The organism is Chryseobacterium jejuense (assembly GCF_017877355.1).
GTDB classification, from domain to species: Bacteria; Bacteroidota; Bacteroidia; order Flavobacteriales; family Weeksellaceae; genus Chryseobacterium; species Chryseobacterium jejuense_A.
In genome coordinates, this window is sequence record NZ_JAGIPR010000001.1 from 461,374 (window position 1) to 576,716 (window position 115,343).

104 protein-coding genes (1 of these 104 running past the window's edge) are annotated in these 115,343 nt (G+C 35.6%); 52 read left to right on the forward strand and 52 right to left on the reverse strand.

Annotated features, from left to right (window positions below; translation table 11 throughout):
- On the reverse strand, positions 1-249 hold the start of the coding sequence (locus tag J2772_RS02110; protein ID WP_209912861.1) for a 2OG-Fe(II) oxygenase. Its footprint begins 465 nt before the window's first position; 249 of the gene's 714 nt are visible here — the first part of the coding sequence; its start codon is at positions 247-249; its stop codon lies off the left edge, out of view.
- Between the two features lie 187 nt (positions 250-436).
- Between J2772_RS02110 and J2772_RS02115 the strand changes: the two genes are divergently transcribed.
- A complete protein-coding gene (locus J2772_RS02115; protein ID WP_209912863.1) occupies positions 437-883 on the forward strand; it encodes a GNAT family N-acetyltransferase in 447 nt (148 codons plus the stop codon).
- A gap of 343 nt (positions 884-1,226) precedes the next feature.
- Here the strand turns inward: J2772_RS02115 and J2772_RS02120 are convergent, their stop codons facing one another.
- Positions 1,227-1,808, reverse strand: a complete 582-nt coding sequence (locus J2772_RS02120) for a hypothetical protein (RefSeq protein WP_209912865.1) — start codon at positions 1,806-1,808, stop codon at positions 1,227-1,229.
- A gap of 511 nt (positions 1,809-2,319) precedes the next feature.
- Here J2772_RS02120 and J2772_RS02125 point away from each other — a divergent pair.
- Complete coding sequence (locus J2772_RS02125; protein ID WP_209912866.1) at positions 2,320-3,528, forward strand: PepSY-associated TM helix domain-containing protein; 1,209 nt, start codon at positions 2,320-2,322, stop codon at positions 3,526-3,528.
- An 11-nt stretch (positions 3,529-3,539) separates the two neighbouring features.
- Positions 3,540-5,663, forward strand: a complete 2,124-nt coding sequence (locus J2772_RS02130) for an outer membrane beta-barrel family protein (protein WP_209912867.1) — start codon at positions 3,540-3,542, stop codon at positions 5,661-5,663.
- Positions 5,664-5,773: 110 nt separating this feature from the next.
- Here J2772_RS02130 and J2772_RS02135 read toward each other — a convergent pair whose 3' ends face one another.
- Together J2772_RS02135 and J2772_RS02140 are read right to left on the reverse strand one after the other, a co-directional pair.
- Positions 5,774-6,976, reverse strand: coding sequence for a hypothetical protein (locus J2772_RS02135; RefSeq protein WP_209912869.1), 1,203 nt, complete (start codon positions 6,974-6,976; stop codon positions 5,774-5,776).
- Positions 6,977-6,982: 6 nt separating this feature from the next.
- Complete coding sequence (locus tag J2772_RS02140) at positions 6,983-9,343, reverse strand: TonB-dependent receptor domain-containing protein (RefSeq protein ID WP_209912871.1); 2,361 nt, start codon at positions 9,341-9,343, stop codon at positions 6,983-6,985.
- Between the two features lie 625 nt (positions 9,344-9,968).
- On the opposite strand from J2772_RS02140, the gene J2772_RS02145 reads away from it, so the two are divergent.
- The 4 genes from J2772_RS02145 to J2772_RS02160 all read left to right on the forward strand — a co-directional run bounded on the left by J2772_RS02145 (position 9,969) and on the right by J2772_RS02160 (position 13,825).
- The gene (locus J2772_RS02145) at positions 9,969-10,334 is read left to right on the forward strand and encodes a BlaI/MecI/CopY family transcriptional regulator (protein WP_089736114.1); all 366 of its coding nucleotides are present in this window, start codon (positions 9,969-9,971) and stop codon (positions 10,332-10,334) included.
- Positions 10,335-10,339: 5 nt separating this feature from the next.
- On the forward strand, positions 10,340-12,202 hold the full coding sequence (locus tag J2772_RS02150) for a M56 family metallopeptidase (RefSeq protein ID WP_209912872.1): 1,863 nt from the start codon (positions 10,340-10,342) through the stop codon (positions 12,200-12,202).
- A gap of 64 nt (positions 12,203-12,266) precedes the next feature.
- Positions 12,267-13,157, forward strand: a complete 891-nt coding sequence (locus J2772_RS02155; protein WP_209912874.1) for a GLPGLI family protein — start codon at positions 12,267-12,269, stop codon at positions 13,155-13,157.
- A gap of 101 nt (positions 13,158-13,258) precedes the next feature.
- Positions 13,259-13,825 (forward strand): sugar O-acetyltransferase, encoded by a 567-nt coding sequence (locus J2772_RS02160; protein WP_209912876.1) that lies wholly within the window; start codon positions 13,259-13,261, stop codon positions 13,823-13,825.
- A gap of 53 nt (positions 13,826-13,878) precedes the next feature.
- On the opposite strand, the gene fsa is transcribed toward J2772_RS02160, so the two are convergent.
- The gene (gene fsa, locus J2772_RS02165) at positions 13,879-14,532 is read right to left on the reverse strand and encodes a fructose-6-phosphate aldolase (RefSeq protein WP_089736122.1); all 654 of its coding nucleotides are present in this window, start codon (positions 14,530-14,532) and stop codon (positions 13,879-13,881) included.
- 352 nt (positions 14,533-14,884) lie between these two features.
- Between fsa and J2772_RS02170 the strand changes: the two genes are divergently transcribed.
- A complete protein-coding gene (locus J2772_RS02170; protein WP_209912877.1) occupies positions 14,885-15,373 on the forward strand; it encodes a YdeI/OmpD-associated family protein in 489 nt (162 codons plus the stop codon).
- A gap of 99 nt (positions 15,374-15,472) precedes the next feature.
- Here J2772_RS02170 and J2772_RS02175 read toward each other — a convergent pair whose 3' ends face one another.
- Positions 15,473-16,030 (reverse strand): tetratricopeptide repeat protein, encoded by a 558-nt coding sequence (locus J2772_RS02175; protein WP_209912879.1) that lies wholly within the window; start codon positions 16,028-16,030, stop codon positions 15,473-15,475.
- Between the two features lie 184 nt (positions 16,031-16,214).
- On the opposite strand from J2772_RS02175, the gene pepE reads away from it, so the two are divergent.
- From pepE to J2772_RS02195, 4 genes are all read left to right on the forward strand, one after another.
- Positions 16,215-16,907, forward strand: a complete 693-nt coding sequence (pepE, locus tag J2772_RS02180; protein ID WP_209912881.1) for a dipeptidase PepE — start codon at positions 16,215-16,217, stop codon at positions 16,905-16,907.
- Positions 16,907-17,770 (forward strand): hypothetical protein, encoded by an 864-nt coding sequence (locus J2772_RS02185; protein WP_209912882.1) that lies wholly within the window; start codon positions 16,907-16,909, stop codon positions 17,768-17,770. Before pepE ends, J2772_RS02185 begins: the two co-directional genes overlap by 1 nt.
- A 165-nt stretch (positions 17,771-17,935) precedes the next feature.
- Positions 17,936-19,309, forward strand: a complete 1,374-nt coding sequence (dacB, locus tag J2772_RS02190) for a D-alanyl-D-alanine carboxypeptidase/D-alanyl-D-alanine-endopeptidase (RefSeq protein WP_209912884.1) — start codon at positions 17,936-17,938, stop codon at positions 19,307-19,309.
- Positions 19,310-19,312: 3 nt separating this feature from the next.
- Entirely contained in the window at positions 19,313-20,482 is a 1,170-nt protein-coding gene (locus J2772_RS02195; RefSeq protein WP_410494383.1) for a sensor histidine kinase, read from the forward strand.
- Between the two features lie 71 nt (positions 20,483-20,553).
- Here J2772_RS02195 and J2772_RS02200 read toward each other — a convergent pair whose 3' ends face one another.
- The 7 genes from J2772_RS02200 to J2772_RS02230 form a co-directional block, all read right to left on the reverse strand.
- Positions 20,554-22,410, reverse strand: coding sequence for a PDZ domain-containing protein (locus tag J2772_RS02200; protein ID WP_209912886.1), 1,857 nt, complete (start codon positions 22,408-22,410; stop codon positions 20,554-20,556).
- A 133-nt stretch (positions 22,411-22,543) separates the two neighbouring features.
- Positions 22,544-24,175: a M1 family metallopeptidase gene (locus J2772_RS02205; protein WP_209912888.1), complete on the reverse strand. Its 1,632-nt coding sequence runs from the start codon at positions 24,173-24,175 to the stop codon at positions 22,544-22,546.
- 143 nt (positions 24,176-24,318) lie between these two features.
- Positions 24,319-27,294, reverse strand: a complete 2,976-nt coding sequence (locus J2772_RS02210) for a reprolysin-like metallopeptidase (protein ID WP_209912890.1) — start codon at positions 27,292-27,294, stop codon at positions 24,319-24,321.
- 284 nt (positions 27,295-27,578) lie between these two features.
- On the reverse strand, positions 27,579-28,406 hold the full coding sequence (tatC, locus tag J2772_RS02215; RefSeq protein WP_209912891.1) for a twin-arginine translocase subunit TatC: 828 nt from the start codon (positions 28,404-28,406) through the stop codon (positions 27,579-27,581).
- Between the two features lie 208 nt (positions 28,407-28,614).
- The gene (locus J2772_RS02220; protein ID WP_209912893.1) at positions 28,615-29,301 is read right to left on the reverse strand and encodes a type 1 glutamine amidotransferase domain-containing protein; all 687 of its coding nucleotides are present in this window, start codon (positions 29,299-29,301) and stop codon (positions 28,615-28,617) included.
- Positions 29,302-29,403: 102 nt separating this feature from the next.
- A complete protein-coding gene (locus tag J2772_RS02225) occupies positions 29,404-29,967 on the reverse strand; it encodes a Crp/Fnr family transcriptional regulator (RefSeq protein ID WP_209912895.1) in 564 nt (187 codons plus the stop codon).
- A gap of 12 nt (positions 29,968-29,979) precedes the next feature.
- Positions 29,980-30,939: an SIS domain-containing protein gene (locus J2772_RS02230; RefSeq protein WP_209912897.1), complete on the reverse strand. Its 960-nt coding sequence runs from the start codon at positions 30,937-30,939 to the stop codon at positions 29,980-29,982.
- 158 nt (positions 30,940-31,097) lie between these two features.
- On the opposite strand from J2772_RS02230, the gene recQ reads away from it, so the two are divergent.
- The 9 genes from recQ (at position 31,098) to J2772_RS02275 (ending at position 39,550) form a co-directional block, all read left to right on the forward strand.
- A complete protein-coding gene (gene recQ / locus J2772_RS02235; protein WP_209912899.1) occupies positions 31,098-33,302 on the forward strand; it encodes a DNA helicase RecQ in 2,205 nt (734 codons plus the stop codon).
- Positions 33,289-33,858 carry a hypothetical protein gene (locus J2772_RS02240; protein ID WP_209912901.1) on the forward strand — a complete coding sequence of 190 codons (570 nt, stop codon included), beginning with the start codon at positions 33,289-33,291 and terminating at the stop codon, positions 33,856-33,858. The genes recQ and J2772_RS02240 overlap by 14 nt, the downstream gene beginning before the upstream one ends.
- Before the next feature lie 9 nt (positions 33,859-33,867).
- Positions 33,868-34,947, forward strand: a complete 1,080-nt coding sequence (locus tag J2772_RS02245; protein ID WP_209912903.1) for a glycosyltransferase — start codon at positions 33,868-33,870, stop codon at positions 34,945-34,947.
- Positions 34,948-35,012: 65 nt separating this feature from the next.
- Entirely contained in the window at positions 35,013-35,357 is a 345-nt protein-coding gene (locus J2772_RS02250) for a hypothetical protein (protein WP_209912905.1), read from the forward strand.
- Between the two features lie 26 nt (positions 35,358-35,383).
- The gene (locus J2772_RS02255; RefSeq protein ID WP_209912906.1) at positions 35,384-35,770 is read left to right on the forward strand and encodes a cupin domain-containing protein; all 387 of its coding nucleotides are present in this window, start codon (positions 35,384-35,386) and stop codon (positions 35,768-35,770) included.
- Between the two features lie 130 nt (positions 35,771-35,900).
- Positions 35,901-37,304 (forward strand): dihydrolipoyl dehydrogenase, encoded by a 1,404-nt coding sequence (lpdA, locus tag J2772_RS02260; RefSeq protein WP_209912908.1) that lies wholly within the window; start codon positions 35,901-35,903, stop codon positions 37,302-37,304.
- Between the two features lie 520 nt (positions 37,305-37,824).
- Positions 37,825-38,049, forward strand: coding sequence for a hypothetical protein (locus J2772_RS02265; protein WP_209912910.1), 225 nt, complete (start codon positions 37,825-37,827; stop codon positions 38,047-38,049).
- An 83-nt stretch (positions 38,050-38,132) separates the two neighbouring features.
- On the forward strand, positions 38,133-38,714 hold the full coding sequence (locus tag J2772_RS02270) for a TetR/AcrR family transcriptional regulator (RefSeq protein WP_209912912.1): 582 nt from the start codon (positions 38,133-38,135) through the stop codon (positions 38,712-38,714).
- 44 nt (positions 38,715-38,758) lie between these two features.
- Complete coding sequence (locus J2772_RS02275; protein WP_209912913.1) at positions 38,759-39,550, forward strand: SDR family NAD(P)-dependent oxidoreductase; 792 nt, start codon at positions 38,759-38,761, stop codon at positions 39,548-39,550.
- Between the two features lie 31 nt (positions 39,551-39,581).
- Here J2772_RS02275 and J2772_RS02280 read toward each other — a convergent pair whose 3' ends face one another.
- Positions 39,582-40,028 carry a hypothetical protein gene (locus J2772_RS02280; RefSeq protein WP_209912915.1) on the reverse strand — a complete coding sequence of 149 codons (447 nt, stop codon included), beginning with the start codon at positions 40,026-40,028 and terminating at the stop codon, positions 39,582-39,584.
- Between the two features lie 130 nt (positions 40,029-40,158).
- Between J2772_RS02280 and J2772_RS02285 the strand changes: the two genes are divergently transcribed.
- The 6 genes from J2772_RS02285 (at position 40,159) to J2772_RS02310 (ending at position 48,752) form a co-directional block, all read left to right on the forward strand.
- Complete coding sequence (locus J2772_RS02285) at positions 40,159-40,986, forward strand: S1 RNA-binding domain-containing protein (RefSeq protein WP_209912917.1); 828 nt, start codon at positions 40,159-40,161, stop codon at positions 40,984-40,986.
- Positions 40,987-41,211: 225 nt separating this feature from the next.
- A complete protein-coding gene (locus tag J2772_RS02290) occupies positions 41,212-41,805 on the forward strand; it encodes a TetR/AcrR family transcriptional regulator (protein WP_209912919.1) in 594 nt (197 codons plus the stop codon).
- Between the two features lie 87 nt (positions 41,806-41,892).
- Positions 41,893-43,245 carry a TolC family protein gene (locus J2772_RS02295; RefSeq protein ID WP_209912920.1) on the forward strand — a complete coding sequence of 451 codons (1,353 nt, stop codon included), beginning with the start codon at positions 41,893-41,895 and terminating at the stop codon, positions 43,243-43,245.
- A 6-nt stretch (positions 43,246-43,251) separates the two neighbouring features.
- Positions 43,252-44,313 (forward strand): efflux RND transporter periplasmic adaptor subunit, encoded by a 1,062-nt coding sequence (locus J2772_RS02300; protein ID WP_209912922.1) that lies wholly within the window; start codon positions 43,252-43,254, stop codon positions 44,311-44,313.
- 7 nt (positions 44,314-44,320) lie between these two features.
- A complete protein-coding gene (locus J2772_RS02305) occupies positions 44,321-47,506 on the forward strand; it encodes an efflux RND transporter permease subunit (RefSeq protein WP_209912923.1) in 3,186 nt (1,061 codons plus the stop codon).
- 178 nt (positions 47,507-47,684) lie between these two features.
- The gene (locus J2772_RS02310; protein ID WP_209912925.1) at positions 47,685-48,752 is read left to right on the forward strand and encodes a hypothetical protein; all 1,068 of its coding nucleotides are present in this window, start codon (positions 47,685-47,687) and stop codon (positions 48,750-48,752) included.
- Positions 48,753-48,833: 81 nt separating this feature from the next.
- Here the strand turns inward: J2772_RS02310 and J2772_RS02315 are convergent, their stop codons facing one another.
- The 5 genes from J2772_RS02315 to J2772_RS02335 all read right to left on the reverse strand — a co-directional run bounded on the left by J2772_RS02315 (position 48,834) and on the right by J2772_RS02335 (position 52,701).
- On the reverse strand, positions 48,834-49,280 hold the full coding sequence (locus tag J2772_RS02315) for a KTSC domain-containing protein (protein WP_089736177.1): 447 nt from the start codon (positions 49,278-49,280) through the stop codon (positions 48,834-48,836).
- Positions 49,281-49,368: 88 nt separating this feature from the next.
- On the reverse strand, positions 49,369-49,695 hold the full coding sequence (locus J2772_RS02320) for a hypothetical protein (RefSeq protein ID WP_209912927.1): 327 nt from the start codon (positions 49,693-49,695) through the stop codon (positions 49,369-49,371).
- 239 nt (positions 49,696-49,934) lie between these two features.
- Positions 49,935-50,828, reverse strand: coding sequence for a retropepsin-like aspartic protease (locus J2772_RS02325; protein WP_209912928.1), 894 nt, complete (start codon positions 50,826-50,828; stop codon positions 49,935-49,937).
- Between the two features lie 190 nt (positions 50,829-51,018).
- On the reverse strand, positions 51,019-51,783 hold the full coding sequence (locus J2772_RS02330; protein WP_209912930.1) for a hypothetical protein: 765 nt from the start codon (positions 51,781-51,783) through the stop codon (positions 51,019-51,021).
- Between the two features lie 159 nt (positions 51,784-51,942).
- Positions 51,943-52,701, reverse strand: a complete 759-nt coding sequence (locus J2772_RS02335; protein ID WP_209912932.1) for a hypothetical protein — start codon at positions 52,699-52,701, stop codon at positions 51,943-51,945.
- Between the two features lie 223 nt (positions 52,702-52,924).
- Here J2772_RS02335 and J2772_RS02340 point away from each other — a divergent pair, with 223 nt between their 5' ends.
- Together J2772_RS02340 and J2772_RS02345 are read left to right on the forward strand one after the other, a co-directional pair.
- Complete coding sequence (locus J2772_RS02340; protein WP_209912934.1) at positions 52,925-55,225, forward strand: hypothetical protein; 2,301 nt, start codon at positions 52,925-52,927, stop codon at positions 55,223-55,225.
- An 18-nt stretch (positions 55,226-55,243) separates the two neighbouring features.
- Complete coding sequence (locus tag J2772_RS02345; RefSeq protein WP_209912936.1) at positions 55,244-57,706, forward strand: SEL1-like repeat protein; 2,463 nt, start codon at positions 55,244-55,246, stop codon at positions 57,704-57,706.
- Between the two features lie 230 nt (positions 57,707-57,936).
- On the opposite strand, the gene J2772_RS02350 is transcribed toward J2772_RS02345, so the two are convergent.
- From J2772_RS02350 to J2772_RS02395, 10 genes are all read right to left on the reverse strand, one after another.
- Complete coding sequence (locus J2772_RS02350) at positions 57,937-58,317, reverse strand: VOC family protein (RefSeq protein WP_209912938.1); 381 nt, start codon at positions 58,315-58,317, stop codon at positions 57,937-57,939.
- A gap of 598 nt (positions 58,318-58,915) precedes the next feature.
- Entirely contained in the window at positions 58,916-59,563 is a 648-nt protein-coding gene (locus J2772_RS02355) for a DUF2306 domain-containing protein (RefSeq protein WP_209912941.1), read from the reverse strand.
- Between the two features lie 12 nt (positions 59,564-59,575).
- A complete protein-coding gene (locus J2772_RS02360) occupies positions 59,576-60,034 on the reverse strand; it encodes a DUF2750 domain-containing protein (RefSeq protein WP_209912943.1) in 459 nt (152 codons plus the stop codon).
- A 45-nt stretch (positions 60,035-60,079) separates the two neighbouring features.
- Positions 60,080-60,469 (reverse strand): hypothetical protein, encoded by a 390-nt coding sequence (locus tag J2772_RS02365; RefSeq protein ID WP_209912945.1) that lies wholly within the window; start codon positions 60,467-60,469, stop codon positions 60,080-60,082.
- 87 nt (positions 60,470-60,556) lie between these two features.
- Positions 60,557-61,138, reverse strand: a complete 582-nt coding sequence (gene nudK / locus J2772_RS02370; protein ID WP_209912947.1) for a GDP-mannose pyrophosphatase NudK — start codon at positions 61,136-61,138, stop codon at positions 60,557-60,559.
- Positions 61,125-61,484: a DUF4406 domain-containing protein gene (locus tag J2772_RS02375; RefSeq protein WP_209912949.1), complete on the reverse strand. Its 360-nt coding sequence runs from the start codon at positions 61,482-61,484 to the stop codon at positions 61,125-61,127. The genes nudK and J2772_RS02375 overlap by 14 nt, the downstream gene beginning before the upstream one ends.
- Before the next feature lie 52 nt (positions 61,485-61,536).
- Positions 61,537-62,127 (reverse strand): Crp/Fnr family transcriptional regulator, encoded by a 591-nt coding sequence (locus tag J2772_RS02380; RefSeq protein WP_209912951.1) that lies wholly within the window; start codon positions 62,125-62,127, stop codon positions 61,537-61,539.
- A 6-nt stretch (positions 62,128-62,133) separates the two neighbouring features.
- Positions 62,134-63,045 carry a TIGR01777 family oxidoreductase gene (locus tag J2772_RS02385; RefSeq protein WP_209912953.1) on the reverse strand — a complete coding sequence of 304 codons (912 nt, stop codon included), beginning with the start codon at positions 63,043-63,045 and terminating at the stop codon, positions 62,134-62,136.
- A 30-nt stretch (positions 63,046-63,075) separates the two neighbouring features.
- Positions 63,076-63,420: a hypothetical protein gene (locus tag J2772_RS02390; protein ID WP_209912954.1), complete on the reverse strand. Its 345-nt coding sequence runs from the start codon at positions 63,418-63,420 to the stop codon at positions 63,076-63,078.
- A gap of 5 nt (positions 63,421-63,425) precedes the next feature.
- On the reverse strand, positions 63,426-64,028 hold the full coding sequence (locus tag J2772_RS02395; RefSeq protein ID WP_209912956.1) for an HPP family protein: 603 nt from the start codon (positions 64,026-64,028) through the stop codon (positions 63,426-63,428).
- Between the two features lie 273 nt (positions 64,029-64,301).
- On the opposite strand from J2772_RS02395, the gene J2772_RS02400 reads away from it, so the two are divergent.
- A complete protein-coding gene (locus tag J2772_RS02400) occupies positions 64,302-65,330 on the forward strand; it encodes a methyltransferase (protein WP_209912957.1) in 1,029 nt (342 codons plus the stop codon).
- A gap of 259 nt (positions 65,331-65,589) precedes the next feature.
- On the opposite strand, the gene J2772_RS02405 is transcribed toward J2772_RS02400, so the two are convergent.
- Both J2772_RS02405 and J2772_RS02410 read right to left on the reverse strand, forming a co-directional pair.
- Complete coding sequence (locus tag J2772_RS02405) at positions 65,590-66,756, reverse strand: iron-containing alcohol dehydrogenase (protein WP_209912959.1); 1,167 nt, start codon at positions 66,754-66,756, stop codon at positions 65,590-65,592.
- 66 nt (positions 66,757-66,822) lie between these two features.
- The gene (locus J2772_RS02410) at positions 66,823-67,698 is read right to left on the reverse strand and encodes an AraC family transcriptional regulator (RefSeq protein WP_209912961.1); all 876 of its coding nucleotides are present in this window, start codon (positions 67,696-67,698) and stop codon (positions 66,823-66,825) included.
- 358 nt (positions 67,699-68,056) lie between these two features.
- Between J2772_RS02410 and J2772_RS02415 the strand changes: the two genes are divergently transcribed.
- From J2772_RS02415 to J2772_RS24390, 4 genes are all read left to right on the forward strand, one after another.
- Entirely contained in the window at positions 68,057-68,389 is a 333-nt protein-coding gene (locus tag J2772_RS02415; protein WP_045497669.1) for a single-stranded DNA-binding protein, read from the forward strand.
- Between the two features lie 14 nt (positions 68,390-68,403).
- Positions 68,404-68,859, forward strand: a complete 456-nt coding sequence (locus J2772_RS02420) for an HRDC domain-containing protein (RefSeq protein ID WP_245365073.1) — start codon at positions 68,404-68,406, stop codon at positions 68,857-68,859.
- 125 nt (positions 68,860-68,984) lie between these two features.
- Positions 68,985-70,352, forward strand: coding sequence for a histidine--tRNA ligase (hisS, locus tag J2772_RS02425; RefSeq protein WP_209912963.1), 1,368 nt, complete (start codon positions 68,985-68,987; stop codon positions 70,350-70,352).
- A gap of 82 nt (positions 70,353-70,434) precedes the next feature.
- The gene (locus J2772_RS24390) at positions 70,435-70,566 is read left to right on the forward strand and encodes an SHOCT domain-containing protein (protein WP_410494378.1); all 132 of its coding nucleotides are present in this window, start codon (positions 70,435-70,437) and stop codon (positions 70,564-70,566) included.
- Between the two features lie 51 nt (positions 70,567-70,617).
- Here J2772_RS24390 and J2772_RS02435 read toward each other — a convergent pair whose 3' ends face one another.
- A complete protein-coding gene (locus J2772_RS02435) occupies positions 70,618-70,884 on the reverse strand; it encodes a hypothetical protein (protein WP_209912967.1) in 267 nt (88 codons plus the stop codon).
- A 195-nt stretch (positions 70,885-71,079) separates the two neighbouring features.
- Here J2772_RS02435 and J2772_RS02440 point away from each other — a divergent pair, with 195 nt between their 5' ends.
- The 6 genes from J2772_RS02440 to J2772_RS02465 all read left to right on the forward strand — a co-directional run bounded on the left by J2772_RS02440 (position 71,080) and on the right by J2772_RS02465 (position 75,837).
- Complete coding sequence (locus J2772_RS02440; protein ID WP_209913459.1) at positions 71,080-71,958, forward strand: PH domain-containing protein; 879 nt, start codon at positions 71,080-71,082, stop codon at positions 71,956-71,958.
- 146 nt (positions 71,959-72,104) lie between these two features.
- Positions 72,105-72,992 carry an SHOCT domain-containing protein gene (locus tag J2772_RS02445; protein ID WP_209913460.1) on the forward strand — a complete coding sequence of 296 codons (888 nt, stop codon included), beginning with the start codon at positions 72,105-72,107 and terminating at the stop codon, positions 72,990-72,992.
- 10 nt (positions 72,993-73,002) lie between these two features.
- Positions 73,003-73,851, forward strand: coding sequence for an SHOCT domain-containing protein (locus tag J2772_RS02450; protein ID WP_209913462.1), 849 nt, complete (start codon positions 73,003-73,005; stop codon positions 73,849-73,851).
- A 27-nt stretch (positions 73,852-73,878) separates the two neighbouring features.
- Positions 73,879-74,514, forward strand: a complete 636-nt coding sequence (locus J2772_RS02455; RefSeq protein ID WP_209912969.1) for a GNAT family N-acetyltransferase — start codon at positions 73,879-73,881, stop codon at positions 74,512-74,514.
- A gap of 58 nt (positions 74,515-74,572) precedes the next feature.
- The gene (locus J2772_RS02460; protein WP_209912970.1) at positions 74,573-75,103 is read left to right on the forward strand and encodes a PH domain-containing protein; all 531 of its coding nucleotides are present in this window, start codon (positions 74,573-74,575) and stop codon (positions 75,101-75,103) included.
- Positions 75,100-75,837 carry a hypothetical protein gene (locus J2772_RS02465; RefSeq protein WP_209912972.1) on the forward strand — a complete coding sequence of 246 codons (738 nt, stop codon included), beginning with the start codon at positions 75,100-75,102 and terminating at the stop codon, positions 75,835-75,837. Before J2772_RS02460 ends, J2772_RS02465 begins: the two co-directional genes overlap by 4 nt.
- Before the next feature lie 97 nt (positions 75,838-75,934).
- Here the strand turns inward: J2772_RS02465 and J2772_RS02470 are convergent, their stop codons facing one another.
- The 3 genes from J2772_RS02470 to J2772_RS02480 all read right to left on the reverse strand — a co-directional run bounded on the left by J2772_RS02470 (position 75,935) and on the right by J2772_RS02480 (position 78,226).
- On the reverse strand, positions 75,935-76,171 hold the full coding sequence (locus J2772_RS02470) for a YtxH domain-containing protein (RefSeq protein WP_209912974.1): 237 nt from the start codon (positions 76,169-76,171) through the stop codon (positions 75,935-75,937).
- Between the two features lie 101 nt (positions 76,172-76,272).
- The gene (locus tag J2772_RS02475; protein WP_209912976.1) at positions 76,273-77,115 is read right to left on the reverse strand and encodes an isoaspartyl peptidase/L-asparaginase; all 843 of its coding nucleotides are present in this window, start codon (positions 77,113-77,115) and stop codon (positions 76,273-76,275) included.
- A 220-nt stretch (positions 77,116-77,335) separates the two neighbouring features.
- Positions 77,336-78,226 carry a cyanophycinase gene (locus tag J2772_RS02480; RefSeq protein WP_045497456.1) on the reverse strand — a complete coding sequence of 297 codons (891 nt, stop codon included), beginning with the start codon at positions 78,224-78,226 and terminating at the stop codon, positions 77,336-77,338.
- A gap of 197 nt (positions 78,227-78,423) precedes the next feature.
- Here J2772_RS02480 and cphA point away from each other — a divergent pair, with 197 nt between their 5' ends.
- Both cphA and J2772_RS02490 read left to right on the forward strand, forming a co-directional pair.
- Positions 78,424-81,054, forward strand: coding sequence for a cyanophycin synthetase (gene cphA, locus J2772_RS02485; RefSeq protein ID WP_209912978.1), 2,631 nt, complete (start codon positions 78,424-78,426; stop codon positions 81,052-81,054).
- A 157-nt stretch (positions 81,055-81,211) separates the two neighbouring features.
- Positions 81,212-82,642, forward strand: coding sequence for a tetratricopeptide repeat protein (locus tag J2772_RS02490; protein ID WP_209912980.1), 1,431 nt, complete (start codon positions 81,212-81,214; stop codon positions 82,640-82,642).
- Between the two features lie 153 nt (positions 82,643-82,795).
- On the opposite strand, the gene ampC is transcribed toward J2772_RS02490, so the two are convergent.
- The 10 genes from ampC to J2772_RS02540 form a co-directional block, all read right to left on the reverse strand.
- Positions 82,796-83,968: a class C beta-lactamase gene (gene ampC / locus J2772_RS02495; RefSeq protein WP_209912983.1), complete on the reverse strand. Its 1,173-nt coding sequence runs from the start codon at positions 83,966-83,968 to the stop codon at positions 82,796-82,798.
- A 315-nt stretch (positions 83,969-84,283) separates the two neighbouring features.
- Positions 84,284-85,468 carry a hypothetical protein gene (locus J2772_RS02500; protein ID WP_209912985.1) on the reverse strand — a complete coding sequence of 395 codons (1,185 nt, stop codon included), beginning with the start codon at positions 85,466-85,468 and terminating at the stop codon, positions 84,284-84,286.
- A gap of 207 nt (positions 85,469-85,675) precedes the next feature.
- Positions 85,676-86,509, reverse strand: a complete 834-nt coding sequence (locus J2772_RS02505; RefSeq protein ID WP_209912986.1) for a type 1 glutamine amidotransferase — start codon at positions 86,507-86,509, stop codon at positions 85,676-85,678.
- Positions 86,510-86,542: 33 nt separating this feature from the next.
- Positions 86,543-87,664, reverse strand: coding sequence for a carboxylate-amine ligase (locus J2772_RS02510; protein WP_209912988.1), 1,122 nt, complete (start codon positions 87,662-87,664; stop codon positions 86,543-86,545).
- A 20-nt stretch (positions 87,665-87,684) separates the two neighbouring features.
- The gene (locus J2772_RS02515) at positions 87,685-88,638 is read right to left on the reverse strand and encodes a RimK family alpha-L-glutamate ligase (protein ID WP_089736262.1); all 954 of its coding nucleotides are present in this window, start codon (positions 88,636-88,638) and stop codon (positions 87,685-87,687) included.
- Between the two features lie 256 nt (positions 88,639-88,894).
- The gene (locus tag J2772_RS02520) at positions 88,895-89,608 is read right to left on the reverse strand and encodes an alpha/beta hydrolase-fold protein (protein WP_209912990.1); all 714 of its coding nucleotides are present in this window, start codon (positions 89,606-89,608) and stop codon (positions 88,895-88,897) included.
- Positions 89,609-89,636: 28 nt separating this feature from the next.
- Complete coding sequence (locus J2772_RS02525) at positions 89,637-89,915, reverse strand: hypothetical protein (RefSeq protein WP_068943550.1); 279 nt, start codon at positions 89,913-89,915, stop codon at positions 89,637-89,639.
- 4 nt (positions 89,916-89,919) lie between these two features.
- Entirely contained in the window at positions 89,920-91,134 is a 1,215-nt protein-coding gene (locus J2772_RS02530; RefSeq protein ID WP_209912992.1) for an acetyl-CoA carboxylase biotin carboxylase subunit family protein, read from the reverse strand.
- A 140-nt stretch (positions 91,135-91,274) separates the two neighbouring features.
- Complete coding sequence (locus J2772_RS02535) at positions 91,275-92,690, reverse strand: leucyl aminopeptidase family protein (protein ID WP_209912994.1); 1,416 nt, start codon at positions 92,688-92,690, stop codon at positions 91,275-91,277.
- 4 nt (positions 92,691-92,694) lie between these two features.
- The gene (locus tag J2772_RS02540; RefSeq protein ID WP_209912996.1) at positions 92,695-93,816 is read right to left on the reverse strand and encodes an alpha/beta hydrolase; all 1,122 of its coding nucleotides are present in this window, start codon (positions 93,814-93,816) and stop codon (positions 92,695-92,697) included.
- Positions 93,817-94,018: 202 nt separating this feature from the next.
- Between J2772_RS02540 and glgB the strand changes: the two genes are divergently transcribed.
- The 8 genes from glgB (at position 94,019) to apaG (ending at position 105,187) form a co-directional block, all read left to right on the forward strand.
- A complete protein-coding gene (gene glgB / locus J2772_RS02545; protein ID WP_209912997.1) occupies positions 94,019-95,965 on the forward strand; it encodes a 1,4-alpha-glucan branching protein GlgB in 1,947 nt (648 codons plus the stop codon).
- Positions 95,966-95,967: 2 nt separating this feature from the next.
- Positions 95,968-97,374, forward strand: a complete 1,407-nt coding sequence (locus J2772_RS02550; protein ID WP_209912999.1) for a glycogen synthase — start codon at positions 95,968-95,970, stop codon at positions 97,372-97,374.
- 37 nt (positions 97,375-97,411) lie between these two features.
- Positions 97,412-97,912, forward strand: coding sequence for a hypothetical protein (locus J2772_RS02555; protein ID WP_209913001.1), 501 nt, complete (start codon positions 97,412-97,414; stop codon positions 97,910-97,912).
- 16 nt (positions 97,913-97,928) lie between these two features.
- Positions 97,929-99,197: a glucose-1-phosphate adenylyltransferase gene (locus J2772_RS02560; RefSeq protein ID WP_209913003.1), complete on the forward strand. Its 1,269-nt coding sequence runs from the start codon at positions 97,929-97,931 to the stop codon at positions 99,195-99,197.
- 247 nt (positions 99,198-99,444) lie between these two features.
- Positions 99,445-100,485, forward strand: a complete 1,041-nt coding sequence (locus J2772_RS02565; protein ID WP_209913005.1) for an SRPBCC domain-containing protein — start codon at positions 99,445-99,447, stop codon at positions 100,483-100,485.
- 125 nt (positions 100,486-100,610) lie between these two features.
- A complete protein-coding gene (locus J2772_RS02570; RefSeq protein WP_209913007.1) occupies positions 100,611-103,424 on the forward strand; it encodes a 2-oxoglutarate dehydrogenase E1 component in 2,814 nt (937 codons plus the stop codon).
- A gap of 38 nt (positions 103,425-103,462) precedes the next feature.
- On the forward strand, positions 103,463-104,716 hold the full coding sequence (gene odhB, locus J2772_RS02575) for a 2-oxoglutarate dehydrogenase complex dihydrolipoyllysine-residue succinyltransferase (protein WP_209913009.1): 1,254 nt from the start codon (positions 103,463-103,465) through the stop codon (positions 104,714-104,716).
- 81 nt (positions 104,717-104,797) lie between these two features.
- The gene (apaG, locus tag J2772_RS02580; RefSeq protein ID WP_209913011.1) at positions 104,798-105,187 is read left to right on the forward strand and encodes a Co2+/Mg2+ efflux protein ApaG; all 390 of its coding nucleotides are present in this window, start codon (positions 104,798-104,800) and stop codon (positions 105,185-105,187) included.
- 62 nt (positions 105,188-105,249) lie between these two features.
- On the opposite strand, the gene J2772_RS02585 is transcribed toward apaG, so the two are convergent.
- From J2772_RS02585 to J2772_RS02595, 3 genes are all read right to left on the reverse strand, one after another.
- Positions 105,250-105,804 (reverse strand): 3'-5' exonuclease, encoded by a 555-nt coding sequence (locus J2772_RS02585; protein WP_209913012.1) that lies wholly within the window; start codon positions 105,802-105,804, stop codon positions 105,250-105,252.
- 97 nt (positions 105,805-105,901) lie between these two features.
- Positions 105,902-106,885 (reverse strand): glycosyltransferase family 2 protein, encoded by a 984-nt coding sequence (locus tag J2772_RS02590; protein ID WP_209913014.1) that lies wholly within the window; start codon positions 106,883-106,885, stop codon positions 105,902-105,904.
- Between the two features lie 6 nt (positions 106,886-106,891).
- On the reverse strand, positions 106,892-107,776 hold the full coding sequence (locus J2772_RS02595) for a lysophospholipid acyltransferase family protein (protein WP_209913016.1): 885 nt from the start codon (positions 107,774-107,776) through the stop codon (positions 106,892-106,894).
- A gap of 80 nt (positions 107,777-107,856) precedes the next feature.
- Here J2772_RS02595 and J2772_RS02600 point away from each other — a divergent pair, with 80 nt between their 5' ends.
- Positions 107,857-108,426 carry a thioredoxin family protein gene (locus J2772_RS02600; protein WP_209913018.1) on the forward strand — a complete coding sequence of 190 codons (570 nt, stop codon included), beginning with the start codon at positions 107,857-107,859 and terminating at the stop codon, positions 108,424-108,426.
- An 85-nt stretch (positions 108,427-108,511) separates the two neighbouring features.
- Here J2772_RS02600 and J2772_RS02605 read toward each other — a convergent pair whose 3' ends face one another.
- The 4 genes from J2772_RS02605 to J2772_RS02620 form a co-directional block, all read right to left on the reverse strand.
- Positions 108,512-109,873 (reverse strand): aldehyde dehydrogenase, encoded by a 1,362-nt coding sequence (locus tag J2772_RS02605; protein ID WP_209913020.1) that lies wholly within the window; start codon positions 109,871-109,873, stop codon positions 108,512-108,514.
- 250 nt (positions 109,874-110,123) lie between these two features.
- Positions 110,124-111,686 (reverse strand): hypothetical protein, encoded by a 1,563-nt coding sequence (locus J2772_RS02610; RefSeq protein WP_209913022.1) that lies wholly within the window; start codon positions 111,684-111,686, stop codon positions 110,124-110,126.
- Between the two features lie 236 nt (positions 111,687-111,922).
- Complete coding sequence (locus J2772_RS02615) at positions 111,923-112,969, reverse strand: HlyD family secretion protein (protein ID WP_209913023.1); 1,047 nt, start codon at positions 112,967-112,969, stop codon at positions 111,923-111,925.
- Positions 112,970-112,974: 5 nt separating this feature from the next.
- On the reverse strand, positions 112,975-114,231 hold the full coding sequence (locus J2772_RS02620) for a TolC family protein (RefSeq protein WP_209913025.1): 1,257 nt from the start codon (positions 114,229-114,231) through the stop codon (positions 112,975-112,977).
- Between the two features lie 136 nt (positions 114,232-114,367).
- Here J2772_RS02620 and J2772_RS02625 point away from each other — a divergent pair, with 136 nt between their 5' ends.
- Positions 114,368-115,249 carry an AraC family transcriptional regulator gene (locus J2772_RS02625; RefSeq protein ID WP_317194476.1) on the forward strand — a complete coding sequence of 294 codons (882 nt, stop codon included), beginning with the start codon at positions 114,368-114,370 and terminating at the stop codon, positions 115,247-115,249.
- Positions 115,250-115,343: the final 94 nt, after the last annotated feature.

Genomic DNA, 115,343 nt, shown 5'->3' on the forward strand with positions numbered 1-115,343 from the left:
ATGAGTGCGTAGGGTCTGGAGTAATTCCGGCAGTGGATAATTAAAATATTTATATTCACCCAGACCGAAACGATGCCGCGCCATTACAACAGTTTTGCGATAGCGTTCAGGTTGATCGTAATCAATACTCAGTTTATCACATTCCTCATTTAATAATAGATTGGGAATAATTGCATATCCGTTTTTATGCATAGATTCTGTAATAGACTGCCAGTCTGTATTTTCAATTCTTTGGAGTAGATCTGTCATTATTTTGCTTTTATAGAGCAAAGTTCTGAAGTTATAGGGAAGTATAAAATCCAAAACATGCGGTATTTGGGAATATTCTTACATCTGGGTATAGGCTTACTGGACTATCTTTATAACTTAAAACTGGATGGCGATTATAGTCCTGTTTAAAGATACTTTTGCAGTGTTAATCAAAATAAATATAACAATGAATTACACGATTAAAAAAGCAAGTCTTGAGGATCTTAATGAAACTGCAGAATTATTTAATCTTTACCGTATTTTTTACAGACAGGAATCTGATCTAGAAAAAGGAAAAGCATTTCTTAAAGAAAGATTTCTGAATAGTGAGTCAGATATCTTCCTTGCATGGATAGATGGAAAAGCAGTGGGATTTGTACAGCTTTACAAACTGTTCCATTATACTAAATTACAAAAACAATGGCTGCTGAGCGACTTATTTGTACACCCTGATTATAGAGGAAAAGGACTTTCTGTAGCATTAATTGATCGCAGTAAACAATGGTGTGAGGAAACAGGAGCTTGCGGACTAATGCTTGAAACTGAGAAAACCAATGAAATCGGAAATATACTATATCCTCGTTGTGGATTTGAATATGACGGACTACACAATTATTACCACTGGTGGAAATAGACAAAAAATGAAAGTTGGTATGAGATGATAATTTTTTCCGTTATTAGTTATTTATACGTAATGATGAGTAGTATTATTTCTACAATTACCAATATTTAATTCTACAGCTATTCTTTTATGGGTAGGACGCATAATCCTATTTTTGTACAGCTCTTATAGATCAAGGGTAGGACAGTTGATTCTATAGAGTTTATGCAAATTATCTCCGCCTTATTTCTACTTTTTCCCCAGGTTTTATGATTAGTACCACAAAACTGCTTTTTGGCGGGGATTTTTTGCTACAAAAAAAGAGAACTGTTTTGCAGTTCTCTTTTTTATATTGTTGTTAAAGTATACGTTTTTCTTATTGAGGCAGTTGAGCATAAGGTGTTAACTTATTGTCGTCGCTCATAGTGGTTCCTAGAAATTCTCTTTTTTGGTCTGCTTTCATTCTTCCTGCAGCGTCATTAGCATTGAAATAAGCCTCGGTAAGTTTTGTTGCAATATCAGCAGGTTTGAACTCGAATTTAGTATCACCTTCTACACCTAAATATCCGTTCTTTCTGGTAAGGTTAGAAATATAGTTGCTATAATTGATGAATGTATTTCTAAGATACTGAGTATGGTATTCCATACATTTTTTAGCTTTCTTGGAAGAATTGTTCATGATACAGTTTTTCATATTGTTTCTGTATAAAAACCATTCAGATTCTAAGATACCATATTCTTTTCCCAGTGCAGTTTTTCCGTTGATAATGATATTATTGTCGCCTTCTTTTGTAGCAATGGCCTGAAGATGTTGAATGACTAATGGAACTGTAGCTTCAATTTTAGATTTAGTATCCTTTAAGATGCTAAGATCAGCAGCCGGAGTTTTTTTCTTTTGTGCTGTAGTAACGTTAAAAATAAGCAGCAGTAGTACAATCAATAAATTATATCTTTTCATGAGAAATTTTTAAGGCACTAAAATAAATATAATTTCCCGGTTTTAACAAATTCATTTTAATTTTATTTAATAAAATTTAACAAATCTACAATGTAAAGTGTTCATCTTTGTATAAATGATGGTTTTAAGTGATTTATTCTGGTGTTTTTTTTGTAAAATTTCTTAATAATAAATAAAATCCATGTCTATGTCTGATGTTCATATTTAAATGGCCAGATTATAAGTACATGATCTTACTTTCAAAACTGATGGAATTTCCAAGCATTCAGTTGAAGATTTAGAAAGAATTTTGCATTATCAACGATAAAATATTAATCTTTTACAGATTTTAGATTTCCCATTTATTTTGAGAATCATGCCTTTTCTTTATCTTAAGTAAGATTAACTCTCATAAATCCTAATTAAAATCAGGTTTTTCAGATGAAATAAAGTTCTCTTGCTGTTTAGAATTGTTACAAATAAAGTTATATTTGCATTTCATTTATTTTTAATAAGACTAAATAACTATAAAATGCAAGAGACAGGTAAAAAGAAATCCAAAGGGATCTTCAAAAAATATATTCTGAAAGCTCATTTGTGGCTAGGCCTGCTTTCCGGTATTATTGTCTTAATAGTTTCTTTATCAGGTGCATTTTTTGTTTTTAATGAAGATATTACTGCTGCATTGCGTAAGGAAGACATCTTTCATGGGGAGAAAGATATTCAGCATAAGAAACCAATCCCTTTACATCAGTTAAAAGATCTGGTTAATGCCCAGCTGAAAAATGAAATTGTAAAAACAGATGAAGTTACTATTCCTGTAGATCCTGCCCGTTCCTACCAATTTGGATTGATTAAAGGTAACCCTGATGGATGGCATCATTTCAATAGTATTATTATCTATAAAAATGTATATGTAAACCAATATACCGGAAAGGTACTGGCCATATATGATGTAAAAAACAATCCTTTCTTTATCTGCATGGCTCTGCACCGTTCGTTACTGCTGAGCGATAAAGTGGGAGGCACTATTGTGGGAGTATCTACAATTATCTTTGTCATCATGCTGATTACCGGGATTATCCTGTGGTGGCCGAAGAATAAAAAGATGCGTAAACAGCGCTTGTCGTTTCAATGGGAGAAAGTAAAAGGCTGGCGACGTAAGAACTACGATGTACACAACATTCTTGGGTTTTATGCCTCTTTTCTTGCTATTATTGTTGCCATTACCGGTATTATGTATTCGTTTCGTATTACTCAAATGTGGGTGTATGTATTACTTAATGGCTTTTCCTCTTCTACACCGGATTTCAGTAAATATAAAACAACTGCTCCGGAATCGGTAGAAACTGTAACAACCATAGACAGAATTATAGAACAGGTAAAAATTCATTATCCGGAAGCTTATTCCTTTGGAGTTGATCTGGAAGACCATGCCGAAGCAGATCATAAACATGAGAATTTAAGCATTTGGATTAAAGAAAAAGAATTTACTTATGCTGAATCTTCGATGATGATTTTTGATGAACATTCAGGAAAACTACTGTTTAACCGTCCACACGAAAACAAACCTATGGCTGAAAGAGCTACAGATGCTACTTATGATTTGCATGTAGGAGCTTTCTTTGGAATGCCCGGAAAAATATTGGCATTTATCATGAGTTTATTCTGTGCCTCTTTGCCGGTAACCGGATTTATGATCTGGTGGGGCAGAAAAAATAAAAAGAAAACAACAACCTAAACCCATTATTCATGAAGAAACACTATATATGGCTACCTTTAATGGCGAGCCTGAATGCCTACGGGCAAACGGAAAGCCAAAACGATTCTTTACAGACCAAAAAAATCTCAGAAATTAGCGGCATTATAGTAAAAGGAAACAAAGCAGTTTTTCAGCAGAAAGCTGATAAAATGATTTTTAATGTTGAAAACAGTGTATTGTCTGATGGTACTACTGTATTGGAAGTATTGGGCAAAACACCTGGTGTGGTGGTCTCGCAGGATGGTGAGCTATCCTTACGCGGTAAGAAAGGAGTAAGTGTAATGATCAACGGTAAGCTGAGCTCTCTTTCATCTAAGGAATTAGCCAATCTGTTGCGTTCCACTAACTCTACTTTGGTGAAGAATATTGAAATTATTGCCAATCCTTCTTCCAAATACGATGCTGCCGGAAATGCAGGTATCATTAATATTGTCCTTAAAAAGAGTTCATTGGAAGGGCTTAGCGGGAATTATTATCTGAACGGCGGAAGAGGTCGTAAAAATAGAGTTAATACCGGATTGAGTCTGAATTACACCCATAAGAAACTGTCTCTACATGGGGATTACAGCTATACTTTCCGTGGTGAGGAAGAAAGAAAGGACTTCAGTCAGGTTTTCTTTTATGAAAAACAGCCTCAGCTGATGACCAGGAGAACAGATCAGAATTCAACAACCAATGAGCCTTTAACTTCCAATAATTTTAAAGTAGGAGTAGATTATGCTTTCAGTGATAAAACAACTATTGGTGCTTTATTTGACGCTAAAATAGGACGATATGAAGATTTTTCGAAAGGGGAAAACAGAATATTTCAGCCTGTAGATAATCTGTTTGCCCATGTACTTTCAGATAACAAAAGCAAAGAAAACTGGTATGATTATACTTATAATCTAAAAGGAACACATATTTTCAATGATAAGGATTATAAGGTAGATGTGGATCTGGAATATGAAACTTCGCGTTTTACTTCCCGCCAGCATCAGCTTTCGGATGTGTTAGTGAATCAAGGGACAGAGAAATTTAATAATAGGAGAGGGAGTATTGCTTCCCGCCTGAAAGTCTTCAATGCTAAAGTAGATTTCACACTTCCATTTAGCGAGAAACATAGTCTGGAAACAGGATTGAAGTCTACGATAAAGTCTAATAACAACCCTTCTGAGTATTTTATACAGCAGGGTGAAGAATGGATGAATGATGGTAAAGCAAGTAATGAATATGTATACAAAGAGCAGATTCATGCATTGTATGCCAATTATAAGCTAAATTTAACGAAATGGTCCTTTCAACTGGGATTGAGAACGGAAATGACCCATACGGATATCAACCAGAAAACTTCTCAGGAGCAGCGAAAAAGAAATTATACGAATCTGTTTCCGAGTGCATCCATCAAATACCAGGTGAACGATCAGCACGGATTCTATGCTTCATACAGTAAAAGGATCAACAGACCGAGCCACTTCGACCTGAATCCGTTCCGTTTTTATGATGATCCATTCAATTACTGGCAAGGAAATCCAAATCTGAACCCGGAGTTTACCCACGCTACAGAATTAGGATATACCTGGGGAAAATACATTATTGCATCAGCTTATTTTAGTGTAACCAATGATGTAATGACGGAAGTCTATAATTATCAGCCGGACACAGGGATTCTTGTGAAAACTCAGGATAATCTGAACAAATCTTATGTATATGGAGCCAATATAACGGCAACTACGAAGCTTTTTAACTGGTGGTCGCTTACATCAATGTTCAATATTTTCAATAATGAATATAAAGGGAATTATCAGAATTATTCGGTAAACAGTTCACAGCTGGCCTTTACACTCAATGCCCAAAACAGTTTCAATATTGCAAAAGGGGTGAAGGCAGAGATTAATGGACAGTATTTCTCAAAATCAAACATAGGTCTGTTTATCCGTGATGCCTACTTTGATCTTACATTGGGGGTTTCGAAAACAGTATTGAAGGATAAAGCAACTGTAAAATTAGCGGTAACGGATTTATTAAAAACAAATAATTACCGTGTAACAGGAGATAATTTCAGCTCTACTATCAGACAGAAATATAATCTGGATAGTCGTGTGGTTACACTATCATTTAATTACAAGCTTTAGAATAATCCTTGTCAACCTAACCAGAAACAAAAAACGGTTCTCAATCATTTTGAGAACCGTTTTTTATGAAGTAAAAATCCTATATTTTCTATGAAATTGACAGCCTCTGATTAATCATAGAACTTATCAAATCGGGCAAAACCTGAAATATTATCCGGAAGTTTCATTCCTTTAGTTATTTTATCAGTCTGCATATCGTAGATCCATACGTAGTTGCCCCCTTTACTGGCATTTACAGCAATATATAATTTTTTATTCTGAACAAATACGGCTTGTTCATAAGGTTCATCTCCAGGCAGTTCATCCAATACCCTAACCAATTGCTTGGTTTCGATATCTACAATAGCATAGCGGCCATTATAAGTGTTACCTAATGCCGGATCACGGTACAGAATCACCATCTTATTATTACCAATATAATCGATCATCGTTTCCAGGGTTTTACCTCCAACAAGATCTGTAAGATTGATCTGATAACCTGCATCAGGCGAAGTGGCTCCTTTAAGGGTTCTGAAAAGTTGAATTTTACTTGTTCCGGCTCCTACACGTGGGAAGCAGGCATAATAAAAGGCTGCATTATCTTTTCTGAAAGCAGTTTTAAAATAAGGAGAGCCGTTAGCCACACCGGAACTTCGGTTATCACTTACTGAGTGTTTTACTTTGAAGGTATTATAATCGATTACTGCAAAGTTGTAATATTCAGGAGTGATCCATTTTCCGTTACGGTAGCTATACTGTAAATAGATCTGTCCGTCCATATAGGTCATAGAGCCTAATGTATAGAAGTTATAAGCATTCGGGAAAGGTCCAAATCCTTCAATCTCACCCTGACGAATTATACTAAGATCTGCAGCATTAAAAACCGTATAACGGATATGCTGACCATCACCGGTTTCTCCAACCAACACTAAAGTATTATCATCCACCCATACATAGCTGGAAATATCGCTGATATAGGTATAAGGAACTTCTTTTGCAGTTGTAAGCCTGTCCTGTGTATATTTAAATTTTTTAAAGACTCCCTGATCTGTTTTGTAGTTATAAATAAAACCATTTTTTACAATGTAGGAGTAGGTTCCTTTAGAGTTAATTTCGTCACCTTCTTTGGTAATATCCATAGCACCTTGTGTAAGGTCATTGGTAGCCGTCATATAATGTACGGTATTAGGCCAACTGCCTAAAGCGGAAAGAAGGAAATATGTATAGTCTTTTTCACCGCTTCCGGAACTTCCGGCGTCTGGTTCACGCTCACAACCAATGATGGTTAAACATGTAAGTAATAAAAGTATACTGTTTCTGAAATATTGTGTCATGGTCTTTTACTTAAGTAGGTATCTGAATTTTATATAGAAAGCACGTCCCTGTTTCTGAAGTTTGAAGTTGTCATAGGCCAGGGCATCACTAAGGTTAGTTACATCGAACGCCAAGTTGTATCTTCCGTTCTTCATAGAATAACTTATACCAATGTTGTGAAGGGTTTGTCTTGGGATAATCGGAATATTTCTTGGGTTTCCGTAAGTCTTCCAGTTCTTGTAGAACCACTCAGTCATCTGTAGTCCGTAGTAAAGCTCTACACGGCTGTCTTTCTGAAACCAGTCGTCTTTACCGATGCTTATATTCACATTTCCAAATAACCAAGGCTGATTAGGAACATCTTTTTTGTAAGTTGCTGAAATAACATCTTCGCTGTTGTTGGCAAATTTTGTATTGTCATAAGCTTTGTTGTAACTTACATTCATCAACACATTCAGGAGTCTTTTATACTGATAATTTAGCTCTCCTTCCAATCCGCGGGTAAAGATATTGGATAGGTTTTCATATTTGAAAGTACTGTTGTACAAATTAGGAACAGTGAAAATAAAGTCCTTTGTGTCACGAATGTATCCGGCACCTTCTACACGGAAAGAATGTTGCCCCCAATGATGGCTGTAGTACAATCCTATGTTAATATTGTTACTGGTTTCAGGCTTCAGATTCATATTACTGGTTATAGCAACACCATCTCCGAAGATTTCCTGTGGTTCTACCAAACGGTAAGAACGTTCAAAAGATCCTTTAAGTCCCAGCTCATTCGTGATTTTTACAGTGGTGGCAAAACCGTAACCCCAGTTACTAAAATTATCTTTTACCGGATTATCAGTTCTGGTTACCTGATCGAAAACCATTTTTTGAAGACCTACCTTATAGTATTTAGCAAAGAAAATATTTGTCCAGTGTTTATTGAAAAATTCCTGTTGATAAGCCATAGATAAGATCTGCTTGGTCATCTTTGCCGGAACTACATTATCTTTCTCTTCCTCCAGTTTATTGAAAGTGGTATTCTTAAGATAATCCAAGACATAGTTGAAGATCAGTTTGTGATGGTCAATGATTCTGTAAGTTGCCCCTACCTGTGAATAAAGACGGTCTTCATGCTGCATGATTATACTTCTGCCACCTTTTTCACTAGTGGCGGAAGGCTCGAAAGTACCATCCCAGCTATACTTACGCATAAGGGTATCGGTGGCTTTCTGAACACTTTTAGAGAAACCTGTGTACACATTCAAATCCAAATGGTCATTGAAGAGGTTAGCCTTTTTATACTTCATAAAGTAATTATGAGCTTCTCCGCTTTGTTTTACTCCACCATACACTACGTCCTGGTTGGAACCTGTCTGTATCTGTTTGTCGAAAACTGATTGTGATGCCCCTATAAAGAAAGAATCTGCCCAGCTTTTGTTTTCTAACCCAAGTTCTGCCATACCAAAAACAGATTGGTAACGGTCATTAAATCGTTTTAAATTTCTGGACTCATATTCATTTTTGGCAGGGTTCCAGATTTTCATATCCTTCATCAGATAATTGTTATCCGAGTGGTTATAAAAACTGTTGATGCGCAGGATAATTCCTGTTTTGTCATCTTTAAACTGTCCATTCAGATTGATCCGCTGTGTATTAAAAGATCCTACACTTATACCGGCATCCAGATAGTTTTTGCTGCTTCCGGGAGTAATAATATTGACAGCTCCACCCATAGCATCGGTACTCAGATGAATGGGAACAACTCCTTTATAAATCTCTACACGATCCGCCATATTGACAGGCAATGTACTCAGATCTACACCTTTGCCAAGCATTTCCAAAGGAACACCATCTATAAAGAATTTTACAGCTTTACCGGACATTCCGTTAATAGAGAAGTTATAATCCGAACCTACACCCCCTTGCTGGCGAACTTTAATCCCTGTGGTTCTGTTCAGAACCTGATTAAGATCGGCTGTGGTATTGGCTAATTTTGCAACATCTATAGCATTAACAGTAAAAGCACCGTCCTGCAGTGCTTTTACTTTACCCTTGCCATGTATGATAACTTCTTTTACAACTGATTGATCTTCTTCTAATTGAATGCTTACCGGAGATCCTTCACTACCAAAGTTTATTTTCTTTTTGAACTTTTTATAGCCATCAAGACTGAAGACTAGGGTCGGATCTCCCTTTTTGTAGTGGATTCTGAAATTTCCATTTTGGTCGGTTTGTGTTTTAATTTTTGTATTTTCAACAAAAATGATTACTCCATTTAATCCCTGCTTTTTGTGATTCTGTACAACTCCCTGAACTGTTAAACCACTATCCTGTGCGCTAATGTGAGAGATTGAAAGAGTAAAAATGAGAAAAATAAAAATTCGCTGATATAATTTCATTATTTATAATTATTATAAATAGCAAAATTAAAGTATCCTTATGAATCCTCAAAGAAAACGATCTTTTTATTTTTAATTATTCTAATTAGTGTTATTATTTATTTGTAGATTGAAATTAACTGTAAGTTGTAATTGATTTAAAATCAATTGATAAGATGTGTAGTATGTATTTTTGTTTCTTTTCTATATGAAAAATATCATCTATTACAGATAGTCCTATTTTGTGTATGTTATCATTTTTAATAGGATTGTGGTGGAAACTTAATATTAAACTAAACTTTTTTGAATTTTAAGTTATTTATTCTCACAAATTTTCAATCCTTCTGTGATAAAACCACCATATGAAATTTTTAATCCAGCTAAGTCAGGACCATCCAGCCCTATTTCTTCGATCTTACTTATAGAAGGATTAGTATAGGAAATAGTTGATATTTTTATTTTATAAAAAAATAATATATTTGAGTAAAAATTATAATGTTGATTTACAATTGTTTAAATAGTAAATTTGGTTTATCACTAAAAAAATAGTTGTTAGATTCAATTTTATTTCTAGATTTGTATAACTAATTTCTTAGTGATATTAGAATTGCAATTTATAGATCACTTTAATGATAAATGAAAGGATATGAAAAACCAGACTTTAACAAAGGCAGAAGAACAGGTAATGCAGTATGTATGGAAACTGGAAAAAGGATTTCTTAAAGATATTCTTGATCTGTTTCCTGAACCGAAACCGCATACCAATACTGTTTCCACTATTTTAAAAGTATTAAAGGATAAGGAATTTGTAGACTACAATGTACACGGAAGACAGCATGAGTATTTCCCGTTGGTCACCAAAGAACAGTACTCGGGAAAGACCATGAAGAGCCTTGTGAAAAATTATTTCAAAGGGTCCTATAAAAGTGCCGTTTCATTTCTGGTAGAAAAGAATGAAATGACCGTGGAAGACCTTGAAATGTTATTGGATGAACTTAAAAACAAAGACTAAAAATCATGGAGACTATACTTCTATACTTTGGAAAAGTAATTGTATGTTCAGGTGTAATGTTTCTGTATTATCAGTTGTCTTTAAAAGACAAGACATTCCATCATTATAACAGATTCTACCTTCTGTTGGCAATTGTGATATCCCTGTTACTGCCGCTTATTAAAGTGGATGATTTTACGATAGAAGTCAATAGTGATGTGTATTTGCTGCTTGATAAGATTCAAAATTATAACACACAAAAAAACGTAAGCAATGGTAACCTTTATTTTAACATTATTTTTTCAGCTCTGGGAGTGGTTTCTCTCTACTTTTTAGGGACGTTTATCTACGGGATCTTCAAGATTCAGCAGTTTAAGGGACAGTTTCAGAAAGAAAGTTTTGACGGGATTAATTTTTACCGTACAGACCTTACCGAAGCCCCGTTTTCATATTTTAAAAACCTTTTCTGGAAGAATACCATTACATTGGATTCAGATATTGGGAAACAGATTCTAAAGCATGAGATGGTTCACATTGAACAGCATCATTCATTGGATAAGATTCTTATTGAAGTGGTTACAGCCGTTTTCTGGTTTAACCCGTTCTTTCATATCATTAAAAGAGAAATTAGTTTAATTCATGAATATCTGGCTGATAAGAAAGCCGTAAAGAATTCGGACACCAAAGCATTTGCGCAGATGCTTTTAGCAAGCCACTTTTCCGGAACCCAGTTGCCTGCTGCCAGTCCGTTTCTAAGTTCAAACCTTAAAAAAAGACTTAAAATGTTACAAAAACCAAAAACCAAATTCGGGTATGCGCGTAGAATCCTTGCGTTGCCGGTTTTATTCACTGTAGCTTTTGCTTACCTGGTAAACGCTAAGAACAGAGAAATTGAAGAAACTAACCTTTCTATTCAAAAAATAACTTCCGAAATCAAAAAAGATACGGTAAAAGAAAAAGAAGAAAAAAAGGAAAACAAAGGAACACCCCATTCTGAAGAATCTGAAAAACAATTGGCAGAACTTCAGAAAAAGATGGAGGAAAAACAGAAAGAGCTAGGTAAATTAGATCCTGAAAGTACTGCTTTTGACAAGAAAATGGAGGAGATAGATGAATTGGTTTCTGCCATGACTGAAATTACAGATGAATCTAGCAAACAAGTAGAAGCGTATTTTAATTCAGCTGAATGGAAAAAGCAAATGGCGGATCTTGAAAACATGGATCTTCTTGATAAAAAAGAACTTCGCAGGATAAAAAAAGAGGCCGAAAAAGCTGTAAGAGAGGCAGCAAGGATTGAAAGAGAACTGCCGGTTCCTCCTACACCGCCCAACGCACCGGAAGAACCCCAAACTCTAAAGGTAATTTATTTAAAAAATGGTACAGTACATTATAATGATCTGGGACCTAAAGAAAAAGAAGAGGTGCGTAAAGCAATGAGAGAAGCCAAGAAAGCAATGAAAGAAAGTGCAAAAGCGATGGAGGAGAGTCAAAAGGCTATGAGAGAAAGTGATAAAGCAAGGATAGAAAGCAGGAAAATAGAAATTGATGCGAAAAAGGTAAGAGCAGATGCAGAAAGAGCCGCCGCAGAAAGCATGAAGACCCTTAAGGAAATCAACTTTGCCAAAATAGGAAACTCCTCTAAAGTTATCGTAATGAATGCTGATTTCATTAAAAAGGATGGCAATGGAAACATCTCAATGAATGGTGTGAAAAAGTTCAATATAAGCGGTGCTGATGATATCATGTACAAATATTATATTGATGGTAGAGAGGTTTCTAAAGAAGACATTAACCGTTTAAATCCTGCAAATATTTCGAGAATTATGGTTAACAACCAGAAAACAGAAGAACTTAAGAAAGGAGAAATAAAAGTTGAGATAAAGAAATAAAGTTCCACTAAGAGCTTTGTTGGTTTTATATTAACAAAGCTTTTTACTAACATAGAATACAATTATGAAAAAAAATTATTTGATTTTATTAGTTTTTTTAAGTGTCTTGGTCAATGCACAGATCAACAGATTCTTTTATGACTATAAATATATTTCGGATTCTACCAATAAAGCGGACGTGAAAAGTGATATCATGCTCCTTGATATTGATAAAAGCGGATCCAAATATTACAGCCGCGAAAAGTATGTTTCCGACTCAACAATAAAAGCAGATATTGCCAAGCAGATGAAAGGAGGATTCGGAGGAAGCATTAATATCAAAAAAAATATGAAACCGGGAACGATTTTTACAACCGTCATAAAAAAGTACCCGGAGTATAGTATTTCTTTCTCTGAAAAAATAGGGAATACAATTTATAAAATAGCAGAGGATCAAAAACCTGAATGGAAAATTCTGCCTGAAAAGGAGAAAATTGGTGAATACAATACTCAAAAAGCAATTACCAATTATGGGGGCAGAAGCTGGATTGCCTGGTTTTCTACAGATATCCCATTCCAGGACGGACCTTATAAGTTCTATGGATTACCGGGACTTATCATTAAAATTGAGGATAAAACAGGTTCTCATATAATGACCTTAATTGGAAACAAAAAAACGGAAATCTCGTCAGAAGAAGATATTCAGATACCAGGTCTCACCATGATCGGTTTAGGAGGCAAAGAAATAGAGGTTAGCAAAAAGCAGTTTAAAAAAGCCTTTAAGGATTACCTTACTGATCCTACAAAAGATCTGAAGCAAACCATGGGCGCTCTTCCTGCAGATGCTATTATACAAATGAAAAACCAGGATGGGAAAAGTGTTGATGTGAATGAAATGTATAGGAATATTGAAAAAAAGGCAAAAGAAGAACGGCTAAAAAATAACAATAAAATAGAACCGGAACTGTATAAATAATAAGCAGTGTTCTGTTCGATAAAATACAGTATGATTATTAACCATGCTGTATTTTTTATATTATGTACCTTTAAGATTCGAATGAACTTAAGCTCAACAGTATGACAGAAAAAGAAAAATGTGCTGGCGGACTTTTATACAATGCCAATTATGATCAGGAGCTGATTCAGGAGCGTATAGCCTGTAAAGATCTATGTCAGGAATATAACGGATTGAAAAATTCCGATGTTGAAAAGAGAGTGGAAATAATCTGTAACATTCTTGGTTCGGTTAAGGGAAATATTTGTATTGAACCTATGTTCTGGTGTGATTACGGATATAATATTGAGGTGGGAGAGAATTTTTATGCCAATCATAACCTTGTTATTTTAGATTGTGCCAGGGTAACATTTGGAGATAATGTCTTTATTGGCCCCAATTGTAGCTTTTATACAGCCGGGCATCCGCTTGATGCAAAACAGAGAAATGCAGGGCTGGAATATGCTCATCCCATTACAGTAGGAGATAATGTCTGGTTGGGTGGGAATGTAGTGGTTTTACCAGGCGTTACCATTGGAAATAATGCAGTAATAGGAGCAGGTAGTGTGGTTACCAAAGATATTCCGGAGAATGTTGTTGCTGTTGGAAACCCTTGTAGGATTGTGAAAAATATTGAAGGAAACGAATAAAATAAATCCCGGAACGAATTCCGGGATTTTTATATTTGAGATAACAGTAGTAATTAAGATAATTTCTGAGAATCAGCAATAAACTGAGCCAATCCGCTGTCTGTTAATGGGTGCTTTAATAAGCTCAAGATTGGAGGAAGTGGAGAGGTAATAACATCTGCTCCAATTTTAGCACAGTCGATAATGTGCATTGAGTGACGGATAGAAGCGGCTAAGATTTCAGTTTCGAACATATAGTTATCGAAAATTAATCTGATCTCTTGGATTAGGTTTAATCCGTCTGTAGAAATATCATCTAATCTTCCAAGGAACGGAGAAACATAAGTAGCTCCTGCTTTAGCTGCTAAAAGAGCTTGTCCTGCAGAGAAGATCAATGTACAGTTAGTTCTGATTCCTTTGTCAGAAAAATATTTTAAAGCTTTGATACCATCCTTAATCATTGGGATTTTAACCACAATATTTGGGTGGATTGCAGCCAATTCGTCTCCTTCCTTAATCATTTCTTCATAAGTTGTAGAAAGTACTTCAGCAGAAATGTCTCCGTCTACAAGTTCGCAGATCGTTTTATAATGGTTATTGATTGCTTCAGTTCCCTGAATACCTTCTTTAGCCATTAATGAAGGGTTGGTAGTTACACCATCTAAGATTCCAAGATCTTTAGCTTCCTTGATTTGCTCTAAATTAGCTGTGTCAATAAAAAATTTCATTTTGTTAAATAGATTTATTAATGCAAAGATAAGTCATTTAATTGAGTTCTGGGATATGATTTTTTCAGGTATGGAGTTCGGGGAGGAGTGTGGTAAGGGTTTAGAGTAATAGGGATAGTTGAGATGTATAAGAGTTTATAGCAAATAAGAATGAGGATGTAAGGTTGACAGGCAAAAGGGTAGAATGACGGATTAAAACAATGAAAAAACAACTCCAAACAGAATTACTAAGTATGTCCTATATTCTCCTGAAGGGGTGGATTTTTGCAAAGCAAAAAGACGGGGTAGTTTAAAAAGAAATTACGGATAATATAAAATCTATTATTTAATTTTGTTCTTCATCTCAATTGTTATGAAAAACACCACCTTTACAGCCACTCTAGAAATCATAGGAATCAATCCTTTCGTTTTTATTCCCGAAGCTATTCTGGAAGAAATTTTTGAAGCCTCAGGAAGAAATAAGAGCCCGATTCCAGTGAAAGGAACCGTGAATGGAAAAGATTTTCAGCAAAACCTGATGAAATATCTGGGCGAGTGGAGGCTGTATGTGAATTTAATAATGCTGAAAAATTCACCCAAAAGAATTGGAGAAACCATTGAAGTGATGTTGGAATATGATAACTCGGACAGAAGTATTTCTATTCATCCTCAGCTGGAACAAGCCATACAAGCCAGTATATTGGCTACAAGTAACTTTGAAAAACTGATTCCTTCAAGGCGCCATGAATTAATCCGTTACATCAACAATCTGAAAACGGAAGCCAGTATCCAGCGTAATATTGAGAAAATTATAAGACATCTGCATGGAGAAACAGATTTCTTTGGAAAGAAGATAGGGTAAGAAAGTACAAAATTCAAGTTGGTAGAGCTATAATTCAATCATTATAAAGAGACCATAAAAACAAACTCCGGAAATTTCTTCCGGAGTTTGTTTCTTTAGTTATGAATTTAAAGCTTTGCTCAATTTTATAGCATCCTGATTGTTAGGGTCGTACTGCAGAGATTTTGCAATATGTTCTTTTGCTTTATTCGGATCAGTTTGTTGTTCTGAGAAGGCAATATAGAAGTAAGCATAGGCCAGATTCTTCTTATTCTGTTCTACTTCTTCCGGTTTTACAGCAGCAACGTACTTTTCATAGGCAATCTTTGCATTGGCATCATCTTTAGCCGACTGATAAGCATAAGCTTGGCTATAATAAGATGGTGCCCAATCCGGTAGTAAAACGGATATTTTTTTCCAGGTTTCAACTGCATTTGTCCAGTCTGATGCTTCCTGATAAGCATTAGCCAATTGGGCTAAGGCTTCCGTATCTTTTGGGTTGGCTTCAATTTGTTTTTTAAGGCCTTCAATAGTAGGGTTTTGTTGAGTAGCAGCAGTTTGAGTTGCTGTACTGTTCGCACTGTCCACTTGAGTGGTTTGTGCACTTACAAAACTTGCGCTTCCTACTAGAATTAAACCTGCAAATAGGTTTTTGATGTTAACTTTCGGCATTTTCATAATCTTATATTTTATAATTCGAATTTTTAAAATTCAATAATAATTCCATAAAAGCTCAAATTTTAGAGGCTTTAAGGTTTTTTAGAAAATATTAACGGGAATCCTATTTTTTTTAGATTAATTTTTGATTCGTTGAGGTTTGAACTTATCTTTGTAAGTCTATTTTTATAATCAAAATAATCCTATGAATATCATATTAGCTTCTACTTCTACGCTTTTCGGCGGAGAATATCTTGAATATTTAAGAGAAGAATTAATCCAATTATATGCAGGAATTGACGAAATTGTTTTTGTTCCTTTTGCAAGACCGGGAGGTATTTCCCATGATGATTATACGGTAAAAGCCCGTTCATTTTTTGAAACCATCAACATCAAAGTAAAAGGGCTTCATGAATTTGAAGATAAAATAGAAGCTCTAAATAAGGCAAAAGGATTTTTTACCGGTGGTGGAAATACATTTTTATTGGTGAAAACATTACATGAAGAAGGTTTAATGTCTGCTTTAAAAGAAAATGTAACCAATGGAAAACCATACTTAGGATGCAGTGCAGGAAGCAATATCGGAGGACAGAATATGAAAACAACGAATGATATGCCGATTGTTTATCCGCCAAGTTTCGACTGTATGGGATTGGTTCCGTTCAATCTTAACCCGCATTATCTTGATCCGAACCCGGATTTAAAACATAATGGCGAAACAAGAGAAACTCGTATTTTGGAATTCCTTACTCAAAATGATCTTAAAGTTGTGGGCCTTAGAGAAGGAAACTGGATCAGAAGAATCAATAATACCATTACTGTAGAAGGAAGTGAACTGACCCGAATTTTTGAAAAAGGAAAAGATCCTTACGAAATAGAAGCTGGAAGTTCTTTATAATGAAACAGCAGGACATCAATAGCTTTATAGAACGCAATCTTAAGAATTTTTCAGTGAACAGTACCGGTTGGAATGATCTGATCGGAAAAATGCTCTCTGAATTGGTTGCTGCAGGCTGGAATATGGAACATGATGTTTTTGGAAAAGAGAAATTCGGAGGACTGCGATGCTATATTTATTCTGAAGATGAAGAATTGAATGCCAGGCTGAGAAAGATCACTAATAAATATGCCCGACTGTCTGGAAAGGTCTGTGAGATTTGTGGTAATGAGGGGAAATTAAGAATCATTAATTCGTGGGAAACCACCTTATGCATTCATCATTTTATTGATCAGAAGCCCATCATGGAAATTGATGAAAATGAGAATATTGTTTATAAACAGAAACCTATTCTGAACTTGAAAGATATTGTAAAAGCGGAAGTAGAATTTGATTTGGAAAAATTGAAACTCTACACTAAAGAGCAGATCAATACTGATGAATATTTCTCTTTTTCCAGGCAGGAACCGAATTATTATCTGCTTTTAAAGACTGTTCCTCCACATTTGTTTTCTGAAGATATGCAGAGCAGAATTTCGGATTTGTTCCAGAATCTGAAAGATTGTGAGGTGTGTGGACATAAAGCACTATATCATAAATCCTGTTTACGTTGCCATAATGAACCTTGGGGTGCCAGTAAATATCACGAGGAAGATTATGGGGAAAAGCTCGAATATATAAAAGAATGTCAAATGGATATGTTCATAGACGAGGATGGCTATGAGGATTATTTTAATTATGATCGTTCATTTGAGAAAATTTCTGGCCATGAGATTCTTTTCTCTCCCGATGATCTTGAGGAATATAAAAAGCTTTTATTTTAACTATATTTGAGTTAGATTTTAAATAAAGTAATAGATACAATTTTAAATTACTGTCATTCCAACGTAGGAGGAATCTCATTGGCAACTTAGGTTTCTCATTGAACTGCGTGCACAAGATTTCAGTTTGTATTCGGAATGATAAGTTTAGTATAAAACAACAATGCAATGAAAAAAACACTTGCAGTTCTCACTCTTTCTGTACAGATTGTTGCGGCCCAGAATATGGCTCAAAAATTAGACAAAGTAACCAAAGATCTTATGGATTCTTCAGGCACAGTTGCTTCCAGTTTATCATTTTATGTGTCAGACGAAAGTGGTAATTTTATATACGAATATCAGGGAAGTAAAGGCCTTTCTACTGCTTCTACACAGAAAATATTTACCGCAGGCGCTGCTTTAGAAACCTTAGGGAAAAATTATACCTATACTACCACTTCAAGTTATTCCGGAAGCATATCCGGCGGGAACCTGAATGGGAATCTCTTCATCAGTTCCAATGGTGATCCTACTTTAGGAAGTTGGCGATATGAAGCTTATAAGCCTGAAAGTTTTAAAAAGAAACTGATAGAGGCTATTAAGAACTCTGGAATTACAAAAATTTCCGGTGATCTGGTGATTGATGATTCTTATTTTGACCATCAGACTATTCCGGGTGGATGGCCGTGGGATGATCTTGGAAATTATTACGGGGCAGGAGTTTGGGGAATTAACTGGAGAGAAAACCAATTTGATATCAACATCAATGGAGCAGATTTTAAAAGCTTTTCCTATCCATTGGAAAACGTAAAATGGCTGAATGATCTGAAAGCAGGCGGCAGTTCCGATCAAAGTTTGATCTTTACAGCTCCTCATTCCAATGTAGCGCTGATTAATGGAATGCTTCCGGGGGGAAAAACGGTAACGGTTTCCGGTTCTACTCCTAATCCGCCTGTACAATTGGCAACTGAAGTGAAACAATGGTTAAAAGAATCCGGAATTGAACTTTCTGGAAAGGCCATTACCAATTCACAGCTCGAGTTAGATGGAAAACAGGCTTTGGAAGCTCCTAAAAGCAATATTATACTGACCTATCAGTCTCCAACACTGGATAAAATAATCTATTGGTTTTTAAGAAAAAGTGTCAACCTGTATGGGGAAACTCTGATTAAGACTTTAGGAAAAGAGAAAAAAGGAAATCCTAGTTTTAAAAGTGGTGTAGCTTATTTAAAGGAATTCTGGAAGTCAAAAGGAATCAACCCCAATATGATTAATTTTGCTGATGGAAGCGGACTTTCTCCGCAGAATTATGTAGCGGCAAAAGCTCAAGTGCAGGCCCTTTTATATGCAAAAAAACAATCATGGTTTGAATCTTATTATGATGGCTTCCCGGTTCAGGACAATGGCATGAAAATGAAAAGCGGAACGATGCGGGATACCAAGTCTTTTGCAGGCTATCATACTGCGAAAGATGGAAAGAAATATGTATTTTCAATTATTATCAATAACTATCAGGGAAGTGGGAGTGCAGAGCTGCAGAAAATTCTTAATGTTTTAAAATAAATAATCTTGAGGAAATCCATATTAACCAGACTGAATAACTGGATCATTTTTGTTGTAATGACTACACTGGTAATTGCCATCGTGGTATCTTCTACAACATTGATTAATTTCCTCAGAAAAGAGGAGATTAAAAGGATTAATCTGCTTTCCAAGGCCATCAGAATCCAACAGGAAGTGAAAAGTCCGGATACTGATGTACTGGATCTGCTACCTGAGATTCTGAACATTAATAATACCATTCCGTTCATTGTGACGGATAAATATAAAAATCCTATCCTTGAGCTTGGGTATTACCGTAATATTCCGGAAAGTACCATCAAGAGTCCGGAAAAGCTTCATAATCTGATGATGAATATGGAGAAAAACTACGTTCCGATTGAAATTAAAGTTCCGGACGGAAATAATCAGTTTGTGTATTATGACAATTCCCGATTGCTTAATAATCTAAGGTATTCACCCTATATTTTAGGTTTGTTTATTCTATTGTATTTTGGATTTACTTTCTGGTTTTTTAAGACCATTAAAAAGACGGATGAAGGTTATCTTTGGGCAGGTTTGGCTAAAGAAACAGCCCATCAGATCGGAACGCCTTTGTCTTCCATGATTGGCTGGATGGAAATCATGAAGTTGGAAAATCCTGATTCCGAAGGTGTACATGAAATTGAAAAAGATATTGAAAGGCTAAGAACCATTTCAGAACGTTTCTCCAAAATAGGTTCTGTTCCGGAACTGAACGATATGAATTTCAACGAAACAATTCAGGAGAACTATGACTATTTAAAAACAAGGATTTCAAGAAAGGTTGATTTTACCCTTCATCTTCCTGCTTATATTGTTTTGGTTCCGCATAATAAAATCCTGATGAGCTGGGTAATTGAAAACCTTGTGAAAAATGCTGTAGATGCTATGAAAGGAGAAGGTGCCATTGTGATGTCCGTTTTTGAAAGAAATAAAAATTTACTGATTGAAGTAAAAGACAATGGCAGCGGAATGACGAGTCAACAGGCAAGAAATGCTTTTAAACCGGGATATTCAACTAAGAAAAGAGGTTGGGGACTTGGATTGTCATTGGCTCAGAGAGTTATTCATGAATATCATAGTGGAGATATTAAGATTTCTCAAACAGAGGTTGGAAAGGGAACTACATTCAGAATTACCATTAGAAAAATGTAAAGTGATTAAGAAGTATCAATCATAGCTTCTAAGAAAAAACAAAAGCGGGGAAAATATCCCCGCTTTTCTATTTATTTTTTACCTGTCAGCCATTGAGTCTGCAGTTTCAGTTCTTCCGGAGCTGGATTGGCTTTAAACTGAAGCGTTTCCATACTTAATTTATCCAGAATAGCTTTTCCTTTAAGCGTTATTTTCTCTTTCTTACCAGCATTGTCTCTTAGAACAGTTACTGTAACATCCTGTCCTTCTTTGATCGTTTTGGTATACCCGATAAGTTCCTGAATTTTTTGAATGTCAATAGTCTTTCCATCCAGGGCAAGGATCTGATCGGTAATTTTAAATCCTATGCTCTTGGCAAATGGAGATAAAGCGGAGTTCTCATCAAAAGCCAGTGCTTTATTTTTGTCATCATATCCTGTCTGATTCGGATCTTTAATAAACCAGAAAATAGGCGGAGTTTCCTGTTTGTGAACTTCCACTCCTACCATCTTCAGATATTCTGCATAAGGAGTAGGCTGGCTTCCCGCAATGTATTTATTATAAAAATCCTTTACCTGAGGATAACCTGTTACTGTTACCAATTCATCAATCAGTTTATCATCCTTGAACGGTTTATTTTCCCCAAATCTTTGGGATAGTTTTCTGATCATATCACGGTATCCCATTTCTCCGTTGGAAAGTTTTCTCAACTCAATATCCATGCACATAGCCAGAAGGGTTCCTTTTTCATATACATTTCTGTATTGGTCCTTATACTGATCCTGTAATACATTTTTACTCATTACCGTAAATGGCATGGTATCATTGTAATTCTTGGAGTTGGTGATTTTTTCTCCAATCCTTTTAATAAATTCATCCTTGTTAATAAGCCCTTCCTGAATCTGGAATAAATTGGCAAAATATTCAGTTCCGCCTTCGTACATCCATAAATGTTGAGACATTTTCGGATCTGCATAATTAAAATAGTGGATCTCTTCGGAATGGGTTTTCAAAGGATTAACCGTGTGGAAAAATTCATGAGAAACCACATCTGTGATGGTTTGGTCAATAGCATCTTTAGGCATAGCTTCAGGAAGAACCACACTGGTAGACTCATGATGTTCTAACGCTCCAAAACCTTTTACCATAGGACCATCACCACCAGACAGATAAAGCATGATAGCATACTTTTTATTGGTATTCATATCCCCAAGGAATTTCTTTTGTGCCACTACCATTTTTTCAAGATTATCCTTGAAGTCTGCAGCTTTGTATTTTCCGGTTGGAGAATAAACTCCCAAAACAAGATCCATTCCTCCTGCATTGAAGGAGATATAATCCGGTTTAGTATACATGAGCGGAGAATCTGTCACTTTTGCATAATTGGCAAGAGTATAGGTATCTGTGGATTCAGATTTATCCTGATCTACCAAAGCTGTTGTACCATAGAAATCAGTTGGTTTTTGAATAACAAGCTGATAAGGAACATCCTGCATATTTTCAATATAGCCGATGAAACCGTGGGTATTGATCATATAGACTTTTCCTGCTTCAATATCCGTTCCTGAAGGGGAAAATACAGCTTTATGTTTTGACGTATCCATTTCTTCATCAAAACTGTCATTTACAAGATAGGAAATCTTGCTCAGGTTTTGAGCTTTTTTTAATGAATAGCTGTTATCATTAACTTTTGTGAAGGCCAATTCCTTTCCTTTGTTGTCATAAAACTTAATGCCCTCTATGAACCTTCCATAATCATCTACAGAGTAAGTTCCCGGAACCGTTTTCGGAAAATGAAATTTGATATCTCCCGATTTCATTTTCGGAAACTCCATCGTAACGGCTACTTTATCATCTTTTACATTAACGAGGTCAATAGTGGTTTTTATAGATTGGGCATTCGCTAAAAAAGCGGCAAAGAGGCCTAAGCTAAGTGCTGTTTTTCTCATTAGGTTTAAATTTATAGTTAAATAGTTGCTTGTTTTTCCATTTTGTTACGGAATCAAGTATTAAACTTTTCTTAAAAATTTTTAATAAAAACAAAAAAGCAAACCTGCTGATCCGCAGATTTGCTTTTTTTTCTTACTGTGTGCTTACATAATTAACGTAGTAATTTTTGTTCAGCTCAACAGGAGTGTTTTTCTTCAGCTTTACTGTTTGCCATTCTTCAGTTGGGTTTATCGTTTGATCTCCATTGATAATGATCGGAAGTTTCAAGTTTTTCACAACATTCGTATATCTGAATTTCAAAGTGTCTCCATTTTGGGTATATTCAAGAGTAGGTATCTTAATAGTTCTCAGATATTGGTCAAAAACAGTGGAGAAATCAATCCCTGATTTTGATGAAATATAATCTTCAATCTGTTTTGTAGTAACCGTCTGATGATAGAAATCCTTACCTAATCCTCTTAAAATCTGTCTGAATTTTTCATCATTATTAATCACCTGTCTTATCGTATGAATCATGTTGGCTCCTTTCGGATACATATCTCCGCTGCCCTCATTTCTTACTCCATATTTTCCGATAATGGGAACATCATTATCAATTTTTCCTCTAAGGCCGATCATATAGATGTCAGCCGATTTTTTATCCAGATAATTTTCTGTAAAAAGAACTTCTGAATACATGGTGAAGCTCTCATGGATCCACATATCTGCTTCATCCTTTGCGGTGATATTGTTGGCGAACCACTCGTGACCACTTTCATGAATAATGATATAATCCCACTTCAAGCCAATTCCTGTTCCTGAAAGGTCTTTTCCACGATAGCCATTCTGGTAACCATTTCCATAAGCAACATTACTTTGGTGCTCCATTCCGAGATAAGGAGAATCTACCAGTTTGTAGGAATCTTCATAGAAAGGGTAGGGTCCAAACCAGTGTTCAAATGCAGAAAGCATTGGTTTTACCTGCTCAAACTGCTTCTTTGCTTTGTCAAGATTATAGTCAAGAACCCAGTAATCCAGATCCAGTTTTCCTTTTTCTCCATCAAAAGTATCTTTAAAATTAACATATTTCCCAATATTTGGGATAATAGAGTAGTCGTTGATAGGATTTTTCACTTCCCAGGTATAAGCAGTCTTGTTTCCGCTGGTCTTTTTATCGATCAATCTACCGTTTCCAACGCCTACAAGATCATTAGGAGTAATAATCTTCATAATGATTCCATTGTCCGGTTCGTCACTCCAGATATCTTTAGTAGGAAGCCAGATAGAAGACCCTATTCCCTGAACAGCAGGGCTCATCCATGGGTTTCCGTTTTTATCTTGGGTGAAAACCCATCCGCCATCCCAGGGAGCATTCTTTGCAATGTGGGGATTCCCGGAATAATCAATATCAATTGTATATTTTTCACCTTTTTTGAATTTTTTCTTCGTGGTGATGAATATAAAATCTCCATCCTGTTTAGAGTTGGTAATAGGGAAGCTTGCTGTAATTTTTCCAGCTTTCATCGGTTGCTGAAGGTCAATCTGAAATATAGGATTGGTGACATCCTTTATAATTTCAAGGCTTATTTTATTCGTTCCCTTAATGCTTTTCTGTTCAAAATCAGGCTCTACGGAAAAATTGTATTTTTTAACATCCCAAAAATCTCTGAATGGAGTATTGGAACCTTTCAATGTATCTTGTTTAGTATACACTTTATCTTTTTCAAAGAGTTGCCCAAAAGCAAGTCCCGATACCAATAAAAGTGTGTATGACAGCTTTTTCATGTAAAATTAAATTAATAATCTTTTCAAAAGTATAAAATTAAATTAACAGCCGGATAAAGATAATATGAAAATACCGACTTATTTCACCTAAATGTATAAAAAAGCCCGGCTAATGCCGGGCTGTAATATAAAGAAGGGATTTTTTATTTTTTAATGAATTTCAGATTTGAAGTAGTTCCCTTATCTTCAATTGAAATAATATAAGCTCCAGTGCTCAGTCTAGAAACGGAGATCTTATTATCGGAGATCTGACCGCTCATTACTTTTTGTCCTGCCATATTGGTGATGGAGAATTGTGCCTTAGAGGAAACCTGAGTTACATTCAATATATCACTTACCGGGTTAGGGAAGATCTGGATAGAATTGTTGTCTTTTGTTACATCATGAGTACCTAGAGTCTGATCCTGTATACGAACCGGATAATCCTCAATCTCACCATATTGTGGGCTGGTACATCCGTTTTGCGGCTGAGTATTATAAGCCAGCATAACTCTCATGATTACATTGGCATCCGTGTAGGCATCCGTAGGAACAGTGAAGGTTCCTGAAACAGGAGTAATTTCACTTGGTGCATTCGAAAAGATTATTTCAGATGCAGCGAATAATCCATCTTTATTAAAGTCGATCCAAACCGTTACTCCTTCATTATAAGATTGACCTGTCCATTGCTTAGATACACTGATCGCATTTCCTGCGGAACCCTTTTTTAAGGTAATCAGTCTGCTGAAATCGTTGGTATAGTCTGTGTATGGTGAAGCTGCACTGTTATTTGAAATGGCAGCCACTCCTGTAGGAATTACTGTAACATTGGAAATAAACTCATCTGCAGGGTTTGCAGAAACAGTACATGCGGTATAAGAAAGCGTTGCAAAGTTATTAGATGTAGAATACGTTCCAACAGTAGATCCACATACGTTGGCTATCTGTACATCATACTGAGTTGATTCATTCAGTCCAGAAAGATAGTACGAATTGGTGGTTACAGGAACGGTAGTCCATGTAGCTGTTCCTGTTTTTCTGTACATTAATGAATAGGTAGCTCCCTGTACTACATTCCAGCTTATATTGGCAGAATTTTTTGTGATTCCGGAAACTGTAAGTCCTGTTGGAGCAGTTGAAGAACAAGCTACAGAAGCAGCTGAAACAGTAGCATTGCCTATAGCATAAAATATATTATCAACAGCACTCACTCTTAGCTTTATATTTGAACCGGTAGCAAGAGAAGAGAATGAATAAGGTTCAGCTCCATCATTAGCAGTAGATGGCGTAACAACTGTCCATGTAACTCCATTATCTGTAGTATAATCTATTTTTACATTATCTACATTGTATGGAGTAGTATTAGTATTCACAACATCCCATGTAATTGCTCCCGGTGTATTATTATATACCGTAGCAGAAGTTACCTTAAATGGACCATCAGCTCCAACACTTACCTTAGCCAGAGTGCTCTGAGTCTGCTGTTGGGCAGGATCAGGGTTATTGTCTCTTACGGTTACCTTGAAGTTCATGTCTCTCTTTACATTGGATACTGTTTCCCAATCCTGTGTACTTGTAAGTGTTCCGTTAAGAACATTTGAAAGTTTAGGGAAATAACGGGTTGGGGAAGTGGTAGGCATTATAGATCTGAAGTTAGCTCCATTAGTTCGGGTTGGGCTTACCGGGCCAAAAGTAGAAGTAGCAAGATCATACTGTTCCCAAGTATAGGTTATAGGATCATTTTGAGCATCTGTTGCAAAAGCTGTCAATACAAAAGCAGTTCCTTTTGGTATTGTTTTTTGGGTGTGAGCCTGTATAACTGGCGGAGTGTTGAGAACAGGTATAACAATACCACAGCTTTGTGCAGTTGTATAAGCACCTACTTGTTCAATATTTTTCACATGGAAATAAGCATCTGAATGCATTTGAACATTCGCATTGGTGATTCCGGCATATCCCATGATTGTAGATCCTGAACCAGGTTCCATTTGAGCGCCGTGAAGAGCAAGAGACATTGTATGAGCAGCTCCAAACTGATGGCCAATTTCGTGAGCAACAAAGTCGATATCATAGTTGTCTCCAAATGGTTCATCCGGAGTAGCAGGAGAGGTAATTCCTGCTCCTTTTGAGGTGTCATCATCTGGCCCCTCAGGATTTCTACATACATTTCCTACATCTCCGGCACTTCCACCACCACCTCTGTGGCCAAAGAAGTGTCCTATATCATAAGCATTGTCACCTACACCTTGTGTATTGGTTAGCGTTTGTTGAACTTCTAGATTCCATTCATCAGGTGCGCTATATGTTATTGTTCCGGTAACGGGATCTACATCCTCTATAACATTAGTATAAGGGTCTGTAGCAGGATCCGGGAATATCACTTGCGGAAGATCCTGAACAATCATGTGAATGCCAAAATCTTTTTCAAAAACGCCATTTACTCTATGCATAGTAGCATTGATACGGGCAGCCGCCTGAGGAATACCACCGGCAAGTTGTGTGTACTCTCCGTTTACAGAGATTGCAACTCTATATGTTCTGTATTTTTGGTCATTACTTTTATTAGTGCTTCCTAAGCCATTCAGAACATTTTTTGATTTTAATAGCTTAGTCATTTGCTTTTTTGAGTCCTCTGGCTCAGAAGTTCTACACTCAAAAGGATCACCTTTTGGCTTGTCTGATTTAAAGAAGACTCCATAAATAGTTTTTTCTTTATTTACAGGTTCAATGAACTCATATTTTCCTGTGTTGACATCAAACAACATCGATTGAAAATCATTAGGAGCGGTAGTAAATCTGATCTGCTTATTAGGATCATCTATTCCTACTCCGGAATAGGCTCCCAATTCGTATCTCTCAGCCATTGATTTAGCAACTGTAGGAGAACTGTAAACAGAGAATTTTTCAACTTTTCCATTCGTAGTAGGTAAGGAAACAACAATGGGTGCACCACCTGTTCCTGCCTCTGGAGCATTTTTTAAAAGGTCTCTTAGAGAAGACAGATCAAATTTGTAAGCATACTCAATTTTGACTTCCTTCCTTATAGGAGTAACTTTTTCAGACACCGGGATCCAACGCTGTGCCTGTAAACCTGTCAAGCTTAAAGCTAGAGCGCAAGCAAGAATAATTTTCTTTTTCATATAAATTTTAATAAAAGCAGTTAATGCTGTAAAAATAATAAATGTTTTTATTTATTATTCTGTTTTGTTGATTATAAATTTATTTTTTTTAGCTTTAATTAAATATATGTTTATTTTGGGTAGATTGTTGTGGGGGTTAACTTCATATATTATGATGATATTTTTTGAATATATATGAATAAATGAATGAAAATGTGGTAAAAAAAGCAAGTGCCGATCTTCCAGTAGGAGATCGGCACTTGCTTAAATTTTATGATAGAAGAACTTATTGTTCTTTTATGAGTTTACTTTTGTACAGCAGGGAGGTTTCCATTGCTTTTCTGTACTCTTTTATACGTAAAAGTACACATCATAATACTGAATTCATATAAGATGAGTAATGGCAAAGCTGCCATCAGCATACTTAATACATCCGCAGGAGTAATAATTGCTGCAACCACCATTATTAATACAATAGCATGACGACGGTAGGTCTTCATAAATACAGGTGTAAGAATTCCAATGCTGGTAAGGAAATAGATCAGAATAGGAAATAGGAAGATAACACCCATACCTAAAACTACCTGTAAAAATAAAGTAGTATAATCGCTCAGATCATAAAGAGGAACAATGATATCTGAAATTTTAAAGATTACCCCAAAATTAACTGCAAAAGGAAGAATTAAAAAGTATCCGCATAAAACTCCGGTCATGAAAAGCATCCATACTGCATTAATAATATAGATAGAATTCTTTTTTTCTCTTGGATGTAAAGCCGGACCGATGAAACGCCACAATTCCCAAACGATATAAGGAAATGCTGCCACCATTCCTCCAAAAACGGAAACGGCCATCATCACATTGAACTGCTGATATAATCTTTGTACACGTACCGGGAAATCCTTTGGAAGATGAATACTGTCTTCTCCCAAAAGTAACCTTGAAAAATGATTAACAATTTTGAAGGTAGGGAAATCATTTCTGGTAGGTCCAAAAAAGATATGGTCCATAATCCAGTTGATATTGAAACCAACCGCAAAGGCTGCAATGATAATAGCAATAATTGAACGGACCAAATGTCCTCTTAATTCTCCAATATGCCCCAGAAAGGACATGTCTTTGTTATTGTCCATATAATAGAATCTGTCAAAATGCCACCCCGAAAAGGCAAGCAGTTTAAGTCTGCGAAATTATGAAATAATAATCAGTATTTAGAATTTATTAGTCATGAATTTGTTCAGGTTAATGTTACAGATCTCAAGCCTATTTATAAAAGGTACTCTCGAATACAAAAACAGACAGCTCAAAAGGCTGTCTGTTACAATTATATCTGGGATAATGCTATTTTTTCAGAATCTCCAATACCTTTTCTGCTACGGCAGCTCCGGATTGAGGATTTTGTCCTGTTACCAGATTTCCGTCCGCCACTGCAAAAGGAACAAAATCTTGTTCAGCTTTTACATATTGAGCTCCTCTGCTTTTCAATACATCTTCTGTAAGGTAAGGCATGTGGTCTGCCAATTCTGCTGCAATTTCTTCCGAATTTGAAAAACCGGTTACCGTTTTTCCCTGGATCAACAGTTCTCCGTTGGAAAGTTTGATATTAAAAAGTCCTACGGCTCCATGACAAACAGATGATACAATCCCCCCATCTTCATAAATACTGCGGGCTATTTCCTGTAACTCTATATTATCAGGGAAATCCCAAACGACACCATGTCCACCTGCATAGTAAATGATACTATAATCTTTAGGATTGATGTCACTCGGTGCAAAAGTATTTCCTAATTTATTTCTGAATGTTTCATCAGCATAATATTTCCACTCTACAGGCTGTACAAACATTTGCAGAGAAATAGGATCGAGTGGAGTATAGCCTCCCTTCGGACTTACAAAATCTATTTCATAACCCTGCTCTTCCAGTTTTTCATAGAAATGAACTGCCTCGCCCAGCCATAGGCCTGTTGCTCTTTCCATATCAGGATATTTTTCCACACTTGTCACTACGATTAATGCTTTCTTTTTCATTGGTATTATTTATTATTAAAAATGATAATACAAAGGTTGGTTTTTTTACAAAGCTATTATAAGGATATACCTCAAAAAAAAGATGTGACACAGGTCACATCTTTATAAATATAATCGGCTTAATGTTTCTCTTGAAACTCCCAGGTAGCTTGCAATAAGCTGTTTCGGAATATGATCTATAAAACCGGGATATTGTTTAATAAAATCTTCATAACGCTCCTTGGCAGATTTACTCATTAATGAAAGAATCCTCTGCTGTAGGGCTACATATCCGAAATTGGATTTTACCCTGAAAAAGTGCTCTATTGCAGGAACTTTTAAACAGAGCGTATTTAAATTTTCATAAGAGATGGCATATACTTCAGAATCTTCAATACAATCAACTGCCAGCGATGATGGTTCTTGCTTGAAAAATCCTGCAAAATCTGAAATCCACCAGTGGGAAGATGCAAACTGAAGAATATGCTCCTTTCCAGAATTATCTATGAAACTGCTTTTAAGAATACCTTTTTCTATCAGAAAAATTTCATGTACAGGCTGATGTTCTTGTATCAGAAACTGTCTTTTCCTGAATTTCTTTTTTATAAAAAAGCTTTCAATGATTTCAAACTCATCCTCTGTGGGATTAATTATAGCCTGAATATGTTCTTTCAGAAAATGGTTCATCTTATTTTAGGATTAGTTGATGCCTTCATCCAATAATGTATGCAGATCAATGATTCCGAAATATTTTCCGTTTTCAGTAACTACCAGCTGACCGATATTATTGCCTTTTAAAATTTTCATCGCTTCTTTGGCAAGCGAATTCTTTTCAATAGTCCTTGGATTTGCAGACATAATATCTTTGGCTAGAACCTTAGTGATATCTTCTCCCTTCATCAACATTCTTCTCAAATCCCCATCGGTAATGACTCCAATGATCTGATCTTCATTGGTAACAACTGTAATTCCGTGGCTTGATGCGCTGATGGAAATAATAACATCCCTAATTGGAGCATCTTCTGAAACCTGAGGTTTTTGTGAAGAAAGGAACTGTTCAACTCTGGATGTTAAATTTTTACCCAGACTTCCTCCCGGATGAAATTTGGCAAAATCGTTGGCTTTGAATTCATTCAGTTCCATTAAAGCCACAGCAAGAGCGTCTCCCAATGCCATTTGGATAGTTGTAGAACTTGTAGGAGCCAGTTTGTTAGGACAAGCTTCTACATCAACATGAGTATCCAGAATAATTTCTGAAAATTCAGCCAATTTACTGCTTTTGTTCCCTGTCATTCCAATTAATGCAGAAGAATAATCCTTTAAATAAGGAACAAGGTTGGCTATTTCAGGAGAATTTCCGGAATTGGAGATACAAAGCACCACATCTTGTTTCTGGATCACACCCAAATCACCGTGAATAGCTTCCGAGGCATGCAAAAATTGAGATGGCGTTCCTGTAGAGTTTAGCGTAGCAACAATTTTATTACCTACATGAGCAGATTTCCCAATTCCTACTACAATTAATTTCCCTTTTGCAGAGTGAATAATTTCTACTGCCTGGGCAAATTGGTCGTCAATTCTGTTTTTTAATTTTTCTAATTCTGAAATTTCAATTTCTAAAGTGCTTTTAGCAATTGATATAATGCTGGTTCTATCCATTTTATGACAATAAGGTATACAAAAAAGTTTTCAAAAAACGTTATATTTTAAAAACAAAATTTAATATAAATTTTATTTTTTATAAATTCGTTCGCTTTTATTTTAAGCAGAATTTTTATAACTTTGGGTTAGATGCAAATTTAGCAATAGAAAATTAGATGAGCGCAAAAAAAGCCAATTTATCAGGCGAATTGAAAAAGTATTTTGGGTTTTCTACATTTAAGGGACAGCAGGAACAGATTATAGAAAACCTATTGAATGGGAAGGATATATTTGTATTGATGCCTACAGGTGGTGGTAAATCATTATGTTATCAGCTTCCGGCACTTATTTCGGAGGGAACAGCAATAGTTGTTTCACCTTTAATAGCGTTAATGAAGAATCAGGTGGATGCCGTAAATGGGCTTTCATCCGAGGACGGGGTAGCGCATGTATTGAATTCATCATTAAACAAGACACAGACAAAACAGGTTTTCGACGATATTAAAAGTGGAAAAACCAAGCTTTTGTATGTAGCTCCAGAATCATTGATTAAAGATGAATATCTTGACTTTTTAAAAGAAGTTAAGATTTCTTTCTTTGCTATTGATGAGGCTCACTGTATTTCAGAATGGGGACATGATTTTAGACCGGAATACAGGAATCTTAAACAGATTATTGATAAGATCGCCAGTGTGCCGGTAATTGCCCTTACAGCTACAGCTACGCCGAAGGTGCAGGATGATATTCAGAAAACATTAGGGATGATCAATGCGTTGGTTTTTAAAGAAAGTTTCAACCGTCCGAATCTATATTATGAGGTATGCCCTAAAATTAATATAGATAAGGAGATTGTTAAATTTATCAATCAGCATAAAGGAAAATCAGGGATTGTTTATTGTCTGAGCAGAAGAAAAGTGGAGGAATTTGCCCAGCTTTTGCAGGTTAACGGAATCAATGCCCTTCCTTATCATGCAGGTCTTGATCAGAAAGTAAGAGTAGCCAATCAGGATAAATTCCTGATGGAAGAGGTTGATGTGATTGTAGCTACCATTGCATTCGGAATGGGCATCGATAAGCCGGATGTACGTTTTGTCATTCACTATGATTTCCCGAAGTCTTTGGAAAGTTATTATCAGGAAACCGGGAGAGCAGGAAGAGATGGTGGTGAAGGTCATTGTCTTGCATTCTATGATCCTAAAGATATTGAGAAGCTGGAAAAATTTCTCGCTCAAAAACCTGTGTCCGAAAGAGAAATTGGATTACAGCTTTTAAATGAAGTAGTAGGTTATGCTGAAACTTCCATGAGCAGAAGACAATATATTCTTTATTATTTTGGAGAAAGTTTTGATCCAGTGAAGGGAGACGGAGCGAATATGTGTGATAACTCATCCAACCCTCCAAAATTAAAAGATGCCACAGCGGATTTAACAAAAGCTCTTGAACTGATTAAGGATACTGGCGAAAAATTTAAATCAAAAGATTTGATTTCCGTTATCGTAGGAAAAGAAAACGCAGTCACCAAGTCTTATAAACTGGAACAGAATCGTTATTTCGGTTTTGGTAAAGAAGAAAAAGATAACTATTGGAAGACCATCCTAAGACAGGCAACCGTTCAGAATTTCTTACAGAAAGATATTGAAGCGTATGGTGTTTTAAAGATTACTGAAAAAGCCAAAAATGTATTAGATGGTAAATCTAAGGATGTTTTCTTAATTGCTGAAGATAGAGAATTTGATCTTACTCAAGCTAAAGCAGATAGCGATCAGCTACAGCAGCAGGCTGGAGGCGGTTTAGATCAAAAACTGTTTAATCTATTAAAGGAGTTAAGGAAAAAAGTAGCCAAAAAACACGGAATTCCACCTTACACGGTATTTATGGATCCGAGTTTGGAGGATATGACGGTTCAATATCCGATTACGGTAGATGAAATCAACAAGATTTATGGAGTAGGAGAAGGAAAAGCCAAGAAATATGGTAAAGAATTTGCTGACTACATTAAAACATATGTTGAGGACAACAATATAGAACGTACCCAGGATATGGTATTGAAACAGGTGGCTAATAAATCCAGCCATAAGGTTTTCATTATCCAAAGCACAGACAAAAAGATTGATCTTGAAGATATTGCAAGAGCTAAAAACCTTTCTATGGATGAGCTTCTGAAAGAAATGGAAAGAATCGTTTATCAGGGAACAAAACTTAATATTGATTATTATATTGAAGATAATTTTGATGAAGACATTGTAGACGGCTTCATGGAGTTTATGAATGAATCTGAGAGTGACAGCATGAAGATCTTATTGGATGAATTCGGAGATGAGTTGTCTGATGAAGAAGTAAGAATGCTGAGAATTAAATTTATCAGTGATGTTGCAAACTAAAATTATTTTAAACCATAATGAGATAATTAAAAAAGAAATTCTTCCTAAAAAGAGTTTCTTTTTTAATATAACGGAAAAGGTGAGAATAGTTTTTTCTATATTTTATTTGGCAATTGCGGTGTTTTTTGTCACAAATGCTTTAAATTCCAGTTTTTGGCTTTTTTCAATAATAGTAATTGGTATTTTTTGTAATGCTTTATATATAACCTTTTTCAGATGGATTTTAAAATATTGGAAGCTGAAAAATAACTGTTATGTAATTACAAACCAAAGAATAGTTATCGTTGAAAAGGCAAATGGGAAAATTTTAAAATATAAAAAATTGAATGAAATAGAGCAGGTGAATGCTGAAATGAATGCTAAATATTTTGGCAATATTATTTTTGGTGAACCTGAAAGTCTTTCTGGTAAAAATGATGAGAATTTTTCCTTTTTTAGAAAAAGAGGAGTAAATTTTACTGAAGATAAATATGCTTTTTTAAGTGTTGAAAATATTAACGAAATTATTCCTGTATTTAATGAATTAGGATTGAAGGTTAACAAAACTTTTTACTAACTTTAACTGATGAAAAAAATATCTGTCATATTTATTCTGCCGGATCTAGAAACCGGGGGCGCAGAAAGAATAGTTACCACTATAGCAAATCATCTTTCCAGGGATCGTTTTGAACCTAAGATTTTGCTGTTACGTAAACAGGGCGGATATCTAAATTTCCTGAAAAAAGATGTTGAAATTATCGACATTAATACTGAGAGAATCAGACATTCTTTAAAGCCTATTTTAGGCGAAATCTACAGAAGGAAACCTGATATTGTATTTTCCGGTTTTGGAGAAGTAAATGCCTATTTATCATTATTCATTAAGCTTTTTCCAAGAACAAAATTCATTGCAAGGGAAACAAATGTAGTTACTCAGCATGTTACGAGAAAGGAAATCAAGTTTTTCTATAATTTTTACAATAACTATCAGAGAATCATTGCGCAAAGTGATGACATGATGAAGGATTTGGTTGATAATTTTAATATTAAAAAGAAGAAAATTGTCAAAATCAATAATCCGGTAGATTTCGATTTTATTGATGATAAATTGAGTATTTCCTTAAAGCCTGAAGGGTTTAAATACAATTATAAGAATGTTGTGGCCATTGGTAATTTATCAGCCAGAAAAGGGTTTGATAACCTGTTAAAAGTATTTTCAAGGCTCAAAAGTGAAAATATTATGCTTCATATTCTAGGAGATGGAAAAGACAAAGAGGTCCTGTTTCAGATGAAAGAGTTTTTGGGATTAAAAAATGTTATTTTCCATGGCAGACAGGAGAATCCTTATCAATTCTTAAAGTATGCGGATCTGTTTATTCTATCTTCAAGATACGAAGGTTTCCCTAATGTACTTCTGGAAGCCGGAGCTTGTGGAACCTACTCGTTAGCTAATAATTGCCCGGGAGGAATCAATGAGATCATTCAGCATAATGTGAATGGTGAAATTGCTGATATTGAAGATTATGAAAGTTTTGCACAGAAAGTAATTAAAGTGATGCATCAGGATAATAATCGCGACGCCATAAAAAATTCCATAAAATCCAGATTTTCAAAGAATATTATATTGGATAAATACGAAAAGGTTTTGTTGGATTTAATGAAGTAGTATTTCCATATTTGTCTTATAGAGCTTTATTTTCTTAGATTTGAAATCTGATAAAATAAATGGTAATGAAGAAAATCCCCCAAATAGGATGTGCGTGTGAAAAACCTGATTTTAATTATACTGAATTTAGAAGTTCGGAATTAGGGATAGATCATACCAACGGAAGAAATGGAGAAGTAACGATTCAACAGTGTAAGTTATGCCAAAGAATATGGATTCATTATTTTGTTGAATATGAGCATTATCCTAAATCAGGAAGATGGTACAAAGGAATTGTTTCAAAAAAAGACCGTTCACAAGTAACCCCGGAAAATGCAGTAGAATTTCTGGAAAGCCTTGAATGGTATGTATATGGTGGTTCATATTTTGAAAGTACGGGTGCCATAGGACAAGGAAAGCTGAATGTGTAGTATTTTATAAATTAAATATCAAATCAATGAAGCCTTCTATAATTGTTATTTTGATGCTGAATGCAGTTCTAATATCGGCTCAGCAGAAGACAATCTCAAGAAAGGAATTGTTAAAAACTGCTATTGATCAGAAAGTAAAATCCACAGAGATTCAGGAAATAACGATGGCGGCAGGGCAAGGAGCTCCTGAACATCTGCATCCCTGTCCCGTTTTAGGGATAATCAATTCTGGCGAAGCTGTTTTTCAGATCGAAGGACAGGAGAAAGTGGTACTTCATGAAGGAGATGCTTTTTATGAACCTAAGAATATGAAAATCCTTCATTTTGATAATGCATCAGCTGAAAAACCACTTGTCTTTACTGCAATGTATTTGAAGGCTGGGAGTGAGGAAAATATAAAATTCATAAAATAACATTTTTCTTACAACTAAAGCATATAATTATCATTTTTAAAATTGATAAAACTCACTTTGGTGCTTGGTAATTTATATGTAAATTTGTGAGAATTAAGATAGATAATAATAAACAAATTCATAAAATAACATGAGTCAATTCGATGTTACCGTAATAGGTTCTGGTCCTGGTGGTTATGTAGCTGCGATCCGTGCAGCACAGTTAGGTTTCAAAACAGCAATTATTGAAAAATATTCAACTTTAGGCGGAACTTGTCTTAACGTTGGATGTATTCCGTCAAAAGCGCTTCTTGACAGCTCTGAGCATTTCGAAAATGCAAAACACAATTTTGCAGGTCACGGAATTATCATCAATGAGCCACAAGTAGATATTGCAAGAATCATTGAGCGTAAAAATGAAGTTGTAGATCAAACAACTAAAGGAATCAATTTCTTAATGGACAAAAACAAAATCACTGTTTTTGAAGGATTAGGAAGCTTTGAATCTGCTACTCAGATTAAAATCACTAAAAATGATGGTTCTTCTGAAACGATCGAATCTAAATATACCATTATTGCAACAGGTTCTAAACCGTCTTCACTTCCTTTTATCACTCTTGATAAAGAAAGAGTGATCACTTCTACTGAAGCATTAAACCTTAAAGAGGTACCTAAGCACTTAGTAGTAATTGGAGGTGGAGTAATTGGTCTTGAATTAGGATCTGTATACCTAAGATTAGGTGCTCAGGTAACTGTAGTTGAGTTCATGGATAAAATCATCCCTGGAATGGATGGAGCTTTAAGTAAAGAATTAACTAAAGTTCTTAAAAAACAAGGTATGAAGTTTATGCTTTCTACAGCAGTTTCTGCGGTGGAAAGAAACGGAGATACTGTAAAAATCACAGCTAAAGACAAAAAAGGAGAAGAAGTAGTAGTAGAAGGAGATTACTGTTTAGTTTCTGTAGGTAGAAAACCTTATACAGATGGTCTTGGTCTTGAAAAAGCTGGTGTAGAACTTGACGAAAGAGGAAGAGTAAAAACAAATGAGCATTTACAGACTAACGTTGCAAACATTTATGCAATTGGTGATGTTATCAAAGGTGCTATGCTTGCTCACAAAGCTGAAGAAGAAGGAGTTCTTGTTGCTGAAATATTAGCAGGTCAAAAACCTCATATCAACTATAACTTAATTCCTGGTGTTGTTTACACTTGGCCGGAAGTTGCAGGAGTTGGTAAAACTGAAGAGCAATTAAAAGAAGAAGGAGTAGCTTACAAAGTAGGTTCTTTCCCAATGAGAGCATTAGGAAGAAGCCGTGCAAGTGGTGATACCGATGGACTTGTTAAGATTATTGCTGACGAAAAAACTGATGAGATCTTAGGAATGCACATCATTGGAGCAAGAGCTGCTGACCTTATTGCAGAAGGAGTAATTGCTATGGAATTCCGTGCAAGTGCTGAAGATATCGCAAGAAGTTCTCACGCTCACCCAACCTATGCAGAAGCAATTAAAGAAGCTGCATTGGATGCTACAGCAAAAAGATCTATCCACATGTAATATTTGATTAAAAATTTAATCATTTAAATAGTAAAAGAGGAGCAATTGCTCCTCTTTTTTGTTTGGCTCTATATCTTTTCTTGTCATTGCGAGCAAAGCGAAGCAATCTCAACGTTGTAAGTATGTTTTAAATCGCAAAGCCGCAATTTTTTTTGAAGAGCAGAGATGTTTAAGGCGCAAGTATTTTATCTCCGATAAAATTGTACACTGCTACAATGTTTTTTATAATCACCACGAATACACAAATGATTCTTATTAATGTATAAAATATAAAAAGGGAAATCTTTTGAAAGATTTTCCTTGCTGAGAATCTTGTGTTCTCTTGCGCCTTAAAAACAGCATATTATGAAAAACCCTTGCGCCCTTTGCTCTGTTCTAACAATTTTAATTAATTGAATATCTGAGAACATACTTTTAAAAATAAGCGAATTAAGAATTTATTCATATATCCAATACCGTTTTGAAGGGCTAATAAACCGTTTTTGGCATAAAAATGGAGATTGATTTTGAAAAATCAAACATGAAGAAAATTTTTATCAGTGTAATGCTTTTGATGGGAATAAACTCTTTTGCTCAAGAAGCAGGTAAGGCTGGCGAATTGTTAGAAAATGAAGCTTCAGCTAGTGAAATACGGGGTCCAAAATCAGGGATAAAAAACAAAACCTTTGATCGTAATCCAGAGAATCAGAATACCCACAGTCATTCAGTAAGCTTTTCAAAAAAAGTACAAAACAAACTCCATTAGAGTTCAGAAAATCATTTAATTAAAAAAATAGTTTGGAAATTCTCTTTTTTTAATTAATTTTGTATCAATCATTACAAAAATAAATGAAAGGGAGGCCAAATATTTATCAGGATAAAGAATTGATTTTAAAAGCTCAGAAACTTTTCTGGGAGAAAGGTTTTACAGCAACTTCTCTTAGTGATCTGAGTGTAGCAACCGGAGCAGGTGCCGGAAGTTTATATAACTCATTCAAAGGAGGCAAAAAAGAACTATTTAGTAAAAGCCTGGAACAGCGAAGAGAAGATTTTGAAGATTTCAAGCAAATATTGAATAAAAGCGAAGATCCAATCGGACTAATTAAAAACTTTTTTCTAAATATCGCCAATGCAGAATATAATGACCATATGAAAGGCTGTATTGTAGCCAATACTCTTGTTGAAATGACATTTGTAGATGAAAATTTAAAAGATGAGGCTGTGGAGGTACTAAAAGAAACAGAAAAACTTTATACTTCTGTTATTCAGGAACAGCAAAATAAAGGTAATCTTAAAACGAAACTTCAGGCAACTGTTTTGGCTAAATATCTGATAACATTTTGGTGTGGGATCAATTCTCTTCGCAGAATGTATCCGGATAAAAAAACTTTGAAAACTCAAATTGACTTACAATTGCAGTTATTGCAATAAATTTTTTTAATTATTTATTTAACGATCATTACAAAAATAGAATAATGAATTTACATCTAAAAGGAAAAAAAGCATTTATTAGTGGTTCTACACAAGGGATAGGATTTTCGATAGCAAAACAATTATTACAGGAAGGGGCAGCAGTTATTATCAATGGAAGAAGCAAAGAAAAGACAGAGTGGGCAGAAAAAAAACTTCAGCAGGAATTTGCAGATGCAGATGTATCAGGAATTGTAGCTGATTTTGCTAAAAAAGAAGATATTATCAAGCTATCTGAGGAACTTTCAGATATTGATATTCTTATTAATAACGTAGGTATTTTTGGAATTAATGATTTTTATGAAATAACAGATGAAGACTGGTATCATTATTTTGAAATTAATGTAATGAGCGGGATGCGCCTATCAAGAAAACTTCTTCCCGGAATGATTAAAAAGAATTCGGGGAGAATTATTTTTATCAGTAGTGAATCAGGAGTAAATGTTCCTGAAAATATGATTCATTACGGGATGACAAAGGCTGCAATGTCTGCTTTAAGTAATGGATTATCTAAACTTACTAAAGGAACATCTGTTACCATTAATACAATTTTAGGAGGTCCTACTTATTCAGAAGGAGTTGCGAACACTGTAGAACAGATCGCAGAAGGACAAAATCTGCCAATTAATCAAATGAAAGATATTATTATTCAGAACTCTAATCCGCATATACTTTTGCAAAGATTCATCAATCCGGAAGAGATTGCCAGTTTGGCGGTATATCTTTCCAGTCCGCTTTCTATAGCTGTTAATGGAGCTAGTCTGAGGGCAGACAGTGGTGTTTTGAAAATAATCTAGTTAATAGAAACTGATCTGAAGTTCAATTGAATTACATTATCTTCATTTTATCATAAAATTTCGAATGATTAGGAGCAATATTAAACTGAATTCCCAAAGTAATTCCTTTAAAGTATTTTTCTTTGTGTATTGGAAAAGCATATCCCGTATTCAGAAACAGTAGGTTGAGTAATGAGATTCCAATTCTGGGTTCTATTGCATATTCATTGATAGAAACGCCATACAACTGGCCATTGTTGGTATAATAAACATTGGCTTCGGGTAGGAATTTATGGGTTTCATTAATGCGTGTATAAAGCATAGAAGGTCCTATAATCAAAGATTTATAGCTAGATTCTCCAAGTCTGAATTCAAGCCCAGCCTGCAAAACATTCCTTCCAGTATAGCGGTAGGCCAGATTAACAGCTGCTTTATCCAGTATTTGTGCATTTGTAAGAATGATGGAAAGAAGAAATGTCAGTACAAAATAATTTTTCATGTTTTTCAGTTTTTTTGTTCAAAATATATTGGTTTTAAAGCTTGTTACAAAGATAAAAATGATTCTTAAAAGTATTCACTAGGTTAAAACCTCCAAATTTCCGTACCTTTGTCAGCTAATTTTATCATCAATGCAACTCGGAAAAACTCAGAATTTACAAATTTCAGAAAAAATTAATTCAGGATGGATCTTAACAGACGAAGAATCCAGTGAAAAAGCTTTTCTTCCTAAAATCTTCATTCGTGAAGAACAGGAAGTAGGAGAGTATGTTGAGGTTTTTGTGTATCAGGATGATGATAAATTAAAAGCGACTACTGAAATTCCTTTGGCGGAAGTAGGTGAATTTGCGGTAATGAGTTGTGTACAGAGCCTTCCAAGCGGAGCTTTTATGGATTGGGGAATTATTAAAGATTTATTTGTTCCGTACAAGCAGCAGAAAACCAAAATGATTGAAGGCAAAAGATATCTGGTTTATCTCTATGTAGATGAGGATATGGAGCTGATTACGGGAACTACAAAATTCAAAAGAAATCCACAATATGAGGATCTTCCGTTCAAAAAAGGAGATAAAGTAGATCTTATCATGATGAACGAAAGTGAACTGGGATGGAATGTGGTCATCAACAAACAATATATCGGTTTGATCTATGCTTCGGATGTTTTCAAAAAGCTATATCCGTTGTCGGAAGAGACAGGATATATCAAAACCATTCGTGAAGATGGGAAAATAGATATTTCCCTGCAGTCGGAAGGATTTGAAAATATTGATGAATTCAAACAAAAGATCTTAGACAGGCTAGAAGAAAACTATGGACTTCTGTATGTTTCAGATAAATCTACTCCTGAAGAAATCAAAGATGAGCTTCAGATGAGTAAAAAGAATTTTAAGAAAGCCATTGGTGGACTTTATAAAGATAAGATCATCGATATCTTAGATGACAAAATAAAATTATTATAAAATAAAAAGAGCAGAATTTTCTGCTCTTTTTTGTTGATATATACATCCAAATCCATTTACAGTAAGATTTCTATAGTATTCTTCACTATAATATTCAATCTTAAAAATCCAAACTTTATTTCAAAAATATGATGTAAATCATAATAATTTCGTTTAATTTTTTTGTTTAACAATTTTGTCAAAAATAAAATTTGATATAAATTTGCACAAATTTGTTTAACAAAAATGTCAAACCAAGCAAAAAAAGACCAAACACAGGAATTGATCAAGGAGACAGCGAAGAAATTATTCTTTGTGAAAGGAAAATTTGATGCTACTACGCAGGAGATTGCAGATGAAGCAGGAGTGAATAGAACACTTATTAATTATTACTTCCGATCAAGAGACAAACTGATTCAGATCATCTTTGATGAAGCACAGAAAGTAGAGCAGGAGAAATCAAAGATCATTCAGAATTCGGATCTTCCATTTAAAGTGAAGATCAGCAAGTTTATAGAAAGCAGCCTTTCTACGAGCCTACAGTATCCGTATCTGGAAACTTATATTGTTTCACAGATTAATAAAGGAACCTGCCATCAGAGAGAAATAGAAGAAGATATTCTGGAAACTCTGTATAAGGATATTGAAAAAGAAATGGAGCTGGGAAATATTGAAAAAATGGCTCCCGTTCAGTTTATTCTGAATATGGTTTCACTATTAGTTTTTCCAAGTGCGGTAAGACCATTGTTTATGGAAAATCTGATGATCAGTGACGAAGAATATGATAAGATTATTTCAGAGAGAAAAGAGATCATTATCAATATGTTATTTAAAAATTAAAAAAATCTAAAGTATTTCTTAAAATGATTCGTCAGTTAGAAATAAAAACAAGGATAAAAATTAAAAAAATAAACGAAGTATAAAATTATGAAAAGAAAACGTATAACTGCTCAAAAGCTAAAAATTGGGATAGCTGCAGCATTTATGATTTTCGGTTTTTCATCGGTGTCTGCCCAGCAGCAGGTTTCTCTGCAGGAAGCAATAAAACAGGCACTCCAGAATAAGGCTGAAGCTAAAAAAGCAGCCTTACAGGTTAAAAAAGCCGAATATAAGATTGATGAGGCTAAAGCCGGAGCTCTTCCACAGATTAGTGTAGCCGGTGGTGTTTCTTATAACCCGATTATTCAGGAAACAGTAGTGGAGATCATGGGCCAGCGAAACATTTTCAAAATGGGCCAGCCTTGGAACTCAAACATTTCTGCCACTTTAAATCAGGCGTTGTTTGACCAGAGGGTTTTCATTGGTTTAAAGGCTGCAAAGTCTACCAGAGAATTCTATGTATTGAACTCTCAGCTGACCAATGAGCAGATCATTGTGAATGTAGCAACAGCGTACTACAATGTATTTGTACAGGAAGAAAACCTGAAAACATTGGAAACAAGCTACGCCAATACTGAAAAAGTAAGAAATGTTATTAAGAGTTTGGTAGATAACGGTTTAGCAAAACCTATCGATCTTGACAGAACCAATGTTCAGCTTACCAACATCGCTTCCAATAAGCAAAAGCTTATCAATGGAGTAGAACTATCCAAAAATGCACTGAAGTTTTACATGGGAGTTCCTATAGATTCTCAGATTGAACTGGAAGAAAAAAGCATCGAACCAAAGCCTGAACTTATCGCAGGGCAGATCAATTTAGACAACAGATCTGAAGTGAAGGTTCTAAGAAAGCAAATGGAGCTTTTACAATTCAACAAAAAAGCTACTGAAGCATTCCTTTATCCTACAGTGAGCCTTCAGGCCAACTACGGATGGTATGGAATGGGAACAAAATTCCCTTGGTTCAACGGAATAAGTAATGGTGTAAACTGGAGTGATGCGGCATCGGTAGGATTAAATGTAAATATTCCGATTTTCACAGGAGGAGCTACAAAATCTAAAATCCAGCAGGCAGAAATTGATATTCAAGACTTAAATCAGGATATTGAAAACACTCAGCTAAGCCTGAATTTAGATTATAAGAATGCAACTACCAATATGGAAAATGCTTTAATCAACATTCAGAGTATGAAGGATAACGTGGCATTGGCAGAAAAAGTACAGGCTAATACACAATCCAACTATCAATACGGTTTAGCAACACTTACAGATCTATTGGATACAGATAATTCATTAACAGAAGCAAAACAAAACTATGCCAACGCGCTATTAGATTACAAGCAGGCAGAAATTCAGTTGATGAAAGCAAAAGGAGAATTAAATACACTACAAAACCCATAATAAGCAATGAAAAAAACTTTAATATATATCATCGTAGCAGCTGTACTGGTTGGGTTGGCAGCTTACAAGATTGCAGGTAACAAAGAAAAGCAGACTCAGGAAGTAAAAGAGGTTGCCAAGCAGGTAGATAAAATCAACGTTAATATCGTAACGGTAGCAAGAGAGAATATCGATACAGATTATTCTGCAAACGGTACCTTCATTCCTAAGCAGGAAATGAACCAGTCTTCTGAGATTTCTGGACGTATTGTTAGCGTTCTAGTGAAAGAAGGTTCAAGAGTAGGAGCAGGCCAGGTTTTAGCAACTATCAAAAGAGATGCTATCGAAGTTGACGTTACTCAGGCTCAGAATAACCTACAGAACGCTATTATCGACAACCAGCGTTACGAAAATGCATACAAAACAGGAGGTGTTACCAAACAACAACTTGACAATTCAAGATTGCAACTGAAAAACATGCAGGCTGCAGTGAGAGCTCAGGGAGTACGAGTAAATGATACAAGCATCCGTGCTGGGATCAGTGGTACGGTTAACAAAAAAATGGTTGAACCCGGAACAGTTGTTTCTGTTGGAACTTCAATGTTTGAAATCGTTAATATCAACAGCCTAAAACTTTCTGTTTTAGTAGATGAAAGTCAGGTTGGAAAAATTCAGTTAGGTCAGGAAGTTCCAATTAATGTAAACGTTTTACCTGAAGAATCCTTCGTAGGTAGAATTACATTTATTGCTCCTAAAAGTGATGCTTCTTTGAATTTCCCTGTTGAAATCGAAGTTCAGAACAGAGGAAACTTAAAGGCGGGTATGTATGCAACGGCTATATTTAAAACAAACCATGGTGCAGAAACTCAGAATATGCTGACAGTTCCGGCAGAAGCATTTGTAAATGGAGTAAGCTCAGGACAATTATTTGTTGTTCAGAATGGTGTTGCTAAATTGATTAAAGTAACCGTTGGGAAAGTTTACGGAGACAAAGTACAGGTATTAAGCGGACTGAATGGTGGTGAGCAAGTAGTAACCAGCGGACAGATTAACCTGGACAACGGATCTAAAGTGAACATTATAAAGTAAACGATATATGAAGTTAGCAGAAATATCGATTAAAAGACCCTCGTTGGTAATTGTATTATTTACAATTCTGACGCTGGGAGGTATCCTGAGTTATACACTCATGGGATACGAATTGATTCCGAAGTTTGAAACCAACATGGTAACCATTTCCACGGTGTATCCGGGAGCTTCACCGGCAGAGGTGGAGACCTCCGTCACCCGAAAGATTGAGGATGCTGTAGGTTCTTTGGAAAACGTAAAAAAAGTAGAATCTTCTTCATATGAAAGTTTATCCGTTATCATGGTTCAGCTGAACAATGGTGCCGATGTAGACTTTGCCCTGAATGATGCTCAGAGAAAGGTAAACGCTATTCTGGGAGACCTTCCGGATGACGTGAAAGCACCTTCACTGAATAAATTCTCTTTAGATGATTTACCTATCATCACGATGAGTATTTCATCGGATAAATTAAACAGTAAGGATCTTTATGACTTACTAGATAAAAAGATTGAACCTATTTTCTCCCGTGTAAATGGAGTAGCACAAGTTGATCTTGTAGGTGGACAGGAGAGAGAAATTCAGGTGAATCTGGACGAAAAGAAATTGCAGGGGTATGGACTTTCTATTGGAGATGTTCAACAGGCAATTCTCTCTTCAAACTTAGACTTCCCTACAGGGAGTTTGAAAACAAGAACTACAAAATCTACGATCAGATTATCCGGAAAGTATAAGTCTACTGAGGAAATGAACAACCTTGTTGTTTCTAATAAAAATGGAGCACAGGTTCGTTTATCTGATATCGCAACCGTTTTCGACTCTCAGAAAGATGTTGAAAAAGTAGCAAGATTCAACCAGTTCCCGACGATCTTAATGCAGGTGAAAAAGCAGTCTGATGCCAACGCAGTAGCAGTATCTGAAAGTATTCAGAAAACGATTAAAACTGTGGAAGAAGCATACAAAATCCAGGGAGTAAAAGTAAAAATCGTAAACGATACTACAGAATTTACCCTTGAATCTGCCAACCACGTAATTTTCGACTTATTCTTAGCGATTATCCTTGTGGCAATTGTAATGCTATTATTCCTTCACAGTATCAGAAACGCATTCATCGTAATGGTATCTATTCCGGCTTCATTGGTGGCAGCGTTCATCGGAATGAACTTAATGGGATATACTTTGAACTTGATGAGTTTACTAGGGCTGTCACTTGTGGTAGGTATCCTTGTGGATGATGCGATTGTAGTACTGGAAAACATCTACCGTCACATGGAGATGGGTAAAAGCAAGATCAGAGCAGCGTATGACGGAGCATCAGAAATCGGATTTACCGTTGCTGCGATTACGTTGGTAATTGTGGTGGTATTCTTGCCGATTGCGATGAGCTCAGGGCTTGTAGCCAACATTCTGGCACAGTTCTGCGTCACGGTGGTTATTGCAACATTACTCTCGTTATTGGCTTCATTTACCATTATTCCTTGGTTATCATCAAGATTCGGTAAACTAGAGCATTTAACAGGTAAAAACTGGTTTGAGAAATTCATCCTTTGGTTTGAAGGGTTAATTGACAAATTCACTCATTGGATTACAGGTATCCTTGAATGGTGTCTGAAGACAACTTTAAGAAGAATTTCTACTGTTGTGATTACATTCATTGTTTTAATCAGTTCATTCTCATTAGTAATCTTTGGATTCATCGGAGGAGAATTCTTCCCGCCGATTGATCGTGGTCAGTTCTTAGTACAAATGGAGCTTTCGAAAGATGCTACCGTTGAAAAAACTAACCAAATAACATTAGATGTTGAGAAATTTTTAAGAAATGATAAAGATGTTGTAGACTTAATTACAACGGTTGGACAGCAGTCAACAGGTTTTGGTGGTGCTCAGGCAACTACTTACCAATCTGAGGTTCAGGTTAACCTTACAGATAAGTCTGAACGTTCTGAAAGTACAAACATCAAAGCTGCAAAAATAAAAAGAGAGCTAGAGGAGAAATTCACTGGAGTAGAGTTCAAAACAGCTCCAATAGGGATCATGGGTGCTGAAAATGCACCAATTGAAATGGTAGTAACCGCTCCGGATAATGCAACAGCAGTAAAAGAAGCAAACAGAATTCTTGATCTATTGAAAAAAGTTCCAGGAGCAGTAGATGCGGAGCTATCAACTGACTCTGGTAACCCGGAAGTACAGGTAAATATCGACAGAGATAAAATGGCTTCTCTAGGCTTAAATCTTTCAAGTGTAGGACAAACAATGCAGACTGCATTTAATGGAAATACAGATGGGAAATTCAGAGCAGGAGAGTACGAATATGACATTAACATCCGTTTTGGAGATGTGAACAGACAATCTATTGATGATGTTAAAAACCTTATGTTTACAAACCCTCAGGGGCAGCAGATTCGTTTAAGCCAGTTTGCTGAAGTTAAAATGGGCTCAGGACCAAGTTTGCTTGAACGTAGAGATAAGTCTCCTTCAGTAAAAGTAAGAGCCAAAGCAGTAGGTAGACCGGTTGGGGACGTAGCGAACGAATGGGCTGCTAAGTTTATGAATGAGAAAAGACCTATTGGTGTAGATTACATCTGGAGTGGAGATATGGAGAACCAGCAGGAAGGTTTCGGTACTTTAGGAATTGCGTTATTAGCGGCTATCGTATTGGTATACCTGGTAATGGTATCGTTGTATGACAGTTTCGTATATCCTTTCGTTGTATTGTTCTCTATTCCGTTGGCGATGATTGGGGTAATGGTAATCCTTGCCTTAACAGCTAACTCATTGAACATCTTTACGATGCTAGGGATGATCATGTTGATCGGATTGGTAGCGAAGAACGCGATTATGATTGTTGACTTTACGAATGCAAGAAAAGCAGCCGGAGCAACAACTCACGATGCTCTAATTCAAGCTAACCACGCCCGTCTTCGTCCGATCCTGATGACAACCATTGCGATGATCTTCGGTATGTTACCGATTGCATTGGCAACAGGTGCCGGAGCTGAGATGAACAAAGGTCTTGCATGGGTAGTAATCGGTGGTTTAACATCGTCTCTATTCCTTACCTTGATTATTGTACCGGTAGTATACTCTCTATTTGACTCTATCTTAAGAAGAATGGGTAAAGATACTAAAGTAGACTACGAAGCTGAAATGAAGGCAGAGTATGAGCACAGGGAATTAAATGAAGACGGTTTTACTCCTAAACATTTAGATAACTAGAATATCATATACCTTTAATTAATCGAAAGCGCCTCAGATTTTCTGAGGCGCTTTTTGATTAATAATTTCTGATGAGGCTCAATATTTTATTTTTAGTGTATATTTACCATCCAATGTTTTTACTTTAGACACTAGGTTAGGTAGATTTTTAAAAACCTATAAAAAATTATAAACACAAATGAAAAAAATAATTTTGCTATCTTTATTGTATTGCCCTAGCATGGGTGCGCAGAACTTGTATTGTACAATGTCAAGTTATTCTAATAACGTCATCTACGATGATATGCGTAAACTGAATAATATTAGCGGGGCAGAAATGTCATCAAAATATTTATTCAGTAGTGGGAGCTCAAATATTGGCAGTGCATCCTTCGATTCTTCTTCAAACATGATTTTTACCCTTAATTCAGGACTGAATATATTAGGTAAGTATAATGTATTGAATGACACATTTTCTACATTACAGCTTCCCTGGCCGGCGAATAACGGAGGAGTGTATGTAGATATTGCAATGGCCAATGGAAGATTGTTCGCCATCAAAGAAAGTTCTTCAAATATTATTTCTATATGTGAATTTGATAAACTAACAGGAAATCTTGTTTCTGAGTATAATTATACAACACCTTCCCTTAACGGTTTTTCGGATTTTGCTTTCTGCCAGGAAACCAATGAACTTGTTCTTTTAGTAAATAGTAAAATTGTTAAATATAATATTGTAACAGGCAGTGAAACGTCATTCAGTTTGCCATCAGGAAGTTATGATAGTATTGTGCCTGTAAACCAGAAATTATACGTTACAAAACAGAATACAGTTTCAGGAAATATAGTGTTTACTATAGAATCTTATCAATTATCCACTGGTAGCCTAATGAGTTCTAGTGTGCTTTCAAATACTTTTACGGAGGTAGATGAGGGTATCCGCAATTTATGTTTTCTTGGAGCAACCAATGAACTTGTAGGCACTATAAGTTCACAAAATGAAATCAAGTTGTTAAAATTCAATATCAGTACATTTGCTGAAAGTTTAACACATCTTTTTTGGGGACCGTCATATTTTTTAGGTGACATGGTTGCTACTACTTCAATGGCAACATTATCAACAAATGAAAATCTGAATAATGGTAAAAACAAAAAAATCAAGAATGCATATGATATGGCAGGGAAGAAAATATCTCCTGATACTAAAAATCAGATAATTATTTTTGAATATGAAGATGGAAGCCATCATAAAGTATTTCAAAAGTGATAAAAATCCATTAGATCTCTGCAATAAAAAAGGCTTTCGGTGTAAACCGAAAGCCCTCTCATATGTTGTATTTGAAAAAAATTAGTCTGCCATAACCTCTCCAGCTTTTCTGTAGATAAAGTTTCCATAGACGTGTCTTCTTGCGAAACGGCTTGGAGAATCAGCGTTAACCATTTTAATATAAGTATTTCTTGGAACGCCCATATATTCATAGGTTTTTCCATTCAAATGCTGAACTGTTAAAATCGATTTTTCAAGATAAAAGTCCTGAATGTTAGATTGAGTGATGGTTTCTGTGTATTCTTCTTTATATTTTTCCTGAGTTTCAGGATTAATGCTTACCAGGAAATGATAGGCTTCAATCACAGACTTGCTTCTTTCTTCCGCTGCTACTTTTCCTTCCTCGTCATTGATAAATTTATCAGGGTGTGTATCTTTCATCACATTTCTGTAAATCGTTTTTAACTCTTTTAAAGTTACCGTTTTATCAACTCCAAGAAGGGTTCTGTGTTCACCTATTCGTTTCATATTTTGAATTCTTATTTTCGGGGTGCAAAATTAAGTAATTTAATTGGAATAATTGTAACTTATTCATTATTAATTTATTTGATGGCGCTTATTCTCCATGAAAATATTCGTAAGCATAACCTTCCAAATCTCCACCTTCTGAAATTAGCTGCTCTTTTTCATCATAAATTTTGAAGCTTTCCTGTGAGCCACCGATACTTGCAGAACCATCCAATCCAAGAAGAAGCGTATAAAAAGTGTCCGTTAAAAGAGTTGAAATAATGTCCTTTAGTTGCTTAATCTGGGTTTCATTGAGGTTTAATTCTTCAATTTTTGCTGAAACAAGAGTTTTATAATCTGATTGATTTTCAAAAGCTGAGTGAATAATATCCTGTTTTTCGAGATAGAAATTTTTTACAAACTCTTCGGTTGTCATTATTGTATGTTTTATTTGATCCATTCAAAGGTTTTCTTATTGGTGGGTAATTATATATTCTATTATTTTTTTATTATAGCTATGTCATTTTGAATAAAGACAGAAGGTTTGCAAACATAGTTTAGAAGAGAAATGAAGAATCTAATTGTATTGAGATTCCTCCTTCGTCGGAATGACAGCGATATAAGATTGTATATATTCACTTAAATTATTTTACATAATATGGAACAATACTCTTATCAAAAATCAGAATATAGATTCTTATTCAGCTTAAAATAAATAGACTGGTTTTTAAAATCGATAATGGTATTGAATCTCTTTAAGAAACCATTTCCAAAAAAGCCTGCCATTTTTTCTGAAGCATCAATTCCTTCTGTAGAGCTGGAAAGCGTAATTGGCACATTGTAAAGAAATTGATGGGCGAAGGTAATGGATGGACAAAGAACTACCGGCATTTCATATACAGAACCATCGGAGCCCTGTGCTGCAGCTTTTCCGATTGTTTTCATGGTATTGGCTAAAGAATTTTTTCTGGCATAAGGAGAAGCGATGGTAAGAGCATCATCCGCACCGCTGTCAAGACCGAAATACCCGGAATATTCTTTACCATTGACTGTTATTGAGCTTTCCACAGCAGGGTAATTATCAATGAGATGGAGTTTCATTTTTTCATATCCTGAAAAATCAATAGACGTGTCATTTTCATCATAAAAACGGATCACATTTTTATGGTAATCAATTTCAATGACCTTTCCTTTCATTAAATCTGTTCCAAAAACACCATCGAAATTAACCTCTCCATAAGGAATGAGGGTAAAAAGAACATCTGTTTTCTGTATATCCCCGAATTGAACTGTATTATGACTGCTGTAATCAACGGTGTTTACCCCGTTTGAACCTTTATTTTCAGATTTTCCGCCAATTTTCAAATTAACTTTCTTCTTAGCATTGATATTAATGACAGATCCGTCTGCACCGGTATCAAACAGGAATTTTACATTATCCACTGCATTTACCCTGCATTGCAGATAAACAGAATTGTTTTCCAGTGAGAACGGGATAAGGGTAGGCTGCTTTTGTGCTGATAAAGCTACACTAATGCCTATGGTTAAAAAAAGATATTTACAATTCATAAAAGATGCATTCTAAAGGTTAATGCAACGAAAATAAATCTATTGATGATTTTGACAAAGAAAGGGCGCTTCATTAACCTTCCCTTAACCATTCTCTATCCAAATATTCTTTAAAACTACATACACATAACTTTAAAATAAAAAAGCAGTACTCAAAATGAGTACTGCCGCTATAATTTTTAATTCCTAATTAAGGCTCATCACAATTTTTTTTCAGTTTTGTGAAAATTTTGTCGAAATCCCTGTAAACATTTCCTTCCTCATCGCGTTTCTGTCTGAAGCTGCTGTTGGCGCAATTATGAAAACTTAAACCAATCATATCAATAAGGGCGTAGTCTTCACTTTGTGGATCACTAAGTTTTGCATTGAAACGGTTCATCACCCCTTGCGGATCTGCATTGTTTTTACTTTTAAGCTCTGTATAGGCTTTCCATGAAGCAAACATTTTTTCTCTGTCAGGAGATGATATGGCATCAATGGATTCTCTGCAGGTTTCGTAAAATCTGCTGTTTTTAAGAGTGGTAGGATCTGAAAATGCAAGGATTTCTTCCTTGTTCAGTTCATATTCGTTCTCAAAAGTTTGTATGGCATTTTCATACAGCTTTTTCCAAACCGGCTGATTAATTACTTTAAGGCTGTAAAGTTCTTCTTTTTTCTCCTGGTATTGTTTTTCCAGATTTTCCAGATGCTGTTCCTTATTTTTACGAATTTCTTCAAGGCTGGAAAGCTTAAAAATAGGATTCGTATCAAAATGAACCCCATTGAACTTGTATAAAAGTTTGTTAACCCCGTCTATTTCCTCTTTTTCATATTTGGAAGCATCAAAATATCCCTTGTTGTCACAATTGAATGTCTGATAGCTGTACGGTGTCAGATTGTTGGTTTTTGCAGGGGACTTTTGCCCCAAAACAATAGCAGATAAAGTCAGGGAGAGCCCGACCATCATTTTTTCCATGCGCATAGTTGTAGAAAGAATCCGGATTTTCTAAAATTTCAGCGCAAAATTAAGGCTTTAAATCCGAAAACTAAAGAATTTAATCAATTTTATATAGTTATTTTTCTTATTTGATGAGAATTTTAATTTTTTGCTTTAAACAGGCCGTTTTCTGAAATTTTAAGGTTCATCACAATCTCTTTTTACTTTTACGAAAACCTTTTCAAAAGTTTTAAATAAAGTATTATCCTCATCAGCTTTAGGTCTGAAACTATGGTTTGCGCAATTATTGAAAGCGTTCATAAGATCAATAAATGCATAATCATCCTTTCTCGGATCATTCCATTTGGCATTAAAAGCGTCTTTTGTTCCGGAATAAAGCTCTTCTCCTTTTTTAGATTCAAATAAACCTTTCCATACAGAATACATTTTCTTCTTGTCCTTGGTGGTCATGGCATCTGCATATTCTTTGCAGGTAGTATAAAACTTGCTGTTTTTAAGGGATTGCGGATCAGCATAGCCCATAAGAAGTGCTTTATTGAGGTGATATTCATTTTCCAGAAGAGTAAGAGCTTCTTCATGCTGTTTTTTCCATATCGGAAGGTCTATGAGTTTGAGTTCTTCAAGTTCTTTCTTTCGCTCCAGATACTCTTTCTCAGCCTGTTGCAAAAGCTGAGCACTATTGCTGCGAACCTCATCATATTTTGCCGGATTAAAAACGATAAGAGAAGTAAACGGAGACCACGTTAAAGGATATAAAAGTTTGTAAGTGCCATCTATTTCTTCTTTTTTATATTTTGAAGGATCAAAATATCCCTTAACATCACATCCAAAGGTTTGGTAAGAATAAAGAACCAAAGAACTTTTTTTTGCAGGAGCCTTTTGAGCGATCATCATCAAGGATAAAACCAAAGAAAGCCCTGTGAATAATTTTTTCATCGTTGAAAAATTTATATTTTGAATTTCGGGTTAAAATTAAAACTTTAAGCATCAATTTTTATCATAAATCAGAATTATTTACTCACTGGTTTCCGGGATTTATAAGGTTTGTCATTTGTTTTTCCTTGTGTTTTTTATATTTTGCAGCCCAATATCATGAATTCCGATTTTGTTGAGGCAGAGAGGAAGTATAATGATTGAATGATAGAACAAAATATTAATAATGTACCATAATTTAGAACAACTGTTTTACAGAGGAGATCTGGACCAGTGTATTATAGAAGGAGAACAATACTTATCATCTCATCCTGAAGATGAAGAGGTCTTATTTTTAATGGCAGTAGCTTACCATGATATCGTTTACTATGACGGGCATGAAGCGGTTTATGATGCCATCAGAGACTATGTTATTCCTTACTTGCGCAGAATCCTTCAGATTAACCCTAACAATCAGAAAGCCTTATATAACATTCTGAATTATCCATTAGGAAATGAATATAACCTGATGCAGATCGCCAGAATTAAAAAACATATCACCCAGGAAAATAAGGCTGAGTTTATAGGCTATGCCGAACGTATGCTGGAGGACCCGGACTATGTAGGATATGGATATGATTTCCTGGTTAAAATATATGAATCCCTTACAGAAAATAAAGCGCTTTTGAACAGTCTTGAAGCCGCAATGTATTATGCTAAAAAAGCATATGCAGACAACCGTGAGATCAGGGACAAAAACATCTCGTTGTACTGGATCAAAAAGATCTATTTACTGGACCATACAAAAATGGTTTCAGGAGAGGAACTTACTGCGCTTATTGATCAGGAACATACTACTTTTGTAAGCCGGAATGAATATGATTTTTTCAATCTTGCCGACATTGCGTTTGAAAATAATGTACCTGACCTTTCACTGAAGATGATGATGAAGGCGATTAAATGTGAAAATTCAGCACTGCACGTTCATGAAAAACTGGCAGAATGGCACCAGCGTTTTGCCGAACTGATTCAAAATGGATATAACAATCCTGATGTTTTCTATTATCAGCTGATTATTGAAAGAAATTATAGCGATTTGCTGAATGTTTCCGCTGATTTTTACTACCATCATGCCCTTGAAGTCATGAATTCCCATCCGGAACTGTTCGCTGGGTATCATTTTGCGGGAACTTATCTGTATGAAGACCAACGCTATGCTGAAGCTATTCCTTTACTGGAAAAAGCAGTAGTATTATCACCCAATGCCACTTCCTGGAGGCGAAAGGTAGAATCCGAATACCTTTTGAATGGAACAGTTTCATCTGAAATTCCGAGATTTCCGGATTATCCTGCAGATATCTATAATGAAGGAGTCTGCATGAGCGAGTTTATAGAAGTAATAGAGGATGAGAATGATAAGATTCAGTTGACTGAAGTCAATCGTATCATGTATAAGCAGGCTTATGAAGCATTCCGAAGATATTATAAGGAGGGAAAGTTTGAGAGTGACTATCATAATGATCTGCATACGAGAGCAATGTGTTGTAATAATTTAGCGATTAAATATTCGTTATTGGGAGATCATCATGCTGCTGCAACAATTGCTTCTGAAGGGCTTAGATATTCAGAATTTATGGAACTTCATGTGGTATTGATTGATGCTTTGATTGATGGCGGAAATTATGAAGAGGCAGAAGAAGCGTTGAATACCTATTTCAGTCTTTACGGAGAATCCGAGGATTATTTTTATAAAAATGTGTATTATAGAGCCCGTCAGGTTCAGCTTCATGGATTATTGGGAGCTGATGATGTTTATAAAGAGGCAGAAGAAGTTCTTGTCTACGCCTATCAACATACCATGGACAATCTGGAAATTAATGATTACGATTACAGAGATCTGGAAGCTGGTAAAAACATATTGGAAGGTATTTTATTTGAGCATTTGGACAGTCAGGACATTAATGCCAGAAAAGCGCATTACGAAGGGATGGCTGAGCGTTTTCCACAGGAACCGAATCCTCAGTATTCCCTGATGCAGATTTATAATGAACAGGAAAATTATGGACAAGTAGGCTTGGCAGCTAGGAGATATTTTCAAAATAAAAGAGAATTCCTTTTAGATGCTTTTGATAAAGCGAAAACCATTTATATGATCGTTAAAAGTGATTTTCTTCAGGAAAATTATCAGCAAGCAGCCTCCGTGTTTAACGAATATGATGCTGAATGTAACGAGGCAATGGATCCTGAAGAATATGTGCTCTGGTTAAGCTATGGAGTTCGGGTTTATGAAAAACTGAATAATAAAGATCAGACTTTAGCCCTTGCTGAAAGATTCACTACCATTTACAATGCTGAAGAGTGGGGCTATGATGATCTTGTAGAAAGTGTTGAACTGGCAAAAGCTGTTGTTTTGTATCAGGCTGGAAACGTAAAAGAAGCTCATGCAATATTGGATCAGGTACGTTCAGTTGCAGATTATGATCCTATTGCAGATGAGTATAAAGCTTCATGGAAAAAACCTGGATTGTTTTCTAAATTCGGATTTTAATCATTTAAGAACAAAAAAATGGCACATCGTCTTTACGTATATAATGTAGATTTAAAAACAGGAGACCAATATTCACACTATCTGGGGGAATGGAATTACGAGATTCCGGAATTGCTTCTTCCTTTATTTTCCTGTGATCCAAGATCAAAAGGAAAGCTGCTGTACTTTGATAAGATCAATGGAGTAGCAAGGCTGAAATCATTCTATCAGTTGTTGGGTGAACATTATCAGTTGCTTTACAAAAAGGCTTATTATGAACCTGTCAACAAAATGTTTGAGATGTTGGATGATCTTCCTTATGATACTTTCGTCATCAATGGATGGGATGTTTTCAATATGAATGAAGAAAAACATTCCGATCAGGCCAAAAACTGGGTGCTGGAAATCAAGGAAAAAAGTAAGCTGTATGATAAAGCTATGGCCAAACAGAATCTGGGCTGGCTGGAAAAAGAAGTCTTAGCCAGAAGCGGATATGGATCTTTTTTAGAGATGCTGGAAACAGACTGGATTGATTATGGTCTGGGCTACTGGAATGAAGATTTGTATAAAGATATTTCGGAGTCTTTTGAAGACAATGGTCTTTGGGGATTAAAGGATAAAAAAGGAAATATCATAACGCAACCTGTTTATGAAGAAATATTTGCCTTTAGTGAAGAAGGCATTGCGGTAGCACAGAAAAATGGTAAGTACGGATATCTGAGAAATGATGGGAAAGTACTTATTGAATGCATTTATGAAGAAGTTTATGATTCTTTGTTTATAGACAATAAGAATTATGGGATTATAGAAATCGATCAAAAATGCGGGTTGATTAACATTGAAACCGGAGAAATTGTTATTCCTTGTGAATATGAAGAACTAGAGATGTTAAGGCATGTCTACCTTTTTAATGCTAAAAAAGAAGGGAAGTATCGCCTTATTGATGCATTTAATAAGCCTATTATTGAAGAAGATTTTGATGAGCCTTTTGAGTTTAATTATTCCGGATTGCTTTATCGTTCACTGGAAGGAACATCCAAAAAAGCATTTTACACATTTGATGGTGTTTATCTAGGTGAACACCCTGAAGATGTATTGGGTGAGATTGGAGAGGGCTATTATTGGGTTAAGCCGAATAAATTTCAGAAAAAAACCAGCATTATAAAAGCTGATGGAAGTCTTTTGGATACTGAAGTAGATACCGTGATGATTCTGAATGATTATTACGCTTCTTTTGCCTACAAGAAAGCTAAGAAATGGCATATTTATGATATAAAATCCGGTGAATTCAGGTTAAAAGAACATATCATTGAAAATATTCACAGGGATTGGTTTACCCAGTTTATGAAGAATGTATTCCTGTTGTCTGATGAAAATGGCTGGGGCTTGTATAATGCTGCTGAAGACCGCTGGTTACTCCCTTCCTCTAAAGAATATAAAAAAATAGAATCCTGCCGGGAAGAAATCTTCCGTGTGACCACTTCAGACGGAATGTTCTATTTTGACCAGCAAACAGAGACTCAAAGCAGTATCTACGACTATATTGGTGAAGGAATAGACTATAATGAACAGATGCTTTGTCTTTATAAAGGGAATGATATGTTTATCCTTGATACCAACAGAACATTACACAAGGTTTCCGATAATCAGTTGGGAACTTTGTATGAAAAAAGACATAATCTCCGTGGAAAAGATCAAAAGTATTTCCTTGATTTTTATAAGGCATGGACTGAGAAAAAAGGTTCAGGCTACGAAGAATATTTTGATGATGAAACCCTGATGTCGAGGGCTGAAGAATACATTGAAGAAGGAAAAGTTGAAGATGCCGTGAGACTGTATCAAATAGGAGTAAGCCGCGGAAATACAAATATGATGGTGGAACTTGGATATATTTATGTTCATGATGAGTATCCTGAATATTATGATCTGGAGAAAGGACTTGCCCTGTATGAAAAAGCAGCTTCTAAGAATCATGCCATTGCATGGAATAACTTAGGTTATCATTATCAGAGCGGAGTGGGATATCCTCAGGATATTAAAAAGGCTTTAAAATGTTTCAGGAAATCTGCAGAATTAGGAGATGGGCTGGCAATGCAGAACCTTGGGCTTTTGTATTTTTATGGGGAATATGTATTACAGGATTATGACCTTGCATTAGGCTACTATAAACAGGCAGAAAAGAAGTTCTATTATAATGATGAAAAATTTGCTGAAATCTATTATCAAAAAAGTGATTTTGACAATCTTCAGCGTTATTTGAAAAAAGATACTGAGGGTACGTATTCCGATATTTATTACGGAATTATGTACGATGAAGGATTAGGAGTAAAAGTAAGCTCTAAAAAAGCAATCAAACACTACGAAAAATCCTTGGAACACGGCTACTATACAACAGCATTGAAAAGACTTTTATATTTCTATAAAGAAGACCCAGCCTTTGCTGATCCGGAGAAATATCAGCATTGGAAGACATTTGGAGAGGAGAATGATATGGATGTATAATTAAAATTTGTAGAGTCTTACGTATTCATTATTTTAAAAACTCTTTTGTCATTTAGTTGGAATCTAGATTATTATATTCCAATAATGAAGTTGAGATTCCAACTAAATGACAAATAGAAACTACAAATTATTTTCCGTTGCAATATTCTATATGCCTATGTGGTAAAAGAAATAACCACATAGGTATATAGATTTGATGTTTAAATAAAGAATTTGTGCATTCGCGGCCATTAAAAATAGTTGCTCACTTCAATAAGATTTTGGTCCGGATCCCGGAAATAAACAGATCTTATTTTTCCTACAGCACCTGTACGGTCTACGATCCCTTCAATGATCTCAATGTTTTTTTGCTTTAGCTCATCCATCACCTCATGAATATCAGTTTGTGCAATGAAACAAAGATCTGCGGAGCCACTGGTAGGATGTTCAGCTTTAGGTTCAATTTCATGGCCTTTTTGATGCAGGTTGATCTTTTGATTTCCAAAAGTAAGTGCTTTTCGGTTATCCCCAAAGGTTACGACTTCAAAACCCATGATCTCAGTGTAGAACTCTATGGTTTTGTTAATATCTGATACGGTTAGTACAATGTGATCGATGTTTTTTATCTTCATAATTTTTTATTTTTAAACACAAATGATACCAATGTTTTCACAAATATTACAAGATATAGGCTATCTCATTAGTGTTATTTGTGCCTTAAATTAGTGACATTTGTGTTCCCAGTCTTTTATAATTTAATAGATTTACAGTAATTAATAGCATAATCATGATTTACTTTTTTCTTTTTTTTATTGTCATTGTATTTGGAGGGATTTCTTATCTGATTATGCGTTTATGTAATCAATGGACCCGAAATCACAAATACGAGGTGCTTTTTAATACTTTAATCTTTATTGGATCATTTCTTTTGATCTCATTTCTTAGCCTTTATATCTTTATTTCAAATCTTGACTTTTCCAGATAATATCTAACTTTAAAATAATCATTTTATAAAATATCATTCTATGCATTTTGATTGGATTTACCTCGTTGTTTTTCTATTTTTCCTCTTTATTATTGGTGTTTTTGGAGGGATTTCCTATATAACCATGCGTTTTTGTAACCGATGGACCAAGGATCACAGATATGAGACTCTATTAGATTCTTTAATCTTTATAGGAGCGTTTTTTCTGATATCATTTGTAAGTTTTTTTATTTTCATTACGACGTTCACTTTCCAGCGATAGTAGGAACGTTTCTTCTAAGAAAATAGTAAGCAATTAACAGGTTGATAAAAAGAGCCATCCAGACATTGATGCCGTAGAACAGTTCATAATCATGATCCTTTTCATTATAAAACAGATTCTTTATGATTCTGAAGGTAATAGCAGTGGTGGTCACCGCATAGCTTAAAATCATAAAGTTTTTGTGCTGGATAATATTCCCTTTTTTAATATAAAGTACAGCTGCTACAGTAAAATAAGCCCAGAGGATATCTTGAATCAGAAACCCTGTAATTCCTATTAATCCGCCATTTGAAAACAATCCTAATACGAAACATGCCGGAACATTAATAATAAGAATATTGTAAACGTAAATCCGTCCGATCATTTTATGTAAACTTCTGTTTTCTCTTAGAAATTGAGGTGAAAATTGAGTTAAACCAGCCAAAAGACAAAGCGTTATTGAAAAAATATGGATGTAGAAAAAAGCCATCCAATACGGATTATTGACAACTTTTTGTTTAAAGGCCAAAAATCCCACCGTTTTATCAAGAGAAGTATATTGGGAAATTGTTTTCAGCATCAGCATACTGAAAATAAAAACTGAAAACACTGCGATTACTTTAGCAAGCTTTATTCCCAATGATTTTGTCATGAACCTTATTGATTAGTCTTTTAATACCTCTCTAATCTGGTTTTCCATATCTTCAAGATCATCGAACTTTTTCAGAGTTAAAGATTTTCCGTTTTTCTTAAGCTCTTCAATAATTTCAAGAACTAATTCTAAGGGTTCAGCCTCATAACCGAATAAATTGCTGTCAAAATCTGCTCCTACAATTAAACCATCACTGTTCATTCCCAGACACCAGTTCTCCAAAAACTCATTAAGAGGAATAGGAGAGGCCTCATAGCGGTTCCATTCTTTGCTTACACATGATTTTGCTCTTGCTGCATCCGCCCAGAAACAAATGATTTGTACAGGTTCACCATCTTCATATTCCAGATCGTTGGAGTAGGAAGTAGCGTATCCTTTATCATCTTTTAAGCCATACACAGTTTCTGTTTCACTTACTTTTCTGATGAAAGCTTTATATCGGTTTTTTAGGGTAATTTGGTCTTGAAGCATATTTTTAAATTATGAATTGAATTTATTTTGTTTTATCAATCTTGGTTAAGAATTATTACTGGTGTTGATATGTACAATTTCGGGATTTTCACCATCGAGATTTCGTTTTGACCTTCCATATAATCCTATTTCCAGATCATTGGGTGTTTCATTATCCAGTTCAGAGGGATGTACATAAGTATACATACCGTATCCATGTCCGGAAACAAGCCAGCCTTCAGTAGAATTCAAATGAATGACATTGAAATCTCCTGCAGAGCCTCCGGCAAATACAGGCCCAAATTCTTTCATCAGTTTGATAGCTTCATCCTGTACGTTTGCTACAATAGTAATATCATCAAAGATAATATAAGTGTCATTTTTAAAAAGAATCCAATCCTGAAATTTAGGGTTGATAGTAAGCTTTATATGTTCAAGAATTGACAAGTTATTCATAGTTTAAATGTAGTTATTATAAAATCAAATTTCTATTGAAAATCTGTAAGAGTTATAGCATATTGGGGTTTTAGATAGTGTATAATATTACAAAATCCCTTTAATTCTCAAATGCTGTAACAGCATAATTGTCTTTGCATCCTTAATTTCTCCCGTATCAAGCATGGTAAGCGCTTCATCAAAAGATAATTCCAGTACTTCAATCTGCTCACCTTCCTCTTCAAGGCCACCGCCATCATTAATCTTCATCTCATTAGAATATTCAGCAATGAAAAAGTGAAGAATTTCCGTTACAGAACCAGGAGACATATACGCTTCAAATACTTTTTCAACCTTGGAAATTTTATATCCTGTTTCTTCTTCGGTTTCTCTTTTGATGCAGTCTTCAGGATTATCATTATCTAAAAGTCCTGCACAGGCTTCAATAAGCATTCCGGAAGCATTTCCATTAATATAAGTAGGTAATCTGAATTGTCTTGTAAGAATAACAGTGTTGGAAATTTTGTTATAGAGTAAAATAGCGGCACCATTTCCACGGTCATAAGCTTCTCTGCTTTGGGTTTCCGTAGTTCCGTCTTTTTTGCGGACAGTAAAGGTCACTTTGTTTAAAGTATACCAGTTGTCAGATAAAATATCAGTTTTTAAAATAGTAATATCAGGATTTTGCATAAGGTATGTCTTCTATGTTATAATAAATGGTAAGGCCTTTTTCTCTGGCAATTCTTACGTCCTCATCGGCTCCTTTGGAAGCCCCTTCAATACGGAGGATAGCATCACATTTTTCAAGAATACGATGAGCCGCCGGGTATTGTATCTCCTGCCATGCCGGATCTCCAATTTGGTTAGAACCTGCCAGTTTAATCAATGGGAGCGCAACCCATTCTCCAATAATAGGAATATGTCCTTTTCTGAAAATAGGCAGAGCTGCGGCCTCAAGGTTGTCAAGGTTTTGCTGAATCAATTCAGGATTGTCATTGGTTCCACTACGGTAAGGGCCTGCAATAAGTATGAGCATAATTTTTTTGAGTAAAATAACAGAACTTATAAGAGAAAAAAAATAATGTAGTTTAAGAGCAGTTACTTTTTTGCTTATTTGTTTTAATAATGCTCAAGAATTCAGGAGTAATACCGAGATATGAAGCAATCTGTTTTTGGGTAACACGTTCTGCAGCCAGAGGATATTTCTTAAGAAAGTTATGATACCGTTCCTCTGCGGGAAGTGATAAATTTTCAATGGTCCGGAGCTGTTCCCTGATATAGGCATTTTGCATCATAATCCTGAAAAACCTTTCAAACTTTGGAACTTTGCAGTAAAGCTTATCCAGACTATCTTTAGAGAGTTGCAAAATTGAACTTTCTTCAAGAGCTTCAATGTTCAGCATAGAAGGCTTCCCATTAATAAAACAATACATATCTGTAATCCACCAGTCTGAAACAGCAAACATAATGGTTGATTCTTTTCCTGAGGCATCCGTGTAATAGGCCCGTAGAATGCCTGATACTACAAAATTGATATCCTTACAGGGCTGCTGATGCTTTATTATCAGTTCTTTTTTCTGAACCTTTTTTCCTTTCAATAGAGACAAAAAATAAGAGGTTTCGTCTTTGTCTAGAGAAATATGCCTGGATATATTTTTTAGAATTAAATTCTCTTCCATACAGAATTAACTATCTTTTTTTAGCAAATTATTCAAGGACTGATGCAAATCCGGAAACTTAAATTGAAAACCAGCATTCTGAATTTTCTGTGAAGACGCTCTGGATCCTTCCAATATAGCATTTGCCAGTTCACCAAATAACATTTTTAAAACAAAAGCGGGAACATTGGGCATAAAAAGCGGTTTTTTCAGAACCTCAGCAATCTTTTTAGTTAAATCTGAATTGGTGATATGCTGAGGTGAAACAGCATTGTAAGCACCGTGAAAGTGAGTGTTTTTTAAAGCGAGCTCATAAATAGAACAAATATCTTCAATATGAATCCACGGCATATACTGTTTACCACTTCCCAAAGCAGATCCAATACCATATTGTATTGGAGGAAGCATTTTCTTTAATGCTCCTTCTTTCTCAGAAAGGACAACGGCAGTACGGATTTTGACGATTCTTTCTGCCAGATTTTGTTCCTTAAAATGATCGGCAGCTCTTTCCCATAGAACAACAACTTCGCTGAGAAAGTCATGTCCCGGTGGATCGTTTTCCGAATATATTTTTTCTGTAGTCAGGGTTCCGTAAAAATTAATACCGGAAGCAGATATAAAAGATTTTAGCTTAATCTCTTTTTTTCTTAAAGTATTTCGTAATAATGTGGCGGAATCCACTCTGCTGGCAATCAGCTCTTTTTTTCTTTCTGCTGTCCAGCGCTTTTCTGAAATATTAGCGCCCGCCAGGTGAATGATGTGAGAAACATTTTCCAAAGCCGATTCATCAATGGTTCCTTTTTTAAGATCCCATTCATATTCATTTGCTTGTCTCTTTTTCCGGGTAAGAAATCTTACCTCGAATTCATTCCCTATTTTTTTTGCAAGTTCCTTTGCAATCAAGCCATTTGCGCCGGTAATCAAAACAACTTCTTTCATACTGATCTATTTTGTAGTGGTGTGGTATAACTATGCCTGATTTTTAACAATCAAAACAAAGTCTTCTTCTAAAAGTTTATAGCCGTAATCATAAATAAACTTGTACTCAGACCCGTTTTTATAAACCTTTATATTGGTGAAATAATCAAAATCAAAGCCCAGACTTTCTAATTTGGATTTTGAAACCTTTGTTTTCCCATCAATATTTACTTCCGTAAGGATCCTGTAATTCTTGCGGAGTTTGTTATTGATATTCCGCATCAGATTTGTAGAATCTTTGTTCTGCTTATTGTTGTAGGCGTTTCGACAGGCATCATTGCAGAATTTTTTATCAGACCTTCCGATGATTTTTTCGCCACATTCCAGACAATTCATAATTTTTATTTTTTCACTTTGTGTCCATGAGCATGTTTTTTCCTTAACAATTTTATAAACCTGCTGTGTGAAGGATAACTTCTGTTGGGTGTTATATTGTTAAAAAACAAAGCCACAAGCAACAGGATAATACACCCCGAAAGAACCGGAGAGATAACATACCAATATCCTAATTCCGGAATTTTCCCGGTAGAGCTTACTGCAATAAGAGCTGTTGCTCCACCCGGTGGATGCAGCGTTTTGGTATACTGCATCAGAACTATGGAAAAAGCCACAGCCAATGGGGCCGAAAGCCATATAATATCCGGAACAATCTTAAAGACTGTAACGCCCACCAATGCAGAAAGAACATGCCCGCCTACTAAGTTTCTTGGTTGAGCCAGCGGACTTTGGATAGCTCCATAAATAAGAACACTGGAGGCGCCAAAAGAACCGATTAGGAATATATTCTCAGTCTCCGCTAAAGAATGAGACTGGATAAAAGCAATTAAACCAATTCCGAAAAAAGCACCTAAGAATGACCAGAAATGCTCCTTGTAATCAACCAAGGTTTCTTTATAGATTACATATTTTGAGACTCTGAACGTTCTTTTTATTGTCTTCTTCATGTACTTGTCTTCTTTACTTTTTATAATTGATTTTTTGCAAAATGCATTGGTTTTATCCAAGATAGAACAAAGATACAGAATTATCCGTTTGTAAATGGATAGTATGGAAAGAGAAGAAAACCTTTTTAAAGTAAAAAAAAACAGACTGATATGTATTGTTATGTAATTCATTTTATTTTGATTTATCGGGAGAGTTTATTTTTAGTGTAATTTTGTGAATAACTTAATCATAATTTTATATTGAGGATTAATTTTTTAAAAAAAACTATTACCATGAAAAAACAAAGCATTAAACCAGAGTTTACTTTAAAGATGTTTGAAGTGTTAGGAGGCGTTTGGATTGCCGGTTGTGTAAAAACAGCAGCTGAATTAAATATTGCAGATTACCTGGCAGAAGGAGAGCAGACAATTTATTCCTTGGCAGAAAAGACAAAATCCGACGAAAAAAGTCTCTACAGAATTATGAGAGCATTAAGTAGTGCAGGAATTTTTGAAGAATTGGAAAATAAAACATTTGCATTGAATGATTTTGGAGCCACTTTACAAACTGATGTCCCCGGTACAGCCAAAAATTTTGTTCTGACCATTCTGGGTGAGCATTTTCTGACGTATATGGAATTGACTTATAATCTAAAAACAGGAAAGATTCCTTTTGAACACGTTCATGGAGTGGGTGTCTGGGAATATTACAAAAAAAATCCTGAGGCTGGAATCAATTTTGGTAAAGGAATGACAGGGATGTCTGGAATGGAATTGGAAGGAATTATGAATACTTATGATTTTAGCACTTATCAAACCATTGTGGATATAGGAGGTGGGAATGGAGCAATGATGTATGCTATTCTCAATGCGTATCCTCACAGCTCAGGAATTATTTTTGATGAAGCTAATGTTATAGAAGTGACAGCTTCTTTGATCCCGGAAAATTTAAAAGACAGATGTTCCGTGAGTATGGGCAGCTTTTTTGATAAAGCTCCGGAGGGTGCTGATCTGTATACCATGAAGTGGATTATGCATGATTGGAGTGACAAAGAATGTGTACAGATACTGAAAGTCTGTTATAATGCAATGCCTAAAGGAGGAAAATTACTCATTATAGATGCTGTAATTCCGGATGATTCTAGAAATAAACCTCATGTTGCTAAAGTTTTAGACATTGTAATGTTGTCATGCCTCACAGGAAGAGAAAGAACCTTAATTGAATTTAAAGAGCTTATAAAGGAGGCGGGGTTAGAATTTACCCGTTTTATGGATATTGGTACAGAAGCTAAAAGTATTATTGAATGTGAAAAACTACAATAAAACATTGAAAAACTACCTTATACAATTTATTAATTGCGCAGGGCATTTTATAGATTAGTGATATCCATACTGATTAATCGGTGATATTGATTTTAAAAAGTTCTTTATGTAAAATAATTACAGTTAAATGTATAAAACGAACTTATACAATTTCCTTGATAATCTTTTCAAAGAGAGGTTAATTTTTATTGATCCTTTTTATAGTAAAACAGGAACCCTAATTTGGATTCCTGTTTTTTTAAATGCTAAAATTTAAATATTATCCTAAAACCAATTCCTCACTATAAACAAGACCTTCATAACAAGCATTATAAATAGCTTTTAATTCATCTAAAGAAGGAACTCTCGGATTGAAACCGGTACAAGGATCTGCCAGTGCATTGGCTGTAATATAATCAATGTTTTTATCCCAATCTTCTTTTGAAATTCCGAATTCTTTAATCGCAGATTGGTTATTAACCTCTGAACGTAACGTTTCAATTGCCTGAGCAAGATCTTCAGCCGTTTCTTTACCAATTACTCTTGCTAAATCAGGGTAACGTTCTGTAGCCTGGGCATTATAACGGATAACATTCGGAAGGAAAATAGCATTGGAAGCTCCATGAGGAATGCCGTACAATGCTCCAACCTGATGAGATAATGAGTGAACAATTCCCAACCATGCATTATTGAATGCTAATCCTGCCATAAAAGAAGCATCGTGCATATTCTGACGTGCTGTAATATTGTTTGGGTTTTCTACCGCTTCTTTTAAGTTATTGAAAACAATCTCAAGACCACCTTTTGAAAGCGCATCTGCAATATTATTATCAATATTGGAAACGAAAGCCTCTACACAGTGTGTTAATGCATCAAGACCTGTATTTGAAGTCACGTGCGCCGGCATTGAAGCACAGATTTCTCCATCTATAATGGCAATATCAGGTGTTAATTCATAAGAAACGATTGGATATTTTACCCCTTTTTCTCTGTCTGTAATCACAGCAAGGCCTGTTGTTTCAGTTCCTGTACCGCTTGTAGAAGGAATGGCGATGAATTTCGCTTTGTTTCTTAAAACCGGAACCGTAAAAGGTTTAATCATAGCATCAAAATCGGCATCAGGATATTCATAAAATACCCACATAATTTTGGCTGCATCAATAGCAGAACAGCCTCCTAATCCAATAACCCAATCCGGCTCAAATGTTTTCATGATTTCAGCTCCTTTTAAACATGTTGCTGATGATGGATCTTCCTCTACACCCTCAAAAATTTGAGTTTCAACTCCAGCTTCTGTAAGGTAAGCAATCGCTTTATCAAGAGTTCCGCTCTTTCTCATAGAACTTCCTCCTGTTACAATTACTGCTTTTTTACCTTTAATATTGGCTAATTCTGAAAGACTTCCGGCACCATGAAATACTTCTCCTGCAATAAATAATTTGCTCATTTTTTTGTTTGATTTTAATGAGACAAAATTAGAGAAGCCCAAACGGACGATGTTATACAAACAGGATTATGTGTTATACATTTGCGCCAATTCCTGCTGAAGGGCAGTAGGAGTTTCCTTCAATTTTGATTTCACAAATTTGTTGAGTGCAGAAGGAGAATTGAAACCGAGATCAAAAGCAATTTCCTTATGAGAAAGGTCTGAAAACATCAATTGTCGTTTAATCTCCATTAAAATCCGGTTGTGAATGGCCTGAATAGCCGTTTCTCCACAATGTTTTTTGGTAACTGAATTTAATTTTTTGGTTGTAATAGCCAATTCATCAGCATAATATTGAACTGTTCTGTATTGTTTATAATGCTCATTCAGTGATTTTTTAAAACGGACATAAATAGGTTTGTCGGAAGTTTCTTTATGCAATATGGGATGCAGTCCGTGAACAGATTCAATTAAACCTAACAGAAAAATTTTGATCTGAAACCTTGCCTGTTCCTTTTTGATAAGACTTGGCTGCTGATAAATCCCCTGAATGATGGAAATTAAATATAGACTCTGTTTAAAGTCTTCAGGAGACAGAACCGTACAGTGAAGTTGCGTAGAAAGATTGACATTATAAGTACTCAGTTCATTCTTCAGAATATCCGAACAAAACAGTATTTCTTCAAACAGAATGATTTTTCCTTTAAGATCATCGCTTGTATCAGAAATAAAATGAACCTGGTCCGGAAATATTACAGAGATTTTTCCTGGTTTCAAAAAATGAATTTTATCTTCAATATGGAGTTGTAAGGTTCCACTTTCTATAACAATAATAAAAAAATGATCCTTTTTGTGAGGTTTCCCATAATCTTTCAAATAGTCATTGGTTAAATCAAAAACCCGAAATGAAAGATTCTTATCCTCCTCTTTCTGAATATTCTTTTTAATTTCTAACGTCCTCATATATTCATTTCTTTATATTCAAAAATCATTAAAGTTCCTTCTTAGTAAAAAACCGAAGACAAAATTAATTTAAATCTTAATAAAATGGCAACTAATGCATGGATAAAAAGAATTAGTGCATTAGTGGATAATTACTTTATAATTTTTCATTTTTCAAATTGAATCATCATTTTTTACTATTAAAAGCAAGTATTCCTAAACACTTTTAATTTTCATTACCCGATAACAAACGACTACAAACGAATTTAAATAGTTTATAACCGACTGATTTATGGGGATATCGCAAACTTTGCAACAGAGATTTGAGAAAGCAGTGAACGTCTCTTATCTGAAATATTAATCATTAAATCTAAAAGTTATGTCACTAAGAAACAAAGTAACATTAATTGGTTACACAGGTAAAGAAGTTGAAATGGTAAACTTCGAAAACGGAAATGTAAAAGCAAGTGTATCTTTAGCTACAAGCGATCATTACACCAATGCTAAAGGTGAAAAAGTAGAAGAAACGCAATGGCACAATCTGATTGCTTTCGGGAAAGTTGCAGAAATTATGGAAAAGTATGTTCCTAAAGGAAAAGAAATTGCCATTGAAGGTAAGCTTACGTACAGGTCTTATGATGATAAGGATGGCGTAAAGCGTTACATTACGGAAATTAGAGTAGACGAGATCCTGTTGTTGGGAGGTAAATAATTCTAAAAACTCAAATGATGAAAGTAAAAGTTTTTAAGATCAGACTTCCTGAAGAATTTCTCTACAAAGATCAGAAAATGCTCGATGATTTTCTGGAAGGAAACGAGATTATAAAAGTGGAAACCGCTTTTGTAAACGATGAATGTTATTGGTCTGTGATCTTGTATTTTGACGAACTTAAATTGGTGAAAAATACAGTGAAAGAGCCAAAGATTGTTAAATACTCTGCAGATAATGATTTCCTGAATTCCGATGAAGAAAAGATTCTAGATGCGCTGAAACTTTGGAGATCGGAGAAAGCAAGGGAACAAAATCTGCCAAGCTACTTCATTGCAAGCAACAAAGAGCTGATGTCTGTAGCCAAGTATAAACCAGCCAGAAAAGAAGAACTGCTGGAGATCAAAGGATTCGGAAAACATAAGATTGAAAATTATGGTGAAGAAATACTGGAAATCCTTGAAAGTGTCTGATTTTTCGGAATAAATGATCCTGTTAACTCTGAAAGCTGAGGAAGATTACTTCTTCAGCTTTTTTATACTGTGTAAAATTCCTTGCAATTCCGTACTTTTGTACTTATCAAAATGACATACAATAAATGAAGCCAAGTTTAGCAAAAGGAACGAGAGATTTTACAGCACAGGAAGTTTCCAGAAGAAAATATATCATTAATATTCTACAGAATAATTTTGAATTATTTGGATTTCAGCCATTGGAAACACCAAGCTTTGAAAATCTTTCTACTTTAACAGGAAAGTACGGAGAAGAAGGTGATCGCTTGATTTTTAAAATCCTTAATTCAAGCATTAATGAAGCAAAGGATGATAAAAAACATCAAATGCTTCATGACTTTCAGAGAGCATTGGAGAAACCTTTCAGTTCAGAAAGTTTAACTGATAAAGCGCTTCGTTATGACCTTACCGTACCTTTTGCAAGATTTGTAGCAATGAATCATGGGAAATTAACATTCCCATTCAAACGCTTCCAGATTCAGCCGGTATGGAGAGCAGACAGACCTCAGAAAGGAAGATATAGAGAATTTTATCAGTGTGATGCAGACGTAGTAGGAAGTGAAAGCTTACTGCAGGAAGTAGACCTAGTTCAGCTGTATTTGAAATCATTCGCTGATCTGAACGTTCCTGTTACCATTCATATGAACAACAGAAAGATCCTTTCCGGATTAGCAGAATATGCAGGAATTACAGATAAACTGATTGATTTTACAGTTGCTTTAGATAAGTTGGATAAAATTGGAAAAGAAGGAGTTGTTAAAGAATTATTGGAAAGAGAAATCTCCCAGGAATCTATTGATAAATTAGATTTCTTATTCAGCCAGTCTGACGATGCACTGGAAAACCTTCTTCAGCTAAAAGAAAAATTTGCAGGCAATGAGATCGGCCTGCAAGGAGTAGAGGAGCTAGAATTTGTTCTTACACAATCTCTGAACCTTGGTGTTGATATGCAGAATCTTGTATTCAATATTACCTTAGCAAGAGGTCTTGATTATTATACCGGAGCCATTTTCGAAGTGAAAGCAGATGAGGTGGCTATGGGCTCCATTGGAGGCGGTGGTAGATATGACAACCTTACAGAAGTGTTTGGGGTGAAAAATATCCCGGGAATTGGTATTTCATTCGGATTAGACAGAATTTACCTTGTCATGGAAGAATTGAATCTTTTCCCTGAAGAAGCTTCTTCTAAAATAGAATATTTATTTGCTAATTTCGGAGGAGAAGGAACTACAGAGGCTCTGAAATTAATCATGCAACTAAGATCAAAAGGTATTTCAGCAGAATTGTATCCTGAAAATGCAAAAATCAACAAACAATTTACTTACGCAGAGAAAAAAGGAATTAAGCACCTTGTTTTCTTAGGCGAAGAGGAAATCAAAAATGGTACGGTTACTTTCAAAGATCTTGAAGCCGGAGAACAAAAGACTGTTTCTTTGGATGAGTTCTTAGGGTAAAATAAGACACTCAATCCTTTTGAGAATGATAGCTGTAAAATATAAAATATCAGATCAACTACATTAATCCACATTTATTACCGTGGGCATCAGAAAGCTTTCTATAAACTCTATCTTGGAGCTTTTAGAGAGGCTTGGAAAATTGAGGGAGAGTGGAGTTCTTACAAATGAAGAATTTACGGAACAAAAGCAGAAACTTCTGAATAAATTATAAATTCTATAAGCTAACCATAGCGGTTGGATTCTATATTTAAATAAAAACGGCTCAAGATTTAATATCTTGAGCCGTTCGCAGTCTAAATGTAAAATGTCCGGATGGAGTTTCACTTCTTTCACAGGATATTTTTTCAGGGTTTCCTGTAAATTTATCCTTTCCATTTCCCATTGTTTTCAAAGTTTTCTGCACTGTTTCCTGAGTCAGAAATCTGAGATCTTCTGGACGAGGTTCTTTGCGAAAGCCAAATTCAGATTGTGCCAACAGAACCTTTTTTAGTGGAAAAAAATCATTTTCAACAAAAATTATAGAATTCATTTTTCAATCAGAATAGAAGTAAATTACGTGTTAAGATGGATTAATTTTAAGAGAGGAGGAAAAAAATACCTGAAAAACGAGAAGTTTTAAATATTTTTGAGGGTAAATATAGAATCAGAATTTGTAATTTGGGCTGCGAGAATAAAAACAGACTAAAGCTGTTTTAGCCCATACCATTTAAAAATTAAAAACCAGATGAATACTATTTGTGCATTATGTGGAACACCGCTAACGTCTACCGACATGCTTGTTGGGAAAAATAAGCTTGCAGATGGCGGCTATTTGTGTGCTGAATGTTTTAATAAAGCAATTACGATCAATAGAGAGCTTACCCATAATCTACACCAGTTTTATTTTGCTGAAATAACAGGAATGTTTCTCAAAAGTAAAATTGACGCCAGTCAGAATCCGGGAAGCTCTCCTTATTCAGGATCGAGTAATTATGAATATGATGCTCCCACCAGATTAGACGAAATAAAAGATCAGATTGTAGCCCTTAAAGCCAGATTGAGTGTTTTGGCGAATGAAGAAGTAAATGAACTGGATAAAGTTCTGGATCATAATGAAAGATTGATTGCCATTGCAGAATGTATAAATCTTCATAATAACAGGGAGGGAATTATTTTTTCAACCCAATGGAGAGTGATTTTCATGGATAAAAAATTCCTGGGTGGCGTTGTGAAAAATGAATATACCCATAAAGATATTACTTCTCTGGATCAGGTTGAAAACCTTTTGTACTCAGTATTAAGAGTTAATACAAGAGGAGGTGCTGTTGAGTTTAAACTGCATAATAAAAGTGATGGAAGATCATTCTGTGATATTGTAAACGGACAGATCAGAGAACCGGACAGACCATTTCATCAGAAAGCAACGGAGCCACAGTCTTTCTTTCAAAATGTTCAAAACACGGCACCTCAAAGTATATCCAATCAAAGTGCATCTAATACACCCAAAAATTCCTCAGAAGATATTTTCGAGCAACTGGAAAAGCTGGGGAAATTAAGACAAATGGGTGTTTTAAGTGAAGAAGAGTTCTCAATTCAGAAAGCGAAATTATTAGAAAGACTTTAAAAATGTAACAATCTAGGCTACATTTTAATGATGATTTAAAATAAGTTAATTATAAACAGATCATCATTGAGGGTGTTGACTGATACAAAACAGAACGATAGTTGTTGTCTGTTCTGATTAAAAAAACTTTTAAATATAAAACTGGAATGAACATAAGTTGTGCTCTTTGTGGAATACCTTTAACGCCTATGGATACCGTTCTGGGAGAGAATAAGCTTTCAGATGGTGGGATCTTATGCAATAAATGCCTGAATAAAGCAACGGCTACTAATAAAGATCTGGTGAATAATCTTATCAATTACAGCTTGACAGAGATAAGGGATTTAGTATGGAGGGAAAGTATTGAGGAAGTTGAAGAAACTGAAGAAGAGCCTTTAGTAGAGACTTCAGTATCCCGTACTACCATAACGTTTTCCCACACGGTTCGGTTTTCCATAGATAATGCCAAGCCTACAAGATCAGAAGAAATTAAAGAACAGATTCTTGCTTTAAACGCTACACTCAGTGCATCTGTGAACAATGAAGTGGATGAACTTGTGAAAATTCTAAATACAGATGAAAAGCTTATTGCGATAGCTGATGCTAAGTATTTACATAACAAGATGGACGGGCTTCTGCTAGCAACACAGCATAGAGTGGTTTTTCTTAACAAAGGCTTTTTTGGAAATCTGTATCAAAATGAATTTCAATATCAGAATATTAATACTGTTTTATATGGCCTTGGGGAAAGTTCGGCTCTGCTAAAGATGCTTATAAATGGATCTCAGACTGATTTCAGATTTAAAAATAAAAGTGCAGCCCAACTATTTTGTGAAGCAATAGAAGATTATGTAAATAGTTCCAAAAACCGATTAAAACAAAGTCTAACGAACTCTGAACCAAAATCTCCGATATTTCAGTCAGAAATACCACAAAAGGAAGATCCTTCAACAGTTTTTGATAAGCTCGAAAAATTAGGAAGATTAAGAGAAAACGGAATTTTAACAGAAGAAGAATTTGAAGAGCAGAAGAAAAAACTGCTGAATAAATTATAAAAAATAAGAAATGAGTAATATTTGTTCATTGTGTAGCACCGAATTAACCTCTATGGATAAGCTTCTGGGCGAAAATAAGCTTTCAGATAACAGTGTATTATGCAATAAATGTTTAGATAAAATAAGTTACATCAATCAGGAAGTACTGTATAATCTTAATCAGTTCAATATTGATGATATTCATCGTATCATTCAGAATAAAAATACAGAACAAAACTCTTCAGCGATAACAATCCAGGAAAACCTTCCTATGGCTGTAACTGAAGAACCTCAAAATATTTCTAAAGAAGAATATAAAAGGAGAAAACAAAAGATAAAAGCAGAACTGGAAAAACTGAATGCCAACCTTTCCGTATTTACAAAAGGAGAGATTAAAGAATTGCCTTCTTTGATTCCTGAAGATGAGAAGATCTTAGGCATTACAGATGCTCAGTTTGTCAATACACTGGCTGCAGGAATACTGGTGGCAACCTCTAAAAGAATGATCTCTGTTTCAAAAACAATGTTTGGAGCAGCTAAAATCAATGATTATTCTAATGAAATGATAAGGTCGGTAAGTTTTGTAACCAATCCGAGATCTCCAATCATTAAACTACATCTTGACGAAAGAGTGGTAGAATTTGAGTGTTTTATGGATAAAGAAGATGCAGAAAAGTTCTACGATATCATAAGACCTATCTATAATAATCCGGTACAGCAGCCTCAGCAACAAACAGATCCTGTAAATACCAATACAACTACAAACGCAACACTTTCCCTTGAGATTCTTGAACAGCTGGAAAAACTTGGAAAACTGAGAGAGAACGGAATCCTTACAGATGCTGAATTTACGGCGCAAAAAAAGAAACTACTGGGATAATTAAAATAAAACCTTTAACACCAAATCATGAAGGATAAAACGGAAATTGTAAAAAACTGGCTTAAAGGATGGTGCTTGTCAAGAGAAGTATCCTTTCCTATTCAATATAAATCTGGATTTAATGTATTCGTGGGGGATGAAAAACAAAAAGAGCGATATGTGTTTCCTGAACTTAACGAAGACTTTTTTCAGCTCGCCCGGTCAATTGATGAACCTTGGGTTTATCTGAAAGTAAGTACTTCTCTGGAACAGGTTATGGGAAATATCCCTGAAAAATGGCAACTACAGGCCCAAGGATATTTAATGACTTGCTTTCATCCCATGATTTTCCCGGACATCAGTCTGGCAGAAGGATATCATTTGGAATTTTCAGAATACAATACAACTTTTGTGGTAAGAATTGTAGCAGAAAATGGAGAGCAGGCTTCAATTGGACGTGTCTCTTTGATAGATGATGTTGCCGTTTATGATAGGATTGTTACCGAAATAAATCATCAAAGGAAAGGATTGGCATCTTTTTTATTAAAAGAGCTGGAGAAAATAGCCTTATCAAAAGGGTTTACTAATAATCTTTTAGTAGCTACAGAAGAGGGGAAGCTATTATATGAAAATTTAGGCTGGAAAGTGTATGCTTTGCATTCCTCTATTGTCATTCCGGCTTAAGTTGAATATTTTTATTGAATTGAAAAGAAATAGTAATGTAAGCTCATCAACTATAACAATGGGATCAAGACTTAAAGAAATAAAAGAAGAACTCGAAAAACTGGATATCAATCCTACCATTTTTGCCAGAAAAGAGATTCATGCTCTGCCGGATATTCTTTCAGTAGACGAAAGAATCGTTTACCTTGTGGAAGGCAGAAATAAAACAACACAACACCATATTATCTTAGTGGCTACTGACAGAAGACTGATGTTTGTAGATAAAGAATTCATGTATGGATTAACGGTAGAGGATTATTCTTACACCAAAATAAGTTCAATACAATATGAAACCGCAATGATGCTGGCTTCTATAGATATTCAGGTGTCTGATGATCTTGTTGAGATTGATGGAGTAGGAAAATATGAAGCCAAACTCTTTTGTGAGAAAGTAAGAGACTTCATGTCCCGTCCTGAAGAATACACTCAGCATACATCTGAACCCAGTGTTTTAGACCAGCTGGAACAATTGGGAAGATTAAAAGAAAGCGGAATTTTAAATGAAGAAGAATTCAATGAGCAGAAGAAAAAAATTATAGACAAATTATGATAAAAGAAGTTGTTTTTAGAGCATTAAACTGGAGATGGTATTTTACCTCTTTAATCACATTATTTATAGGGATTTTTTGCTGGTTATTAATCCTTATTTTACCCATTAGCAGTTTTACATGGAATTTTTTCTCAGCTATGCCATTTTTGGTTGCAGGGGTAAGTTTTATATTGGGAATTTCGAGGATGTTCAAAAAAGATGAATTTAAAAATGGTCTTTGGCAATGTCTTTTAAGCTTTATTATGTTTTCTATCATTGGTGGATTATTTGCTTTTTGCCCACCTAAGAGTCCTTATAAGCCTTATAACAATGATATTAAAAACCCAAAGAATGCAAAGTTTTCAATGCCTTTGAAGCAGTTTGTAGATGAGAAAGAACTCGTAGAGGTTACCCAGCCTGATATTCTTATCTATGATTATTTACAGCCGGGATCTTATAAATACGATGTTTTCCTGAATAAAATAGAAAATGGGAAGGTCTATTTAAAAGTGTATGATTTTAATACCAATAGAATTCTTTCTGAAAAAGAGATTAAAAAACAATCGATGAGAAAGGTCTTTAATCCTAATGATGAGCTGAAAGAATTTTCAGGCGATGATGATGGTTTTACAGTGAAAGAAGGAGATTGGGGAGACTATTATGGAAGCAGGGTTGAAGTTTGGTTTCAGCCGGATAATTCTAATGAACCTGAAAGGAAATTAATAGAAAAAAATTATATTATTCAGGGAAATTAAAGTGATACTATTTTCTGATTGATAAAACAAAAAGTCATCGCAAACTACTACGATGACTTTTTCTATATATGAATGTTAAAAAAACTACTGTCTGTTTTTAGTTTAAAGAATCTTCGGCCTTTGTTTTTGCCTCGTCTACTTTACTTTGAACTTGGGAAGCAACATCGTTAGCTTTAGTCTTAAGGTCATTTCCCCATTTGTTAAGATTATCTTTTGCTGTATTAAGTTTATCCTTTACAGCTTGTTGATCTTCAGGACTTGAATTTTTGTATTTCCAATAAGCCAAAGCGCCTAATCCTAGTAAAGCTAATAAACCTTTTGTTTTGTTTCCCATGATTTCTATTTTTTAAAAGATATTAATATTAAAATTTGTTATTAATACATATGTAAAATACGTGCCAAAAAATTAAGCAGAATTATAAAATAATGTTAAAATTAAGAAAAGATATCGAAATTTTTACCGTCAAAACTGGCGAAAACCATAGTAGGATAGGAGTCCTGATGATAAACATTCCCGTCTTTATCAATGGCAATGGCACCTGCAAATCCGTCAATTGTTTTAAGTTCATCAAAAGTCTTAGTGAAAGCCGTTTCAAGGCTCATTCCATCTGTTACCCGGGTTACAATTTTTGCGGCAGTAGCATTGCTTACAATATCTTCTCCTACACCTGTACAGCTTACTGCACAGAAGGCGTTGGCATAATTTCCGGCCACTGTGGCAGAGTCTGAAATTCTTCCCGGGATCTCAAAGCCTTTTCCTCCTGTAGAAGTCGCAACAGCCAGTTTTCCATCCTTATCGATGGCTACACAGCCTACTGTTCCTTTTCCACCATTACCAAGTTTAGCTTCATATTCTTTTCTTCTCTGCGGAATTTCAGTTGAGAAGTTCTCAAACCCATGTTCTGTGGCATAGCGTTTTGCTCCTTGTCCGCCTAAAACCCGGTCATCCTCTCCAATAAGATCTTTTGCTACAAAAATGGGGTTTTTTACATCCTGAATATTGATAACGCCACTTAATTTCTGAGTTTCACCATTCATAATAGCGGCGCTCATCCGGATTATACCATCACTCTGAATCTGTGAACCAATTCCTGCATTATATAAAGGATCATCTTCCAGTAAAGAAACTGCATAAGCCACCGCATCAAAAGCGGAATGAGTCTGAAGATAATGAAATGCCTTTTCAGCAATTTCTTTTAAAGAGTTTTGTTTGGCTGTTTTTACTTCATGGCTTTGGTCACTTTCCGAGAAGAAGCCTCCGTGAATGATGATTTTCATAGAATATAAATGAGAGTTGATAAATATTTTTACTAAATTAAGGTATAAATATATTAGATTAAAGATAAATCTCAATATTTGTTTAATTAAATCAATAGTGGTGGGCTTTAGCGTACTTTAAAGTAAAAAGATCAAATCCATTGGTTTTAGCCAAAGCTTAATAGGAATGTTAAATAAAAAAACGGAACCGAGGTTCCGTTTGTATAGTTGTTCTTTTGTTCTATTTATCTTGTGGAATAGGATTGAATTGTGAGTTCTCAATGGTAAGAGTTTTAGTCGTAAGATCATAATGATCGTTCATAGACATCACATGAACCGTTAAATTATCAATAGAAATAGGTTCTCCAAGATTGATATTGGTCAGGTTGGTATCCTTAATAAATCTTCCGTCTACCAGAATCACAAGTCCTGAACCTACAGCCGTCATTACATCATTATGAATGAAAAGTCCTGTATCTTCCCCAAGTCCGATTCCAAGGGTTCTTGGGTTATTCACTACTGCCTGGAAAAGACGTCCGATTCTGCCTCTTTGTACAAAATGCGTATCAATGATAACGTTATCTATTAACCCTAACCCTTGTGTTGTTTTAATTTCCCCCTTCAATAGAGCCTCAGAACTGCTTCCCTGATAGATCATATTTTCAGATGCAGCAGCAGCACCGGCAGAAGTTCCGGAATAGATAAAATCCTGTTCCTGATATTTTAATAGAATGGTATCGTGAAATCTTGTTCCACCCAGAATAGAAGTCAGCCTTAGCTGGTCTCCACCGGTAAACATCATCACGTCTGCAGCGTTTGCTCTTGCCACCATTGCATCAGAGTTAGCCTCTTCACGGTTGTGAATATCAAGAATGTTCACATTTTTCGCCCCTAGGAATTCGAAGGCTTTTTTATATTCTGTACCTACAATCTGAGGAATTTGAGAGGCTGTTGTTACGATTTCAATAACAGAATCTTCCTTATGCTTTGATTCGCTGATGATCTTTCGCAAGATTCCACGTTCAAAAAAATTAAGATTCTTTTCAATATTCTGATCATAGTCGGTTTCTGCAAAGCTTCCTTTATTTACAGCTCCTCCGATAACTATTAATTTTCCTACAGGTTTAGTCATGGTACAAAATTAAAAAATAATTAACATATTTGGCGAAATTCGTGCCATCTTTAGTTGATTTTTAATGTTTTAAAAATGTTAATTAAATTTAATTCTTTTTTGATAAATCTTCATGCTTGCTATGGTTTTGTTTAGGGTTTTATATTATATTTGATTGTAAAATAAGTTATTGTTAACTGTTAAAATGCCAATAGACTATGAAAATTGAAAAGATTCAGGCACTGCGTGGTCCTAACATCTGGAGTATCAGAAGAAAAAAGCTGATACAGATGAGGTTGGACCTTGAAGAAATGGAGAATTATCCCACCAATAAAATTGATGGATTCAGAGAAAGAATTGAGAAACTGATCCCGTCACTGATTACCCATAGGTGTTCAGAAGGAGTGGAAGGAGGTTTTTTCCATAGAGTGGAAACGGGAACCTGGATGGGGCATGTCATTGAGCATATTGCCTTGGAAATACAGACCTTGGCGGGGATGGATGTTGGCTTTGGAAGAACCCGGGAAACGAAAAGTCCGGGAGTGTATAATGTGGTATTCAATTATTTGGAAGAAAATGTAGGAATCTATGCTGCTGAAGAAGCCGTAAAGATCGCAGAAGCTTTAATTGAAGACAAAGATTATAATCTGAATGCCTGTATTCAGAAACTGAAAGAGATCAGAGAGCGTGTTCGTCTGGGACCATCTACCGGAAGTATTGTGGAAGAAGCTGTTTCCAGAAAAATACCATGGATCAGATTAGGGACAAATTCACTGGTACAGCTTGGATATGGCGTAAATCAACAACGTTTTCAGGCTACGATTACCGGAAAAACCAGCTCTATTGCTGTGGATATTGCCTGTAACAAAGAATTAACAAAAAGAATGCTCCATGATGCAGCTATTCCTGTACCTATAGGAGACTTGGTTGTTGATGAAGAGGATTTAGATAAGATAATCAAAAAAATAGGGTACCCCATCGTTCTAAAACCTTTGGATGGAAATCATGGAAAAGGTTCATCTATCAATGTTACTGATTGGGAGGCTGCCAAAATAGGATTGGAACATGCCCAGAAATACTCCAGAAAGGTAATTGTTGAAAAATATATTACAGGATATGATTTCAGGGTATTGGTAATTGATAATAAGATGGTTGCTGCAGCAAGAAGAGTTCCGGCTCACATCGTTGGAGATGGTGAACTAAATATTCAGCAGCTTATTGATAAAGAAAATAAAGATCCGCGAAGAGGATATGGTCATGAGAATGTCCTTACCGAAATTGAAGTGGATAAGGATACTTTGGAACTGCTTGAAAAGCTTCAGTATACGCTGGGAACAATTCCACAAAGAGGAGAAATAGTGTACCTGAAATCAACAGCCAATCTTTCTACGGGAGGTACATCGATAGATGTTACCGATATGGTACATCCGGAAAATATCACCATGGCAGAAAGAGTTTCCAAAATTATAGGACTGGATGTTTGCGGGATTGATATTATGGCGGAAAACCTTACACAACCCTTAAAAGAAAGTGGTGGAGCCATTATTGAGGTAAATGCTGCACCAGGATTTAGAATGCACCTTGCTCCAAGTGAAGGGCTTCCAAGAAATGTTGCGGCACCCGTTGTGGATATGTTGTATCCACAAGGAAAACCTTTTACCATTCCAATTATTGCAGTAACAGGTACAAACGGAAAGACAACCACAACAAGATTGATTTCCCATATTGTAAAAAGCAATGGCTATAGAGTAGGCTTCACCACATCTGACGGGATTTATATTCAAAATACAATGCTGTCAAAAGGTGATACTACCGGACCGATTTCAGCAGAATTTATTTTAAAAGATCCTACTGTAGAATTTGCTGTTCTTGAAACGGCAAGAGGCGGAATTCTCCGTTCCGGATTAGGATTTTCACAATGTGATATCGGGGTTCTCACCAATATTGAAGAAGATCATCTGGGAATGAATGACATTCACAATTTAAAGGATCTTACCAAAGTAAAGCGCGTTGTATTAGATAGTGTAAAGAAAACCGGCTGGAGCGTTCTGAATGCAGACAATGAATATTCCATGAAAATTGTGAATGATCTCGATTCTAATGTAGCGATTTTCAGTATGGATGAAAATAATCCTCATATTGTAAAATTTGCAAAAGAGGGAAGAATTACCTGTGTTTATGAAGAAGGTTTTGTAACCATTAAAAAAGGAGACTGGAAGATCAGAATCGGTAAGGCGAAAGATTTCCCGATTACAATGGAAGGGAAAGCCAGATTCATGATCGAAAATGTACTGGCAGCCAGTTTGGCAAGTTATCTTTATGGATTTGGAATTGAGGATATTTCCAATTCACTGAGAACCTTTATTCCAAGTGCACAGCTTACTCCGGGGAGATTAAATGTCTTTAAGTTTAAAAACTTTAAAGTATTGATCGATTTTGCTCACAATCCGTCCGGATATGAAGCTATTGAAGATTATCTGAAAAATATTGAAGCTACAAAGAAAATAGGGATTATTTCCGGTGTTGGAGACAGAAGAGATAATGATATCAGGGAATGTGGGAAAATTGCAGGAAGAATGTTTGATCATATCATCATCCGTAATGAAAAACATCTTCGGGGAAGAACCGAGGAAGAGATCAACGGATTGATTATTGAAGGAATGCAGGCTTCAGGAAAAGATGTCAGCTACGAGATTATTCCTAAAGAAATAGAAGCGTTAAAACATGCGATGGGAATGGCGGAAGAAGGCACATTCATCACCGCTTTAAGCGATGTAATTTCTAATGCTATTGATCTTGTTCAGGAATATCAGGCAAGAGAATTGTTGGAAGATGATAAAAACTTATAAATAAATCTTTATAAACTTATTAAAATTGCAATGTGGAAAGAATAAAAACACATTGCATTTTTTTTTACAATGACTACATTAAAAGTAGTAGCTATTTTTAACTTTTTTAGAAGAGATAAAAAATAAAAAATATTAACTTGCCATCCTATCGGTTTTTATGAAAAAGGCACTCTTTATTTTCTTTCTTTATTTTTGTGTACTGTCCTATTCTCAAAACTATACTCCTGCAGAGCTGGATAATATCACCAATATCTATAAAAACAGAGGAGAATATGAAAAGGTATTTCAATACAATATAGCAGCGCTCCGATATTATAAAGAGCAAGATAACCCTGAAGGTGAGGCTTTAGCCAATATCAATATTGCTAATGCACTTTCTACATTTGATGAGCATCAGAAAAGCCTTCACTATCTGGATGAAGCTGGAAAAAAGCTCAAATTGATTAATAACAATGGACTGAATGCCAGATTGTGTAATGAAATTGCGAGAAATTATGCTTTCTTAGGACTTTACAATCAGGCCAATATTCAACTGGATAAATCTATAGAATATCTTAAGCATGCTCCTGATACAAAAGAGAACAAGAGCTCTTTATTTTTTGTGTATATCTGGAAGTGGTCTAATTTTGAAGATTTAAAGCTTCCGGATTCTATTAATATAATGCGTAAAAAAGGAGTAAAGACCTTTCCTAATGAACCCAAAATTTATGTAAGAATTGCAGAACAGCTTTTATCCCAAAAACAACAACTAGATTCTGTAGAATACTATCTGAATAAGGCATATGGATTAGCTGTAAAGAATAATCGCTCTCTCCATACTTACGGAGCCATTGCAACAAGACGCGGAAACCTGTACACCCTGAAAAAAGACTACCAAAAAGCGCTCAAATATTATCAGGAATCTTTACCCATTTATCTGAAAATAGATCGTGGGGCAGATATTATAGACACTTATAAAAATATCTACCAAACTTATCTGGCTTTAGGTGATACTCCAAAAGCCAATGAGTATCTTACAAAATATACAAAACTCAATGACAGCATTCACTCAGGAGAAAGAAAAGCTGTGGCTTCTGTCATTAATAACCTTGCCATTGAACAGGAAAAAGAACGAAATAATCTCTACTTAATTATTACTGCCATTGCCTGTATTGCAGCAGCTTCTCTTATAGCTGTATTTATGATTCGGAAACGACATAAAAATAATAATAAAGGGAGAGATCAGCTTCTTGAAGAACAGAAAAAAATTATCAGTGAAAAAACGATAGAAACGGATCAACTGAAAAAGAAAGTAGATACTTCAATTAATGATTTGTCTAAAATGGCAATATCCAATAATCCTTTTTTCATAAGCAAGTTTAAAGAAGTATATCCCGAATTTTATACAAAACTGACTTCACAATACCCTGAACTTACCAATCATGATATAAAGTTTATTGCTTATTTAAGACTTAATCTTACCAACAAAGAAATCGGACAATGCGGAAATGTAACGGTAAGAGCAGTTGAAACTAAGAAATACAGACTTAAAAAGAAACTTGAATTGCCCACAGATGTAGACTTGGGAACCTGGGTTTTAGAACTATAATTAAAAAAGAGGTTATTTCACAAAGGTTACTTTAAGTGATATGAAGTATAGTGAATAATGATATCCCTTTGTTGAAACCAAATATTCAACATCATCAATGATAAAAGTCAAATATTCACTTTTTTAAAACAACCTCTTTTTCAAATTGATCTATTATCGTTTTTCAGATTTTTCTATATACATAAGTATTTTATAAGCAATATCAATCCTTTCAGAATTAGGGTAATTTTTATTTGCAAGAATTACGATACCAATCTTTTTTGAAGGAACATACATTGCATAAGCTCCAAAACCATTTGTAGAACCCGTTTTATTGATTAGCACATCAGATTTTGGCTTTTCATGAGGAAGAATTTCTTTTACCGGATTGGACTTGTAGATCATATCATATGAATTTCCTTTTTGTAGCTGTTCCAGTGTTACCGGGTAATTATATTGTTCCCAAATGAGATCTTGGGTCATTTCCGTGGTATTGAAATAGCCGGTATGTGTATTCATTATAGCAGCAGATAATTTACTGTCAATGTTTCCGATTCCCATATTAGCATCTACAAACCTGATCATATCCTGTGTACATGATTTTACTCCGTAAGCTTCATCAGCCAAAACTCCTGGGTTTACACGGATGGGTTCATCATTTTTATTATAACCGAATGCATAATCCTTCATGTTTTTGGCTGGTATATTATAAAATGTATTGTTTAAACCCATTTTAGTGAAGACATTTTGGGTCATTGCTTTTGTGAAAGGCTGTTTGAATGTTTTTCCTGCAATAATACCTAACAGACCAATGCTCGGATTCGTGTATATTCTTTGAGTGCTTACCGGATAATCAGGTTTCCATGATTTGTAGTAATTGATGAGTTGCTCGTTGTTAGTAACCTCATCAGGCAATTGTAGGGTAAACCCACCAGCGGTATGCGTTCCAAGATTGTAAAGTTTTATTTGGTCGAAAGCTTTGTTTTTCAGCTCAGGCATGTATTTGCTCACAGGATCGGAAAAGTTAAGTGTTCCGTTCATTTGTGATAAACTGGCTAACGTAACCGTGAATGTTTTGCTTACAGAACCTAGTTCGAATAAAGTTTTATTGGTAACCTCTACATGATCTGCTTTTGAAGCCAGTCCGTAATTAAAAAAGGTATGTTTACCGTTTATACTTACTGCAATACTTAATCCCGGAATTTTATTCTTCTCCATCACCGGCTTTACTACGGCATCCAAATAAAGGTCAAGCTCTGACTGATCCTTTTTTTTCAGATGGGTATTACAGCCTGATAAAAAAGATAAACATAATACCATAACAGATGTGCTTTTTAAGCTTCGCATATTTTAAAATTTTATAATTGAATTTTTACTACTCTTTATAATGAGAAATTTCTGAAAATTTTTAAGCGAAAGTAAAATAAATTTCCAAAAGCAACTCTACTACAATTGTACTACAGTGTTTTAATGTGTTGGTAATTAGTGTTTTATTGTTTTGACTGGAGGGCTTTTGAAGTAAAAATAAATCAGCAGAAAATAATCAATGGAAAGAGTTTTATTTTAAAAAAAGGAGATAATTGGTAAGTATATTATAATGAATCCGGCTGAACCGAAGGTTCAGCCGGATTCAATTTTATTTCAGATCATCATCAAGGAATCTTATTCTTCTGCAAAAAAAGCATTTGAGCTTCCGATCCAAATCGCGTCTTTTTTATTAAAATCTACATTTACCATTGCAGCCTTGGTCATTCTTCCCAGGTTCTCCAATAGGATAGGGCGTTCATCATTTTCTTTCCATATATAGAGCAACCGGATTTCTGCTTTTGAAAACTCTCCATTGATATCTTCAAAGAGGGGTTCATACGTTACTTTCTTTTGCAGGATATAATTTTCTTTGTCTTCTATAGCATCCGTGATTTCTTTCGTTGGATTTAAATTTACACCACTTCCTGCAAATGAAAATAATGGCTTCAATACGAAGTTTTCAAGATCCTCATTTTCCGGAAACTCATGAAGGAAATAACTTTTGGGAACAAATTGGTGTTTTAATAACGGCAAAAGGAATTTAGAAATTTTAAAGAACCAGTTCGGATGAGTAATCCATTTCACATCTGCTTCTTCACGGAAATCAAATTCAGTTGTAAGGCCCGGAATTCTGTCGAGTTCATCAAATATGACACGATTGTAGATTCTTTTGATCTCAATAAATTTTCCATTGTTTTCGTAATAAAGCTTTTTACCTTCCTTCTTTACCTTTGTTAAACACACTGTTTTAATACCCAGTAATTGTTCGGTTAAAGCAAAGTCAATAGCTGTTTTTTGTTTTTCAGGGAAAATTTCGAGAAGAATTACGTTTTCAGGATTTTCGTTCCCCACAATCAGATCTTTTAAATATTGTTTAAAATCTTCGTGAGGCATAGTGTTTCGGATGTCCGAAAGGAAAGGATATACTTCACAGAACGTTTCTTCATAAATCTTTTGGAACGCATATAGCGAAGGGAAGGCTTGAAGTTCAATTAATTGTGGTTCAATTTCTCCGTTTTCATTTTTACAGATTCCAAAATCAATGGTGAAAAAGTGAGGCTGGTTTGTGTCGTTAGGAACTCTGCAGTTATCAGGAATTGCTTTCTGAAGTGTTTCAGCCGGAAGAGCCTTGATTTGGCTAATGATACTTTCACTGGCATCAAGTAATTTACCTTCAAATGCTTTGGTAAGGAAAATTGGGCTTTCTGAAATTCTGAAACCGGGTTCTGTACCACCTTTTTGTTTTAAAATCTCTTTAAATTGTGTGTATTTTTCATCTGAAAACTCCTGATTGAACTGTTTTCTGTATTTTGGGATCATATTTTTTCTTTTGTGATGTTAAAAAAATCGAGCAATAATGCCCGATATTTAATAGGATGGAAGTTGGATGCTGGAAGAGGGAAGTACTTGAAGTCGGGATTTTAAGGTAAGGCTAAAGTTATTTATCCCAGATTAAAATCAAAAGTTTATCAGAAGTTGAATTACTGCCAGTAACCTCCTGCCTCCCTCTTCCAGCTTCCTAACTTATTAAACCAAAGACTCAACTTCCTTCAAAATGTTTTTTTTTGCGAACTGAAGAAATCTCGGAAGAATCTGATTTCTGGTCAGGATGATTTTATCTTCATCATCTATTCTGTCCATGGTTTCAAGATACTTTTCCATTCCGAAATTTTCAATCATGGCTTCTCTGTTCTTATCGTCTTTAAGATTCTCTATCAAAGCTTCAGGACTTGCTTCCGGATGAAACTGGGTTCCGAATATCTCATCAGAAAAACGAACCGCCATTACAGCTCTTTCCAGATTAATGTGTGGACGGAATTTTTCAATAGCCATAACAGTCATTCCCAATTCCTCGAAACGGTCATGATCCGGCTCAATAAACTGATAAGCTCTGGAATCTACCGCATAAAAAGGATTCTGAAGGTTTTTGAATAAAAATTCTTTTTTGCCTTCATCGGTTTTGTGTATTGGCATTACTCCAAAAGAATAGGATTTTCTTTTACAAATATTTCCTAATTTCCAGTGAATGCTTGCCAATTGGAATGAATGACAGATCAGGAAAAGATACTTTTTATCTTCGTTGTATTTATTATGTTCAAAAATGGAATCTAAAAAATGAGCAAACCTTTCTTCCCACTCAAAACCTTCGCGGTGTGGAGTACCTGGTCCGCCTGAAGAAATAAAAATATCAAAGTCTCCAATCTCCGGCATTTCATCTTTAAACCTCACATCAAACGTCTTGATGATTACATTTTCTTCAGAGTTCTGCTGAAATGTTTCAGAAATTTCTTTAATGTTTCTAAAGCCTTGATTGACATGGTTGTTGTTCATGTCCAGCAGAGCAATTCGAATATCTTTCATTACATCATATTTTTTGTAAAGTTACCAAAAATATTATGAAGCGGGTTCGCCATGTGTTATGCCGTACTCAGTTTCTGAGATCATATAATCCACAACCTTAGTAAGATCACCGGTTTCTTTAAAGATCTGAAGCTGTCTATCGGCACCCGTTCCGTTTTCAAGAATTTTCCATGCATATTCAACCTCTTCTCGGCAGCCTAGATCATCTACCACATCATCAATAAATTCTAAAAGTTCTTTTAATAAAAGAGGATAGGGAACAGATTCTTCTTTTCCAAAATCAATCAGATGAGCTTCAATTCCGCTTTTGGAAGCACGCCATTTATTTTCGTTTAATAACAGCCTTCTATAGCTTCTGAAACTAAGGTTTTGTTGGTGAAGTTTATAAATTTTAGCCACTAAACTCTGCATAATAGCCGCAAGACATACGGTTTCATCAATTCTTAATGGCATATCGCAAATCCTGAACTCAATAGTAGGGTAGAATGGATGAACCCTTAAATCCCACCATATTTTTTTAGCATTGTCGATGGTTCCTGTTTTTACCAAGAGATCAACATAACTGTCAAACTCTGCTAATGAGTTGAAATAGCTTGGGATACCGGTTCTCGGAAACTTAACGAAAATTTCCTGTCTGTACGATTTAAAACCTGTATACCTTCCGATCCAGAAAGGAGAATTGGTAGAAAGAGCATAGACATGAGGAAGAAAATAACGCATTACATTCTGAATTCTTACGCCTTCTTCCCGGTTAGGAATTCCAATATGTACGTGAAGTCCGAAAATAAGATTTTCACGGGCAACATCGCCCATATCATCTACAATTTTAATGTATCTTTCCCCTTGGGTGATACTATTGTCCGACCAATGGGAGAAAGGGTGAGTTCCGCCTCCGGAAACACGCAGCCCCTGTTCATGGGCTGTGTTGATAAGATGCCTTCTTAAATTGGTTAATTCTGCTCTGGCTTCCTGAATGTTCTGGCAGATTCCGGTTTCCATTTCAATCATGGATTCGTGCATTTCGTGTTTTAGATTTTCACTTAATACCGCTTTTCCGCCTTCAATGATTTTTGATACATGAGAAATCAGATCTCTGCTTTCAACATCAATGATCTGATATTCTTCTTCGATTCCAATAGTAAACTGATGATGCATTGTCTTGTGTTTTTTTATTATTATTTTATGGAATCTTTCACAAAGGTTCCCCAAGTGATATTAGGTTTTCCAGGAACATATTCCTTGGCTTTTTCAATCGCCAGTTTAGCAGCATGCTCTATAATCCATGCAAAATTCTCTTCCCCCACTGAATTTCTATCTGCATCGGGAGCAGGATTACAGAAATCGATAGCATAAGGAATTCCGTCTCTTACAGCAAATTCTACGGTGTTAAAGTCATATCCTAAGGCCTCATTCATCTTAATCGTATAATCATGAATGGTTTTCAATAACTTTTCAAGTTCTTTACCTTGTGTCTGATGGGTAGTTGCATATCTCAGATGATGTGGATTTCTGGGCTCGTAAGGCATGATATGAACATATTTTCGGCCTAAGCAATAGACTCTGTAATAGTCGTCAAAAACAATTTCTTCCTGAACCATCATCACCAGCTGTTCAGTTTCGCTAAGCTTGTTCCAAAGGTCATCCGGATTCTCTACTCTGTATACACTTTTCCATCCGCCGCCATCATGAGGTTTCATATAAGCCGGAAATCCTACATAATTGAAAATATATTCCCAGTCATGAGGAAATTTAAGGTTCCTGAATGAGGTTTCCGAAGTGTCGGTGGGTCTCTCATGGGATGGAAGCAATACGGTTTTTGGCAACGGAATTCCTAATTTGCTCATGAGTGCATTATTGAAAAACTTTTCATCAGCACTCCACCAGAACGGATTGTTGATTACGTAAGTGCCATTAAGTGCTGCATTTTTCAGATATGCTCTGTAAAAAGGAACATCCTGCGAAATTCTGTCGATGATTACTGCATACCCATAATCTGCACCCTGCTCAAGTTTGTCAATAGTAACAGGTTCAGCCACGATATCTCCGCCACCCATTTCATTAACTTTGTCTATGAATGCCCAGGGAAACGTATCTTCCATACCGAATAGAATTCCTACTTTTTTTGTCATAATTGTTGTTTTTAATGGTATATATTTTTTTCTATTTTTCCTTTTTATGTGTATGATAAACGACTTTCAGTCTTATTTTAATCACCCCGCCAAATCTTTGATTTGACACCCTTCCGGAGGAGGGGAATCTCACATCTTCAATGGTGATATTCGGCAAAATTGAAAATCTAAGATTTCAAAACTTAAGTGTACTCTCAAACAGTTAGTAGTTACTTATAACAACTTAAGTGTTAAAAACTATTGTGCTTAATTTACCCTAAGAGAAATAAGCTCCGATAAAGGTTGGGAAAACCATCCTCCATAATGGCCAATCATGGCCGATCCATTTTCTTTCATCATACCAGAAATCAATGCCTTTTACCCTTAGGATTTCAGCCATTTCAATATTCTTTTCCTTGCAGATATCCTGATCGGAAGTACTCAATACAATATGCATATGTTTGTATTTCCAGGCTTCGTCATTTCGTATAAATTCCCTTGGGCAGTTGAAATATACCAGATCATCAGAATAGCCGTTCATAAAATTCCTTATACTGAATGCTCCAGAAAGACAAAATAAATGCGAGACCACATCCGGAAATCTAAAGGCAAAATTAGCAGCATGATACCCGCCAAAACTTGCTCCGGCTACTGCTACACGATGGGTTTTATGAAGCTTCTGGATGTATGGAACAAATTCCAAAATCAGAAACTGTACATAGCGCTCATAATTTTTTATTCTTTGCTGTGGAGATATTTTTTCATCATAAAAACTCCAGGCATCAATGGTCTGGATATTATAAAGTTTTACTTTTCCCTGTTCTATAAACCAATTGATACTTCCATTAAGATGAAAATCATGGTTTTGGGTATATTGTCCTTGGGAAGTAGGAAACATGATGATAGGATGGCCGTAATGTCCGGTCACTTCTACCTTAAGGCTTGTTCCCAATATGTTGGAATAATAATCTGTATGTTCTATATGAGGCATTTTTTCTTATTTGGGTTTAACATAGTAATTATAATCGTTCGAGAAATTCAATTCCTCCAAGTTCATCATGCTCTAGGATATCCAGTATCAAAGTTCCTAATTCAGGATGCTCTAGGATAATATTTTCTTTAAACTTCCATGAAGATCCGGGCTTATTCGCATTCGTGGAATCAACAAATTTATAATAAGCTTTACTTTCCCATTTTCCGGTACTGATCTTTTCTAAGTTGTTGATTAAAAAAGGTCTTTCCGATAGATTTAGCTTTATAAAATCAAGACTGCTTTGAATATCACTTTCTCTTCTCATTACTTTATGACATTAGCTTACTGCTTTTTGGCGGAAGGATATTGAGCATTTCTGCATTAATCTTTTCTGCAGCACTGTCCAGCCTTTCTTCTATAACAGATGCATCACTGGATTTGTAAACAATCCCCACATGATAATCGATAGGAAGGAATTTTACCACTTCCTCACATTCAAATTTGCTGTAATCCGGTTCTTTATCCTTGATAAGAGCAACAATAAGTCCTGCGTAATACCCTGTAGGAGGCGAGACACTATAATTTTTATCTCTTAAAAGAGCGTCTTCAATTTTGGCCCATTCTCTCCAGATATTGATACTGCTTGAAGCTTCTACCAAATCGGGAATGTGAGCACCACCCACTCTTGAAGAGGTTTCCAGGAAATACCATTTTCCATCTTCCTTTCCACGGATAAACTCGGTATGAGTAGCTCCATTAAGAAGCCCAAAGTTGGAAAGTACCCTGGAATTGATTTCTTCCAATGCTTTGAATTCATCAGAGTATCTTCCTAGAGTTTTAGATCTGAAAACGCCTCCCTCATGGGAAACCTGCATAGGAGGAGCAAGATATTTAGATGCAGAAGTAAATACAATTTCTTTATTGAAAGTAAGACTGTCTACATGGTATACATCTCCCGGTTTAAAGCTTTCCAGCAGGAAAAGATGCCGTTCTTCACCAAGCATATCTAACGCCTCATGAAGCTGTTCTTTGGTGGTGATCTTTTTGATCCCTGATGCAGACGCTTCTGAACGGGGTTTTAGTACCCAGGGTGCAGGAACTTTTTCTACAAACTCATTCACCGTATCATCATTGAAAACAGCAGTGAATTCAGGAACATTAATGCCGGAATCTTTTGCTTTCTGGCGCATCGCCAGTTTATCTCTGAAATAGCGGTGGGTAGTCTGTCCCATTCCAGGAATACGGAAGGTTTCCCGGATGAGGGCAGCCTTTTCCACATCGTAGTCATCAAGAGCGACTACAGCGTCTACTTTTCTGGTTTTCATCAGGTGTGAAAATCCCTGGATCAGATGTTCCAGATTCCACACCGATGGTTTGATCTCAGGCATATAAAATACCTCATCAATGGCATGCCAGGGCCAGTTTTTTTCTTTAAGATTTTCTGATGTTACTAAGATGATTTTATTACCGAGCTGCTTCATTTCATCCATGAAATCATAGCCCTTGTAATAGCACGAAATACATACTATAATTTTCTCCCCCATATAATGTTTTTTAAGTTTTAGTGAATTATCAAAAATAAAAGCAAATCTTTATTATTTGATTAATATCAAAAATTAAAATATGATATGCTTTTCTGAATCACTAATCAAGTATACAGAGAATTTTTGTAATAAACTAATTTTTAGTGATAATTTTCAATTAAATCCGCGAGCAATTGAACCCCATAACCGGTAGCTGCTTTTTCCTTAGCATACCCTACATTTCCAAAGGCTACTCCGGCAATATCCAAATGTGCCCATTTAGGGTGATTTTCAATGAAATGCTCTAAGAATTTGGCTGCGATAATACAGTCTCCAAGAGGTTTTAGGGACATGTTTTTTAAGTCGGCTACATCAGATTGTATATCATCTTTCCAGACATCCCATAACGGCAGATTCCATAGTCTCTGGTTGGTGTGATCTCCGGTTTTTATCAAAAGGTTTTTAAGTTCCTCATTATTGGAAAATAGAGCTCCGCAGGTATCTCCAAACATTCTTACTGAGCTTCCTGTTAAAGTCGCCAAATCAATCAGGAAATCTGTTTTGTAGTTTTTGGCTAAATAGGCAAGTCCATCGGCAAGAATCAGTCTGCCTTCTGCATCAGTATCCATAACCTCAATGGTTTTACCATTATAAGCTGTAATGACATCGCTTGGAAGTAAAGCTTTTTCAGAAATAGCATTATCGGTAATAGGGAGAACAGCAACAATATTAACTGGCAGCTGCATTTCTGCGGCATAGATTAAAGTTCCCAAAACAGCGGTTGCCCCACCCATATCAGACTTCATATAATGCATATTGGTAAAGGGTTTCAGAGAAATTCCTCCGGTGTCAAACAAGACGCATTTTCCAACCAATCCGAATGTTTTGGCATTTTTAACCGTGGTTTTATATTCCAAAATAGTGAAAGCTGCATCATGAGCACTTCCCTGATTAACGGCAAGGTAAGCTCCAAGACCTAATTCTTCGCATTTCTTACGGTTAAAAACAGTGTATTTTAATTCATATTTTTTAGCCAGGTTTTTAAGGTATAAGCTGAAGGTATCCGGTCTTTTTAGGTTGGCTGGCTTATTCATCCACTCCTGACAGGCAATTTGTCCGTTGCTTAAAGCATCGGCTCTCTGACTGATATCATCCTGCTTTTTCTGACTTAAGTTCTCAAAATGAAGTTCAAACTTTGCATTCCAGAAAGGATGATTTTTTTCAAAAGGATAGTTATAAGTCCCAATCAATAAACCTTTCACAAACTCTTCAAACTGTTTTTCATTGAGGAAATCTGCAAGTAATAAAGTAGGAACTGCCTGTAGTTTTTCCTTTTGAGTTTGAGAAAACTTCACAGCTACTTGCTGAAGCTCGAAATTCTGTAAAGTAGATTTTCCAAGTCCAATAAAGTAAGTGATTCCTTCTTCATGAGCATTGATGAAAACCTCATACTTTTTTCCTGTGAAGAAAGTGGCAATATTTTTATTGAAATTTTTACCGGTTTTGGTCCATTCCTCTTCTGTGAATAAATGGAAAATCTGGGTATAGTTTTTATTTTTTTTGTTGATTAGTTTCATAAACTTAGTTCTTAATGCTTTGTTGTTGAGGTTTTACTTCTACAGGGTTTTCTGTGTTGTCATAGAAAAGCCATTCAATAGCTCTCGGGAATTCCTGTGACCAGTAAAATTCACTGTGGGTTCCTTCAGGATTGATATTGGTTCTGAATTCAAAATCGAAAAGGTTCTTTTTCTCCCATCTTTTCAGATATTCTTCAAAAATATGAATTCTTTTGACCATTTTAGATCCTTCCTGACCGCCGCCATATAAGTATATTTTTGTTTTAAATGGAACCCGGAAGCTCATCATTGGAAAGTTATTATTCGGTTCCACCCATAGAGAAGGCGAGAAGATTAATAATTTTGAATACACTTCAGGATAAAGAAATCCACTGTAGATACTGATTAATGCTCCTAGAGAGCTGCCGCCAATTCCTGTATTGTCACGGTCTTTTTTAGTACGGTAATTTTCATCTACGTAAGGCTTTAAAGTGTCGGTGATAAAGCGAATATATTTCTTGCCTTCTGAGCCATTGGCAATATTGTCATTATCAAAGATGTATTCTTTAATGCGCTCTTCGCTCCCATGTTCTATAGCGATTATGATAACATCACCACGTCCATATTCTGCAAGAATAGAAAGTTTTTTATCAATTTCCCAGTTCCCGAAACCACTTCCTTCATTGAACAGGTTTTGAGCATCCTGAAGGTATAAAACAGGATAGCTTTTATCCGAAGTATGATAATCATAAGGAAGCACTGCCCAGATTTTGCGGTAACGATCCAGTTGCGGGATATAGAATTTTTCGGAAATCACTTCAGCCGTAGGGAAGAACTCTTTCTTGAAAGGTCCCCAGTTTAACCTCCATTTCTCTATGGTATCGGATGTTTTCTGCAGTGATTTTTTTGCTTTCCGGTTAGGAGTGATATTGCCATATTTATCCAGTTCTACATTTTCCCAGCCTCCTTTGGTGAATTTGTACTCAATTTCATCAGGAAACATTTCGTCTTCAATTTCTATGAAATAGTGACGGGAATCTGATTGCTGGAGCTGAAAACGATAGTCTTTGGGATTCCAATTGTTGAAATTCCCAGTGATAAATACAGGTCTGTCGTCTTTTTCATCAGTATAAAGTTCGAACCTCATCATAAGTGTTTAATAAATTGTTAGGTTGCTAAATTTATAAAAAAAGATTGTTTGGGAATCATAAAAAAGTGAATTAAAAAATGATATATTTGATAGGAAACGAAAGAGAGAAACTAACTTGATAATTATTTGACGAATAATTCATCGCTAATGTCAGTATTTTTCGTAGTTTCAGACAAAATATAAATACAAACTGATCTTGATGAATTCTGTTAAAACCTATACGCTTTTCACCGATCATGATGTGTATCTTTTTAAAGAAGGTAGACATTATAAGCTGTATAGTAAATTTGGAACCCATTCTGTAGAAAAGGATGGTGTAAAAGGAGTTTATTTTTCAGTTTGGGCCCCTCATGCTAAAAAAGTTTCTGTGATAGGAGACTTTAATAATTGGAATCATAAAGATCATATTCTGTTTCCAAGATGGGACGGATCCGGGATCTGGGAAGGCTTTATAGAAGACTTACCATGGGGAACTTTATATAAATATGCTATTGAAACAGCAAGAGGGGAAATCTTAGAAAAAAGTGATCCTTATGCTTTAAGCTGGGAACAGAATATTCAGGCAGCTTCATTGGTTTCTACAACCTGGTATGAATGGAATGATAAGGATTGGATGGAGAACCGTGGAGGGAAAAACAGCCTGGATGCACCTATATCCGTTTATGAATTGCATTTAGGTTCATGGGTTAGAGAAGGTAATGATCCCGATAAGTTTTTGAACTATCGTGATATCGCAAAGAAACTTGTTCCTTATATAAAAGAAATGGAGTTTACCCATGTAGAATTTATGCCGGTGATGGAGTACCCTTATGATCCAAGCTGGGGATATCAGATCACGGGATTTTATGCAGCTACCTCACGTTTTGGTTCACCACAGGATCTGATGTTTCTGATTGATGAACTTCATCAAAATAATATAGGCGTTATCCTGGATTGGGTTCCATCCCATTTTCCGGGAGATGCCAATGGACTTCACCGTTTTGACGGTTCCTATTTATATGAACATGAAGATCCGAGAAAAGGATTTCATCCCGATTGGAAATCACATATTTTCAATTATGGAAGAAATGAAGTGAAATCTTTCCTGATTTCCAATGCGATGTTCTGGCTGGATCGATATCATGCAGATGGACTTCGTGTAGATGCGGTAACTTCAATGCTTCATCTGGATTATTCAAGGAATGAAGGCGAATGGGAACCTAATATATATGGCGACAATGTTAATCTTGAAGCGAAAGCCTTTCTACAGGAGTTTAATACTGCTGTTTACAAAGAATTTGGGAACAGTATTATAACGATTGCTGAAGAAAGTTCAGATTTTCCTATGCTTACCAAACCTGTTCATGATGGCGGAGTGGGCTTTGGAATGAAATGGATGATGGGCTGGATGCATGATACATTGGATTATTTCAAGGAAGACTTTGTCAACAGGAAGTTCCATCATCATAAACTTACGTTTGCTTCCATGTATATGTATAATGAAAATTATATGATGCCTTTGTCTCATGATGAAGTGGTACACGGAAAAGCAAGTCTGATCTATAAAATGAAGGGTGATGAATGGCAGAAGTTTGCCAATCTTCGTACCTTGTATGTATATATGTATACCCATCCGGGCGCTAAGTTGCTTTTTATGGGTGATGAATTCGGGCAAACCAGCGAATGGAATTTTACCCGAAGTCTTGATTGGCATTTGTTGGAATATCCTGTTCATAAAGGATTGCAGGATCTGGTAAAAGAGTTGAATCATTTATACAGAACTGAATCCGCTTTATATGAAAATCAGTTTGATAAACATGGGTTTGAATGGATAGAAGCAGATGATCTGGAAAACTCTGTATATGTTTATCTTAGGAAAGGAAAAAGAAAAGATGATGTTTTGATGACCATCTTAAATCTGGCTCCAAAAGTCTTGGATTACAAAATAAAGATTCCCAACGGAACCCACTGGGAAGTAGTTTTTAACTCCGATGATGAAATGTACAGTGGAAGTGGAGTGATATCCGAGGTCTTGGAAGAAAAATATGAAGAAGAAACAGAGTATCAAAAGTTTATGACCATCAAATTACCGCCCCTGGCAGGAATTATTTTGAGGCAGGAAAAAGATAAAAAATATAAATTACACAGAATTAAACACAGAAGATAAAAATGGTTATCTATCATTTAAGCACAGAATGTTATCCTATAGCAAAAGTGGGTGGACTGGCAGACGTTGTCGGGGCACTTCCAAAATATCAGAATAAAATAAAAGGAATAGACGCCAAGGTGGTAATGCCATGGTATAACAAACCTTTTGTTCATGAACATGAATTTGAGGTGGTATTTGATGGATTTATTCATCAGGGATCCAATATGCTGCAGGTTCAGGTGATGAAGGAAAAGACAAATGTATTGGGGTTTGAACTTTACATGGTGAAAATTCCCGGGTTGCTGGATAGAGACAATCCTTATGGCTATCAGGATGAAAGTTTCCAGTTTTTGGCCTTTCAGCAGGCTATTCTGCATTGGTTGTGCGCGATGGAATTGAAGCCGGATGTTCTCCATTGCCATGATTACCATACAGGGCTGGTTCCTTTTATGGTGGAACATTGTCCTGAATTTAGCTTTTTACAAGGGGTAAAAACTATTGGGACTATCCATAACGGAGAATATCAGGGAATGATGAATTGGAATATGGCGAACTATATGCCTTCATTTGATGCCTATAAATGGGGATTAATGGATTGGAATGGTTTTATGAATCCACTGGCAAGTATGATTAAATGTTCGCATGCTTTTACCACAGTGTCTGAAGGATATCTGGAAGAACTTTTCATTAGTTTCCGTGGACTTGAAAGTCTGGTTCGTCAGGAATTTGGGAAAGCCTATGGCATCATCAACGGAATTGATGCCGAAGTCTGGAACCCGGAAACCGATCCGATGCTGGATTTTAACTTTAACAGTAAAAATGCAGTGGCCCAAAAGAAGAAAAATAAAGAAAAATTGTGTAAAGAATACGGCCTGAACCCGAAACTTCCTCTGTTTGCATTCATTGGAAGATTTGCTACGGAAAAAGGAGCAGATCTGTTACCGGATGTAGTATGGAAAAGTATCAAACAAAGCTATGGAGCCTTAAATATCATGATCCTGGGCTCAGGAAATACCTATATTGAGAATAAACTTAAGGAATACGACTATACCTATACCAATTTTGCTTTGGATTTAGGATATAAAGAACACCTTTCTCATAAGATCTATGCTTCGGCAGACTTTCTGTTGATGCCGTCAAGAGTAGAGCCATGTGGTTTAAATCAGATGTACTCTATGAGATATGGAACCGTTCCTGTAGTAAGATATACTGGTGGATTGAAAGATACAGTAGAAGATATTTCAACGGGTGGAGCAGGACTGAACTTTACGTATCCCGGGGTAGATGATATTGTACATGCGATGAACAGAGCGATTGGGATCTATAATCAAAAGGGGATGATGAAAGAACTTATTCATGCCAATATGAATTTTGACTTTGCATGGGAGAAATCTGCAGAAAAATATATAGCTTTATATAATAGCTGATATTACACAAGTTTTTTCTTTTTTATCAATCATAATATTGCTATCTTCCTGTAAAAAAGAAGATGATGGACTTCATAATGGTTATTTTTGGTTATACGGAGCGGGTCTTAAAGATATGTATAGGGAAGAAGCAACCAAGGCCATCTCTGAAAAATGGAAAATAAAATGGGTAGATGCCGGAGGCTGTGTAATTGATGATGAAACATTAAAAAAGATAACTGACACCAATAAAAAAACTCGGGAAGCCATCGAAAAGAAGTGTGGTGAAGGCTGGGCTTTGAGATATAACAAGGATATTGAGGATTTTATGATGAAACGGGTAGATGTAATGGATGTACTTATCGTAAACAAACTATTCCGAAGCAAGTTGAGAGATCATAATATTCCCATTGATGATGTAGATAAAGAAATAAAAGTACTTAATGATAAGGGGCAGTATGAAGTAGCTGTAATTAATCCGAAGCTGAAATATGAAAATAAAATAGGTTTCAGAGTTAATGTAGACACCAATAAAAGAACAGTAAACTTAGTAAAATAAAAAACGCAATGTATTTATGAACCGAAATGTAATCTCTATTGTACTGGGCGGTGGAAGAGGAACAAGATTATTCCCGTTAACGCATACCAGATCAAAACCGGCAGTTCCTATTGCAGGAAAATACAGGCTGGTTGATATCCCTATTTCAAACTGTCTGAACTCAGGACTGAATAAAATCCTGGTACTTACACAGTTTAATTCAGCATCTCTGAATTCACATATTAAGAATTCTTATCACTTTGATATCTTCAGTAAAGGTTTTGTAGATATTCTGGCTGCTGAACAGAATGTTGAAAATGACAGCTGGTATCAAGGTACAGCAGATGCCGTACGCCAGTCGATGAAGCATCTTGAAAAATATGATTATGACTATATCTTAATTCTTTCAGGAGATCAGCTTTATCAGATGGATTTCCGAGAAATGCTCGATTTTCACATTGAAAACGGAGGTGATGTTACTATTGCTACAATTCCTGTAAATGCTAAGGATGCCACCGGTTTCGGGATCTTAAAATCCGATGATGAGGGAAATATCACGTCTTTCTATGAAAAGCCGAATTATGAGATGTTGGAAGGTTTGCAATCTGAAGTTTCGGAGGAGAATAAACACAGAGGTAAGGAATACCTGGCTTCCATGGGAATCTATATCTTCACTAAAACTATCCTTAAGAAAATGTTTGATGAAGGAGCAGGTGATGATTTCGGAAAAGATATTATTCCAAGCTCTATCGGAAAATATAAAACATTAAGTTATCAATATGAAGGGTATTGGACGGATATTGGAACAATAGAGTCCTTCTACGAAGCTAACTTGGACCTTTGTCTGGACCTCCCTCAATTCAACCTGTTTTCCTCTTCACCCATTTATACAAGAGCAAGAATGCTTCCGCCCTCGAAAATCAATGGTTCTTATGTAAGTAAGGCCGTTTTCGGAGATGGATGCATCATTATGGCAGATAAAATTGAAAACTCCGTAATTGGAAACAGAACCAGAATTGATAAAGGCAGTACCATCGTCAATTCTTACGTAATGGGAGCAGATTTCTATCAAAATACCACGGAAATCGTATTGAACGACAGAGGTGGCCGCCCGAATATGGGAATCGGGAAATATTGCTATATTGAAAAAGCAATCCTTGATAAAAACTGCTATATTGGAGATAATGTAAAGATTATCGGTGGAAAACATCTTCCGGATGGTGACTATGGAACCTATTCAGTACAGGATGGTATCGTAGTCGTGAAAAAAGGAGCAGTGCTGGCACCGGGAACACATATTGGATAAGTAAGTAAGGAAGAGGGGAGCTGGAGGCTGGAAGTTATTAAAGTCGAGTGATGAATATGCTTTTCTTTATTGAATGATTTGTAAATAATAAATTCAATCATAGGACTGTTAGTAATCCTTGGAATAATGGTAACTTCCAGCTTCCTGCAGCCAATTTCCAGCCTTTAACCAGGTTAATTATTGTTAAACATACAACTAGAGTGATCGGCATATTGGTCACTTTTTTTATTTGTATTACTTTTGTGCGATGCGTATTTTTAAATATCTTATTGTACTTATTGTTCTTTTGGGAGGAGCTTATGCCGCTTCCATGTATTATTTGGTGGATGAAAGTAAGAACTTTACCGTTGAAAAAGAGATTGATTATCCGGTAGATAAAGTTTTTGCCCAGTTCAACAATCTCCAGAGTTTTACGAGATGGAACAACTTTTTTACCAGTTCACAGTCTATGGACATAGATTATTATACGCCTTATGAAGGACAGGGAAGTGCCATAAGCTACGTAGACAAACAAAATGATACCGATGGGGAAATGTTCATCCGTTATGAGAATCTTAATAAGACTTTAAAATATCAGCTTTTTGAGGATGAAAATGAAAATCCGACATTAGTTGATGTTAAATTTAAGCCTGTTTCTGCAGAAAAGACCAAAATTACGTGGTATGTACATACTCCGAAACTTTCCGTTTGGAGAAGGGTTGAAAACTTTTGGACAGAAGACCGTTTTGCTGAAAATATCAACAAAAGTATGGTCAATCTTAAAAATTCGTTAGGAAATAAGGTTGAAAAAGACAATCAGATGGCAGCCATCAAGTATGACAGTCTGATGGTGGAAAATGAAGAAGATAAACTGCTATTGGGAATCAACGTAAGTACAGCGAATAAAAAAGATGCTCTTTACAAAAATATCGTGATGAATTATAACAAAGTGTATAATTTCGTATCGATGGATCTTGGTAAAAAAGATGATGAATTTGGCTATCCGGTTCTGATGACCGATGCGGATAACTATAAAGACAAAGAAGTTTCCTACTTCCTGGGAATTCCCCTTTCCAAGAAAATCGGAGTATCTGACAATAACTTTAATTTTAGGTCGGTAAACCCATCACAAAACTATGTAATGTACTACAAAGGGAGCTATGAAGGTAGAATTAAGTCAATTCAGCAGCTGATTCTGAAAGCCAAAAAAGACGAGATGCGCTTCGGAGATATCCGTCAGACCTTTATTGAACGTCCGATGGAAGGTCAGGACGTGAACATTAAGCTCTCATTATCAGTGTATAAGTAATTTTTTCAGAATAATTTTTTTCTTAAGTTTTTTTAACGGTTTCAGACTGTTCTAACTCGGTTTTTTTTATTAAATTTGAAGATTAATTCTACAAATAAATTTTAATAAATAGATAAACTGTAATAATGGACAGATTTTCATTCCTAAACGCAGCTCATTCTCAGTTAATTGAGGATTTATACCAACAATACTTAAAATTCCCGGATTCTTTGGAACCATCATGGAAAGCTTTCTTTCAAGGCTTCGATTTTGCTTTAGAGAACTACGGAGATGACGATAACATTCAATTTATTCAGGCTTCGGCCAACGCTGCTCCTGCAGTACAACAAATTTCTCAGGCGGTAACCAACGGAGAAGTTCCTGAACACATCAAGAAAGAATTTAAAGTAGTAAACCTTATCGAGGCTTACAGAACAAGAGGGCACTTGTTTACAAAGACAAACCCAGTTAGAGAAAGAAGACACTATACACCTACTTTAGACATTGAGAACTTCGGTCTTTCTAAAGCAGATTTAAATACAAAATTCAACTGTGCAGTTGAAACAGGGATGAAAGAGCCTGCTACTTTGGCAGACCTTATCAAGCATCTTGAAAATATCTACTGTGATTCTATTGGGGTAGAATATACGTACATCAACAACGTTGAAGAAAAAGATTTCATTAAAAAATGGCTTCAGGTAAACGAAAACCACCCAAGCCTTTCTGCGAATGAAAAAACAGAAATTTTATTAAAATTAAATCAGGCTGTAGCCTTTGAAAATTATCTTCATACAAAATTTGTAGGTCAGAAAAGATTCTCACTGGAAGGTGGAGAAACATTAATCCCGGCTTTAGATCAGTTGATCTCAAGATCTTCTCAATTAGGAGTAGATGAAGTTGTTCTAGGGATGGCTCACAGAGGAAGATTAAATGTATTATCAAACATCTTCGGAAAATCTTACAAGCAGATTTTCTCAGAATTTGAAGGAAAAGAATTCGAAGAAGATGTATTCTCAGGTGATGTTAAATATCACTTAGGATCATCTAAAAAGATCAAAACAGCTTCAGGAGAAGAAGTTTGCATCAACCTAACGCCAAACCCGTCTCACCTTGAAACCGTAGCAGCTTTAGTAGAAGGAATCTGCCGTGCGAAAGTAGATGATAAGTATAAAGATTATTCTAAAGTATTGCCAATCATCATTCACGGTGATGGTGCTATTGCAGGACAAGGTATTGCTTACGAAGTAGCTCAGATGATGACACTTGAAGGATACAGAACAGGAGGTACTGTTCACATCGTTGTAAACAACCAGGTATCTTTTACCACAAACTTCCACGATGCAAGATCTTCAACATACTGTACAGACATCGCAAAAGTTACAGAATCTCCTGTAATGCACGTAAATGCTGATGATGCTGAAGCAGTAGTTCATGCGATCCATTTTGCTGCTGATTTCAGAGCGAAATTCGGAAAAGATGTGTATATCGATTTATTAGGCTACAGAAAGTATGGTCACAACGAAGGGGATGAGCCAAGATTTACTCAGCCTAACCTTTATAAGGCAATTTCTAAACATCCGAACCCAAGAGAAATCTATAAAGATAAATTAATTAACGACAGCGTTATCTCTAATGATATCATCAAAAAGATGGAAGTTGACTTTAAAGCACTTCTTGATAAAGACTTTGATGCCTCTAAAGAAATTGAGAAAAACGTAATGGACCTGTTCATGGCTGAAGATTGGGTAGACTATCCAATTGGAAAAAGAGGAGCAGTTCAGTTACCGGTTGATACAAAATACGACTTAGCTAAATTGAAAGAGCTGGCGCTTAAAATGTCAACACTTCCAGCTGATAAAAAATTCATCAACAAGATTACAAGACTTTTCGATAACCGTGTTAAAGCTATTGAAGGAAATTCATTAGACTGGGCATTAGGAGAGTTGTTAGCTTATGCTACGCTACTTGTAGAAGGGCACAATGTAAGAATCTCTGGGGAAGATGTAGAAAGAGGTACATTCTCTCACAGACATGCTGTGGTAAAGACTGAAGATACAGAAGAAGAATATATCCCGTTAAGACATGTATCAGAAAGCAGATTTGATGTATTCAACTCTCACCTTTCAGAATATGGTGTTCTAGGTTTCGACTACGGATATGCAATGGCTTCTCCAAATACATTAACCATCTGGGAAGCTCAGTTCGGAGATTTTGTGAACGGTGCTCAGATTATTGTTGACCAGTATTTAGCTGCTGCAGAAGAAAAATGGAAAATTCAGGATGGATTGGTAATGTTATTGCCTCACGGTTCAGAAGGTCAGGGTGCAGAACACTCTTCAGCAAGATTGGAGAGATTCTTAACGCTTTGTGCTAATGAAAATATGGTAGTAGCCAATATTACTTCACCTGCCAACTACTTCCACTTATTAAGAAGACAGTTGAAGTGGGCATTCAGAAAGCCATTGATTGTAATGAGCCCTAAATCTTTATTGAGACACCCTAAAGTAGTTTCTCCACTTGAAGATTTCGCAACAGGTTCATTCCAGCCAATCTTAGACGATCCAACTGCAGATCCTAAAAAAGTAGAAAAATTAGTTCTTTGTTCAGGTAAACTGTACTTCGAATTATTAGCGAAGAAAGAAGAATTAAACTGTGAAAATATTGCATTAGTAAGATTCGAACAGTTATATCCACTTCAGGCAGATGCTATTGAAGCAATCTTCAGCAAATACGAAAACAGAAAACAATTAGTGTGGGCTCAGGAAGAACCTGAAAACATGGGGGCTTGGTCTTATATCCTGAGAAATTTCAGAGATACAGGAATTCAGGTAGTAGCTCCGGTACCAAGTGGTGCTCCAGCTCCAGGTAGTCACAAAATGTTTGAGAAGAACCAAAATGCAGTGATCAACAGAGTTTTTGATAGAGATGATGCTCCTGCAAAAAGACCCGTTACAGCTTAATTAAATAATAATCAATTAAAAAATAAAAAATACTCGATATGTCAGTTTTAGAAATGAAAGTTCCTTCACCGGGCGAATCAATCACAGAAGTTGAAATTGCAACTTGGCTTGTAAAAGATGGTGATTACGTAGAAAAAGATCAACCTATCGCTGAAGTAGACTCAGACAAAGCAACTCTTGAATTGCCGGCAGAACAAAGTGGTATTATCACTTTAAAAGCAGAAGAAGGTGATGTAGTTCAAGTAGGTCAGGTAGTTTGTTTAATTGATATGGATGCTGCAAGACCAGAAGGTGCTGCACCTGCTGCTGAGGCTCCAAAACAGGAAGAAGCTCCAAAGGCTGCTGAACCTGCTAAACAAGAAGCTCCGAAACCAGCTGTGCCGGTTGCTGCTCCACAAACTTATGCAACAGGAGCTCCATCTCCGGCTGCTAAGAAAATCCTTGACGAAAAAGGAATGGATGCTGCACAGGTTTCTGGTACAGGAAGAGATGGAAGAATCACTAAGACTGATGCTGAATTAGCTGCAGTTCCTGCATTAGGAGGAAGCCCTCTTACTGCTACAGGTTCTAGATCTACAACTACAACTAAACTTTCAGTTTTAAGAAGAAAAATCGCTCAGAGATTAGTTTCTGTGAAGAATGAAACAGCTATGTTAACAACTTTCAACGAAGTTGACATGTCTGAAATCTTCAGATTAAGAAAATTATATAAAGAAGAATTCGCTCAAAAACACGGAGTTGGACTTGGTTTCATGTCTTTCTTTACAAAAGCAGTTACAAGAGCATTAGAAATGTATCCTGATGTAAATGCATCTATTGACGGAGACTTCAAAGTAAACTACGATTTCTGCGATATTTCAATTGCAGTTTCAGGTCCTAAAGGATTAATGGTTCCTGTATTGAGAAATGCAGAAAACATGTCTTTCAGCGCTGTTGAAGCAAACATCAAAGATCTTGCTACAAAAGTAAGAGACGGTAAAATTACTGTTGATGAAATGACTGGTGGTACATTCACTATTACAAACGGTGGTACTTTCGGATCTATGTTATCTACACCAATCATCAACCCACCTCAATCTGCAATCTTAGGAATGCACAACATCATCCAGAGACCAGTTGCTGTTGATGGACAAGTTGTAATCAGACCAATGATGTATGTAGCGATGTCTTATGACCACAGAATTATCGACGGAAAAGAATCTGTAGGATTCCTTGTAGCGGTAAAAGAAGGTATTGACAATCCTGTTCAAGTATTAATGGGAGGTGACGAAAGAAAAGGCCTTGGATTATAGGTTTTAATAAAATTATAATGTAAATATATAATCTCGCCTTAAAAAAGGCGAGATTTTTGTATCTATTAAGAAAATACTACAATGATGTTTTCAAAAATGACTTCCAATATCAAAGTTTCAGTTATACCTGAATATGATAGTAAGAATAGTTATCCATCCGAAAACCGTTATGTTTTCAAGTACAATATCACTATAGAAAATGACGGAAGCTTTCCTATAAAAGTACTGAAAAGAAAATGGCTCATCTTTGATGTAGGATTTGGATACACAGAAATTATAGGCGATGGAATTATCGGCCTGACTCCAGAGATAGAAACTGGCGAAAATTTCGCTTATTTCTCCAATGTAATGCTCCGTTCCGGAGTAGGAAATATGAGTGGAAAATACCTTGTTAAAAACCTGAAGACTCAGGAGACTTTTGAGATTGATATCCCAAAATTCAACCTGTTATCTGAAGTTTTAAGTAATTAAATAGTGTTGTTGTAAAAAATGACTGATGCAGATATCGGAACCCGGGTCTGTTAGCTGTATTATTAAAGCTTTTTGATTTTTGCTTTCATATATTCATTCACTTCATCATTGCTGGTGAGGAAGAGTTTCTCAAAAGCCAGTAAAGAGATCTTTGCACATACTTCGGCATCAGCTCCGGCTCTGTGGTGATTGAATTTAATATCGTGATATTCAGCCAGTGGCTTCAGCCCATACTTTGGAAGATAATTCCATGATTTTTTAGCAAGCTGTATACTGCACAGGTAGTTTAATTTGGGAGTAAACATTCCGTAATGTTCAAGGCAGCCTCTTAAAACTGAAGCATCAAAACCTGCATTGTGGGCAATCATTAATGATCCATACATCAATTCTTCTGCTTCATGCCAGACTTCATCAAAAGTAGGAGCATCCTGTACATCCTCAGGCTGTATTCCATGCACTGCAATATTAAATTGGCTAAAGTAGGGGAAGCTGGGTGGTTTGATGAGCCAGGTCCTGGTTTCTACAATCTTGGAGTCTTGTACCACACAGATTCCCATCTCACAAGCAGAGCTTTTTTCATGAGTGGCTGTTTCAAAATCTATTGCGCAGAAATCCATAATTGTATTGTTGGTTAATTGTTATTGTATTGCCAGTTTGGGTTTAAAGTTTTGAGTTCAAGGTTAAGGTTGTGCATAGTTGAAGACTGTGTATTTTTTATTTCTCACTTCCGCCTAAAAAATGTGTAAATATTAACCATTTCGACTGATAGAATTGATCTTTCTGGTGTTTCTTGCGAAGTTTCCATGTTCCCGGAAGCTGTCCGTAAAATCCGAAATGTGCTCTAACAACTGCCCAAAGGTGAGGGAAGCCATGTTTTAACCCAAAATAAATTCCAGCAACACCATCCAGGCAAAGCCTGAAAAAGATCAGCCAGATCAGCTTAGGAAAGGGAAGGTTTTTAAGCATCATAGACAGGTTATTTCTGATGTTTAAATAGGTCTTTTGAGCGCTTTGCTTATTCAAAGTTCCACCACCTACGTGATATACTTTGGATTTTCCGGTATAAAATATCTTCTTTCCTGAATTAATAAGTCTCCAGCAGAGATCAATTTCTTCCTGGTGGGCAAAAAATCTTTTATCAAAACCATTTTGTTCCCAAAAATCTTTGGAACGAATAAAAAAGCTGCATCCCGATGCCCAGAAGATCTCTGTTTCATCATCATATTGTCCTTTATCTTCTTCGAGATCATCAAAAACTCGTCCTCTGCAGTAAGGATAACCAAGATTATCAATCAGACCGCCTCCAGCTCCTGCAAATTCAAAGAAGTTTTTATTATTATAGGATAAAACCTTAGGCTGAATTGCAGAAATTGTAGGATCCTTTTCAAACAGATGTAATATCGGTTCTATCCAGTTTTCAGTAACCTCTACATCAGAATTAAGAAGACAGTAATATTCATTGTTAATCTTCTTTAATCCTTCATTATAACCACCGGCAAACCCATGGTTTTTATCGTTTTTAATAATTTTTACAGTAGGGAAATAGGTGTTCAGAAATGCTATGGAATCATCGGTAGAAAGATTATCAATAACATAAATATCTGCATTTTGAGAAAACTGAACAACACTCGGAAGAAATTTTTCCAGCCAGTTTTTCCCATTCCAGTTTAAGATGGCAACAGCCAGTTTGTTCTGCATGTACATCTAATTTTTTTCAGAATCAAAATTTTTGATGGAATCCTGATACTTCCATTTTCTGTGGGACCAAAGATAATTGTCCGGATGTTTGTGTAAGGTGTTTTCCAACATTTTATGGAACTTCTTTACCACTTCATGTTCTACGAATTTTTCATTGTCCGGATATATTCTGTAGTAATTAACTTGGTAATACCCGCGTTTCACTTTTTTCATTTCACAATAAATAAAAGCAAGATCCATTCGGGTGGCTAGCTTGTCATAGCCTATAAAAACAGGAGTCCTTTGGTTCAAGAATTCCAATCCATAAGTGACATGTGAAAAATGAGGAGTTTGATCTGCCACAAACATGTAGATAGATTCTCCGTTATTTTTACCTCGGAAAATATTAAGAATTACTTCATTGGCTTCCAGAGCTTCATTTCCGAATTTATTTCGGACTTTTTTCATCTGGTTTTCCCAAAAATCACTGTTTACCTTTCTATATACAGGGTGGCAGTGCTTTTGAGGAACAATTCTTGCCAAAGCATTGATCCATTCCCAGTTAAAAACATGACCGGCAAGAAGAATAATATTTTTACCTTCTTTTTGTACTTCATGAAATACATCCTGATTAATGTGCTGCATTCTTACTCTGGATTCCGTTTCGGAGATACTGAATGACTTTATAGTTTCTACCAGATAATCGGAGAAATTGCGATAGAATTTTTTCCGGATTTTTTTAATCTCTTCTTCAGATTTCTCAGGGAAGGAATTTTTAAGATTTTGAGTAATTACCTCTTTTCTATAGCCTACCAGATAATAATTTAGGAAGAACATAACGTCCGAAAAAATATATAATATTCTAAGCGGAAGTTTTGAGATGAAATATAATATTTTAATTAAGAAGCTCATAAAACAGGCAAATTTAGTGATAATAAAATTATGGTTCTATTTTTGTAGGGAGATAAGTATTATTTTTTTATTTTTATGTTATGAAAAAATTGACATTGATCGCTGTTCTAGGATTAAGCACATTGGCTTTCTCACAGGAAGTAAAGAACTTACCGGATAAAGGAAAGCAAAAAACGGCTCTTATTGTGCCCACTGAACAAAAAGAATTGGATGCAAAGAAGAAGGCTGCTGAAGAAAAAGCAAAACTTCCTAAGCCTTACAATCCGAAAGCTGATGCTCAGGCTGATATTAATAAATTAGTAGCACAGGCCAAAAAAGAGGGAAAGAATATTATAATTCAGGCTGGTGGAAACTGGTGTATCTGGTGTCTTAGATTTAATAATTTCGTACAGGAAACTCCTGAACTTAAAGAATTGGTGGATAAAAACTACTTGTATTATCACCTGAATTATTCTCCGGATAACAAAAATGAGAAAGTTTTCGCTCAGTATGATAATCCTGGTGAAAAGTTTGGATATCCTGTGTTTATCGTTTTGGATAAAACCGGTAAAATGATTAAAGTTCAGCAGAGTGATGTATTTGAAGAAGGAAAAGGATATAGCAAGGACAAGGTAAAAGAGTTTTTCAATACCTGGAAGCCTAAAGCATAAAAAATACAAAAGGTTGTTTCTATTGGAAGCAACCTTTTGTATTTCTGCAAAAAAATCTGCGTATTCTAAGACATATCTGTGGAAATTATAAAAACCTTTTAATCCAGCTTAATTTTTTCTCAGAATAAGGCGGATATTTGATATTAGGTTCGCCCCATGTTGATTTTTCAAGAATTGCTTTTTGATGAGAGAAAGCTTCAAAACCGAATTTTCCATGATAATTCCCTATTCCTGAATTTCCTACACCTCCAAATGGTAGGTTATCATTGCTTAAGTGCATCACAACATCATTGATGCAGCCTCCTCCAAAAGACAATTTTTGCGTAAAGTTTTCCTTTTCTTCAGCATTATTGGTGAAAAGATAAGCAGCTAAAGGTTTTTCCAATTCCAATACTGCATTCAGGGCCATATTGTAATTTTTAAAACTGATAACAGGTAAGAGAGGACCAAAGATTTCTTCTTGCATGATCTCATCATTCCAGTCTATAGTATGAAGGATAGTAGGTTCTATATATCGTTTTTCTTCATCTAAATTTCCGCCAAAATATATTTTTTCTTTATCAATAAGATTGACCAATCGTTGAAAATTTCGTTGATTGATAATCTTTGTATACTGTTCCGAATCCGGGCTGTATTGAAATTCTTTAATACATTTTCTCAACATTTCCAGAAACTGTTCCCGTATAGATTCTTCTACCAATAAGTAATCCGGAGCAACACAGGTTTGTCCGGCATTCAGGAATTTCCCCCAGACAATTCTTTTGGCAGCAATTTCAAGATTAGCATTTTTAGTAACAATGACAGGAGATTTTCCACCCAATTCAAGAACTACAGGTGTTAAATGTTCTGCTGCGGCTTTGTATACAATTTTTCCCACTTTGGTACTTCCTGTAAAGAATATTTTATCAAACTTCAACTTCAGAAGCTCCGTAGTTTCTTCAATTCCGCCTTCATATACATACAGATATTCAGGGGGAAAGTTTTTATTGATGATGAAAGACATTGCTTTCATGGTATTTTCAGCAATTTCACTGGGCTTCAGAATACAGCAGTTCCCAGCTGCAATAGCAGCAATAATAGGTGAAAGAGCCAGTTGGTAAGGATAGTTCCAAGCTCCGATTACCAGGATATTACCTAATGGTTCAGAATGGATTTTACTTTTTCCAAGCTGATTGACCAGATTGGTACCTACTTTTCGTGGCTTAGAAAGAGACTTTAAATGTTTCAGATAATACTCAATATCATTCAGGATAAAAGAGATCTCTGTGGTGAAGGTATCGAATTTAGATTTTCCAAAATCTTTATAAATGGCTTCGTAAAGAATGTTTTCATTGGAAATGATAAGACTTCTGAGTTTTTCAAGATACATTTTTCTGAAAGCAAGACTCTTGGTCTGCTGCGTTTTAAAAAAATCTCTCTGACTCTGTAAAATTTTTTCAATTTCCATACGAATGGTTTTATCCGTTAAACGTAAGTATTGGTGTGATATTGTAATGAAGAGAAGCAACAATAAGCTGGCCAAAGTTGGTGAGGAAGGAAGATGATGCTGGAAGCTGGAGGCTACTTTTGGACGTTTGGGGAATAAACATTATTTTATGAAGAGCAACTGTAAATTTAAATATTAAATAAAATAAACTTCAGGTATTCTTCAAGGCTTCAATAACTTCCAGCTTCCCACCTCCAGCTTCCCTTCTTCTCTACATAATATTCCTCACCGCTATTTTCACCGGATGATAAAGCAGTAAGAGAAGTGCTGTAATAAAAGCCAACCAGAACAAGCCTGTAAATATCTCCATATTGGAAAGAAGGATAGATTGAGCGGTTATTTTTGCCTTAAAGGTTCCGACGGTTGTAGATAATGATTCATTAACCGGAAGTTTTGAGATATTGACTCCGAAAACCTGGTTCCATTGATTGTAGAAAACCGGATTGGTATCTGTAAGGTTGAAACTTAATGTGTCGGCATGTTTTAGGGTTAAAAATAGCATCAGATTCTGCATTAAAGCATACCCGATAGCTGTTGTCCAAAAGCGGGTGGTTGTCCCAAGTGCTGTGGCATTGGAAACATATTCTTCCGGTGTTGCTGAAATGAGAAAGAAAACCAAAGGAGTAAACAGTAATCCTTGTGCTACACCTTGTAAAAACAAGGGTGGACATATCGTGGAAAGAGTAGTATCCGGATAGAAAGTGTAAGTAAACCATGCGCAATCTATAGCCAGTAAAAGAAATCCTGTAAAGAAAACTATTCTGGACGAAACACCTTTTACCAAACATATTCCTGATAAAAAGACTCCCAGAAGTGTTCCGGCAACATTCCAATACTGGATGTTAACAATATAATCCCAAGGCCATTTCCACACGGTTGCCATGATGCTGTACACATTATTCAACCCTGAACGGATCAGATAAAAAATGAAAAAGAGAATCATCCCTGCAATGACATTTTTAGAGCTGAAAACTTCAAAATGAAATAATGGTCTTTTGGAATTTCTTTGTTTAAGCATGAACAAACCTCCGGAAAGCATGAATACAAACAGGCACATAATGATGGTGTCTGATTCAAACCACATCAGTCTTTTTCCATAAATAATGGCGTAGCCTCCGGCCTGTAAGCATACCCAAAGTAAAAACCAGCTGGCAATATCCAGTTGATATAGCGGTTTTTTGGGGAAAAATCTATTTCTATTGAAAATGGCAATTCCGATGATGAGAACAAAAACATGAAAATAAACCATCATTAAAACCATGTGCTGAAAATCATAGTCTTCAATACTTGATTTCAACAGGGAAGTGGTTACGGTTCCGCCAGTGAGCATAATGGTGTACATGAAAAGGTAGGCAAGAACCTTGGCGTGTTTTGTTTTCAGTTCAGCAATAATCAGCGGAAGGAAAATAGCCCCTTCCAACAACCCAAAAATCCCTTCCAAGAAACGGATCACAAGAATCACATGATAATCATTGGTGACTGATAAAGCGTAGAGAATAATCACTGAAATGGAAGACATCAGCAGAATATAATATTTCACACTGAAGTAAGCCATAAAGCGTTGTAAAACTAAAAGGGTAACCACAAATGTCCCATACATCAAAATCATTAGGTATTGGATGTCGTCTGAATCTACATCCATAAAAGAAGATGTGAAGGCACTGTTGGAATGTAACAGTGACAACAGCATCAGGTGGGGAAACAATGCCAATATAAGAAGTGGCAGTTTCAGCCATTGTGGTACCCATTTATGATAAACTGTATTGTGTTGCATAGTTGTTTTGAAAGCTAATAAATCAGCGAATCTGCTTTTTAGCTATTGATTATAATAAAAATGCGAAAAGACAAAAGGGCAAAGAGGTAAAAGTAAAAGGTAAAATGACAAGTATGCTTAAAGAAAAAATTATAGCAGATCTGTATTTTGCGGTTTTGCCTTTTCGCAGAAAAAAAAATAATTTAATTTGAAAATGATAATCAACCGAATATTTTTGTACTCTAATACTATCAAGCCTAAATCTTCCTTGCACTCACCAGAACATTCATTCCGGAAAGTAGCTTTTCGTTGTCTTTGTTATTATCAAGAATAATTTTTACGGGAAATCTCTGTTCAATCTTTACAAAGTTTCCGGTTGCATTATCTGGTTTTACCAATGAAAATTGAGACCCTGATGCAGGAGAAACAGAAAGGATTTTCCCTTTGAATTCAAAATCCGGATAAGCATCTGCCGTGACAATCACTTCCTTAGTCTGATCGATCTGGCCAAGCTGTGTTTCTTTGTAATTAGCAATGATCCATTTTTCTTTGCTTACGATTTGTACCAATGCCTGTCCTTCTTTAATCAGTTGTCCTTCCTGAATTGTTTTTTTTCCTACCCAGCCATCGTAAGGTGCTGTAATTACCGTATAGGAAAGGAAAAGCTTTGCATTGTTTAAACTGGCTGAACTTTGTTGGATCTGGCTCTTAGCCGGGGCAACTTTAGTTTGTTGTTCGCTGGCCCCTGCTCTTACTGCATTTTTCTGTTGTTCCAGAGCTAAAAGATTTGCTTTAGACTGTTCATAAGATGCTTTTACATTTTCAAATTCCTGTTCTGTGGCGGCATCTTCAGTCAATAGATTTTTATATCTTTTATAGTCCTGTTCCGTTCTCCAGATATCAATTCTTGCAGAAGCCATTTTAGCATCAATAATTTTGGTATCGCTTGCCTTCGTATTAACACTGCTTTGAATGGTGGTAATATTTTCAGTATTGGCATTCAGATTGGCTTCAGCCATATGTACCTGATTAACAAATTCTCTGTTGTCAATAACAATTAAGGTGTCACCTTTATGCACAAACTGGTTTTCATTAAACTTTATGGTTTTAATAAACCCTGAAACCTTGCTGGATACCGGCGTAATATATTGTTCAATCTGCGCATCGTTGGTGGTAACATTTTTTCTCGAAAAAAGATAAAAACTTACCATTCCCGTGACTCCGCTGATGATAAGAATCCAGGCCAGTAAAGTAATCGTCTTGTTGATTCTTTTTTCTTTTTGTGTCAGTTGTTTCTGTGCCATAGTTTTTATAAGTTTCCAATCGTATATTGGAGTTGATAGTATTTGAGTTGTCTGTTAATTTTTACGGAAATAAGATTAGATTCTGCTTCCAGATAGGTATTGTCTGCATCAATTAGTTCAGTGATAAGGCTTAATTTATTCGCATATTTTGTTCTTACAATGCGATAGTTTTCTTTGGCCTGATTAATGGCTTCTTCTGCGATTTTTACCTTCTGGTCGGTTTCTTCAAACTTTTTGTAAGCCTCATATACATTATGTCTTACCTTTTCTTCGTTTTCTTCAATCTGAAGTTTGGCCAAATCAATGTTTTCTTTGGCTTCCTGCATTTTATATTTATTTTTATACAGGTTTTCGATAGGATAGGTAAGGTTTAGCCCGATCATTCCCAAACGATAAGCATAAGGTTCAGGTGGAAAGAACATCATATTCGGATATTTTAAGAAATACTCTCCGCCAGCAGTTATTTTGGGTAAATAATTAGCCTTAATGAGTTTCTGATCCAATTCTTTTAATGAAAGATTCTTATGGGTAATTTCAACCGATTCATTTTTGTTTAAAGCAGTTTCCGTTAACTCTTCAATGTAAGGGATTGCTGCTTTATCAGAGATCAGATCTTCTGTATCCACATGCATTTCCTGCTGTTCAGGAAGAGAAAGAATAGTTTTAAGCTTATGCTCTGCGATCTGTATGTCGTTATCCAGTTCTGTCCAGCTCATTTTGTGATTGGATAGCTGTAGTGATGTTCTCAGCACTTCATTCACGGTAACCACACCATTAGCTTTTAAAGCTTTTACCTGTTTGATGTTCACCGAATCCTCTTTCATCTTATCATTAATAAGAGACTGTTGTTCTTTTAAATGATGAATCTGAAGGAAAGCGGTAATCACTTCCATTTTAAGCTGTCTTTCATCCAGATGCGTTCTTAAAGCTGAAATATCAGTATCAATAGCTGCTTTTTTCTCAGTATTTTTTATTTTTCCACCCATATAGACAGGAATGGAAGCTGATAGCGTAAAATCATACATTCCGTTGATAGCATCATATTTTGTAGGCTTATTAAATACACCATCCTGGTATTGAAAAAGATTGGTAACCTGATTATAGCTGGTATGAAACTCAATATCCGGCAATTTTTCCATTTTCAGGTCTTTTTCCTTTGTCACGGACATCTCCTGTTTTAAATGGCTGATCTGGATGTTTTTGTTGTTTTTTAAACCAATTTCTATAGCCTGTTGCAGGCCAAGATGCTGGTAATCTATCATCTGTGAATGTAAAAGGTTGCTCAATAATAGGCACAACGCTATGCACTGATATCGGCATGCGTTAAATATCATATTCATAAATTAATTAAAGGATTTTTGCTAAAATGATTTTGATACTGCAAATTTACGACGTCAGGTGTCCGACACTATTTGTGAAAACAGAAAAAGATTTGTTGATTTACGCCATTTTGAAAATTATGGCTATCTTTATTTAATGAATGACAGTCATTTCAAAGCCGTAGAGGATGAAGATGCCGAATTTTATGTGTATCATGTCCTTACCGGAAATATTACAACAGATATCCATTATCACAGTTCTGCTCAGTTGGTTTATGCAGAAGGCGGTATTGTACATGTCTTTACGGATCTGAAACACTGGTATCTTCCGGCAAGATGCTTTATGTGGATTCCTGCTGGTACGCCGCATTATCTTTTTTCTACCAGCCCCAAAGTAGATTTATATAATTTTTACTTCAAAAAGGAAGTGGACGAAAATGGCTTTTTTGATGAAATTAATATTTATTCAGTCAATGAGTTACTCAGAGAGATGATTTTATACACCAAAGATTGGAATGGGAAAATCACAATAAATGATGGCGCGAAATATTATTTTCTCAAAGCTTTAAAAGGAGTTTTGCCGGAAAAAAGAGATAAAAAGCTGGCTTTTCCAGTTCAGCATCCGTTTCCCAAAGATGAAACCTTACTGAAGATAGCCAGATATATTCATGCTAACATGGAGAAGCCTTTAACCATTGAATCTACCGCCAAAGAGTTTGGAATGAGCACAAGAACCCTTTCCAGGAAATTCAAAGAAATTTTGGGCATGAATTACGTCCGTTTTCTGAGAGCATTAAGAATTACCCGTTCTTTGGAGTTGATGCTGGAAGGAAAGTATAATATGTATGAGATTGCGATGATGGTAGGATATAATAGTTTGTCTTCTTTCAGCAATATCTTCAAGAAAATAATTGGAGTAGCACCAACGGAATATCAGCAGAAATTAAGAGGCGACAGGTAGCGAGCTGGAGGGTATTAGAGTATTAGAGTATTAGAGTATTAGAGTATTAGAGTATTAGAGTATTAGAGTGGGAGAGTCTAAGGTGTGTTTTGGG

Excerpts from the sequence above, each read along its gene's own strand:
- J2772_RS02390 (WP_209912954.1), bottom strand. The coding sequence starts at position 63,420 with ATGAATTGTCTGGAATGTGGCGAAAAAATCATCGGAAGGTCTGATAAA.
- J2772_RS02155 (WP_209912874.1), top strand. The coding sequence starts at position 12,267 with ATGAAAAAAAATTATTTGATTTTATTAGTTTTTTTAAGTGTCTTGGTC.
- J2772_RS02535 (WP_209912994.1), bottom strand. The coding sequence starts at position 92,690 with ATGAAACTAATCAACAAAAAAAATAAAAACTATACCCAGATTTTCCAT.
- J2772_RS02395 (WP_209912956.1), bottom strand. The coding sequence starts at position 64,028 with ATGAAGAAGACAATAAAAAGAACGTTCAGAGTCTCAAAATATGTAATC.
- J2772_RS02570 (WP_209913007.1), top strand. The coding sequence starts at position 100,611 with ATGGACAGATTTTCATTCCTAAACGCAGCTCATTCTCAGTTAATTGAG.
- J2772_RS02270 (WP_209912912.1), top strand. The coding sequence starts at position 38,133 with ATGAAAGGGAGGCCAAATATTTATCAGGATAAAGAATTGATTTTAAAA.
- J2772_RS02405 (WP_209912959.1), bottom strand. The coding sequence starts at position 66,756 with ATGAGCAAATTATTTATTGCAGGAGAAGTATTTCATGGTGCCGGAAGT.
- J2772_RS02355 (WP_209912941.1), bottom strand. The coding sequence starts at position 59,563 with ATGACAAAATCATTGGGAATAAAGCTTGCTAAAGTAATCGCAGTGTTT.
- J2772_RS02335 (WP_209912932.1), bottom strand. The coding sequence starts at position 52,701 with ATGAAAAAATTATTCACAGGGCTTTCTTTGGTTTTATCCTTGATGATG.
- J2772_RS02565 (WP_209913005.1), top strand. The coding sequence starts at position 99,445 with ATGCGTATTTTTAAATATCTTATTGTACTTATTGTTCTTTTGGGAGGA.
- J2772_RS02435 (WP_209912967.1), bottom strand. The coding sequence starts at position 70,884 with ATGAATTCTATAATTTTTGTTGAAAATGATTTTTTTCCACTAAAAAAG.
- J2772_RS02160 (WP_209912876.1), top strand. The coding sequence starts at position 13,259 with ATGACAGAAAAAGAAAAATGTGCTGGCGGACTTTTATACAATGCCAAT.
- J2772_RS02610 (WP_209913022.1), bottom strand. The coding sequence starts at position 111,686 with ATGCAACACAATACAGTTTATCATAAATGGGTACCACAATGGCTGAAA.
- J2772_RS02505 (WP_209912986.1), bottom strand. The coding sequence starts at position 86,509 with ATGAAAGATATTCGAATTGCTCTGCTGGACATGAACAACAACCATGTC.
- J2772_RS02515 (WP_089736262.1), bottom strand. The coding sequence starts at position 88,638 with ATGACAAAAAAAGTAGGAATTCTATTCGGTATGGAAGATACGTTTCCC.
- J2772_RS02340 (WP_209912934.1), top strand. The coding sequence starts at position 52,925 with ATGTACCATAATTTAGAACAACTGTTTTACAGAGGAGATCTGGACCAG.
- J2772_RS02510 (WP_209912988.1), bottom strand. The coding sequence starts at position 87,664 with ATGCATCATCAGTTTACTATTGGAATCGAAGAAGAATATCAGATCATT.
- J2772_RS02530 (WP_209912992.1), bottom strand. The coding sequence starts at position 91,134 with ATGGGGGAGAAAATTATAGTATGTATTTCGTGCTATTACAAGGGCTAT.
- J2772_RS02285 (WP_209912917.1), top strand. The coding sequence starts at position 40,159 with ATGCAACTCGGAAAAACTCAGAATTTACAAATTTCAGAAAAAATTAAT.
- apaG (WP_209913011.1), top strand. The coding sequence starts at position 104,798 with ATGATGTTTTCAAAAATGACTTCCAATATCAAAGTTTCAGTTATACCT.
- J2772_RS02520 (WP_209912990.1), bottom strand. The coding sequence starts at position 89,608 with ATGCCTCATATAGAACATACAGATTATTATTCCAACATATTGGGAACA.
- J2772_RS02400 (WP_209912957.1), top strand. The coding sequence starts at position 64,302 with ATGAAAAAACAAAGCATTAAACCAGAGTTTACTTTAAAGATGTTTGAA.
- lpdA (WP_209912908.1), top strand. The coding sequence starts at position 35,901 with ATGAGTCAATTCGATGTTACCGTAATAGGTTCTGGTCCTGGTGGTTAT.
- J2772_RS02385 (WP_209912953.1), bottom strand. The coding sequence starts at position 63,045 with ATGAAAGAAGTTGTTTTGATTACCGGCGCAAATGGCTTGATTGCAAAG.
- J2772_RS02465 (WP_209912972.1), top strand. The coding sequence starts at position 75,100 with ATGATAAAAGAAGTTGTTTTTAGAGCATTAAACTGGAGATGGTATTTT.
- J2772_RS02380 (WP_209912951.1), bottom strand. The coding sequence starts at position 62,127 with ATGGAAGAGAATTTAATTCTAAAAAATATATCCAGGCATATTTCTCTA.
- J2772_RS02310 (WP_209912925.1), top strand. The coding sequence starts at position 47,685 with ATGAAAAAAATAATTTTGCTATCTTTATTGTATTGCCCTAGCATGGGT.
- J2772_RS02560 (WP_209913003.1), top strand. The coding sequence starts at position 97,929 with ATGAACCGAAATGTAATCTCTATTGTACTGGGCGGTGGAAGAGGAACA.
- J2772_RS02615 (WP_209913023.1), bottom strand. The coding sequence starts at position 112,969 with ATGGCACAGAAACAACTGACACAAAAAGAAAAAAGAATCAACAAGACG.
- J2772_RS02135 (WP_209912869.1), bottom strand. The coding sequence starts at position 6,976 with ATGACACAATATTTCAGAAACAGTATACTTTTATTACTTACATGTTTA.
- recQ (WP_209912899.1), top strand. The coding sequence starts at position 31,098 with ATGAGCGCAAAAAAAGCCAATTTATCAGGCGAATTGAAAAAGTATTTT.
- J2772_RS02290 (WP_209912919.1), top strand. The coding sequence starts at position 41,212 with ATGTCAAACCAAGCAAAAAAAGACCAAACACAGGAATTGATCAAGGAG.
- J2772_RS02420 (WP_245365073.1), top strand. The coding sequence starts at position 68,404 with ATGATGAAAGTAAAAGTTTTTAAGATCAGACTTCCTGAAGAATTTCTC.
- cphA (WP_209912978.1), top strand. The coding sequence starts at position 78,424 with ATGAAAATTGAAAAGATTCAGGCACTGCGTGGTCCTAACATCTGGAGT.
- J2772_RS02150 (WP_209912872.1), top strand. The coding sequence starts at position 10,340 with ATGGAGACTATACTTCTATACTTTGGAAAAGTAATTGTATGTTCAGGT.
- J2772_RS02550 (WP_209912999.1), top strand. The coding sequence starts at position 95,968 with ATGGTTATCTATCATTTAAGCACAGAATGTTATCCTATAGCAAAAGTG.
- J2772_RS02605 (WP_209913020.1), bottom strand. The coding sequence starts at position 109,873 with ATGGAAATTGAAAAAATTTTACAGAGTCAGAGAGATTTTTTTAAAACG.
- J2772_RS02450 (WP_209913462.1), top strand. The coding sequence starts at position 73,003 with ATGAGTAATATTTGTTCATTGTGTAGCACCGAATTAACCTCTATGGAT.
- J2772_RS02245 (WP_209912903.1), top strand. The coding sequence starts at position 33,868 with ATGAAAAAAATATCTGTCATATTTATTCTGCCGGATCTAGAAACCGGG.
- J2772_RS02330 (WP_209912930.1), bottom strand. The coding sequence starts at position 51,783 with ATGGAAAAAATGATGGTCGGGCTCTCCCTGACTTTATCTGCTATTGTT.
- ampC (WP_209912983.1), bottom strand. The coding sequence starts at position 83,968 with ATGCGAAGCTTAAAAAGCACATCTGTTATGGTATTATGTTTATCTTTT.
- J2772_RS02230 (WP_209912897.1), bottom strand. The coding sequence starts at position 30,939 with ATGGATAGAACCAGCATTATATCAATTGCTAAAAGCACTTTAGAAATT.
- J2772_RS02305 (WP_209912923.1), top strand. The coding sequence starts at position 44,321 with ATGAAGTTAGCAGAAATATCGATTAAAAGACCCTCGTTGGTAATTGTA.
- nudK (WP_209912947.1), bottom strand. The coding sequence starts at position 61,138 with ATGCAAAATCCTGATATTACTATTTTAAAAACTGATATTTTATCTGAC.
- J2772_RS02460 (WP_209912970.1), top strand. The coding sequence starts at position 74,573 with ATGGGATCAAGACTTAAAGAAATAAAAGAAGAACTCGAAAAACTGGAT.
- hisS (WP_209912963.1), top strand. The coding sequence starts at position 68,985 with ATGAAGCCAAGTTTAGCAAAAGGAACGAGAGATTTTACAGCACAGGAA.
- pepE (WP_209912881.1), top strand. The coding sequence starts at position 16,215 with ATGAATATCATATTAGCTTCTACTTCTACGCTTTTCGGCGGAGAATAT.
- J2772_RS02375 (WP_209912949.1), bottom strand. The coding sequence starts at position 61,484 with ATGCTCATACTTATTGCAGGCCCTTACCGTAGTGGAACCAATGACAAT.
- J2772_RS02500 (WP_209912985.1), bottom strand. The coding sequence starts at position 85,468 with ATGATCCCAAAATACAGAAAACAGTTCAATCAGGAGTTTTCAGATGAA.
- J2772_RS02280 (WP_209912915.1), bottom strand. The coding sequence starts at position 40,028 with ATGAAAAATTATTTTGTACTGACATTTCTTCTTTCCATCATTCTTACA.
- J2772_RS02365 (WP_209912945.1), bottom strand. The coding sequence starts at position 60,469 with ATGAATAACTTGTCAATTCTTGAACATATAAAGCTTACTATCAACCCT.
- dacB (WP_209912884.1), top strand. The coding sequence starts at position 17,936 with ATGAAAAAAACACTTGCAGTTCTCACTCTTTCTGTACAGATTGTTGCG.
- J2772_RS02620 (WP_209913025.1), bottom strand. The coding sequence starts at position 114,231 with ATGATAGATTACCAGCATCTTGGCCTGCAACAGGCTATAGAAATTGGT.
- J2772_RS02475 (WP_209912976.1), bottom strand. The coding sequence starts at position 77,115 with ATGAAAATCATCATTCACGGAGGCTTCTTCTCGGAAAGTGACCAAAGC.
- J2772_RS02525 (WP_068943550.1), bottom strand. The coding sequence starts at position 89,915 with ATGAGAAGAGAAAGTGATATTCAAAGCAGTCTTGATTTTATAAAGCTA.
- J2772_RS02345 (WP_209912936.1), top strand. The coding sequence starts at position 55,244 with ATGGCACATCGTCTTTACGTATATAATGTAGATTTAAAAACAGGAGAC.
- J2772_RS02205 (WP_209912888.1), bottom strand. The coding sequence starts at position 24,175 with ATGAAAAAGCTGTCATACACACTTTTATTGGTATCGGGACTTGCTTTT.
- J2772_RS02455 (WP_209912969.1), top strand. The coding sequence starts at position 73,879 with ATGAAGGATAAAACGGAAATTGTAAAAAACTGGCTTAAAGGATGGTGC.
- J2772_RS02185 (WP_209912882.1), top strand. The coding sequence starts at position 16,907 with ATGAAACAGCAGGACATCAATAGCTTTATAGAACGCAATCTTAAGAAT.
- J2772_RS02600 (WP_209913018.1), top strand. The coding sequence starts at position 107,857 with ATGAAAAAATTGACATTGATCGCTGTTCTAGGATTAAGCACATTGGCT.
- J2772_RS02200 (WP_209912886.1), bottom strand. The coding sequence starts at position 22,410 with ATGAGAAAAACAGCACTTAGCTTAGGCCTCTTTGCCGCTTTTTTAGCG.
- J2772_RS02250 (WP_209912905.1), top strand. The coding sequence starts at position 35,013 with ATGAAGAAAATCCCCCAAATAGGATGTGCGTGTGAAAAACCTGATTTT.
- J2772_RS02350 (WP_209912938.1), bottom strand. The coding sequence starts at position 58,317 with ATGAAGATAAAAAACATCGATCACATTGTACTAACCGTATCAGATATT.
- J2772_RS02415 (WP_045497669.1), top strand. The coding sequence starts at position 68,057 with ATGTCACTAAGAAACAAAGTAACATTAATTGGTTACACAGGTAAAGAA.
- J2772_RS02240 (WP_209912901.1), top strand. The coding sequence starts at position 33,289 with ATGTTGCAAACTAAAATTATTTTAAACCATAATGAGATAATTAAAAAA.
- J2772_RS02125 (WP_209912866.1), top strand. The coding sequence starts at position 2,320 with ATGCAAGAGACAGGTAAAAAGAAATCCAAAGGGATCTTCAAAAAATAT.
- J2772_RS02115 (WP_209912863.1), top strand. The coding sequence starts at position 437 with ATGAATTACACGATTAAAAAAGCAAGTCTTGAGGATCTTAATGAAACT.
- J2772_RS02225 (WP_209912895.1), bottom strand. The coding sequence starts at position 29,967 with ATGAACCATTTTCTGAAAGAACATATTCAGGCTATAATTAATCCCACA.
- fsa (WP_089736122.1), bottom strand. The coding sequence starts at position 14,532 with ATGAAATTTTTTATTGACACAGCTAATTTAGAGCAAATCAAGGAAGCT.
- J2772_RS02255 (WP_209912906.1), top strand. The coding sequence starts at position 35,384 with ATGAAGCCTTCTATAATTGTTATTTTGATGCTGAATGCAGTTCTAATA.
- J2772_RS02315 (WP_089736177.1), bottom strand. The coding sequence starts at position 49,280 with ATGAAACGAATAGGTGAACACAGAACCCTTCTTGGAGTTGATAAAACG.
- tatC (WP_209912891.1), bottom strand. The coding sequence starts at position 28,406 with ATGGACAATAACAAAGACATGTCCTTTCTGGGGCATATTGGAGAATTA.
- J2772_RS02295 (WP_209912920.1), top strand. The coding sequence starts at position 41,893 with ATGAAAAGAAAACGTATAACTGCTCAAAAGCTAAAAATTGGGATAGCT.
- J2772_RS02540 (WP_209912996.1), bottom strand. The coding sequence starts at position 93,816 with ATGAGGTTCGAACTTTATACTGATGAAAAAGACGACAGACCTGTATTT.
- J2772_RS02265 (WP_209912910.1), top strand. The coding sequence starts at position 37,825 with ATGAAGAAAATTTTTATCAGTGTAATGCTTTTGATGGGAATAAACTCT.
- J2772_RS02360 (WP_209912943.1), bottom strand. The coding sequence starts at position 60,034 with ATGCTTCAAGACCAAATTACCCTAAAAAACCGATATAAAGCTTTCATC.
- J2772_RS02325 (WP_209912928.1), bottom strand. The coding sequence starts at position 50,828 with ATGAATTGTAAATATCTTTTTTTAACCATAGGCATTAGTGTAGCTTTA.
- J2772_RS02480 (WP_045497456.1), bottom strand. The coding sequence starts at position 78,226 with ATGACTAAACCTGTAGGAAAATTAATAGTTATCGGAGGAGCTGTAAAT.
- glgB (WP_209912997.1), top strand. The coding sequence starts at position 94,019 with ATGAATTCTGTTAAAACCTATACGCTTTTCACCGATCATGATGTGTAT.
- J2772_RS02445 (WP_209913460.1), top strand. The coding sequence starts at position 72,105 with ATGAACATAAGTTGTGCTCTTTGTGGAATACCTTTAACGCCTATGGAT.
- J2772_RS02300 (WP_209912922.1), top strand. The coding sequence starts at position 43,252 with ATGAAAAAAACTTTAATATATATCATCGTAGCAGCTGTACTGGTTGGG.
- J2772_RS02275 (WP_209912913.1), top strand. The coding sequence starts at position 38,759 with ATGAATTTACATCTAAAAGGAAAAAAAGCATTTATTAGTGGTTCTACA.
- J2772_RS02410 (WP_209912961.1), bottom strand. The coding sequence starts at position 67,698 with ATGAGGACGTTAGAAATTAAAAAGAATATTCAGAAAGAGGAGGATAAG.
- J2772_RS02170 (WP_209912877.1), top strand. The coding sequence starts at position 14,885 with ATGAAAAACACCACCTTTACAGCCACTCTAGAAATCATAGGAATCAAT.
- J2772_RS02210 (WP_209912890.1), bottom strand. The coding sequence starts at position 27,294 with ATGAAAAAGAAAATTATTCTTGCTTGCGCTCTAGCTTTAAGCTTGACA.
- J2772_RS02220 (WP_209912893.1), bottom strand. The coding sequence starts at position 29,301 with ATGAAAAAGAAAGCATTAATCGTAGTGACAAGTGTGGAAAAATATCCT.
- J2772_RS02440 (WP_209913459.1), top strand. The coding sequence starts at position 71,080 with ATGAATACTATTTGTGCATTATGTGGAACACCGCTAACGTCTACCGAC.
- J2772_RS02175 (WP_209912879.1), bottom strand. The coding sequence starts at position 16,030 with ATGAAAATGCCGAAAGTTAACATCAAAAACCTATTTGCAGGTTTAATT.
- J2772_RS02320 (WP_209912927.1), bottom strand. The coding sequence starts at position 49,695 with ATGACAACCGAAGAGTTTGTAAAAAATTTCTATCTCGAAAAACAGGAT.
- J2772_RS02595 (WP_209913016.1), bottom strand. The coding sequence starts at position 107,776 with ATGAGCTTCTTAATTAAAATATTATATTTCATCTCAAAACTTCCGCTT.
- J2772_RS02585 (WP_209913012.1), bottom strand. The coding sequence starts at position 105,804 with ATGGATTTCTGCGCAATAGATTTTGAAACAGCCACTCATGAAAAAAGC.
- odhB (WP_209913009.1), top strand. The coding sequence starts at position 103,463 with ATGTCAGTTTTAGAAATGAAAGTTCCTTCACCGGGCGAATCAATCACA.
- J2772_RS02590 (WP_209913014.1), bottom strand. The coding sequence starts at position 106,885 with ATGCAGAACAAACTGGCTGTTGCCATCTTAAACTGGAATGGGAAAAAC.
- J2772_RS02120 (WP_209912865.1), bottom strand. The coding sequence starts at position 1,808 with ATGAAAAGATATAATTTATTGATTGTACTACTGCTGCTTATTTTTAAC.
- J2772_RS02130 (WP_209912867.1), top strand. The coding sequence starts at position 3,540 with ATGAAGAAACACTATATATGGCTACCTTTAATGGCGAGCCTGAATGCC.
- J2772_RS02470 (WP_209912974.1), bottom strand. The coding sequence starts at position 76,171 with ATGGGAAACAAAACAAAAGGTTTATTAGCTTTACTAGGATTAGGCGCT.
- J2772_RS02490 (WP_209912980.1), top strand. The coding sequence starts at position 81,212 with ATGAAAAAGGCACTCTTTATTTTCTTTCTTTATTTTTGTGTACTGTCC.
- J2772_RS02140 (WP_209912871.1), bottom strand. The coding sequence starts at position 9,343 with ATGAAATTATATCAGCGAATTTTTATTTTTCTCATTTTTACTCTTTCA.
- J2772_RS02145 (WP_089736114.1), top strand. The coding sequence starts at position 9,969 with ATGAAAAACCAGACTTTAACAAAGGCAGAAGAACAGGTAATGCAGTAT.